Here is a 113,696-nt window from a genome sequence, read left to right on the forward strand (position 1 = left end):
GATTGGGAAGGCCTTTTTGCTATGGGCGGTTTGCTCATAAGAGCCACAGATTTGCACACCAGAGCCAACACAAGCCCAGTCTGACGACCGGGCTTTTGTATTTTTAGCGCCTTAAACCACCAATATCTGGCTTTTCTCTGCCAAGTAAGAGTGCCAGATAGCCGGTTATTTCCACCATTTTCTGGCAATATCTGAGCCTCATCAGTTTCATTTACAGCCATTAGAATGAGTCTAGAGGCTGCTAAATCAGGCTTGTGCCGCTTCCCAACTACAGGGCAGTTCCATATTGACCGCCCCTCTTCCATCTGCACATCGATCTTGAAGCACAGCAGCTGGGCTAGGTTGGGAATACCGAGATTGCCGGATTAATCAGGTACCGCTCAAACAAAGAGGCCTTCCCGTCGGGAAGGCCTCTTTGCTTTATCTATCAGCTGATTACCATCACTCGGTCGATTTATCAGGGCTTCTCTTTGTTGCCAATGCTCAGGCCGAGCTTGATGGAGAGGGCAGCCAGTAGCAGCAGCATCATGATCAGGGAGAAGAAGTTGCTGCCAAGCTCCGGGTATTGCACCTTGAGCAGTGCGGAGTGGCCGAAGACACCGATAAAGAAGCAAAGCAGGGTGCAGATGGGGGTGTTGCCCACCATGGGTTCATGGCGATAGTGCTGGAACAGCTGATAGGCCGCCAGCCAGAGGGCAATCAGCGGAAAGAAGGAGAAAGGCACGACCGAGTTGGTCAGCACGGCCAGAGAGGCATCGCCACAGATACCAATCAGCATAGCCATGGCGAGCGGTTTTTTCGGGATCATAAGCTGTTCAGTCATATCGTTCTCCATCCTGGGGTCATGGGTGAGGTTCACGGCGCTTCTGGTTCTGTACCTCGGCGCCCATGGCGATCATCCGCAGTTGGCGAATTGTTCGGTCGGAGAGTGCCCGGCACTCTTCGCTGGTCATGTCGAGTGCATCGGCACCGGCACTGAATACGATGGTGACCATGGCTTCAGCCTGGATGTAGGCATCTTCCCGTGGCGCTTCGGTGGTGGCTTCCAGATAATCGGTCAGCTCGGCGATGAAGTGCTGGATCTCGCGCGCCACCGCCTGACGAAAGGCGGCCGAGGTGCCGGAGCGTTCCCGCAGCAGCAGCCGAAAGATATTGGGGTTGTTCTCTACGAACTCCATAAAGGTCTGCACCGAGGTGCTGATGACACTGCCGCCACCGGCAATGCGCTGGCGTGCCTGGCGCATCAGTTGGCGCAGGGTAAGACCCCCTTCGTCAACCAGGGTCAGGCCCAGCTCCTCCATATCGCGAAAGTGGCGATAGAAAGAGGTGGGGGCGATACCCGCTTCACGAGCGACTTCCCGCAGGCTGAGATTGGAGAAACTCCGGTTGGCACACAGTTGGCTGAATGCAGCATCGATCAATGTACGCCGGGTTTTTTCTTTTTGTTGAGCGCGAATACCCACAGAATCAGTCACCTTCAGCTTATCGAGGCCAAATGATAACCCGAAGGCGCCTCAGGATCAGGTTTGTATCCTACTTTTTTACCATTGACCGTGAGGAAATCGCCATGGAAAATGGTGAACAGCTGTTCGCTGAAAGGATGCAATGAGATGGCCAGACCCCCGATTATTTTGACCAATACCCTGCTGTTCTCCCTCTCCGGGATAGTGGCGTTGATTGTCGTACCCTGGTATGGCATGAGCCACGGTTACGATCTCTGGCAGTGGGCCAGTTTCCTGTTGTTGTTCTGCCTGAGTGGTCTCTCCATCACCACAGGCTATCACCGGCTCTGGTCGCACAAGGCCTACAAGGCGCACCCCGCTTTGCAGTGGTTATTTGCCATCGGCGGTGCGTTGGCGCTGCAGAATTCGGCCCTGCACTGGTCGGCCGATCACCGCCGTCACCATCGTCATGTGGATGACAACGATAAAGACCCCTACAGTGCGGGGCGCGGTTTCTGGTATTCGCACATCGGTTGGATGTTGCGGGAGTATCAGGGAGATCGCTATGGCGATTACAGCAATGTGCGTGATCTGCAGAACAACCCTGTGGTCATGTTTCAGCATCGCCACTATCTGGCGCTGGTGCTAGCGACCAATCTGGGCCTGCCGCTGCTGCTTGGCCTGTGGCACGGGGATATGCTCGGCATGTTGCTGTTGGCGGGCGTACTGCGGATGGTGATGACTCACCACACCACCTTCTTCATCAACTCGCTGGCCCATATCTGGGGCAGTCAGCCCTATACCGACCGCAATACCGCTCGAGATAACGGCATCCTGGCCTTTTTCACCTTTGGCGAGGGGTATCACAACTTTCACCACCTGTTCGAGAATGACTACCGCAACGGCATTCACTGGTGGCAGTTCGATCCGACCAAGTGGTTGATCCGGCTCGCCTCCTGGTGCGGTCTAGCGGGGGACCTCAGATCCTCGCCGGAGGAGCGTATCGAACAAGCCCGGCTGCAGATGCAGCTGAAGCGGGCACAAGCCAAGTTGCGCAAGCAGGAGGATCGCGAACTGTGGCAGGCGCTGCTGCAGGAGGAGTACGACAAGCTGAGCCAGCAGTTGCAACACTACTACGCCAGTCGCAAGCGGTTGCTGGAGCTGCGCAAGCGCAAGGCGCTGGCCCGCTATGACCGTCTCAAGCTGCAACTGGAGTACCGTGCCCTGCGGGACGGCTTCATCGCTGGTAAACGCAACTGGAGTCGTTTGCTGGCTGGTATTGCATGATGCTGTCCGGTTATCACAGAGACTAAAAGAGAAGACCGCCTGCTGGCGGTCTTCTCTTTTATGATTCAACTCAAGCTAGTTGGCTTGGCTCTGCTGTTGCTGCAACTGATTCAGTGCCTGTTGCTCCTGCTGGCTAAGACCCAGTTGTTCACAGGCCTGCTCAAAGCTGATCCCCGTATGGCGCATCATGATATCCAATAACGGGAGGGCTTAGTTGGCTTGGCTCTGCTGTTGCTGCAACTGATCCAGTGCCTGTTGCTCCTGCTGGCTGAGACCCAGCTGTTCGCAGGCCTGCTCAAAGCTGATCCCCAGATGGCACATCATGATATCGATGGCGGGCAGATAGTTCTTCATAGCTTCTTCCATGGTGATCCTCCAGACCCGTCACTTATGCCCTGAACTACTCGGTGCGGCAATTAGACTTTAGGCTTAGCCTGCCCATTTGATAAGCACCCCTGCCACTGGGGGAGGGAATTTGTTACCCTGCACCATGATAAAAACGGTTGCCGTATGACTGCGAGCAACAGGTGAGGAGCAGGGCATGTTATTGAGTTTCTTGATCATCGCTTCAGGTTGGTGGCACATCCGTGCTGCCTACGGTTCAGACAGCCGCCAGTTCTATATCAGCAAGCCACTGACCATGTTGCTTATCATCGCGTTGGCGTTCGGCTACCAGAGTTATGACCACGACGGTTCACACGCCTGGATCCTGCTCGGCCTTTGTCTCTCGCTGGCGGGCGATGTGCTGCTGATGTTGCCAAGCGATCGCTTCATTCAGGGGTTGGCGGCATTTCTTGTCGCGCATCTCTGCTATATCGTCGGTTTTGCCCAAGGACCATTGCTGCTCAATCTGGTGGATGGTTTGCTGCTGTTGCTGATCGCCGGTATGGTCTTTGGCCTGCTGTGGGGCAAGCTCGGGGAGATGCGGATCCCGGTCTTCTGCTACATGCTGGTGATCATCGGTATGGCTTGGGTGGCCGCCGGTGCCTGGCATGCCTCTCTCACTGCCGGTTCTGCCGCCGCTCTGGTGGGGGCGCTGATGTTTCTCTTCTCCGACAGCATGCTGGCGCTCGATCGCTTCCGCCGCCCCTTTCCCCACGCCCGCGCCTGGGTGATGAGCAGCTACTTCGCGGCGCAATTCCTGATTGCAGGGTCGCTGGCGGGATAACGTCTTCTGGTTGAGTGCAGGTAACAGATAACGAAAAACGGGCATTGGCCCGTTTTTCGTTTTATGCCCGGCGTTTTTCACGCCTCTAGCGGTTCGGCATCCGCAGCCCGTGGGGCGGGGGATTTGAGCAACAGCATCAGTGCGCTGGCGATCAGCAGGAAGATCCCCATGATGTAGAACACCTGGTTGTAGGCCATGATGGCCGCCTCCCGGTTGATGGTATTGGCCAGCATGGCCCGTGCTTGCTGCTGGGCAATCTCGGGGCCTGAACCCTGCGCCATCATGCTCTGGGCCAGTTGCAGCAGATAGTTTTGCCCCTCGATACTGCTGGCGGCCAGAGTGCTGCCAATTTGCAACACATGGGTGCGGGTATCGTTATCGAGCATGGTCGCGATAATGGCGATACCGAACGCACCACCCAGGTTGCGCAGCACGTTGAGCAGGGTCGAGGAGGAGGGGATCTCGTCGTGGCTCAGGCTGGCGGTGGCGACCAGGGAGAGCGGCACCATGATGAAGGGCTGTCCCAGCGCTCGCACGATGAGCGAATGGATCAGCTGCGGCCCGGCGTAGTCGGCACTCATGTTGACGTTCATAAAGCAGCTGACGGCGAAGATCAGGAAGCCGAAGCTCACCAGATAGCGCGGATCTATCTTGTGGGTCAGTTTGGGCACCAGCGGTAGCACCAGCAGTTGCGGCAGACCCATCCACATCAGGACTTCGCCGATCTCCAGCGCATTGTAGTTGTGGATCTGGGTCATGTAGAGCGGCAGCACATAGATGGAGCCCATCAGCGCCATGCCGAGGATCAGATAGGCGAAGCAGGCCAGCGCGAAGCGCGGGTTGTGCAGCAGCCGCAGATTGACCAGCGGGTGACGGCGGATCAGCTGGCTGATGACGAAGAAAACCAGCGCTACCGCCGAGATGACTGCCAGTCGCACGATGAAGCTTGAACCGAACCAATCCTCCCGGTTGCCTTCCTCCAGCACCACCTCCAGCAAGCCAAGGCCGAGTGCCATGGTGACGATGCCGATGAGATCCACCCGCTTGATAACGGCCCAGTCCACCGGCTTTTTGTCCAGTCCGTGGGCCAGCATGGCCATCACCAGCAGTCCCGGCGGCACGTTGAGATAGAAGATGTAGTGCCACGACATCTGCTCGGTGAGCCAGCCGCCGAGGGTTGGGCCGATGGCGGGGGCGAAGGTGGCACAGAGGCCAAACAGCGCCATGCCGGTGGCCCGCTTCTGTAGCGGCAACAGGGTGACGATGAGGGAGAAGGCCATCGGGATCAGCGCCCCGCCGGTGAAGCCCTGTAGCGCCCGGAAGACGATCATGCTGGTGAGGTTCCAGCTGAACGAGCAGAGCACGGAGGCGACGATAAAGGCGCCGGTGGTCCAGAGCAGGTAGCGGCGCACGCTCAGCCCCCGGCTCAACCAGCCGCTCAGGGGGATGGCGATCATCTCCGCCACCAGATAGGAGGTGGAGATCCAGGAGCTTTCACTCAGGGTGGCTGACAGGGCTCCCTGAATATCCTTCAGGGAGGCATTGGTGATCTGGATATCGAGGATGGCCATGAAGGCGCCGATAAGGCCCCCCATGACCGCGATCCAGTTGCGACGTGGAATGGGTTCCATCAGTTGGCAGCAACCACGGGATCAGGAGTGCGGGTATCCACGATCACTTCGGTGGAGAGACCCGGCAGCAGCTTGCCTGCCAGCGGGCCTGGCTCGGGAATGCGGATCTTCACCGGTACCCGCTGCACGATTTTGGTGAAGTTGCCGGTGGCATTCTCCGGTGGCAGCAGGGCGAACTTGGCGCCGGTCGCCGGGGCCAGGCTGTCGATGATCCCCTCGACCGGTTGATCCGGGTAGGCATCGAGTACCACTTCGACCTTCTGGCCCGGCTGCATATGGGCGAGCTGGGTCTCCTTGAAGTTGGCCTCGACCCATACCTGCTGCAGTGGCACCAGGCTGGCGACCTGCATGCCGGACTGGACGTAGAGCCCTTCCCGCAGGCTGCGCTTGCCGATGATGCCATCGGCCGGTGCTCGCAGTTCGGTGTAGCCGAGCTCCAGCTTGGCCTGCTCCAGCTGTGCTTCGCTCAATGCCAGCTTGGCCAGATTCTGTTTGCGCTCGGCATCCAGTACCAGCAGTCGCTCACGGGCCGCCTGCAGGGCGGCTTGGGCCTCCCGGGCTTGCGCCTGATTGACCTGCAGGCCGGCACGCACCTCGTCCAGACTGTCTTGCGAGCTGTAGTGGCGCTGGTTGAGCTGACTGATCCGGTTGACCTGCTGGCTGGCACGCAGCTGTTCGGCATTGGCGGAGGCGACCTTTGCCTCGGCTTGCTGGATCAGGCTCAGTTGTTGGGTGCGAGTGGCGGCCAGATTTTCGGCCGTCGCCTGATTGAGGCGCAGGTCGGCTTCGGCCTCCGCGACCCTGGTTTTGTATTCGCGATCATCGAGACGGGCGATCAGCTGGCCCGCTTTGACCGGCTGGTTGTCGGTGACCAGCACTTCGCGGATATAGCCGGGCAGCTTGGAGCTGATTCCGGTCACTTCACTCTGCAGGTAGGCGTTGTCGGTGCTTTCAAAATAGCGGCCGTGAAGATACCAGTAACCGGCGAACAGCAGACCGAGCAGCGCCAATATCATGGCTGCCAGCAGGGGAATTTTTTTGTGTTGACTCATTTTTGTGATTCCTGAACTTAAGGGGCGCAGGCTAACACTGGTCAACTGTTTCGATTAGTATTGGTTCACGAGATATACAGTTTCACTGGTGCAACAATGGATCTCAATGCCGCGTTAATTCTGGTACGAATTGTCGACAAGGGCTCGTTTACGGGGGCTGCCCGCGAGCTGGGGATGACCAAGGCGATGGTCAGCCGCCGCATCGCCGAGCTTGAACAGCGGCTCGGAGTGCGGCTGCTCTATCGCTCCACCCGTCAGCTCACTTTGACCGAGGAGGGGGAGAAGTACTACCTGCACTGCAGCAAGGCGGTCGATGCCCTGACCGAAGCCGAGCTGATGCTGAGCGCCAGCCAGCAGGAGGTGACCGGCATCCTCAAACTGGCGGTGCCCATCGAAACGGGGCAACTGGTGGTCGGGCGGCTGGTCGCCAAGTTTTTGCAGGCCTATCCTGCCCTGCAGGTGGAGCTGGAGCTGACCAATCGGGTGGTGGACCCCATCAGCGAAGGGCTGGATGCGGTGGTGCGAATTGGTGACATGAGCGACTCCAATCTGGCGGCGCGCCGGCTCTGGAGCACCGGACGGCTGCTCTGTGCCAGCCCGGACTATCTGGCGCGCAGTCCGGCCATCGCGCGGCCGGAGGATCTGGTCAATCACGAGCGGGTGACGGTGAGCAGCGGGTTTCTCGCCTCTCACTGGTGTTTCGAGCTGGATGGCAGAGAGGTGCTGGTTGACCCCCCATCCCGTTTTCGGGTCAATAATATTACCTGTGCCCGGGAGGCGGCGAAGGCGGGGCTGGGGTTGGCCTCGTTACCCGCTATGCTCTGTCAGGATGAGCTGGCCAGCGGCGAGCTGGTGATCCTGCTGCCAGAGTGGCAGCAACCCAGGGTGCCGATTTATTTGCTGTTTCCGGAGCGGCAACTGATGCCACGCAAGTTGCGGGCATTCATCGATTTCATGATTGAGAACGGCGCCGAGTTTGGTATCGACAAGTTGTTGTAAGGGGGAGCTATGGATAACTGGATCAATCTCTATCGCGCCTCACACACCCTGGAGGCGCACGCGTTGAAAGGGGCGCTGGAGGCGGAAGGGGTGCTGGTGCGCCTCAATGGCGAGGGGCTGTCGGGCGCCCTTGGCGAACTGCCGGTCGACATGTTGCAGGTGACCCTGATGGTGCGGGCCGAGGATCGCAGCAAGGCAGGAAGAGTCATCGAGCGTTACCAGCAGCGTCAGGGTAACGGCTGGCTGTGCGGCCAGTGCGGGGAGGAGAACGGCGCCAACTTCGACGTCTGCTGGCGCTGTCACCACGATCCCCACGACAGCTGATCTCTCTTCCGCTAGCGCGGCGGGAACTCGATATCTTCCCCTGCGCTGGCATCGTGATAGGTCGCCAGATCCAGCTCGTTTTCGCTGCGGGCGATCAGCACCGACACCAGAATATCCCCCGATACGTTGACCGTGGTGCGCGCCATGTCGAGGATCCGGTCAATGCCTGCAATCAGTGCCACCCCTTCCAGCGGCAAGCCCACCGCCGTCAGGGTCAGGGTCAGCAGCATCAATCCGGTGCCCGGGGTGCCAGCGGTGCCGATACTGGCCAGGGTAGCGATGCTGATGATGGTCAGGTAATCGACCATGTGCAGATCTACCCCGAATGCCTGAGCCACGAACAGCGCAGTCACTCCCTGATAGAGGGCGGTACCATCCATGTTGATGGTGGCGCCGATGGGCAGCACCTTGGCGGTGATGGCGGGGGAGACTCCCAGCCGCTTCTCGGCGCAGGCCAGACTGATGGGCAGGGTGGAGTTGCTGGAGCTGCTGGTGAAGGCCACCGCCTGAGCATCGACGATGCTCTTGAAGTAGTGCAGTGGATTGAGCCGTGCCAGCAGCAGCAGCAGGGTGCTATAGACCCCGAGCACGTGCAGCAGGCAGCCGAGGTAGACGGCGCCGATCACCTTGAGCAGCGGCAGCAGCAGGTCGAGACCATACTTGCCGGTCATCCAGGCCATCAGGGCGCAGACACCGTAAGGGGCGAGCGCCATCACCATCTGGGTCAGCTTGAACATCCCCTCGGCCAGCGAGGTGAAGAAGAGGATGGCGGGGCGGCCACGGCGACCGCTGGCGTTGAGGGCCACCGCCAGCGCCACCGCAAAGACAATTACTTGCAGGATCTTGCCATCCACCATCGCCTGTACCGGGTTGCTCGGCACCAGATGGCTCAGCACGCTGGCCAGGGTGGGTGGTTCCGACATACCGACCCGCTCATAGGGGCCCATGTCGGCACCCATGCCGGGTTCCAGCAGCCAGCCCATCATCAGGCCGATGCAGATGGCGATGGCGGTCGAGCAGAAGTAGAGGCAGATCGCCTTGCTGCCGATGCGATCGAGGGCCTTGCCCTTGAGCAGCGAGGTGAGACCGGCGATGACCGAGCAGAAGATAAGGGGCACCATCAGCATCTGGATGGTGTTGACGAACAAGACGCCAAGGGGCTTGAGCAGCAGGGCTTGCTGTTCAAAACCGACGCCCAGACCCACCCCTGTCAGCATGCCGATCAGGGTCTTGAGCCAGAGGGGGCGGCGGGTCCAGATCTGCCAGGGCTTGAGAGCCTCTCCATGGAACAGCATGACGCCAATATCCTTATACATTGTCTGCGATGGCCAAAAAGGGGCGCCAGTGTAGCGATCCCTGACGCGGGTTGCCACATTATCGACAAAGCGGCGGCGGTGACCACTCCCCTGACCAGGTAATGCGCAATTTATTGGCCTATATCAAGATCCCTCCGGGCGTGGAGATATTTAATTGGCATTAAATATGTTCATTATTGAGGTGAGATATGTCGCAATCGGTTCATGGTCACGAAGTGATGGAGATGATGTTGGCGCAAGGAGGGCAATTTACCCGTGCCAGCCTGAAGCTGGCGATGGCCGAGCGGTTCGGTGCCGAGGCCCGTTTTCATACCTGCAGCGCCAGCGAGATGGATGCGGAAGCGCTGATCGACTTTCTGGCCGCCCGCGGCAAATTCATCGACTCGGCTGAGGGTTTCCAGACCCGCGCCGACAAGATCTGCAACCACGGTTAATCCCGCTGCGAGCGCATCATGGCGCTCGCTCAATTCTTCGCCCTTTGCTATATTTCGCCCCTTCTCTTTTCCCTATTCAGGGTGTAGCCCGGGCGTTGTATGGATACTTTCTCTGCCGCAGTCATGCTGTTTTTGATCATGGACCCGCTGGGCAACCTGCCGGTCTTCCTCTCTATCCTGCGTCATATCGATCCCAAGCGACGTCGCAAGGTGATGGTGCGCGAGCTGCTCTTCTCGCTGGCCATCATGATGCTGTTCCTGTTCGTCGGTCAGCAGATCCTCGGCTTCCTCAACCTGCGGCAGGAGGCGGTCAGCATTGCGGGGGGTATCATCCTGTTCCTGATCGCCATCAAGATGATCTTCCCGAGTGAAGGGGGCGTGACCGGGCTGGCGGCGGGCGAGGAGCCCTTCCTGGTGCCGATGGCGATCCCGATGATCGCCGGTCCCTCGATCCTCGCCTCCTTGATGCTGCTGGCCAATCAGGAGCCCAGCCGGATGGTGGACTGGTCGCTGGCGCTCTTTATGGCCTGGGCCGCCAGCGCGGTGATCCTGATGTTCTACGAGGTATTCAACAAGCTGCTGGGTGAGCGGGGACTCACTGCGGTGGAGCGGTTGATGGGTATGCTGTTGGTGATGATCTCGGTCCAGATGCTGCTGGACGGGGTACATCACTATCTGGCGGTGACCGGCCAGGGCTGAGCGGTTTACATCTTGAAGTGAATGAAACGGGGCTACGCAGAGCCCCGTTTTTTGTGCCGCCGAGAAGGGGGGCGGTCACCCGTGAGTGGTCGCAGCAGGTTCCAGTTTGCTCATGATGAGGGAGAGCAGCAATTCCCGCAGCCAGCGGTGGCCCGGATCCTCGCTGTGACGCTGATGCCAGATGAGCAGATGGGAGATGCTGTCCAACCCGATGGGCAGCGGCAGCTGTAACAGCGGATAGACCTGGGTGGCGTGGCGGGCGTAGAGCCGGGATAGCGTCACTATCATGTCGGAGTGCATCCCCATCCGCAGCGCCGCCTCGAAGGAGGGCACGGTTGCCTCGATACGTCGGTAGAGATCCTGCTCTGCCAGCTTGTGATCCAGCATCCAGCGGTCCCGCCCCTCGCAGTAAGTCTGCACATGGGGATAGCTGAGGTAGTGCTCCAGATTCCAGTTGGGCTCCCGCAGCGCGGGGTGGTGCTGCTGCACCAGACAGGTGAGATCATCGACCGCCAGTACTCGCTGACAGATGCTGTCGGGCAGGGTATCGAGCCGATAATCGGAGCTGATGCAGTTCTCTCGCACCGCGAAGGCGATGTCCACCTGTCCCTGGCTCATCTCGGTCAGACTGTTCTCGGTCCACTCCTCGTAACGCAAGCGGATCCTTGGTGCCTGCCGCTTCAGCTCGCTCAGGTAGAGCGGGGCAAACAGGGTAAAGGCGCTGTCCATGCTGGCGATAACGAACTCCCGCTCCGAGCTGGTGGGGTCAAACTCGGGCGGCTGGATCAGGTTGTCCAGCGACAGCAGGATGGGTTGCAACTGCTGTTGCAGCGCAAGGGCGCGGCCGGTGGGTTCCAGCCCGTAGGCGGAGCGGATGAAGAGGGGATCATTGAAGGTATCGCGCAGACGGCCGAGGGCTTTGCTGACCGCGGACTGGCTTAGATGAAGGCGGCGTGCCGCCTTGCTGCCGTTGCGCTCTTCCAGCAGTACCTGCAGGATAATCAGCAAATTGAGGTCGATGCGACCCAGTTGTTCCAGCAGCATGATATGAATCCTCTTCAATTCTAAGATGAATTTATACCATTTGTTTTCATATCTTGGCGATCTTATCCTCGAACGGTCTCAGGTTCGCATGAACCACTGGTACAGGATGTAGCGGTTGAGGGGACATGTAGCACAATCAATATGGCGACCTCAGGGTCGCCCTATTTTTTGGCTATGATTTATTTGCTCACTTGCACCTGCCTTGATTTTGCCCAACAATCCCTGCGCTCTATTTTGATACAAGTAACAGATATCTCTTTGTGAGGGAGTATCCCTATGGGACTCGGTGGAATTCATATCTGGCATATGTTGATCCTCTTGCTGGTCGTTGTGCTGGTCTTCGGCAGCAAGCGTCTTGCCAGTGCAGGTGAGGATCTGGGTACCGCCATCAAAGATTTTCGCAAGGCGATGCGTGACGACGCAAATCATCCGAAATAAGCAGTAGGAGTAGAAAATGTCTGTAGACGAGAAAGTTGAACTGAACGAAACCTGTGACAGCTGTGGCTGTTTTGCCGAGATCGGCACCATCATCGGCGAAGGCGACGATGTGATGGATCTGGTTATTGAAGCCGCTGCCGAGGCGGATGCCCGCGCCAAGCTGTCTGCCTATGAAGCACTGGCCAAACAGGTCACTGCCGAAGCTCAAGTGAGCAGCGAACTGACCCAGGGCGCCAACGGCGTGATCCTGAAAGCCCGCCTGCAATTCACCTGCACCGCCGAAAAACTGATTTTCGAAATGCGGGCCCGCTCTATCTGAGTTGTCTGATAACGCGGCAGGTTTGCCTGCCGTGTTGACCCTTCTGCTGTGGGTCGGCGTTCTATAGTTACTCTATCCCACAGACGTTTTTGCCCGGCGCGAGTCGGCCAACAGAAGGCGCAAACATCATGACGCAGCGATGGATCTCTGCCCCCAATCCCACCCTCTATCGTGATCCGTGCTGCCAACAGGCAGCAGACGTGACCTCAGCACAGGGGCAGCCATCGTGATGCTACGCTGGATCTGGGCTCTGCTGGCCCTCTGCTGTTTTCCCCTGCTGGCGGCTGAACTCAAGCCACAGCGTCTGCCCCAACCCGGGGATCTCGAAAGCATTCTGCAAAAGCGCGAACTCAGGGCGCTGGTGGTCTATGAGCGCGGCTTCTATTTTCTCGATCGCGGCGCCCAGTACGGCATTCTGGTCAATCAGCTGCAAGGGTTCGAGCGCTGGCTGAACAAGACCTATCTCGCCAAAGAGAAGGTCAAACTCAAGGTGGTCTACATCCCGGTGCGGCAGGACAAGCTGCTGGACTATCTGACCGAGGGGCGTGGCGATCTGGTGGCGGCGACCATGACGGTGACCCCGACCCGGCGTGAACAGGTGGCCTTCTCTCGGCCGCTCATTTCATCCATCGAGGAGTGGGTGGTGAGCCAGCAGAGCCTGCCCGCCTTCAGCCGCATTACCCAGCTCTCCGGCAGGCGGGTCTGGGTGCGCGCCAGCTCCAGCTACTACGAGAGTCTGCGCCAGCTCAACTGGCTGTTTCGCGAGCTGGGGCTGCCCCCCGTCTATATCGAAACGGTGCCCGAATATCTGCAGGATGGCGATCTGCTGGAGATGGTGGCCGCTGGCATTATTCCCCTGACGGTGACCGACAGCTACAAGGGGAGGATCTGGCTGGGTGGGATGATCTCCGGCCTCAAGGCTCACAAGTTGATCCCCCTGCGCAGCAATGGCATCAGCGCCTGGGCGCTGCGCAAGAACAGCCCCGAGCTGCTCAAGGCGGTCAATCGTTATCTGGCGAGTGTCAGCCGCAACAGCCTTTACAGCGACATGACTCTGCGCCGATTGCTGGTTCGCAGCGATCAGATGAGCAATATCCTGGCGCCGGATCCTATGGGGCGCCTCGCGACCATTCGCAAGGTGCTGGAGAAGTACGCCAATCAATACGATCTCGACTGGCTGATGCTGGCGGCGCTCGGCTACAAGGAGTCCGGCCTCAATCCCAAGGCGCGTTCGCCCAAGGGGGCCGTGGGCCTTATGCAACTGCTGCCCAGTACGGGGCGGGAAGTCGGCATCAACGGCGCCAGACTCACCACGCTGGAGGGAAATGTGGAGGCCGCCTGCCGCTACATGCGGTTGATCCTCGATACCTACTTCAATGATCCCAATCTGGATCGGCTCAACCGCCACCTGTTTGCCCTCGCCGCCTACAACGCCGGGCCAAACCGGGTGCAGGCGCTGCGAGGCAAGGCGGAGAAGCTGGGGCTCGATCCCAACGTCTGGTTCGGCAACGTGGATCAGCTGGTGGCCAACGAAGTCGGACAGGGGCCGATCAACTATGTCGGCACCATCTACAAGTACTACGTAGCCTATCGTTTCAGCCTGCCCCAGATCGAGGGCAAGGCTGCCGCTATCGAAGCGGCTCAGCCCTGAGCCGGTTGACCGGCAGGGTCGCCTGCACGGTCGGCAACTGCCAGCCACCGTCCCTGTGTTGCAAAAACCAGTGAGCAGGGCCGGTGGCCGGGATGAGATCTGGCTGGCTGAGCTGGCCCAGATAGCGCAACATCGGGGTATCATGCAGTTCCATCAGCAACTCCTTTTGAATATGTGAAGAGGCTCGCCAGCGTTATGACACCCGGCCATGACAGCAGGATGACACCATGATCCCCGGATCCTTTGCCCTGATCGACGATCCCCTGCTGGCGCTCAAGGTGCGCTGCCACTGGATCCGTCATGCCCGCGAACGGATCCAGGCGCAGTACTACAGCTGGGAGGAGGATAGCAGTGGCAAGCTGCTGCTGAGCGAGCTGCTCCACGCCGCCCGGCGTGGCGTCAAGGTGCAACTGCTGGTGGATGATCTCTATGCCGGTGACAACCGCTTTCTGGAGATGGTGGCTCACTACCCGGGGATCGAGGTACGGCTGTTCAACCCCTTCTGGCTGCGGGGCTGGCGCCCGCTGGCACTGCTGCTGGAGGGGCTGCTCAGCTTTCGCCGCATCAACCACCGGATGCACAACAAGCTGCTGCTGGTGGATGGCAAGCTGGCGCTGATCGGCGGGCGCAACATCGGCGATCGCTACTTCGGTCTGGATCCGCAAGCGCCCTTCGTGGATCTCGATCTCGCCTGTCAGGGGGGCCTGTGTCAGCAGATGGCGCAGGGGTTCGAGCAGTTCTGGCACAGCCGCTGGAGTCATCCCATCCGCCATCTGCTGCGCCGCGAGCTGCTGCCCGCCGAAATAGAGGTGGTCAACGACTTCCTGTTCACCATGACGGATCCGGCGGTGGCGACGGTCTATGATCTGCCCGCGGCGCTGTTTGACGAGCGCGCTTTGCCGCTGCAATGGCATGAGGGGCGGGCCGAGGTGTGGTTCGACCGTCCCGGCAAGGGGCTGATCTCCCGCCCCACGACTGCCCGTCAGCTCTGGCGCCAGCTGGCTGACAATCTCGGCTCGCTGGGGTTGGTGACCCCTTACCTCATCCTGACCCGCGGGTTTCGGCACCGTCTGGCGCGGCTGCGCCAGCAGGGGGTCGCCATCGACATTCTCACCAACTCGCTGGCCAGCACCGATGTGCCGCTGGTCTATGGCGCCTACCAACGCTATCTCGGCTGGTTGCTGCGGCGCGGGATCCGGGTCGCCGAGTTTGACCATGGCCACGGCAGCCTGCACGCCAAGCTGATCCTGCTGGGGGAGGATCGAGCGCTTTTTGGCAGCCTCAACCTCGATCCCCGCTCGCTGTTTCTCAATACCGAACTGATGCTGCATTTGCATTGCCCACCGATCTGCGAGGCGCTGCGAACGTGGCTGGCTCGCTGGCAGGAGCAGGCGGGTGGATTGCCGCGCAAACCCGAGGGGTGGTCAAGGCTACTGATAGCCCGCCTGAGCGACTGGTTGCCACTGCGCCGTTGGCTGTGAGGCGGCCATTTTTTGTGCGAGATCTCGCAAAGCCTTGTAAGCCATTGCTGATGCCCTTTGCGGGCGAATAACCATGCATGAATCTATCTTGCTGTTTTATAACAATTTAGCGGTGATGATAAGGCTGTTTTTTGTACTCTGATGTGAATGGAATTAGCATAAAAACGTTTTTTATTTTGTTTTTATGCGTAATATTTCAGTTGCAAGGACAAACACGGCGGCTTGTCTGCCGTGTGGACGAAGGTTGTAACGGGTAGCTGGTCAGTTGCATCGCTGCAATTGGCGCGCACTTAAGATGGGTCGCGAACTATCGGAAAGTGAAACAGAGACCCGGCGTGGCCGGACTCCAATATGGAACATGCTATTTGCGAGGGGGTGACATGGACATGTCACCCCACTTTTTTGGCCGCTCGCCACCGTTTACCTGTTTCCATGACTGTCGCTCATCGCAAGAGCCGCAGAGGGCAAGGCAATAAAAAGAGGGCCGCAATAGCGGCCCTCGATCTCATCTGCCCGGTGGATTAACCAGCCTTGACGCTGCGGCGACGCTGCAGCCAGACGATCACTCCGAACAGCAGGAAGCCCGGGATCCACATCCACTCCTTGGTCCAGCGCTCGGTCGGCGCCTTGACGGTGAGGATCTCCTGATCGAACTCCAGTCCCATGGTGGCGGCCGGGCTGCCAAAGGCGACGTTGTCGATCAGCGTCTTGCCATCCTGTTCATAGAGGCTCAGCCCCAGATTGGCCAGCCGCTCTTCGCCATTCGCCCCATCCGGTACGGCGACCAGCAGGGTGAACTTGCGTGGCTTGCCCACTGCATCTTCACCGAGGATCCGCAGCCGCAGGGTGCTCTCCGCTTCCACTTCACCCATGGTCTGGGCCAGCTGGGCAGGCGGGGTCTCGCGATAGGGATCGTGCACCATGTCCATCCAGAAACCCGGGCGGAACAGGGTAAAGGCGACCAGCAGCAGCAGTACGCTCTCGTACCAGCGGCTCTTCACCAGGAACCAGCCCTGGGTGGCGGCGGCGAAGATCAGCATGGCGATGGTCGCCACGATGAAGATCAGCACGCCGTGGGCGAAGTCCACGTCGATCAGCAGCAGATCGGTGTTGAAGATAAACAGGAACGGCAGCGCCGCGGTACGCAGGCTGTAGTAAAACGCCGTGATCCCGGTCTTGATGGGATCGCCCTTGGAGACAGCGGCTGCCGCGAAGGAGGCCAGCCCCACCGGCGGCGTCACATCCGCCATGATGCCGAAGTAGAAGACGAACAGGTGCACCGCGATCAGCGGCACGATCAGCCCGTTTTGCTGCCCCAGCGTCACGACCACCGGTGCCAGCAGGCTGGACACCACGATGTAGTTGGCAGTGGTGGGCAGCCCCATGCCAAGGATCAGGCTCAGCAGGGCGGTGAGCAGCAGCATCAGCAGCAGGTTACCCATGGAGAGGAACTCCACCAGATCCGCCAGCACCAGACCGACCCCGGTCTGGGAGACCGCACCCACGATAATCCCCGCGGTGGCAGTGGCAATGCCGATACCGATCATGTTGCGGGCACCGGCGACCAGCCCTTCCCGCAGATCCACCACGCCGTCAGCAACGGTGCCGTAGTCGTGCTTGCCGTCCTTGCGCAGCCAGTTGAGCAGCGGGCGCTGGGTCAGCAGGATGATCACCAGCATCACGGTACCCCAGAAGGCCGACAGCCCCGGCGAGAGGCGCTCCACCATCAGGCACCACACCAGTACCACCACCGGCAGCAGGAAGTGCAGGCCGGAGAGCAGCACGGCGCGGGTGTTGGGCAGCTCGGTGAGCGGCTTGTCGGGATCTTCGGCAGGCAGCGGTTCATTGCTGGCGGCGATCTTCAACAGGGCCACATAGGTGGCAGCCAGCAGTACCGAGATCCCCGACAGGGCGTAGTCACCCAGAGCAGGTTTGAGCCAGCCGAGGCCATAGTAGACCGCCAGTGACAGGCCGCTGATGAGGGCCGCGCCAAAGGCAAAACCGGTCAGGCGACGCAGCCAGGGCTTGGGTTGATGGTTGCCGATGGGCTGCATGCCCAGTTTCAACGCCTCCAGATGGACGATGTAGAGCAGCGCTATGTAGGAGATGGCGGCAGGCAGGAAGGCGTGCTTGATGATCTCCACATAGGGGATGCCCACGTATTCGACCATCAGGAAAGCCGCAGCCCCCATCACAGGTGGCATGATCTGGCCGTTGACCGAGGAGGCCACTTCCACTGCCCCCGCTTTCTCTGAACTGAAGCCTACCTTCTTCATCATCGGGATGGTGAAGGTGCCGGTGGTCACCACGTTGGCAATCGACGAGCCGGAAATCAGGCCGGTCAGGCCGGAGGCGACCACTGCCGCCTTGGCCGGGCCGCCGCGCAGGTGACCGAGCAGGCTGAAGGCGAGCTGGATAAAGTAGTGACCGGCACCGGCCCGCTCCAGCAGGGCGCCGAACAGCACGAACAGAAACACGAAGCTGGTGGAGACGCCAAGGGCGATGCCGAACACCCCTTCGGTGGTGATCCACTGGTGGTTGGCCAGCGCGGTAAAGCCTACCCCGCGATGTGCCAGCAGTCCCGGCATCCAGGGGCCCGCCAGGCTGTAGATCAGAAAGACGATGGCGATGACCGCCAGTGCCGGCCCCAGGGCGCGGCGCGCCGCTTCCAGCAGCAGCGGAATGCCGATGCAGGCGGTCACCAGATCGGCGGTGGTGAGGGTGCCGGGACGCAGCGCGAGTGCTTCATACATCACAAACAAGTAAGAGGCGGCACCAGCAGCGATCAGGCCGAGGGCGATATCGCCGAGGGGTACCCGATCTCGCGGCGAGGAGCGAAATGCCGGGAACACCAGAAAAGCGAGCAACAGGGCAAAGGTGAGGTGAATGGAGCGGGTTTCGGTGTCATTGAGTACGCCAAACCCCACCATGAAGGGGAGTGGCGAGGCGATCCAGAGCTGGAACAGGGACCAGGCCAGCGCCAGTGCTGTGATGAGCCAGCCCATGATGCCCAGCGGCAGGCGAGCGCCCACATCCTGGGCGATCAGTTCCTCGGTAGAGAGTTGTTTATCTTGCATAGGGTTAACTTGTGCCAACGAGTACAACAAGAGCGACACCCGCCCCCGCAATCAGGCGGCAGACGGGTGTCGAAGAGAGTGACAAAGGCCCCGGGGCCTTCAATCAGAGCCAGCCGCGCTCTTTGTAGTAGCGGGCAGCCCCTTCATGCAGCGGTGCAGAGAGACCCACCTTGATCATGTCGGCCTCTTTCAGGTCGGCAAAGGCAGGGTGCAGGCGCTTGAAGCGATCCAGATTGTCGAACACCGACTTGACCAGCTGATAGACCACTTCCGGATCGGTTTTGGCGCTGGTGGAGAGCACCGCTTTGCCACCGATGGAGGGGGTCGGCTTGTCGCTGCCCTTGTAGATGCCGCCCGGGATCTCGGCCTTGCTGTAGTAGCTCTTCTCGGCCAGCAGCTTGTCGATGTCGGCGCCGGTCACAGGTACCAGTACTGCATCTGTGGTGGTGGAGGCTTCCTGAATGGCGCCGTTCGGGTGACCGACGAAGTAGCTCATGGCATCGATGTTGTTGTCACCGAGGGCGGAGGCCTGTTCGGCCGGCTTCAGCTCGGAGACCAGACCGAAGTCACCCTTCTTCCAGCCTTTGACCGCCATGATCTCTTCCATGGTGTCACGCTGGCCGGAGCCCGGGTTGCCGATATTGACGCGCTTGCCTTTCAGGTCGTCGAAGCTGGCGATCTTGGCATCGCGGCGAGCCAGGATGGTGAACACCTCGCTCTGCAGGGAGAAGACGGCGCGCATATCGTCCATGGCCCCTTCGGCCTGGAACGGTGGCAGCCCCTTCATCGCCTTGAACTGGTGGTCGGATTGCATGATGCCGAAGTTGAATTCACCGCTGCGGATGCCGTTGACGTTGGCAACACCACCGCCACTGGCCGGGGCGTTGCACTTGATCTGGTGATCGGCGGCGCCGCGATTGAGGAAGCGGCAGATGGACTGGCCAGCGACATAGTAGACGCCGGTCTGACCGCCGGTGCCTATGGTCACGAAGCGCTCCTGCGCTTGTACCGGACCACCGAATGAGACACCGACCAGAGCCGCCGACAGGGCGCATGCCAAAGTTAATCCTTTCATTTTTTCTCCCTTTTCTTTGATTTTGTTTATCCGATTCCCGGATAAATTGATGGCAATCCCGTTCTGCGCCGGGCTTGCCCGCTCTTCTCGTTGCGCGAAAGCGGGGGAGTTGATCACCCCCTTTCCGGCAGTCACCCTCATCCTGTGGTGAGGCTACCGACCTCCTGTCGGTCGAAGATAAATTGGCCCCTGAGGGGCCAAATAAAAAGTTGCAAGCACTCCGATTAAGCACATTCACCCAACATAAATCAAACGAAATGGCAAAATAGCGGAGTTAAATCTTGAGAAACATGACCTCGATCATTCATTTTCTTGCCGAAGATTAATTTGATATGGAGGGAAATGGAAGAGGGAAAAACTACGAGAGGATTCTTATGCGGCCCTTGAATGACAAGGGCCGGGGTCATACTGGATCAGTTGGCCGGGGTGGCCAGATCCAGGATAAAGGCGTACTCCAGCGCGATATCTTCGTAGGCTTTGAAGCGGCCCGACTTGCCACCGTGGCCGGCGTCCATGTCGGTGTTCAGTAACAACTTGTTATCATCCGTCTTCAGCTCGCGCAGCTTGGCGACCCACTTGGCGGGCTCCCAATACTGCACTTGCGAGTCGTGCAGCCCGGTGGTGACCAGCAGGTTGGGATAGGCTTGCGCCTTCACCTGATCGTAGGGGCTGTAGCTCTTCATGTAGTCGTAGTAGCGCTTCTGGTTCGGGTTGCCCCACTCGTCATACTCCCCGGTGGTGAGGGGGATCGACTCGTCCAGCATGGTGGTGACCACATCGACGAACGGCACCTGCGCCACCACGCCGCGATAGAGTTCGGGCGCCTGATTGATGACTGCCCCCATCAGCAGGCCGCCGGCGCTGCCGCCCATGGCGTAGACCTGATCCCTGGCACCGTAGCCTTGCTCCACCAGCGCCTTGGTGACATCGATAAAGTCATTGAAGGTGTTCTGCTTTTTCAGCAGTTTGCCATCTTCGTACCAGTGACGGCCCAGCTCTTCACCACCCCGGATATGGGCGATAGCGTAGACGAAGCCTCTGTCCAGCAGGCTCAGGCGCGAGCTGCTGAAGTCGGGATCCATGCTGGCGCCGTAGGATCCATAGCCATAGACCAGCAGCGGACTCCTGGGCGCATCGGCCTGCTCTTTCTTGAACTTGTCCTTGCGATAGACCAGCGACACCGGCACCGATACGCCGTCGCGGGCGGTCACCCAGAGCCGCTCGCTGGCGTACTGGTCGGCCTTGAAGCCGGCCACCGGCTGCTGCTTGAGCAAGGTGCGCTTGCCGCTCGCCATATCCAGCTCATAGGTGGAGGCGGGGGTGGTCATGGAGGAGTAGCCATAGCGCAGGGCGCTGGTATCCGGCTCTGGGTTGTAGGCGAGCCAGGTGACATAGGCGGGATCGTCGAAGGCGATCTCCTTCTCGTCACCGCTCTGCCAGTTGATCTGGCGCAGTCGGGTCAGCCCCTTGTTGCGCTCTTCCAGCACCAGCCAATCCTTGAACAGGGCGTAGCTCTCCAGCAGCACGTCCGGATTGGGGGCGATCACCGCCTTCCAGCGATCGACCGGGCTCTCCTTGGTCTCGTAGAGGCCGAAGTTCTTGCCGTCCTTGTTGGAACGCACATAGAAGCGACCGCGGTAGTGATCCAGGCTGTATTCGTGATCCACCTGACGGGGCAGGAACAGGCGTGGGGCGTGCTCCGGCTGGTTGGCATCGATCAGCCGCGCTTCGCCTGTGGTGGTGCTGGAGAGGGCGATGACGATGAAATCTTCCGAGGTGGTGGCGTAGAGGCTGACGTAGAAGGAGTCATCCTTCTCCTCGTAAACCAGCTTGTCCGTGGCCGGATCCGTCCCGAGCGTGTGGCGATAGACCTGATAGGGCAGCAGGGTCTGCGGGTGCTTGCGCACATAGAAGACGGTCTTGTTGTCGTTGGCCCACACCAGATTGCCGGAGGTATTTTCCAGTTTGTCGCTGGCCCACTGGCCGCTCTCCAGATCGAGGAACTGGATCTGGTACTGACGACGGGAGAGGAAATCTTCCGCCACCGCCAGCCAGCGGTTGTTGCGGCTCACCTCAAGGGCGCCGAGGGCATAGAACTCGTGCCCTTCAGCCCGCAGGTTGCTGTCGAGCAGCAGACTCGCCTGCTCTTCACCGAGCTTGGTGCGCGAATAGATCCCGTACTCCTTGCCCGGTTCATAGCGGGTCTGGTAGCGGTAGCCATTTTTCACATAGGGTACCGACTCATCCTGCTGGGGGATGCGGGCCACCATCTCTTTATAGAGTTGTTCGCGCAGGGGCTGGGTCGGCTTGAGCATGGCCTCGGTATAGGCGTTCTCGGCCTCGAGGTATTGCAGTACTTCCGGCGCCTGACGCTGGTCGTCGCGCAGCCAGTAGTAGTTGTCGATGCGGGTATCCCCGTGTTTTTTCAGGGTGCGGGGATGTTTGGCGGCCACGGGCGGCTGGATTGGATTTTCGCTTGTCAGCATGACGGGCTCTTCATTGGCATAAGTGGGGGGGAGAACTGTCAGAAAGGCTAGCAGCAGAACTCCTCGGGAAAAGGTAAACATGTCGCATCCTTGGCGCTGGAAAGGGTTGGTAGACCTGAGCATCGGCTCCATGAATTGGCATTAAATCTGCCCCTTGTTGCCGGTGGTTGCAAGCAATCCCTTGTTATTGCAGGAAATGTAATCAAAAAAGCCGCTATCTCGCGATAGCGGCCCTCTTTCTGGCCATGAGCGGCAAGAGTCCGCTCAGGTGTGCCTCACATGATATGGGAGTGCCCTCTCATGACCAGTTTTCGTCAGCCGGGGTAGCTCGACCAGCGGTTGGTCGCGCCCTCGTTGCTGATACTCAGTACCTCATAGGGATGGCCCGGAATATCCATGCCCGGCGCACTCTGGGGCATGCCCGGAATGGTCAGGCCACGGATCGCCGGTTTTTCCCTGAGCAGCTTCTGCACATCGGCGGCGGGTACATGCCCCTCGATCACATAGCCATTTACGATACCGGTATGGCAAGAGGCCAGTTCCGGCGCGATACCGTATTGTTGCTTCACTGCGCCGAGCTGTTCGGTTTCGATGACCTCCAGTTCGAAGCCATTCTGCTCCATGTGCTCGTTCCAGCTTTGGCAGCAGCCACAATATTTGGATTTGTAGACGGTCATCTTCTCGGCCGCGAGGGCAGAAAAGCTGACGGTACCGGCCAACATGGCCAGTAACAGGGATTTGTACATCACTCACCTCAGATTGAAAGAAAAGATGCCCGATACGGGATGAGTTTCAGATCCGGGTGCGTGGGGGACGTTCGAACCGCTCGCACGGGGCGTCCGGCATAAAGAGAGAGGGGGAGGCGAAGTCGGGGGTATCCGGTTCCAGTACGGCGACCGTCAGGCTGTCGCTGCCTACCAGCGTCATCGAGAGGGCGGTGGTAAAGCTGCCGCAGGGCATCGCTTTTTCCAGGGTGCGCTCGCTCTGGCTGCAGTGGGTAGTCAGGGTACAGAGGTCGGTTGCGGCCCGGCTGCCAAACGACATCAACACCAGAACCAGACTCCACAAGGGGAGCCAGCGACGGGCGTGATCGAGTTGGCGACGGGTGAGAACCATGGAATGACTCGGAAAAAACAAGGGGCACATGGTAACCCTGTGCCCCGGGGGAGGGTCAAGCCCTCCCCATGGTGTCAGTCAGCCAGGATTAAGGTTGCTGACGGGTCGCCGCCAGCACGATCTCGCGCACGCAGACGTTGGCAGGCTGGTTCCAGGCGTAGAGCACGGCATCGGCGATCACTTCCGGCGCAATGACGCCACCCATCTGATCTTTCCAGTCGTGGTAACCGGCCTTGATGCTCTCGTCAGTGGTATGGCTGAGCAGCTCGGTCTCGACCGCACCCGGGGCGATGGTCACCATCCGCACGCCGACATCGGCCACCTCTTCCCGGATGTTCTCGGTCAGGGCGTGCACGGCGAACTTGGTGGCGCAGTAGGCAGCATGGTTCGGGAAGGTCTTGCGACCGGCAATGGAGCTGATGTTGATGATGGTGCCGCTGCGGCGCTCCTTCATGCCTGCCAGCACTGCGTGGACGCCGTTCAGCACCCCCATCACGTTGATGTTGAGCATCTGCTGCCACTCGGTGGGATCCTGCACATCGGCCTGACCCAGCAGCATGACACCGGCGTTGTTGACCATGCAGCCGACCGGGCCAAATTTGGCTTCTGCCTGCTGGACGGCGGCCTTCATGGCAGCGGTGTCGGTTACATCGACCCCGATGCAGAGGGTATCGGGCAGGTTCAGTGCCTGCATCGGCTCGACCCGGCGGGCCAGCAGTAGCAGCGGATGACCGGCGGCAGAGAAGGCACGGGCGATGGCGGCACCGATCCCGGCGGAGGCACCGGTGATCACGACGAGAGATTTGGACATGGGTCTTTCCTTCTGATTCAAGAGTCGGTTTGAGCAAACAGGTGGCTGGCCAGCACGGAACCCAATCACTATAGTCACTGCATCTATAAGTGATAAATATTGTTTTCCGCTGGTTATCATCTGAAAAAACTATGGTTGGTTTATGCTGGACTTGAGATTGCTGCGTTTCTTCATTGCCATCTATGAAGAGAAGAACATCACGGCGGCGGCCGAGCGCTGCCACGTCAGCCAGCCCTCCCTCTCGGCGGGGCTGCGCCAGCTGGAAGAGGCGCTCGGTGACAGCCTGTTTGTCCGGGGCAAAAAGGGGGTGGTGGCGAAAGATCCGGCCCACTATCTCTATCCTCACGCGGTCAAGCTGGTGGAGGAGGCGCGCCGTTTGCCAGAGCTGTTTCGCCAGAAAGCGACGCGTGCGAGGCTCAATATCGCCATCATGCCGGACTTGAGTCGCCGCCGGGTGGCCGGGCTGCTGCAGCAAGTACAGCGTGTGTTGCCGCAGCTGGATCTCACCCTCTCCGATTACGGCACGCCAGCCGACTGCCGCTTGACGCTGGATGCCTTGCGCCGGGAGGACGAGATCTTTCTGCCGCTCTGGGAGGAGGATTACGTGCTCTGCGTGCCGGTCGACCATCCCCTTGCCAGTCGCGAAAGGATCGAGCTGGCCGAGCTGCAACATTATGATTTTATTGAGTGCCCGCCCTGCGAAGCCCATCAGCAGACTATCGGCCTGCTGGCCTGTGACCGGCTTACCCTCAATCTGGTGGCCAAGGCCGAGAGCAAGGGGTTGGTGATGGCGCTGGTGCTGGCGGGAGTCGGCATCAGTTTTCTGCCGGACGGGCTGGTGGAAGATGAGGCGGGTCTCTGTACCCTGCCGGTGAGCGGGCCGCGGATGTTTCGCCGGATTGGGCTCTGCTATCCCGCCCACCAGACCCTCAATCCGGCGCTGCGGGAGCTGATCCCCGAGTTGGCAGGCTATGGCGCTTCCTGATAAGGTCGCTCTCCTGTGCACCTTTACGATGCAGCTCCCCAGACTCCCCTTTTCTGTTTACCTCGCCTTGCACCGCAAGGCTTTGTTCGGGTGATGTGGTCATGAAACGCATTCTGGTTATTTTTTCCCATCCCGCGCTGCAGAGCTCGCGGGCCAACAAGCAGCTGTTGCAGGCGATTGAGGGGCTGGAGGGGGTCACGGTTCACGACCTCTACCAGCACTATCCCGACATGTTCATCGATGTGAAGCGGGAGCAGGCGCTGCTCTGTGAGCATGACATCATCGTCTTTCAGCACCCGTTTTACTGGTACTCCTGCCCGGCCATCATGAAAGAGTGGATGGATCTGGTGCTGGAGTATGGCTACGCCTACGGCCCCGAAGCCCACGCCCTCAAGGGCAAGCAGTGGCTGAGCGCCATCACCACCGGCGGGGCGCCGGAGTCCTACTGTAGCGAGGGTTACAACAGCCGACCGCTGCTCGATTTTCTGCTGCCATTTCAGCAGGCTGCCACCTTGTGCGGCATGAACTGGCTGCCCCCTTTCGTGTTGCACTCCTTTCACAAGATCAAGGATCCCGCTGCCCTGCGCCGCTGTGGACAGGATTACCGCCAGCTGCTCTGTGCCCTGCGTGACGATCAGCTGACCCCGGAGCAGCTGGCCGGGCGCCCTTATCTGCGCGACTTGCTGGAGGTGCTCTGATGACACATGGGCAGCTTGTTGGCCGAGCTTATGAGCCGGACCAGACGTTCACACGGAGGGCTGACTGATGGGCCACGGTATCCTGTTTGATGCCTTTATCTATCTCTCTGCCGCCGTTATCGCGGTGCCGCTGGCCAAGCGCTGGGGGCTGGGCTCGGTGCTCGGCTACCTGCTGGCGGGGATCATCATAGGCCCCTTTCTGCTGGGGCTGGTGGGGGAGCAGAAGGATGTGATGCACTTCGCCGAGTTTGGCGTGGTGCTGATGCTGTTTCTGGTCGGGCTGGAGCTCAGACCGGCGCTGCTGTGGCAGCTGAAGGGGCCGATCCTCGGCACCGGCGGCCTGCAGGTGCTGCTCACTACGGCGGCACTGACCGGCGTGGCGCACCTGATCGGTCTGCCGCTGCAACAGGGGCTGGCCATCGGCCTCATTCTGGCGCTCTCCTCCACCGCCATCGTTCTGCAGAGCCTGCAGGAGCGTAAATTGATGCAGAGCGAGAGCGGTCGCTCCGCCTTTGCGGTGCTGCTGTTTCAGGATATTGCGGTCATTCCGATCCTGGCGCTGCTACCGCTGCTGGCCATGGCACCGGTCGCCAGCAATGGCGGCTCCGAGCTGGCAGGCTGGCAGCATGGTCTGCTGGTAGTCGCGGCGATCTCCGGCATTGTGCTGGGTGGCCACTACCTGATGCGGCCGGTGTTTCGTGCCATCGCCCAGTCCCATATGCGGGAGATCTTCGTCGCCGCAGCCCTGCTGCTGGTGATCGCCATCGCGGTGCTGATGGAGTCGGTGGGGCTTTCGCCCGCACTCGGCTCTTTCCTCGCCGGTGTGGTGCTGGCCGACAGCGAATATCGCCACGAGCTGGAGGCAGACATTGAGCCGTTCAAGGGCTTGCTGCTCGGCCTGTTCTTTATGTCGGTGGGGGCGGGGATCGACTTCGGGCTGTTTGCCGAACACCCCTTCCTGATACCCACTCTGGTGGTTGGCCTGATGGTGCTTAAATGGCTGGTGTTGATGGCACTCGGCTTCATCATCCGCATCTCGCCGAGCCAGCGTTGGACCTTCGCGCTGGCGCTTGCACAGGGCGGTGAGTTTGCCTTCGTGCTCTTCTCGTTTGCCGCCCAGAACCGGGTGCTGCCCGGTGAGACCATCTCGCTGCTGACGCTGGTGGTGGCGCTCTCCATGGCGCTCACCCCACTGCTGCTGATCCTCAACGATCGGGTGATCCAGCCCTGGTTCGATTACCGTAACCAGAGCGACGCGCCGCAGCATGAGCAACCTGAGTTGGTGGAGCATCCGGTGATCATCGCAGGCTTCGGCCGCTTCGGTCAGATCGTGGGGCGTCTGCTGCACGGCCACGGCATCGGTACCACCATCCTCGAGCAGGATGCCAGTCAGATAGAGACCCTGCGCAAGTATGGCTATCAGGTCTTCTATGGCGATGCCAGCCGGATCGATCTGCTCCATGCCGCAGGGGCGCACAAGGCGAAGCTGCTGGTGCTCTCCATCAACGATCCGGCTACCTCGCTGGCGGTTATCGAGATGGTGCAGAAGCACTTCCCGCACCTGAAGATCCTGGCGCGAGCGCTGGATCGACCCCATGCCCACGAGATCCTGCGCCACGGGGTCGAGTGCGTGCATCGGGAAACCCTGGGCTCGGCGGTCGATCTGGGGGTGGAAGCCCTGGCCCAGCTCGGTTTTCGGGCCAACCAGGCCTGGCGGGCGGGGCAGACCTTCAAACAGCACGATAACTGGCTGTTGCGCGAGCAGGTCAACTATCTGGACGACGAACACACTTATATCAACAAGAGCCTGCAATACCGGGAGATCCTCTCCGATCTGTTGCAAGACGACGAGGAGGGGCAGGAGCGTATCCATGCCCACAACTGGAACAGCGGGCTACCCGACGACGACAAGGAAGCAAAATGATTGCCTATTACCCCATGTTCAAACACCTGCATATGACGCTGGCGCTGGTCAGTCTGCTGCTCTTTATCTATCGCTGGAGTCTGGCGCTGGCCGGCAGCGATCGGTTGCAGCAGAAGTGGCTGAAGATCCTGCCTCATATCAATGACACCTTCCTGCTGCTGTTTGGTGTGTTGCTGGCGGTGGCCTTGCAGTTGAGCCCGGGTCAACAACCCTGGTTGATGGCCAAGCTGATTGCACTGGTACTCTATATCGGTCTGGGTGTCATGGCGCTCAAGCGCCCGGCCCGCGGTCAGAAGCTGGTGGCCGGTGTGGCAGCGCTGGCGGTGTTTTGCTACATGGTCGGTGCGGCCATCACCAAGTCAGCCTGGTCGTGGTTGATGTGAGCAAAAGGGGAGAGTCATGCTCTCCCCTGAAATCATATTCTGAGATGAATTAATTAATCAGAGTTTTATGCTGGCAATAAATCGCAACATAGAACTTTCATTTGAGGGATTTTTGGCTAATTTTAGCCTCTAGCGGCTCCTTTTTTGAGTGCATTGTCTTTATAAATCAATAGCTTAGTGTGTTTTGTATGAAAATGGCGACAGTTGTCGCAGCAAAACTTGCGACATAGACTGTCGCAAGTCACGACTAGCATACAGTCAACGCTAAACCAGTGAAGGCAAGCACCATGAGCAAGAAGCTGTTACGACAACTGACCTTGGCGCGTTGCATCCCGCACCGCCCTTACAAGCTGACCGCCAGCCAACTCCAGGTAAAACTGGAAGAGGAAGGCATCCACGTCAGTCTGCGTACCGTGCAACGGGACCTGGAGGAGATGTCCGGCATGGGACTGTTCGACCTCACCTCGGACGAGCGCAGCAAACCCCATGGCTGGTGCTTCGAGCGCCACGGCCTCAACGACTTTGCCAATATCATGCCGCTCTCGCTGGCGGTGGCCCTGAAAACCTGGAGTGATCAGGCTAGCCAACTGTTGCCGGCGAGTGTACTGACCGAATTGAACCCGCTGGTCGACAAGGCGAGCCAGGTTATCCGTGACAGCCAGAGTGAACTGGCCGAGCGCTGGCTGGAGAGTGTCCACCAGTCACCGCGTCCGTTTGCCGGCAACCCGGAGATCCGCCGCAGCACCCTGATCCGCGATGCGCTCTGGCGTGGTCGCAAGTTCAGTGCCGAGATCCAGCGCGTGATCAAAGAGCGCACCGTATGGCTCTGCTACGACCGTATCAACCCGCTCGGCATTCTCAATCAGCCGGACGGCCCGATCCTGCTCTGCACCCTCTCCGAGCTGGATCCCAAGGTGTACGGCATCCCGTTTGACCATATCAAGAACGTGGAGCTGACCAACTTCAGCGCCACCCAGCCGAAGGATTTCAATATCCAGAAGCTGATCCGCGATCAGGGCTATCAGGATGTGAGCGGCCCGATCCGCTTCGTCGGCCGGATCGATGCCAACAGCCAGTCGCTGGTGGATAACCAGATCCCCGGCAACAATCCGCGCATGACCCGCTATGACAAGCGCAGCGTGGTGGTGGAGACTGAAGTGCAGGACACCCCGGAGTTTCGCAGCTGGTTGAACAACATCGGCGGTGAACTGGAGGTGCTGGCACCGGAATCGCTGCGCAAGGCCTATCTCAATCCGGCCAACCGCTTGAGCTGATTAAAAAATTGGAATGTTGAAGAGTCGAGCCTGGTCTCGGCTCTTTTTTTTTTGCGGTTTTTTTAAGCATATTTATTCAACTAATTTTTAAGTCTTAACGTCAGGATTGAACCGTTTTCCTGCCCCGTTTTTGGGGGCGAAACCCGTGTAAGAGATCTGCCATAGCGACTGTAAGAGGCTGGCGCTTTGAGCCGTACGCGAAGCCATGCCAGAATGATCGAGCTTTCCTGTGAAACTAAATAAATGACTGATATTAAAGGGTTAGTTTTTAAGTTCGTATTTTTGAATGGGAGCTGCATCGGATCTTTATCATCGGATGGCCCTTGTTCGGGGTGCACATTTCCTTAGTATGGGTCTCACAAGGACGGAGCTGGTCCGGCAGGATGCAGGGCAGCGCATAAAGATGGAATAGTCCGCAGGATGTGGACAAGGGACACCTCAGGATGAGTTCGATAATCAGGATGATTATCGTCACGGATGAATAAAGGAACACCGCGGGATGCGGCAGGACACTCTCGGGATGGGAGCAGAACGAACGGAACATCGTTCTTCAGGATGAACAGGACCTCGCCGGATGCGAGAGGAATACTTCAGGATGAAGCGAGATAACCCGGATGGTTATCTGTCAGGAAGACGCAAGGAACCCCACAGGACGTGGTAATGGACACCTCCAGGATGGAGACAGGGAAGCAGTTCAGGATGAATTGCCAGGCCAGGAACGCCGCAGGACACGCCAACGGATTGGAAAGGGGATATTCCAAAGGATTAGGATAACGTCAGGGATTGCAGGGAGCATTGCAGTTCTACGGACAGAACGACACGACTCTAGGGGACGGCTACCGCCGTCCCCTTTTCTTTTATGGTTTGTCCGAGAGATTGCCGCGCTGGGCGGCGTTGACGATCTCTTGCAGGCGCTGACGAATGTCGACCATGCCAAACACGCCAAAGATCAGCACAGTGACAAATTCGGCCTTGGTGACAGCGAAGTAGCGTTTGCATGCCGCCTTGATCATGCTGGCCTGCAGCCAGTGCAGCAGGGCGACGATCACGCCGCAGACCGGCAGAAAGCCGTTGAGTTTGCCGGGCAGCGGGGCAATCAGGCTCACCAGCACGCCAAACCAGAAGAACAGTATCAGCCCCATCGCCAACAGATTAAAGACTCGCTTCATTGTTTACCTCCCTTAGATAGAGTTGGTAGCAGACCTGACCTGCTTGTTTGTCCTTGAGCAACTGCCAGCTGGCAGGTAGCGCCAGATCGGCCATCTCTTTTTCCCGCTCCAGATAGATCAGGGCATCCGGTGCCAGCCAGCCGCGCTGCTCCAGCAGTTCGCACACTTGCGGCAGCAGCTCACGGCGAAACGGCGGATCGAGGAACACCAGATCAAACGGCGTGGCCGGGCCTTGCAGCCAGCTCACTGCATCTGACTGGATCACCTGACCCTGACTGCTGCCGAGGGCAGTCAGGTTCTTCTTGATCTGGTCGGCGGCTCCTTTGTCCATCTCAATCAGGGTCACCTGTTCGGCATAGCGCGACAGCGCCTCCAGTCCGAGTCCGCCGCTACCGGCAAACAGATCCAGGCAGCGGGTGCCACGAATGTGGGGGGCCAGCCAGTTGAAGATGGTCTCCTTGACGCGATCCGTGGTGGGTCTGAGCCCCTCCACATCCTTGACCGGCAATTTGCGGCCTCGCCACTGGCCGCTGATGATTCTTACAAAGCCCGATTTTCCTTGCGGGGCAGGGCTTTTGCTCGGGTTGCTACGGCTGGATTTCACTCTGGGCATCGCGTTTCATCGTCAGAAAATAAAGTGGTAGTATAAGGCGGTTCATTTTTATGCCGACCCGCCAAGGGACGGCTATCTTAGCAGTCAGCCTTTGATGTGAGTATTTTTAGATGGCAAAAGGTTTGTTTTCCTGGCTGGGTTTCGGCCGCAAGAAAGAAGAGGCTGAGGCTGTCCAACCACAGACACCCCAAGCCACCCCCGTTACCGTTGAGCCCGAGGTCACTGCTACCCCCGCTCCCGTTTCCGATATAACTGTTTCTGATAGTACGCCGGCTGTTGCCCCCGAAGTGCCTGCCAGCGCACAGAATCCCGTTTTGCAAGATGATTGCTGCCTGCCGACCGAGCTGGACGATCACGGCCCGCTGGTGGTGGAGGAGTGCGCTTCCGATTTGGAGCCGGTGATCGTCAACGAAGCGCTGATCGCCGAAGAGGAGCGTGCCGCTGAAGCCGCTCGCACTGCCGCAGAAGCACAAGCTGCTGAAACGGCTCGTATTGCCGCTGAGGCTCGGGCTGCAGAAGAGGCACATATCGCTGCCGAGGCTCGCGCCGTAGAAGAGGCCCGCATCGCCGCCGAAGCCCGCGCTGCGGAAGAGGCTCGTATCGCTGCCGAGGCTCGCGCCGCAGAAGAGGCTCGTATCGCTGCCGAAGCTCGTGCTGCAGAAGAGGCTCGCATTGCTGCCGAAGCCCGTGCTGCGGAAGAGGCTCGCATTGCTGCCGAAGCCCGTGCTGCGGAAGAGGCCCGCATCGCTGCAGAAGCCCGTGCCGCGGAAGAGGCTCGCATTGCCGCCGAAGCCCGCGCTGCGGAAGAGGCTCGCATTGCCGCCGAAGCTCAGGCTGCGGAAGAAGCCCGTATCGCCAAAGAGGCCCAGCGAGCGGAAGATATGCGCCTGGTCGCCGCGATGGAGGCTGAGGCCGCTGCACTGGCTGCTCTGCCGCTTGCCGCCAAGGTGGACGACGACACCCAGGACAAACCGCAGCGGGAGGGCTTCTTTGCTCGCCTCAAGCGCAGTCTGGTGCGCACCAAGGAGAATATCGGCTCCGGTTTCTTCGGCCTGTTTCGTGGCAAGAAGATCGACGACGAGCTGTTTGAAGAGCTGGAAACCCAGTTGCTGACCGCCGATCTCGGCGTCGACACCACCACCCGCATCATCGAGGGGTTGGTGCAGCACGCGGATCGCAAGCAGCTCAAGGATGCCGAGGCGCTCTACGGCCTGCTCAAGCAGGACATGGGCGAGATGCTGGCCAAGGTCGAGCAGCCGCTGGTGATCGACACCAGCAAGAAGCCTTATGTGATCCTGATGGTCGGCGTAAACGGCGTCGGCAAGACCACCACCATCGGCAAGCTGGCCAAGCAGTTCCAGGCTGAAGGCAAGAGCGTGATGCTGGCGGCGGGTGACACCTTCCGTGCCGCAGCGGTCGAACAGCTGCAGGTTTGGGGTCAGCGCAACAACATTCCGGTGATTGCCCAGCATACCGGTGCCGACTCCGCTTCCGTCATTTATGACGCCATCGAGGCCGCCCGCTCCCGCGGGGCTGATGTGCTGATCGCCGACACCGCCGGTCGCCTGCAGAACAAGAGCAACCTGATGGAAGAGCTCAAGAAGGTGGTGCGGGTGATGAAAAAGCTGGATGAAGAGGCGCCCCACGAGATCATGCTGACGCTGGACGCCGGCACCGGCCAGAATGCCCTGAGCCAGGCCAAGCTGTTCAGCGAGGCGGTTGGCCTGACCGGCATCACCCTCACCAAGCTGGATGGCACGGCCAAGGGCGGCGTCATCTTCGCGGTGGCCGACAAGTTCCAGATCCCGATCCGCTATATCGGGGTGGGCGAGGGGATCGACGATCTGCGTCCCTTCGTTGCCAACGACTTCATCGAGGCGCTCTTTAGCCGCGATGAATAAGTCCGGCCGTGATGAGTCAGCTCAGCCGTGATGAGTAAGTGTTCCATGCCCCGACTCTGGTCGGGGTTTGTCAATTTCAGGGAACCGTTATGATTCGTTTTGACAAGGTCAGCAAGGTATACAGCGGCGGCCATCAGGCGCTGCAAAAGGTCAGCTTTCACCTGCGCAAGGGAGAGATGGCCTTTCTGACCGGGCACTCGGGGGCGGGCAAGAGTACCCTCCTCAAACTGATAAGCGTGATGGAGCGTCCGACCGATGGGCGCGTCTTCTTCCATGGCGATGATGTCAGTCATATCCAGCGCAGCCAGATCCCCTATGTGCGCCGTCAGATCGGGATGATCTTTCAGGATCACCGCCTGCTGATGGACCGTACCGTGTTCGACAACGTGGCGCTGCCGCTGGTGATCGATGGTTACAGCCATGCGGACATCAACAAGCGGGTGGCGGCGGCACTGGACAAGGTGGGGTTGCTCGGCAAGGAGCGCTACCAGCCGCGGATGCTCTCCGGTGGTGAGCAACAGCGGGTCGGCATCGCCCGTGCCATCGTCAACAAACCGCCGCTGCTGCTGGCGGATGAACCGACCGGCAACCTGGACCCCCAGCTCTCCATGGACATCATGCGGCTATTTCAGGAGTTCAACAATTTTGGGGTCTCGGTACTGATTGCCACCCACGATCTGGGGCTGATCGCCCGCATGCGCTATCGCACCCTGACCCTCAAGGCGGGCCGCATGTATTCGGCCGGGGAGGAGCTCTGATGGCTATCGTTCGTCATAAACAACCGCCGCTTCGCCGTCTGATGATGTACGGGGTTGACCATGTGCGGCAGGCGTTTGCCAGTCTCGGGGAGTTGTGGCGCAATCCGCTCGCCTCCCTGATGACGCTGGCGGTGCTTGGCGTCAGTCTGGCGCTGCCCTCCTGTTTCCACGTGCTGCTGAAAAACGCCGAGGTGGTGGAGGGGAGCTGGCAGAGCAGTTCCCAGATCTCTCTTTACCTGCGCAAGGATCTGCCGGAGCAGAGCATTCTCGATCTGCAGCACAGGATCCTGCTCTATCCCGAGGTGGATTCGGTCACCTACCTGAGCCGAGACGATGCGTTGCGGGAGTTTCGCGAGATCTCCGGCTTCGGCGATGCGCTCGATTATCTGGACAGCAACCCGTTGCCGCCTGTGCTGAGCGTCATTCCGGATCCACGCTGGCAGAACCCGGAAGGGGCCGCCGAGCTGCTCAGCAAACTCAATAACGAGGTGGGGGTCGAACAGGGCAAGCTGGATCTGCAGTGGCTGACCCGGCTGCAGGGGATCATGAACCTGCTGCGCCACACCATTACCGGTATCGCGGTGCTGCTGCTCTCCGCCGTGTTGCTGATCGTCGGAAATACCCTGCGTCTCAATATCCTCAACCAGCGTTCCGAGATTGAAGTGCTCAAGCTGGTGGGGGCGACCGACTCCTTCATTCATCGCCCTTTCCTTTATACCGGTATCTGGTTCGGGGTGATCGGCGGCATGCTGGCCTGGTGGCTGACTGAAGTGATGGTGATCTGGAGCGAAGGGGTGGTGAAGGAGCTGGCGGGCTTGTATAACAGTAACTTCCGGCTGGTTGGCATGGGGGCGGTAGACGGCATCAATCTGATCTTGCTGGGCGCCCTGCTGGGGCTGATTGCCTCCTGGTTCTCGGTCCATCGCCACATTCGCGACATCGAACCATCCTGATTACTTTGTCATCAAAGTAAATCGCTGGATTTTGAGAGGCGGATCAAGTAAAAGAGGGGCCGTTTCTGGCTTGGCCCCCATAGTCAGAGTATTCTGAATAACAATGATCTTCCGGATCTTCGCTAGATCCAGTGAACCTTCTGATTTATAAGCAGTCTATTAAAGCTGAAGCATTTATACGGGTGTGGCCCCTCTGCCTTGCTCGTCAGACTTGGCAAGCATGTGAAGGTTGCGAGCTCCGCAACAATGGACTTAGCATGCTACTTTTCGGGGGTCCTTCATTGTGACCCCCTTTTTTTGACTGTTCATTCATGATTCATCCTGCAGGCTTAAGATAAGCCGGTCTAAAACTGGGCATGTTCTTTGATACACGCCGCAGAATGGCATCCGGTCAGTAGACAGACCCTCTCAGGGTGTTAGACTGATTCGATTGAAAAGTAAGAGGTAACAGATGGGAACTTCATTGCAGCGCACTATGGCTCTGATTCCGCAAGGTAGTCTGGAAGGCTATATCCAGGCAGTAAACTCTATTCCTGTGCTGAGCGCAGAGGAAGAGCGTGAACTGGCTGAGCGTTTGCAGCAGGATGGCGATCTCGAGGCTGCCCGTCAGCTGGTTATGTCGCACCTGCGCTTTGTCGTTCATGTCGCCAAGAGTTATGCCGGTTACGGCCTGCCTCAGGCCGATCTGGTTCAGGAAGGCAACATCGGCCTGATGAAGGCGGTCAAGCGCTTCGACCCGACGGTCGGCGTGCGTCTGGTCTCCTTTGCCGTGCACTGGATCAAGGCCGAAATCCACGAATATGTCCTGCGCAACTGGCGCATGGTCAAGGTGGCGACCACCAAGGCCCAGCGCAAGCTCTTCTTCAACCTGCGCAAATCCAAAAAACGTCTGGGCTGGCTGAACCACGAAGAGGTTCAGGCCGTGGCGGCCGATCTCGGCGTTTCTGCCGCTGACGTGACCGAGATGGAAGCGCGGATGGCCAACTACGATCAGGCGTTCGATCTGGTGGGTGACGATGAAGAAGAGGGCGGTTTCGCTCCGGTTCACTATCTGGAGGATAAATCCTCCGATCTGGCCGCGACCATCGAGAATGACAACTGGGACGATCACGCGACCCGTCGCCTGAGCTCGGCCCTCGCCACCCTGGATGAGCGCAGCCAACACATCATCCGCGCCCGCTGGCTCGATGATGACAGCAAGACCACTCTGCAGGAGCTGGCCGATACCTACGGCGTCTCTGCCGAGCGTGTGCGTCAGCTTGAGAAAAACGCACTCAAGAAGCTGAAAGATGCCATGGAAGCCTGATGCTTCCTCTCATAAAAACAGGGCCTGATGGCCCTGTTTTTGTTTCACAGGGATCTGGTCGGCCTTGCTTTGGTTACCCTTGAGTGTGTTATGTTGCCGCCACTGCCACATTAGGGAGAGCAGAAGTGAAACTGTTGAACGACCTGTTTACCAACAACCGTGAGTGGGCCGAACGGATCAAGGCCGAAGATCCCGCCTTCTTTGCCACTCTTTCTGCCCAGCAGGCCCCCGAATACCTCTGGATCGGTTGTTCCGACAGCCGGGTCCCCGCCAACCAGCTGATGGGGTTGCTGCCGGGGGATGTCTTCGTCCACCGCAACGTCGCCAATCTGGTGGTACATACCGATTTCAACTGCCTCTCCGTGCTGCAATACGCGGTGGAAGTGCTCAAGGTGAAGCACATCATCGTCTGCGGTCACTACGGTTGCGGTGGCGTCAAGGCCGCGATGCAGAACCAGGAGTTGGGGCTCATCGACAACTGGCTGCGCAACATCAAGGATGTCTACTTCAAATACGGTGAAGAGCTCGAGGCTATCGAGGATGAGCATGAGCGCTTCGACTACCTGTGCGAGCTGAACGTGGCCGAACAGGTCGCCAACGTCTGCCACACCACCATCATCCAGAACGCCTGGCGCAAGGGGCAGGAGCTGGCCGTTCACGGCTGGATCTACGGGATCAAGGATGGCTTGCTGCACGATCTTGATCTCTGCATCAGCGGCCCGGATCAGATCCCCGATGTCTATCGCGCCTGGCCGGACATGCGTCCGCCCCACCGTCGGCGCTAGGGAGCTTCATGGTGGCGCCAGCCCTCTATCTGCAGATCAAGCAGCACATTCTGGACGGGATCCGCGAACGCCACTATCAGGCGGGGGACAGGATCCCGACCGAAGCGGCCCTGTGCGAGCAGTTCACCGTGAGCCGGATGACGGTCAACCGGGCGCTGCGGGAACTGGTGGCGGAAGGGTGGCTGGTGCGTACCGCCGGTTCCGGTAGCTTCGTGGCGGACAGGCGTACCGAATCGCCGCTGCTGGCTATTCGCAATATTGCCGACGAGATCGCCGAGCGTGGCGGCGAGTACAGCGCCCGGGTGATCCGGCTGCAGCGACTGGCCGCCGACGAGAAGGTGGCGGTACAGCTGGGACTGCGGGTTGGCGCCCCCATCTTTCACAGCCTGATCGTCCATCAGGCCGATGGGGAGCCGTTGCAGCTGGAGGAGCGCTTCGTCGATGCCGAGCGGCTGCCGGGCTATGGTGAGCAGGATTTTACCCAACAGACTCCCAACCGCTATCTGATGGATGTCTGCCCCCTCTCCGAGATGGAGCACGTGGTGGAAGCCGTGTTGCCCAGCGCCGGTGAGGCGGGATTGTTGCAGATCCGCGTGGATTCTCCCTGCCTGTTGTTGCACCGGCGTACCTGGTCGGAGGGGCATCTCGTCTCCTACGCCCGTTTGCTCTCCCCCGGTTCCCGCTACAAGCTCAGCTCCAAGACTCAGCTGGAGTGAATGTATATACAACTCGATTTTGCAAAGCCCACCTCCTGGTGGGCTTTTTTGTGCTTAAACTCTAAGCGTGATGCTGTTATCAGGATGTGAACACCGCTCTTTCTTTCGTCATAGAGATCGACTATAAGAATATGTATATACATTTGAGGTCGCTATGAACAAGGAACTGTTGAACTGCGAGCGTGTCTGGCTCAACGTGACACCCGCCACCCTGAATGATGAGCTGGCCGACTACGGCCTGCTGCCGCTCCACGCCATCGGCGTGAAGGATGGCAAGATCCACGCGCTGGTGCCGATGGCCGAGCTTAAGGGGCCCCATCCTGCTCACTGGCAGGATATGCAGGGCAAGCTGGTCACCCCCGGCCTTATCGATTGCCATACACACCTCATCTTCGCCGGCAGCCGTGCCGAAGAGTTCGAGCTGCGTCAGCAGGGTGTGCCCTATGCCGAGATCGCCCGTCGGGGCGGCGGCATCATCAGCACGGTGCGTGCCACTCGTGCCGCCAGCGAAGAGCAATTGTTCGAGCTGGCGCTGCCGAGGGTGAAATCCCTGATCCGCGAAGGGGTCACCACGGTGGAGATCAAGTCCGGCTATGGCCTGACGCTGGATGACGAACTCAAGATGCTGCGGGTGGCACGTCGACTGGGAGAGGCGTTGCCGATCCGGGTCAAAACCACTCTGCTGGCGGCCCATGCGGTGCCGCCGGAATATCGCGACGATCCCGACAGCTGGGTCGAGACCATCTGTCAGGAGATTATCCCGGCCGCCGCCGAGGCGGGTCTGGCCGATGCGGTAGATGTTTTCTGCGAGCACATCGGCTTCTCGCTGGCCCAGACCGAGCAGGTCTATCTGGCGGCGGATCAATACGGCCTGCCGGTGAAGGGGCATATGGATCAGCTCTCCAATCTCGGTGGCAGCACGCTGGCTGCCAACTTTGGCGCCCTCTCGGTGGATCATCTGGAGTATCTGGATCCGGAAGGGATCCTGGCGCTAGCCCACCGTGGCGTGGTCGCCACCCTGCTGCCCACCGCCTTCTACTTCCTCAAAGAGACCAAGCTGCCCCCTGTTGCAGCCCTGCGCAAGGCGGGGGTGGCGATGGCGGTCTCCTCCGACATCAACCCGGGTACGGCCCCCATTGTCTCGCTGCGGATGGCGATGAACATGGCCTGCACCCTGTTTGGCCTGACCCCGCTGGAGGCCATGGTCGGGGTGACCCGTCACGCCGCCAAAGCGCTCGGCGAGCAGGATCGCCTTGGCCAGCTCAGGGTGGGCATGGCGGCCGATTTCCTGATCTGGCACTGCGCCCATCCGGCCGAGCTGAGCTACATGGTCGGCGTCGATCAGCTGGCAAGCCGTATCTTCAACGGCAAGGAGACCCTCCATGGATAAGTTCAATCCGATCGACATGTCGCTCTGGCAAGGGCGGCAGGATCCGGAAGATGGCGAACTGGCCCTGCGCTGGCACGACAAGGTGCTGCCCTGGACCGCCGGAGCACAAGACTCTGCCGGTGTAGTACTGCTTGGTTTTGCCTGCGATGAAGGGGTTCGCCGCAACAAGGGGCGTGTCGGTGCCGCCGGTGCGCCGCAAGCGGTGCGCAAGTTGCTGGCCAACACTGCCTGGCATCTGAATCGACCCGTCTACGATGGTGGGGATGTGAGTTGCCCCGACGGCGATCTCGACGCCGCCCACGGTCGTCTGGCCGAGCGGGTTGCCGCAGCACTCGATCTGGGCCACTTTCCGCTGGTGCTGGGGGGCGGTCACGAGGTGGCCTTCGGCAGCTGGAGCGGCCTCAACTTGCATCTGGCGGGTCAGGGGCGAGTCGGCATTATCAATTTTGACGCCCACTTCGACCTGCGCATGAAGCTGGAATTGGCAAGCTCCGGCACCCCCTTCTTCCAGATCGCCGAGCAGTGCGCCGCTCAGGGCACGCCGTTTCACTACGCCTGCCTAGGGGTGGCTGAGACAGCCAATACCCAGGCGCTGTTTGCACGGGCCGACGAGTTGGGGGTCTGGTATGTGAAAGATGAAGCCATGAGCGAGCGTGCTCTGCCCACCTTGCTAAGCGGACTGGATGCCTTTATCGCCGATTGTGATCACCTCTATCTCACCATCGATCTCGACGTGTTGCCGGCGGCCGTGATGCCGGGAGTTAGCGCTCCCGCCGCCCGCGGCGTGGAGCTGGCGGTGATCGAACCGCTCATGGCCCATATCCGGGCCAGCGGCAAGCTCAGGCTTGCCGATCTGGCCGAGTACAACCCGACGCTGGATCAGGACAACCGCAGTGCCCGCGTGGCCGCGCGACTGATTCATCTGTTGACCCGTTAACCCTTTGGCCGCCCATCGCCGAAGGCACCCTATTGATACAACAAGGAGTGTGTATGTCTGTGCAACAGCAGGATCCCCGTCATGATCCAAACCGCGTGACCCGTGCCCCGCGTGGCACCGAACTGACTGCCAAGAGCTGGCTCACCGAGGCGCCGCTGCGGATGCTGATGAACAACCTGGATCCCGAGGTGGCCGAGCATCCCCAGTCGCTGGTGGTCTATGGCGGCATCGGTCGCGCCGCCCGCAACTGGGCCTGCTTTGACAAGATCGTCGAGGTGCTGACCCGGCTCGAGGAGGATCAGACCCTGCTGGTGCAATCCGGCAAGCCGGTCGGGGTGTTCCAGACCCACAAGGATGCGCCGCGGGTGCTGATCGCCAACTCCAACCTGGTGCCGCATTGGGCCAACTGGGAGCACTTCAACGAGCTCGATAAGAAGGGCTTGATGATGTACGGCCAGATGACCGCGGGTTCATGGATCTACATCGGCACTCAGGGGATCGTGCAGGGCACTTACGAGACCTTCTTCGCGGTGGCCAATCAGCACTTCAACGGCTCGCCAGCGGGCCGCTGGATCCTCACCGGCGGTCTCGGTGGCATGGGTGGCGCCCAGCCGCTGGCTGCCACCATGGCTGGCTTCTCGATGATCGCCGTGGAGTGCGACGAGACCCGCATCGATTTTCGTCTGCGCACCCGCTATGTGGACAAGAAGGCTCACAGCCTGGATGAGGCGCTGGCCATGGTCGAAGAGGCCAAGCAGAGCGGCAGCGCCATCTCCGTCGGTCTGCTCGGCAACGCCGCCGACGTCTTCGCCGAACTGGTGGCCCGGGGTATCACCCCGGATGTGGTGACCGACCAGACCTCCGCCCACGACCCGGTGCACGGCTACCTGCCGCAGGGGTGGAGCGTGGCAAAGTGGCGCGAGCTGCAACAGAGTGCGCCGCAGGAGGTGAATCTGGCCGCTCGTCGATCCATGGCTCGTCAGGTCGAAGCCATGCTGACCCTGCAAGAGCGCGGCGCGGCGACTCTGGATTACGGCAACAACATCCGTCAGATGGCGCTTGAGGAGGGGGTTGCGAACGCCTTCGACTTCCCCGGCTTCGTCCCGGCCTATATCCGCCCGCTGTTCTGCGAGGGGATAGGCCCGTTCCGCTGGGTGGCCCTCTCCGGCGATCCGGAAGATATCTACAAGACCGATCAGAAGGTGAAAGAGCTGATCCCCGATGATCCTCACCTGCACAACTGGCTCGACATGGCCCGCGAACGCATCGCGTTTCAGGGGCTGCCGGCGCGGATCTGCTGGGTCGGGGTCAAGGATCGGGTGCGGCTCGGTCTGGCCTTCAACGAGATGGTGAAAAACGGTGAACTGAAAGCCCCCATCGTGATTGGCCGCGACCATCTGGATTCCGGCTCGGTGGCGAGCCCGAACCGCGAGACCGAGTCGATGATGGATGGTTCCGATGCCGTCTCCGACTGGCCGCTGCTCAACGCCCTGCTCAACACCGCCGGTGGCGCGACCTGGGTGTCGCTGCACCACGGCGGCGGGGTCGGTATGGGCTTCTCCCAGCACTCCGGCGTGGTGATCGTCTGTGACGGCTCCGATGATGCGGCCCGCCGTGTGGGTCGGGTACTGCGCAACGATCCGGCCACCGGGGTGATGCGCCACGCGGATGCCGGCTACGAGATTGCCATCAACTGTGCCCGCGAGGCGAAACTGGATCTGCCGATGATTGACGGCGCCAACGGTGTCAAAGGAAAGGTGTAACACCATGTTTGAATTGACTATTACCCCGGGCGAGCTGGATCTTGCCACCCTGCGCCGCGTCAGCCGCGAGCCGGTACATGTTTCACTGGATCCGGCCGCCCTGCCGGGGATCCACGCCTCCGCTGCCGTGGTTACCAAGGTGATCGAACAGAACCGGGTGGTGTATGGTATCAACACCGGCTTTGGCCTGTTGGCGAACACCCGCATTCCGGTGGAGCAGCTGGACGAGCTGCAGCGCTCCATCGTGCTTTCCCACGCAGCAGGGATTGGCGAGTACATGGATGACGCTACCGTGCGGCTGATGATGGTGCTCAAGCTCAACTCGTTGGCGCGGGGCTTCTCCGGCATCCGGCTGACGGTGCTTGAGGCCTTGATGACCCTCATCAACGCCGAAGTCTATCCGGTGGTGCCGAAGAAGGGCTCCGTCGGCGCCTCTGGCGATCTGGCACCGCTAGCCCATATGAGCTGCCTGCTGATCGGTGAAGGCAAGGCTCGCCACAAGGGCGAGCTGATCGACGCTGCCACGGCGCTGAAAATTGCCGGGCTCGAGCCTATCGCGCTGGCACCCAAAGAAGGATTGGCGCTGCTCAACGGCACTCAGGCGAGCACCGCCTTCGCGCTGGAAGGGCTGTTCCATGCCGAGGATCTGTTCGCCGGTGCCATCACCATAGGTGCCATGAGTGTGGAGGCCGCCCTTGGCAGCCGCCGGCCGTTCGATGCTCGCATTCACGCGGTACGCGGTCAGCGTGGCCAGATCGACGCGGCCGCCTGCTACCGTCACCTGTTGGTGGATGGCAGCGAGATCGGCATGTCCCACCACAACTGCGAGAAGGTGCAGGATCCCTACTCATTGCGCTGCCAGCCGCAGGTGATGGGTGCTTGCCTGACCCAGATCCGCCAGGCGGCCGAGGTGCTGGTGTGCGAGGCCAACGCGGTCTCCGACAATCCGCTGGTGTTTGCCGAGGATGAGGAGATCCTCTCCGGCGGCAACTTCCACGCAGAACCCGTGGCCTTCGCCGCCGACAATCTGGCGCTGGCGATCGCCGAAATCGGCTCCCTGTCAGAGCGGCGTATGGCACTGCTGATCGACTCGCGGATGTCCGGTCTGCCGGCGTTTCTGGTCAACAATGGCGGGGTGAATTCGGGCTTTATGATTGCTCAGGTTACCTCGGCGGCGCTCGCCTCCGAGAATAAGACCCTGGCCCATCCAGCCTCGGTAGACAGCCTGCCCACCTCCGCCAATCAGGAGGATCACGTCTCCATGGCGACCTTCGCCGGCCGCCGGCTGGCGGATATGGCGGAAAACACCCGTGGCATTCTGGCAGTCGAACTGCTGGCGGCGGCACAGGGGCTCGATTTTCGCGCGCCGTTGCGCAGTACCGCGCTGATCGAGCTGGCCAAGGGACGACTGCGGGCAGAGGTGGGCTTCTACGACAAAGACAGGTACTTCGCGCCGGATATCGAAGCGGCCGCCGTCCTGCTGGGCCGTGCCAGCTACAACGACCTGATCCCGGCCGGGGTGCTGCCCAGTCTGTGAACCTGAGCACCCTTCTCCCCTGGCGGGAGAAGGGTTGGGGATGAGGGGGAAGCCGCTTCACAGGCGCCGGTGAGAGCCGGGAGCAGATAACAAAAGACCGCCAATCGGGCGGTCTTTGCGTCTCTGACGTTGGTTGAACGCAGTTATTCGTGCTCGAACATCAGGAACAGATAGACCACGAACAACACCAGATGGGTCGCACCATGGAGCACATTGGTGCGGCCGCTGCTGAAGGTCACCTTGCACACCATCAAGGTCGTGACCAGCAGCACCATATCGGCGGGGGAGAGGCCGAGGCGCACCTCCTGACCCAGCATGGAGCCGATAAAGAGTACGGCAGGCACGGTGAGGGCGATGGTGGCCAGCACAGAGCCGAAGTAGAGGTTCATTGCCCGCTGCAACTGGTTGTTGAAGGCGGCCTTGATGGCGCCGACTGCTTCGGGGGCCAGCACGATGCAGGCGACGATAAAGCCGCCCAGTGCGGCGGGTGCTTCCATGACATGCACCCCATAGTTGATGGGGATGGCCAGGGTCTTGGCCAGCAGGATCACCACCAGCAGGTAGGCGAGCAGCAGGATAGTGTGATAGACGTTGCTCTGCAGCGGACCGTGGTGCTCCTCGTAGTCCTCGTGATCGCTGTCGACGAAGAAGTGGCTGTGGCTGCGGGTCTGGATCAGCAGAAAGACCCCGTAGAGCAGGATCGAGATGATGATCAGCATCCACGACATGGCGCGCGACATACTGCCGATTGCACCGCCCTCGGTGAAGTTGGGCAGAACCAGACAGAGCAGGGCCAGCGGGATGATGGCCACCAGATAGGATTTCACTCCGTCCAGATTGAAGCTCTGGGTGTGGTAGCGCCAGCCGCCAAACAGCAGGGTGAAGCCCACCAGACCGGTACTCACCAGCATCACTACCGCAAACATGGTATCGCGGGCCATGGTGGGGTTGGGCTCGCCGGTCAGCATCACCGAGGAGATCATCACCACCTCCAGCGAGATGACCGAGAGGGTGAGGATCAGGGTGCCGAAGGGCTCGCCCAGCTTGATGGCGAGGGCATCGGAGTGGCGCACCACCGAGAAGATGGCCCAGGTGACGATGGCCAGTAGTGCCGCCGATACCGGAAGATAGATCCCGAGCGGAGTTGTCTCTGTCAGCAGGTCGCTGCCGAGCGTCTTGAAAAAGAGCAGGGTCAGCAGGCCGACGGGCAGGGCAATCTCTTGCCGGATAACTGTCTTCATAGGCAATGGTTCTCTGTTGGGGGTCTGAACGACCGGGCGACATAAACAGGTTGCGCAGTTATCGATTGCACGATAACCGGCTCCTTATGATAAAGGTTGTTATCCCCGTCAGGGCAGATCATTTTGTTGCTGAATGTAAATAATGGGTGGCAGGAGGCGGTTCGATTTCACCATGGAGCCGGGCCCGGGTCTGCTGGGGGATTTACCCGCCTGATGGCCGGGCTGGGTTACGGCGCTACCGCCAGCATCAACCTGATGATGTCGAGCCGCTGACCAAACTGTTTCGCGGCCAGATCCTGCCATATCTGCGTTAGCTGGCCTTCTGGTGTTGCAACTGCCACTCCCGTTGCCAGTGGGTCAGTATCTTCAGCGGCATGGGTTTGCCGAAGAAGTAGCCCTGGATCAGATAGACGCCATGCTGGCTCAGATAGTCGACCTGCAGCTGGCTCTCGACCCCTTCGGCGATCATCTCCATGCCCGATTCCCGACCGAAGACGATGATGGCATCCAGTACGCTGCGCTTGAGGTCGTTGGTGCCTATGGTATCGACGAACATCTTGTCGATCTTGATCTGGCGGATCCCCAGGCTCTGCAGGTAGGCAAAGCCGCCGTAGCCGGTACCGAAATCATCCAGCTTGAAGTAATACCCCATCTGTTGCAGCAGGGTGATCTCCTCGGTGGCAGCCTTGATGTCGAGGATCGGCTTGCGCTCCGTCAGCTCGAAGGTGAGCCGGGTGGGGGAGGGGTTTTGGCTGTGAGCGAGCAGGGTGCGCAGCAGGGGCTGCTCGATATGGGCCGCCACCAGATTGACGCTGACCCACTGCTCTGGCGCCAGCTGCGGCAGGTCGGTGATCACCTGCTCCAGCAACTGTTCGGTCATTGGCAGGATCAGTCCTTGCTCCTCTGCATATTCGATAAAGGTGCCCGGGGGGATCAGCTCGTTTCCCCGCTGCCAGCGCAGCAGCGCCTCGAATCCCACCACTTGGTGGGTACGGGCATCCACTATCGGCTGGTAGAAGGGAATAAATTCCCTGCGTATCAACCCTGTTTGCAGTAGTCCCTTGAGGGAGCGCCGATAGCTGCGCAGCAGCCAGTATGTGACGCTTAGCAGGGCACCGAGCGCGATACCGAACCAGAGACCGTAGTGATTGAGTTGGTCATGGGCATATTGCTCCAGCGCTTTTCCCGCCCAGACAGTCTTTTTGGTGAGTTCATTGGGATCGAAGAAACTGAGGCTGAGATTGCTCTCTTCCTGTTTGATCTCTTTGTCGCCACGGGGAAAGTGGACTGTGCTTGTACCGTTATCCTGTCCGCTTAACTCCAGATAGAAGCAGTTGGAGCAGGGGTATTGCAGCAGGTCGTGGCTCCAGCTGTTATCCAGCACCCAGTAGGCGAGGTTGCCGCCGGATTGGTAGTAGGCCACCACCTCCTGTTCGGTATTGAATTTGGCTACGGTGGCGGTGATCCCCTGTTTACCGAGCGTCTGCCCATTGTTCTGGGCCTCCTTGAGCAGCGGGATCCCCACCCCCAGGCTGGAGCAGCTGTTGCCGGAGGCGAGCTCCAACCCCTGCAGGCGGATATGAGTGCTGTAGAAGCGCGGATCACGCAGCAGCTCCATGTCTTTGGCGCCGCAGTTGAACTCAAATTGTGCCAGTTGGTTGTTGATGGCGGCATCCAGCTCCCGGTGGCGTACGGCCATGGCTCCCTTGAGCTCGACAACCTTCTCTTCCAGCAGATGAAAGGCCATCGGCTTGGCAAACCACAGGCCGAGAAACTGGCTGCCCACGACAGGCAGGACGAACAGCAACAGAGCGATCCAGACGGGTGATTTACGCAAAGGAAGTACCTGCCAGTTTCATGAGACACAAATGGACTTAGCCATCATAGAGCATTAGTGCAATCAATTTGAGTCCGAGTTGTCACACTTGTTGATTGATTTTTTAACTGCATGATTTTAAATGTGTTTATTATTAACTTTGGCTAGATTCAATCGCTGACCTGTCATAAATGACAATTGCTCAGCTTATCCGAACTGCATTAGAGTAGCCCTGCGGTTTGACTCACCGTGTGTTCAATACTCCTGTATCTGTTTTTTGTCAGTAGCACAGAGTGTTAGTTTTGATATGAGTGTTCCTTTTGGTCCCCTTTGAGGGACCATTTTTCTGTCTGTCATCCCGCCCTTTCCCGCGTCTGTAGCCCGTCATCCTTGGTGTTCTCCCTCTGCTTTGGGTTATGCTTGCCCGCTTAAATTGCAGAAGCGGGATCTTCATCCATAGCTGTGGCCCGATCGCCGCTGCTACCATGAGGCGACATGGATGATGCCGGGCATACGGAAAGGCGCATGAAACTCACTACACAGCTTGTCTCATTTATCACCCTTTGCGTGATCGCAGCCATGGCGACTGTGCTGATTGGCGGGGTGTTCAGCTTTCGCGAGCTGGGCATGGAGTTGCAGCAAAAGAAGGTCGATGCACTGGTCGAGGTGATCGACAAGCAGCTCGATGTAGCTCACGACATGGAGGATATGAGCCACTGGCTGCCCACTCTGTTGCGGGCTGCCCATGTGGTTGAGCTGGAGGTGCGCCAGAATAACCAGCGGGTCTACTGGTTCCGCGATGTGCGCAATCCGGTCGATGAACAGCTGCTGGTGCCATACAGCCACCCGCTGCCCCATCAGACCGGCATGCAGGCCAACTTCAAACTGGAGCGCCCCTTCAAGGAGGCGGAATACTCCATCAAGGCGATGTCCGGCATCTCGCTGGGCATCTTTATCGTGGTGTTCGGTCTCTGGTACTCCATCCGCTGGCTGCGCCAGCAGTTGCGCGGGGCTGAGCTGCTGGGCATTCGCGCCCAGCTGATCCTCGATGACAAACTCTCCAAACTGAGTCATGACCCCGCCGAAGAGTGGCCGGTGGCCGCCAGTCAGGCCCTCGATCATCTGCTCGCCGAGCTGGCGGATGCCCGCAAGGAGCGCAGCCGCTTCGACAACTTCATTCGCAGCAACGCTTTCGTCGACAAGATGACCGGCATCGGCAACCGGCTGTTTTTCGACAACCGGCTGGAGAGCGCCATCATGGAGGCGAGCGTGATGAGCGGCGGCGTGCTGCTGATCGATCTCGCCTGTCTGGAGGAACTGGAGGCCGATCAGTTCGAGTTGCTGGGGCATGATTTGATGATGGAGGCGAGCGCTACCATAGGTGCCTTCGTGCGCAAGCATAACGGCGCCCTGCAGGCCCGCTATGCCGGTCAGGTTTTTGCGGTGTTGCTGCCCAATATGTCCGAGAGCGAGATGGTGGATAGCGCCAGCCAGCTGCTCAAGAGCCTGCAACGGCTGCACTGGCCGCAGGAGGTCAACCCCGACACGGCGGTCTATCTTGGCGCCGTCTGCTATCAGGCCGAAGACAGCCTGCTCAAGGTGCAGGAGGAGGCGGAGCTGGCCCTCAAGAGTGCCCGGCTGCAGGGGCACAACGGCTGGTTCCTCTACGAGAAGCAGCTGGATGAGGAGCAGAGCAGTAAGGGTACGGTACGCTGGCGAACCCTGATCAGCCGCCGTCTCGAAGAGCACGGCATCGAATTTTACACTCAGCCGATCCAGCAGGATCGGGGGCAGGTGGTGTTGCAGCAGGAGCTGCTCACCTATCTGCACGACGAGCAGGGACGGGCTTTGCAGGCGGGGATCTTCATGCCGATGGCGGAGAAGGTGGGCTTGTTGCTGCAACTGGATCGGCTGGTGGCGGAGCAGACCCTAGCCCTGCTGCGCCAGCGCTCCGAGCAGAGCTGTCCCATCAGCCTTACTCTCAGTGCCCAGAGCCTGCTCAACCGCGAGTTCCAGCGCTGGCTCTTCTTCGCCCTGTTCCAGCTGCCGCGCAGCACCAACGAGCGGTTGATCCTGCAACTTTCCGAATCCCAGGTGACCCGCCACTTCGAGGCGCTCAAGCGGCCGCTGCGCTCCCTGCGGATGCTGGGCTGCCAGCTGGCCATCGATCATGCCGGTCAGGATGTGGTGAGCACCCAGTACATCAAGGAGTTCGAGATCAACTTCCTCAAGCTGCACCCCAGTCTGGTGCGGGAGATCCATGCCCGTCAGGTCAACCAGATGGCGGTGCGCAGTCTGGTGGGGGGCTGCGCCAATACCCGCACCCGGGTGCTGGCGGTGGGGGTGGAGAGTGGCGACGAGTGGAAGATGCTGCGCCACCTCGGGGTGCATGCCGGGCAGGGGCCCTGGTTTGCCGAGCCCCAGCGGCTGGTGCTGGAACCGGCTGGTGATTGAGATAAACAACAGAGGGTCGCCTTGGGGCGACCCTCTGTTGTTTGCGATGCTGTTTGCGGTTGTTGTCAGGCGGGGCTCACAGTCGGCCCTGCTCCCGCAGCCCGGCGAGCCCTTGCATACCGCCGGTGTGGATAAAGACGATTTTGCTGCCGGTGGCGATGCGGCCCGCCGCCAGTTCGCGAAACAGCCCCCACATTGCCTTGCCGCTGTAGATGGGTTCAAGGGGCAGGTCGGTTTTGGCACTGAAATCCTGCACCCACTGCCAGAGGGCCGGACTGAATTTGGCGTAGCCACCATCGTGGTGATCGAGCGCGATGCGCCAGCCGGGGATATTGGCAGCCGCGGGATGGAGGCGACACACCTCGTCAGCGATAAAGCCGCCTCCTTTCAGTACCGCAATGGCGAGGATCTGCTCCCGATCCCGTTTGCCAGCGATCAGGCCCGCCAGAGTGCCGCCGCTGGCGCAGGGCAGTACCCAGAGATCCGGCGAGAAGGGCACTTCGCCGACCAGTTCCGCCACGCCGGGGATGGCCAGCGGGCTACTGCCCCCTTCCGGCACGATCAGGGTATCGGGTGCATCGAATTGGGCCAGCCAGTCGGGATCCTGCCGTCGCCGGTAACTCTGGCGGTCGACAAAAACGAGATCCATGCCCCAGCGCCGGGCATCCCGTAGGGTAGAGTTACTGACGGCGTCATACTCGCCCCGTATGATACCGGTAGTACGAAGACCAGATTGGCACCCCGCAGCCGCCAGCGCGTGGATATGATTGGAGTAGGCGCCGCCAAACGAGAGCAGGTGCCGTTTGCCGTGCTCTTTGGCATGCAGCAGGTGGTACTTGAGCTTGCGCCACTTGTTGCCGGAGATGGCCGGATGGATCAGATCATCCCGCTTGCACCACAGCTCGACGCCATAGCGGGTCAGCAACGGATGGTGGAGGCGTTGTAGGGGGGAAGGGAGGATGGCTTGACCCTCTGACTCGGCGGAAAGGCTGGCTTGCAATGGTGAGTCCGTCTTTTATATGGAGGCTAATCTGCTGTTTATGTTAATATTTCATACATTTAATCAATATTGATGGGCGGGCTTACATGAAACAACTGTTCAGACGGTCGACGCCAAGCCGCCAGGTCGGGCTCTTGCTGGCCAATGACAGGATCATGCTGGCTGCGGTGGGCAATCCCCCCGTCTTCGCGACGCGCACCATCAACGGCCCACAGGAGTGGGCTGTGGCCATGAACGAGTTGTTCAGCCGTCATGGGCTGGCCAAGTCTACGGTGCGGGTGGCCCTCGCCGCCAGCCTTTATCAACAGATCCAGATCGACAAGCCTGCCGTGCCTGACGCCGAGATGGCGGGGGCGCTTCCCTGGGCCATCAAGGATTATGTCAGCGAACCCGTGCTGCAACTGGCGATGGATTATGTGGACTTGCCCACCCCGCCGGCCGGTCGCCCTCGCATCAATGTGATTTGCCTGCCCAAGAGCCGGGTGCAACAGCTGGCCGATGCCATCAACGGCATCGCGACCCTGCAATCCATCATCAGCGACGAATTGGCGCTGACCTCTCTCTATGACGCTGACGAGACGGTGCGCATGCTGCTATGGCAGCCCAAGGGGCAGGATCTGCAACTGCTGGTCTTCCATCAGGGCGGGCTCTGCTTCTCTCGCCAGCTGCGCGGTTTTACCAGCCTGACTGGCGAACATGAACCGGACAGTATGTTGCTCGATTCGCTGGCGCTGGAGATCCAGCGCTCCCTCGACTATCTGGCGGGCCAGCTGAAATTGCCCGAGTTGGGGCAGATGCAGTTCGCCGTCGCCTCGCCTTTTATCGGTACCCTGGTGCGCCACATGGAGCAGACCTTCGGCTTTGCCGTCTCCGCCATGGCCAACAAGGCGGTGCTGGCCGGCGTTGAGTACCTCTCGGCCTACGCAGCCGCCATCGGGGAGGATGCGTGATGAAACGTCAGATAAACCTCTATGGCGCCGAGTTTCGCCCCAAGCGGCAGTGGGCCAGCCTCAATCAGATGGCGCTGGTATGGGGCTTTGCGCTGCTGCTGATCCTGTTGACGGGTGTCGGTTACAGCTGGCAGCAGCAGCAGGTCAGCCGGGCGCTGGCGCAGCGCTCTGCCGAGCTGGAACTCAAGCGCAGCGAGGCGCAGCGGCTCGATGCCGAGTTGGCGCGCCATCAGGCGGATCCCCGGCTGCAACAGCAACTGGTCAACACGCAGGATGAGCTGACAGCCAAGCAGGGGCTGATGCGCCAATTGGGCAGCCTGACCCTGCAAAAATCCCAGGGCTATGCCAGCGTGATGGCGGATCTCTCCCGCATTCGCAACAGCAACCTCTCGTTGCAGCGCATCGAGATCAACGAAGGGCGGATCAACCTCTCCGGCTTTGCCGGACGCAGTCAGGATGTACCGGCCTGGGTCAACCGCTTCAAGCAGACCCCGAGTCTGGTGGGCAAGGAGTTTGGTGAACTGACCCTCGGCCGAGATAAGGAGGGCCGTCTGACCTTCCAGTTGAGCGGTATTGCGCGGGAGAAACCCTGATGAACCTGAAAGCACAATGGCAGACATGGGGCCAGCGTATCGCCGTGTTGAGCCAGCGGGAGCGGGTGTTGATCCTGCTGACCGGTCTGGTGCTGCTGGGGGCGGCCGGACTCTACGGCTGGCTCGATGGCGCCGATACCCGTCTGCAGCAGGATCGTATGGCCCTGAGCGCCGCCGAGCGCGACCTCGAGATCATGGAGCTGGAAAACCTCGGTAAACAGGCCCGGCTCAAGCGGGATCCCAATCAGGGGGTTCGCGATCAGCTGGCACAGGTCGAAGCTGATCTGGCCCGGATCGATGGTGAGCTGAAGGCCCAGACCGTCGATCTGATCCCGGCGCACGAGATGCCGCTGGTGCTGGAGGCGCTGCTCTCCCGCTCCGCCAACCTTCACATGCTGGCGCTCAGTTCGCTGGAGCCGACCCCGCTGATGGCGGGAGAGCAGAAGGTCAATCTCTACAAGCATGGTATCCGGCTTCAGCTTGAAGGCGGCTATTTCGATGTGTATCAATATCTTAAAGCGCTGGAAGCCTTGCCGCGTCACTTCTACTGGAAGCAGTTCGACTATCAGGTCAAAGCCTATCCCGGCGCGGTGGTGGAGATGGAGATCTACACCCTGAGTACCAGCAAGGAGTTTATCCGTGGCTAGAGTGTTTGCGTTGTGCTGTTGCCTGTTCAGCTTGCTGGCACAGGCGGAGCAGGTCGAGGTATTGCAGGATCCCACCGCGCCGCTGGCGGATGTGGCGGTTGGCGCCCGTGCGACCGGCGAGAGCAGTGCCGGTTTGCCGAAGCTGCAGAGTGTGGTGCTGGGCAATGGCCCGGCACTGGCGGTACTCAATGGCAAGAGTTATCGGGTCGGACAACAGGTGGACGGCTATACGCTGGTGGCCATCAATGCCGATGCCGTGGTGCTGGAAAAGGCGGGAAAACGCCATGCGGTAACACTGTTTGCCAGCAAGATCCGGGTTTGAGTCGTGCTTGCCTCTCGAGAGGTGAATCGGCTTTATCGAGTTTAATTGCAAGTCAGGGTGCTCTAATTACATGAAAAAACACCGTCTCTGTCTGATCTCCGTGGCCATGATGGCTGCAGGCTGTACCACGTATCAGCACCCCGAGCCGACCCAGGCCAAGGATGCTCTCAAACAGGCCATGAACGAACAGCAGAAACAGGCTGCCCCTCTGACCGCCTTGCCCAAATCGGTGCAAAGTGAATTACTGCAGCTGAACCGGCCGCAGATGCCGGTCGGCATGCCGGAGAAGCGGCTGCGTATCGCGGCTCACGATGTGGAGGCGGTGGAGTTTTTCGGTTCCCTGTTCAAGGGCTCCCGCTACAGCGTGGCGGTTCACCCCGGGGTGGCCGGGCTGGTCTCCGTCGAGCTCAAGGATGTGACTCTGCCAGAGGTGCTGGCGGTGGTGGGCGACATGTACGGCTTCGACGTGCAGCGCAAGGGCAATGTCTTCCATATCTATCCGGCGGGCCTGCGCACCGAAACCATCCCGGTCAACTATCTGATGATGTCCCGTCGTGGCCTCTCCCGCACCTCGGTCAGCACAGGCGGGGTGACGGCCAATGACAGCAATAACAGCAGCGACAGCAGTTTTGACAGTGCATCGAACAACAACAGCGGCAGCAACAGCTCAACCAGCAACAACTCGAGCGGTGACAACAACAACGGCACCCGTATCGAAACCGACACCAACAGCGACTACTGGACCGATCTGCGCGACTCCCTGCAGACCCTGATTGGCACGGGTGACGGTCGCGCCGTGATCACCAGCCCGCAGGCAGGTCTGGTCACCATTCGCGCCTACCCGAAAGAGCTCAAGGCGGTGCGTGAATTCCTGACCCAGTCCGAGAGTCACCTCAAGCGGCAGGTGGTGCTGGAGGCGCGGATCATCGAAGTTGCCCTCAACGAAGGGTATGAACAGGGGGTCGACTGGAGCGGTCTCTCCGCCAGTTGGGATGGCAACAAGGGGATTACCGGTGGCCAGTCGCTTGCCAATACTCAGCTGCCCAGCACCCCCAACCAGATCTTCAGTGCGCTGGGCGGCGGCGCCGGTTTCAAGATCTCTGATGGCAACTTCAATGTGGCGGTCAACCTGCTCAAGACCCAGGGCGATGTGAATACCCTATCCAGTCCCCGTGTCACCGCGACCAACAACCAGAAGGCGGTGATCAAGGTGGGGACGGATGAGTATTACGTCACCAATGCGTCCACCACCATTACCACTACCTCGACGGGCACAGACAAGACGCCTAACGTGGAGCTGACCCCCTTCTTCTCCGGAATTGCGCTGGACGTAACGCCGCAGATCGATGAAGAGGGCAAGGTGCTGCTGCACATCCATCCCTCGGTTATCGATACCGAAGAGCAAAACAAGGTGATTGACATGGGTACCTCGGGCGGTAAGTTGCAACTGCCGCTCGCCAAGAGCTCGATACGCGAATCCGATACCGTGGTGCAGGCCAATAACGGTGACATCATCGTTATCGGCGGCCTGATGAAGACCGACAAGCAGGAGATCGTCAGCAAGGTGCCGTTGCTGGGGGATATTCCCTGGGTGGGTGAAGCCTTTACCAACCGCCGCGAGAGCACCAAGAAGGTGGAGCTGGTGATCATGCTCAAACCGACCGTGGTGGAGAAAGATACCTGGCAAAACGAGCTGCAACGCTCCTCCGAGCTGCTCGACAAGTGGTATCCGGCCAAGGGCTGACCCATGACACCAGATGCTGTCACCCTTATCCCGAACGGCCTGTGCTGCCTTGACTGCACTGGCTGCTTGCTTGCAGTGGCAGGTGAGGTCTCATGTACCTGATCCACTTCGGCCTGCAGGAGGCACCGTTCAGCCTCACTCCCAATACCGGCTTCTACTACGGCCTGCCGCCTCACGAAGAGGCGCTGCAGGTGCTGAACTGGGCGCTGGCGCAGGGGGAGGGCTTTATCAAGGTGACCGGCGAGGTGGGTACCGGCAAGACCCTGCTCTGCCGCAAGTTGCTCAGCGAACTGGGCTCGGAATCGCGTCCGGTGCGGCTTGCCTGGTTGCCCAATCCCCACCTCACTCCGGCCGAGCTGCGCATCGCGCTGGCGCTGGAGCTGGGGTTGGCGGTACGGGATCAGAGCGAACTGGATCTGACCGATCGCATCCATCGTCACCTGATCAGTCTGCACCAGCAGGGCAGTCGGGTGGTGGTGCTGATCGACGAGGCGCAAGCGCTGCCGGACGAGACGCTGGAGGCGATCCGCCTGTTTGGCAATCTTGAGACCGAATCGAGCAAGCTGCTGCAGATCGTGCTGTTCGGCCAGCCGGAGCTGGATGCCAGACTGGCCAAGCCGCATCTGCGCCAACTGCGCCAGCGGATTGGCTTCTCCTACTGCCTGCGGCCGCTGCGTTTTGATGAGACTCGCGCTTATTTGGAGCACAGATTGCAGGTCTCCGGTTACCGCGGGGCACCGCTGTTTGCAGGTCGAGCCATGCGTCTGTTGTGGCGCGCATCGCGAGGGATCCCGAGACTGATCAATATCTTGGCGCAGAAGTGCCTGATGCTGGCCTATGGTCAGGGTGTGCGCCAGATCGATAGCCGTCTGGTACGGCTCGCCATTCGCGATACCGACGATGCCCGCCGCTTTGCGCCACGGCGCTGGTGGCCCCTGTTACTGTTGCTGGGGTGCGCCCTGGCTTATGGAGTCTGGCCATGAGTGTCATCAACCAGATGCTGAAAGATCTGGACCGGCGCCAGCAAGGATCCGAAGGTGCCGCCGTCTATATTGCCCCTGCGCGCCAGCAGGGATGGTGGATGTTGCTGTTGACCCTGATCTGCGGTCTGGCACTGGGGATCCTTGGTTGGCGAACCTGGATCTACTGGCAGCAGACCCATACCGTGATGGCTGCCAGCGAAGTGATCGCCCCCGATGTGGTGGCAAGGGCCGCCGCGCCAGTCAGCCAGCTCGAGCCGGTCGAGGTGGCGGCTGCGCTGCCGCTGCCAAGTCAGGACGAGGTGAATGATGAGGCAGGCGAGAGTGACTCGGCCGACGTGGCCGACGGTGCGCCCTTTGATGCCTCCAGCGATGTTGACGAGTCCGAGCCGACCGATGAAGAGCTGCAGCCTGAGCTTTACGCCGAACTGGCGGCAGAGCAGCAGGCAGCTGTCAACGCACCGCGCAAACCGAGCGTATTGAAGATCGAGACGGTCGAGCTGTCGGCCAAGGAGCTGGCGGCACTGGCTGAGCGCAAGGCGACAACCGCCATGGCCAAGGGAAGCCTGCGGGATGCGCAGGACAACTACTATCAGGTGCTGGCCCACGATCCCTACAATCAGGGGGCGCGCGAGCAGCTGGCGGGGCTGCTCTACGGCGAGGGCCGCCTGACCGAGGCGCGTCAGCTGCTGGAGGAGGGGATCCGGCTCGATCCGCAACAGGCCGATTTTCGCCTGCTACTGGCCCGTCTTGCCATTAGCGAGGGGTTGCAGCAGCAGGCGCTGGGCTGGTTGGCTGGTTATCAGCCCGATCTCGCCAGCAATCTGGACTATTACGCCACCTGGGCTGGACTGGCACAGGAGCTGGGACAGAATGTCGAGGCGGCCAATCTCTATGTGAAGCTGCTGCGTCAGCAGCCTGATCAGGGGCGCTGGTGGCTTGGGCTCGGTGTGGCCGAGGATGGTCAGGGCCACAGCCAGCGTGCCCTCGATGCCTATCGCAATGCCCAGCTGCACGGCAACCTGGGCGAAGCATCCACCAACTGGCTGGAACAACGGATTGCCCAGCTTGCTCCCTGACGATCACCGGATCAGATGGAGCAAGGGGGAAGATAACAACAGGAATCGGAGTAGCAATGGCACAACCCAGACTGAAAATGCGCCTCGGCGACCTGCTGGTACAGGAACAGATCATCTCCGATGATCAGCTGCAGCTCGCGCTGCAGCAGCAGCGTCAGACCGGCCGCAAGCTGGGCACCACCCTCATTGATCTCGGTTTCATCAGCGAGGTGCAGCTGCTGCAATTCCTCGCCCGTCAGCTGGATGTGCCCTTCTTCGATCTCAACAACCTCACCATAGATGCTGCCGCCGTGCCGCTGTTGCCCGAGGTACAGGCGCGCCGTTACCGGGCGCTGGCGGTCAATCTCACCGACGATCGGGTGACGGTGGCCATGTCGGACCCGGCCGATCTGAGTGCACTGGATGCCATCGCTGCTCTGCTCAGCCCGCGCATCATGGTGCTGGCGGTTGCCCGAGAAGGGCAGCTGCTGGAGTATTTCGACCGGCTCTACCGCCGTACCCGCGAAATCGAGAGTTTCGCCGAACAGCTGCAGGAGGAGTATCAGGACTCCGGCTTCGAGCTGGGCTCCAGCAATCTGGGAGCTAATGATGAGGGGGAGGCGACGGTGGCCAAGCTGCTGCGCTCCCTGTTTGAAGACGCGGTGCAGGTTGGCGCTTCGGATATTCATATCGAGCCGGACGAGAAGGTGCTGCGCATTCGCCAGCGGATCGACGGCATCCTCCACGAGAATATCCTCAACGAGGTGCGTATCGCCCAAGCGCTGGTGCTGCGTCTCAAGCTGGTGGCGGGGCTCGATATCTCCGAGAAGCGCTTGCCGCAGGATGGCCGTTTCAACATGAAGGTGCGCGGCCGTGATGTGGATGTGCGGATGTCCACCATGCCGGTACAGTATGGCGAGTCGGTGGTGATGCGTCTGCTGGATCAATCCTCGGGCATCCTCTCGCTGACCGAAACTGGGATGCCGCCCGATATCCTGACCCGTTTCCGCCGTCAGCTCAAACGGCCACACGGCATGATCCTGGTAACGGGGCCAACTGGTAGCGGCAAGACTACGACCCTCTATGGCGCGCTCTCCGAGCTCAATCAGGCGAGCCAGAAGATTATCACGGTTGAAGACCCGGTGGAGTACCGTTTGCCTCGCATCAGCCAGGTGCAGGTCAACCCCAAGATTGGTCTCACCTTCTCCCACGTGCTGCGTTCTACCTTGCGTCAGGACCCGGACATCCTGCTGGTAGGCGAGATGCGCGACAACGAGACGGTGGAGATCGGCCTGCGCGGCGCCATCACCGGTCACCTGGTGTTGACTACCTTGCATACCAACGATGCGGTGACCAGTGCCCTGCGCCTGATCGATATGGGGGCTCCGGGCTATCTGGTGGCCAGTGCCCTGCGTGCGGTTGTCGCCCAGCGACTGGTGAGACGGATCTGCGAACACTGCGTCGAGGAGAAGGTGCCGGATGAAGGACAGACGACCTGGCTGACCGTGCTCTCCGGCGAAGCGCCTGGCCAGCACATCTATCACAAGGGCCGGGGTTGCCAGAGCTGCAACTTTACCGGTTATTCCGGCCGGATCGGGGTCTACGAGCTGCTGGAGCTGGATCAGCCGATGATGGATGCCCTGCGCCGCAACGATGCGGAAGGGTTCGCCAAAGCGGCCCGGCAACATGAACACTACCGGCCGCTGGCCCTCACTGCCCTCGATTATGCCCGTCAGGGGATCACCTCGGTGGATGAGGTGCTGCGACTGGCCGAGGATTTGGGGTAAGCGATGGCTAACTTTGCCTACAAGGGGCGTGACAGCCAGGGCAACGCCATCAGTGGCGTGGTAGAAGCGGCCAACGAGATGGCGGCCGCCGAGCAGCTGATGCGCCGCGGGGTGATGCCCACCGAACTCAAACCGGGCAAGGCCAAGTCCGCCGCTATCGACTGGTCACTGTTGCTGGAAGGGGGTGTCAAGCTGGACGAGCTGGTGATCTTCAGCCGCCAGATGTATGCCCTGACCCGGGCCGGGATCCCGATCCTGCGTGCCATCGCCGGGTTGGAGGAGAGTACCCACAGCAAGCCGCTCAAGCGGGCGCTTCACTCGCTGGGGGAAGATCTTGGCAACGGTCGCCCGCTGTCGAGCTCGATGCAGGCGCACCCCAAGGTATTCAGCAGCCTGTTTGTCGCCATCATCCATGTGGGTGAGAACACAGGTCAGCTGGAAGAGTCCTTTTTGCAGCTCGCCAACTATTTCGAGCTGGAGCTGGAGACCCGCAAGCGGATCAAGACCGCCATGCGCTACCCCAGCTTCGTGATGATCGCCATCGGTATCGCCATGGTGATCCTCAATATCATGGTGATCCCGGTATTTGCCGGCATGTTCGCCAAATTCGGGGTGGAATTGCCGCTGGCTACCCGCATTCTGCTCGCCACCTCGCACTTTTTTGTCAACTATTGGTGGCTGCTGCTCGCCATTCTGGCTGGGATGGTGTTCGGTTGGCGCCGCTGGGTCGCCACCACCAAGGGCAAGCTGACCTGGCACCGCTGGCAGCTCAAGTTGCCGATCGTCGGCACCATCATAGAGCGCTCCCTGCTGGCCCGTTTTGCCCGCAGTTTTTCCATGATGCTCAAGGCCGGGGTGCCGCTGAACACGGCGCTGACCCTGGTGGCCGATGCGGTGGATAACGCCTGGATGGCGGGGCGAGTGCGGGATATGCGCGCCGGTATCGAGCGGGGCGAGAGCCTGCTTCGCACTGCCAGCAGCAGCGGCCTGTTCACCCCGCTGGTGATGCAGATGATCGCCGTGGGTGAGGAGACCGGTCAGGTCGATGACCTGCTGCACGAAGCGGCCGAGTATTACGAGCGCGAGGTGGATTATGACCTCAAGAGTCTCACCGCCCGCATCGAGCCGATCCTGATCGGGATCGTGGCAGTAATGGTGTTGATCCTGGCGCTGGGTATCTTCACGCCTATGTGGGACATGATGCGCGCAGTTCGCGGCAAGTAACTCGGCATCTTCACGCTTGAGTGGTGGGACATGATGCGAGCCGTAAGAGGCAAGTGATCGGTGGAGTCGAGGGCTGGATGAGCAGACAGACGCAGCAGGATGATCGCTGGCTGACCGGATATCGGCGGATCGCCGTGATCATCCTGCTGATGGTGATTGTGGCGACCCTGGTGCGTAGCTATCAGGGCCACCGGGAAGAGGCGCAGCAGCTCACTCTCACCTTGCTGGGGGAGCAATTTGCCGAGCGGGCACAGCGTTTGCACGGCATTTGGCTCGATGAGCGGCGCCCGCAGACACTGCATGTCGCCGGCAAGGGGTGGCAGTTTGATGCCCGAGGGTGGCCCCTGGGGCTGGTGCCGCTGCAATCTCCTTCGGAAAATTGCCGTCAGTTGTGGCTGGCACTGATGGGTGAGACGAAGGGGGGCGTGCCTCCCCTGCAGGTTCTGGCCCTCCCCGATGGCAGTGGTTGCGAGATGGGGTGGGATGGTTATTGGCTGGTTTATCAGTTTTCTGACGGGCGGGTGATGAAAAAGCCTTGAATGAAACTAATCATATGACCCAACTACATGATTTTTTTGGGCCTGCATGAAATAATGTGGGGCATTACGGAGGGAGCATGACAATGAAACCAATGGCACCAACAATGCCGGAAAACGGGATGAGAAGACGGTCTGCCGGCTTTTCCCTCATTGAGCTGGTGATCGTTATCGTGATCCTGGGGATCTTGGCGGTGACTGCACTGCCGCGCTTTCTCGATGTGACTGACGAAGCGAAAAAGGCCAGCGTGGAAGGGGTCTCTGGCGGTTTTGCTACCGGCGTTTCACTGGTGCGGGCGCAATGGGAGGCGGAAGGTCGCGCCAAACAGGACAGCCTCAATACTGTGCTCTATGACGGTAGTCGCTTCTATCTGACCACCCCGACCGATACCCAGATCACTAACGGCGAGCTGTCGCCCGGCTATCCCATGGATACCGTTGCCAGCGGTAATCCCGATGTGGATCCGGCTAATCTGACCGCCGAACGTTGTCTCAATATTTGGGAGGGGTTACTGCAAAACCCGCCCAAGGCTACGGCCAACTTCAATGAAGTACGCGGTAGCGGCAATGACCTGAAATACTATGCCACAGTGAGCAGTAATGGACTGGATTCGGTCTGCCGTTACTATTTGGTCAATAGTTTGAGTAAGGGCAGTGATGGCAAGTATCAGGATCCGCAAGGCAAGACTGATGCATTTATGAGTTTCAGTTACCGTCCGGCGTCCGGTCAGGTAACCACCAATATTAACTGACAGAGGAAAGTGAAATGAAAAAACAGGCGGGTTTTACCCTGATCGAACTGGTTATCGTGATCATTATTCTGGGTATTCTGGCGGTTACCGCTGCACCCAAGTTCCTGAATCTGCAGAATGATGCAAATGAGGCTGCAGCACAGGGTGTTGCTGCTGCAATCAAAAGTGGAGCTCAATTGGTATATAGTCGTTCAGCTATTGATGGGACTGAGACAAGCGGCGCTTCTTCAGTGGCTGTTGGTACCGAACGAGTAACCACTAAATTTGGTTACCCTACTGCTGATGATGCGGGTATCGGTAAAACCATTACTGTTGATGGTGGTTGGGCACAAAATAATGATGGTATCTATAAGTCTAATCAGAACAATAGTTGCCAAGTTATATACACAGCGCCTTCTGTTGCAGGGGCTACATTCTCTGTATCTCTGAGCGGTGCTAACTGTTCGTAATTGCCATGAAAGCGAGGCTTCGGCCTCGCTTTCTCTTTTCCCTGATGAGAAATCCCATGCCTGCAACCAAGGGCTTTACCCTGATTGAACTGGTACTGGTGATCCTGTTACTCGGGATTCTGGCCGCCTTTGCCGTGCCCAAATGGCTGGGCAAAGGCGGCTTTGAAACTCAAACCGTACGTGACGAGTTGCTGACCCGCCTGCGGCTGGTGCAGACCGTCAATATGCATGAGCCAGCCAACCGCTGTACCCAGCTGGTGGTTGCCTCTCCCCGTTTTGCCCACCGTACTTATGCTGCGTGTCCCGCCAGCGATGATCTGGATACCAATAGTGGCTGGACTCCCCAGTTGGAGACCCGTGGTCGGCTGGTTACGCCCTCTGCCGGTATGTCTATCTCCCTCAATAACAGCAACAACTTCGTGCTGCGCTTCGATCCGATGGGCAGACCGCTAGGCAGCTGCGTCACCGGTTGTACCTTGCTGGTGAGTGATGGTCGCGAAACCAGCCGTATCCAGATTGAGTCAGAGGGATATATCCATGAGATCCCTTAAGCGTGGTTTCACCCTGATTGAGCTGATCGTTGGCATAGTGCTGCTGGCGGTGGCCTTGACTGGCATTTTGGGGTTGCTTATCAATCAGGCGCCGCAGGCGGTAGACCCGGTGCAGCAGGTACGCGCCGCCCAGCTGGCCCAGCGCCTCTCCGGCGAGATCTTGCAAAAGTCGTTTGATGAACATTCGGATCATAACGGTGGTCGTTATCGTTGTGGCGAGACCTTCAATGGCCAATTTTATGGGGATTGCAGTTGCCCTGTCGGTGTGACCTGTACCCAGAATCCTCCTGCTCCGGCGATTGCGGGTTGGCAGCCCAGCCAGTATGGCCCGGATGGTGGTGAACGGGAGCCCTATACCTTTAATGATGTGGATGATTATCAGACCAGCGTCATTTGTGCCAAGGGATGGGCTGAGGTTAACTGCTTGAACAGTGACTGGATTGAGGCGGCATTCTTTACTCAAGCCGATTCCAAGGTCGCAAGCGATGAGTATCGCAACTACCAGGTCAGGATCGCCGTGACGCCGGATGACCTGTTTGGCAGCCCGGGTCTTAAGGCAGAGTCTATCGGCAAGCGAGTTCTGTTGCAGGTGAAGCTGCCGGATGGGAGTGTGCTCGACTTCTCCTTCTATCGGGGGAACTACTGATGGAACGCTCCTGTTTGTCTGTCCGAATGTCTGCTCCTGCTGCTACTTCCGACGTCCGATTACGCCTGGCTGCTAATCGAACCTACCGTAAACCTCAGGGTAATCGTGGCTTTACCCTGGTCGAGCTGGTGATGGTTATCCTGCTGCTCGGGATAATGGCGACCTTTACCAGCCAGTTTATCGGTATCGGCACCCAGATTTATGGCGATGCCAGCAGCCGTGAGCAGCTGATGAGCGATGCCCGATTCGCCATGGAGCGGCTTAACCGCGAACTGCGCGATGCGGTGCCGGGATCGGAGCGGATCGAGACGACTGGCGGGACATGGGACGACACCGGTGCCTGTTTGCGGTTCTGGCCCATCAGCACCTCGAGCCGCTATCTGGCACTTAACCGCGCCATGTCGGGGAGCACGGCCACCCTTGAGCTGGTGATGGCGACCCCGGCTTCTGCTGCCAATCCGCTGGATGTGGATGCCACCGCCGTTAAAAAAGACGATCAGCTGATAGTATTCCCCGTGCCGGACAAAAATGTCGGTTCGCTTACGGCAGGCTGCGATTATGGCCGCTGCGTAGCCAAGGTTACGGATGTGCTGACGCCCGTATCCGGAGCGCAAACCATCCGCTATACCAGTGCCGAGAGTCTGACGGGACTCTCTCCAGGCAGCCGGGTCTACTTTGCCAACCAGCAGGTTCGCTACTGTGTGGAAGGAAACACGCTGACCCGTGCCACAGCCCCCATTGGAGCATCCTTACCTGCACAGGGCGTGTTGATGGCGGATTCCCTTCGTATTGGCACCTTCTATCGGGAAACCTCGGCGTTTAACGCCGAAGGGGAATTTGGCATGCGCTTTGTGTTCGAGCGCAAGGGGGAGTCGGTCACCTTCAACCACAAGATAGAGGTGTTCAATGTGCCCTGATCCACAGGCTTTCGGACGGATGCGAGGCAGTGCCTTGATGATCGCCCTGTTTGTGATTGTGGTGATGGCGCTGCTGGCGGCTGCCATGGGGCGTTTTCTGGTCGATAGCGGCGAGAAAAATACCGTGGAGGTGCGCAGCGTGCGTGCCCTGCTGGCCGCCCAGAGCGGGCTGGAGATTGCCCTGTATCAGCTTTTTCCCAACCGACCGACCGCGCCACCTTCGGATCGATGCAGCTTGGTGCAGGAGGGGGGGCGTCAGTTTAGCAATCCTGGCTTGGTAGACTGCAAGGTGGAGGTCAGTTGCCAGGAGATACCGGTGACCTATAACAACCAGAGCAGCACGGGCTACCGGCTCGAGAGTGTCGGAACCTGCGGCAGCTCGGACCTTAACAGTGCCAACCCGGATTTTGCCGTGAGCCGAACCCTGATGGTCGAAGCTTATGATGGAGGAACTCCCTGATGCGCAATTTATGGATCGTCGCAGCCGTGTGGCTATTTAGTGGCGCAGCAGGGGCCTTTCAAACTATCAATAATGGGACAACGTTTCCTGCTGTTGTACAAGGCCATGGTGGCACGAGTAATGGCTGGTGTGGGTGGTGGGGAAATAACTACTCCACTCTCACCATGAATGGCAGCGCCAAGATAACCGGCACAGAGGGGCGAACCCTAAATTTCTGTTATTCCAACCAAAATGCGGGAATGCCTGTTGATAGCTGTGATAACAGCAATGGCAGTAGAAGACTATGTACGATTACACCCGATACGATTCAGGGTCTATCCACTAGTGGGGGTAACGCATTTTTAGCTGGGAATGGTAGTAGTGGCGGAGTCCCTTTCTGTAGTGCAGGGCAGGCTATCAGTTTAGGCAGTGCAAGTCAGTATCAGTTCTCCAGCCTCTCTTTGTATAGCAGTTGCACCGTGACCTTCTCCTCAGCTCGCACCGAATATCGGATCCAGAAGATAGAGGCTGGCAGTGGTGCCAAGCTGATTTTGCCTAGTGGAGACTACTGGATCGATCAGTTGACCCTTAATCAGGGGGCCGAGATTGAAATTCAGGGAGAAGTGAGGATTTTTGTGAAACAGGCAACCCAGCTCAACGGTGCTGTATTGAATCGTTCCGGTACGGGTTCTCTGCTGCTATTTGGATATCAGGATATCACCCTGAACAACGATACCTTATTGAATGGGTATGTTTATTCCGATCAGACGCTGGTGTTGAACAATACCTCCGTCATTAACGGCCGTACTACCAGCCGTTCCCTGACAATGGCGAGTAATAGCGCTATTAATGACCAAGCTTTCGCTCCCTCTCTTACTTGCTTTAATGATGATTTCTCGAGAACCGGGTTGGGTGATAACTGGGTTGTATCTCAGAGAAATAACAGTGAGTTACCGTCTATTCAGAGTGGTCGTTTACGGATGACCCGCAATATCGGTAACCAGGCCACCTCCGCGACTTATCAGCGTTTATTTCCCGCAGCTAGCAACTTGGTTGAAGTTACTTTCCGCTATTACGCTTGGTCACCTCAAACCGGAACAGGAGGGGATGGCTTGGCGGTGATTCTTTCCGATGCGACCGTTACACCTCAACCCGGCAGTTTTGGTGGCGCATTGGGATATGCGCAGCGTGACAACGGTACTCCCGGTTTTGCCGGTGGCTGGCTTGGTGTAGGGCTTGATGAATATGGAAACTTTTCCAACCCCAATGAGGGCAAAGTGGGTGGCCCCGGTGCTCGTGCGCAGGCCATTGCCATAAGAGGGGGGGTTGGTTCCAGCTATCGCTATTTGGCGGGTACGACGGCCAATCTTAGCCCCCGAGTCGATGTACGTGGTACTTCTTCGGCCCAGCCCGGCCATCTATATCGGTTAAGGATTGATTCACGTGTGGCTGGCCGCTCCATGGTCTCGCTAGATAGAAATACTGGCTCCGGATTTAGTACCCTGGTTGCGCCATTCGATGCGATGGCGAGCGCTGGGCAGGAGCAGGTTCCTGCAGATTTTTTGCTGTCGCTTACAGGGTCAACCGGAGGCGCCAATAATAACCATGAGCTGGATGATATCCAGATCTGCGCACTGCGCTCCAACCCGATCGGGGTGCAGATTGATCATTTCCAACTTGATCACTCCGGTCAGCCACTGACTTGCAATCCCGAGACAGTGACGGTCAAGGCGTGCGCCGATGCAGCATGTACCACGCTTATCACAGACCCGGTTACTGCAACCCTGAGTCTTACCCCTACTTCTGCCAGCAATGGTTGGATTGGCGGCAATACGGTGACCTTTAGCGGCGGTTCGACCACGGTGCAGTTGCGCAACAATACGCCGACCGCGGTGACCATAGGCGTTTCCGGTTCGACTCCAACGACCAAGCCATTCAGTTCCACCTTGTGCAAGGCTGGGGCCGGTACGCCCAGTGCGGCAGCCTGTACCCTGAACTTTGCCGATAGCGGCTTCTTCTTTGATGTGCCTGATACTTATTCCAACCAGCCTCAGGATGTGACTATCAGTGCGGTCAAAAAAGACGATATTACCAAGCAATGTGTGCCCGGATTTACCGGCGTGAGGTCTGTCGGCTTTTGGGGAACGTACAACAATCCAAATACCAATAGCTTTGGTAGCAAGATCGCCATCGATGGCAATGCCATCGCTACCTATGCCGCCAGTGTTCCTTCTCCAACGCCAACCACCCTTAACCTGACTTTCGATAATCAGGGTAAGGCGACCTTGAAAAAAGTGACCTACCCGGATGCGGGTCAGATGCAGCTTTCAGCCAGTCATAATGGCAGTGGTGAGACGGCGGGTCTGGTGATGACGGGGTCCGACACGTTTGTGGCGCGCCCGGTCGGTTTGTGCATTACGCCCCCGCAAGGGGTCTGTGCGGCAGGTGATAGCAGCTGCCCGGTATTCAAAAAAGCGGGGGAAACGTTCCAGGTAGATATCAAGGCGATGGCCTGGGAATCCGCCAATGATGGGGATATCTGCGTAGGGAATCAGACTACGCCCAACTTTGCCCTGCCCAATATTGCTCTGGGCAGTACGCTGGTGGCACCCAATCCGGGCACCAATGCAACGCTGGGTACTACCGCCTATAGCCATGTGGCTGCGGCCAACAGTGCCAATAACGTTAGCCAGACCGTGAGCGAGGTGGGAGTGTTCCGGATGACGGCGACGCCACCGGCGGCAAAGCCGCCAGAAGGAAGCACTGTATCTACGGGCTATTTCGGCTATACCATCCCTCCCGCCAGCAGCCTGCCGGTGGGACGCTTCGTACCCTGGGATTACAGTTTGAGTAATGGTTTTATCACGCCTGCCTGCAATGCCTTTACATATATGAGCCAGCCCTTTGCCAGCGGTTTTGTCCTCACTGCACGCAATCTGCAGAAAGGGACGACAGAAAACTATAAGGGGGCGTTCGCTAAAGGGGTTGCTGAGATGGTGGCTGCCAATGCTCTGGATGGGGTTGCGCGTGACAAGCGTATTACACTATCTCCCTCGCTCAGCTGGGCAAGTGGTATTGCGAGCGTTAATCAGCAGTCACCTTTGGGGCTGAATACCCGCTTTGATCGTGCAGCGAGTCCAGAAGCACCTTTCGCCACGTTGAGCTTTGGTCTCAAAGTCGATGATAAGGATGGCGGCAATACACTGTTGGCTAATCCAAATATGAATACTGCTGTCGCTGGGACATGTTCCGGATCGGGGTGTAATGCGGTGCTGCTGGGTACTCAAAAGCTGTTGTACGGCCGCCTGCAGGTTGGTACGGCGGCGGGCCTGGCCTCGGCGCCGCTGGCCATTCCACTGCAGATGCAATATTACGAAGCGGGCAACTGGCTGCAAAACAAGGAAGATAACAAGGAAGATAAATGTACCCAGCTCTCTTTGGCCAATCAGGGGTTCATTTTCCTCAATCCGAGTCACACCTTTGATGCGACGACTCGCGAGCTGAATCTGGGGGCGGGTCGCAAGATAAAGTTGGGGTTGGGCAGTTCGGCACCGGGTGGGGATGCTGCACTGGCGAAAGATGGGGAGATCCTGTTCCACTTTGACAAGCCGGATATCTCGGTGCGCATTCCCTACAAGGTCGATTTGGCAAAACAGCCGTCGCAGCCGCTATGGTTGTCTGACCCCACGAGTGCCAATGACGGCAACCTGCAAGGTGAGGCCATTTTCGGCTCCAGCCGGGGTAATGACAGAATTATTTATCGGCGCGAAGTATTGCAGTAATTGATGTGTAAGGGGGGATGGCTCAACAGCATCCCCCTAAATCCTTGTTTATTAGTGTTTGCAAGCGTGTGCGAGTGAGTGATGACTCGCATTTTTGTCGCGCCTGATTGATTGGTGACAGTTTGAGCGCTTGCCCATTGGGGTGGGCATTGGTAAAGTTAGCCGGTTTTCTGCACCTCCAAATTCTTAGGATTTCCCGTAGCCATGTTCAAAAAGCTCAGAGGCGTCTTTTCCAACGATCTGTCGATCGATTTGGGAACTGCCAACACCCTGATCTATGTAAAAGATCAAGGGATCGTCCTTAACGAACCCTCAGTTGTCGCCATTCGCCAAGAGCGCGGGAACGCCAAATCGGTCGCTGCTGTCGGTCATGCCGCCAAGCAGATGCTGGGCCGTACCCCGGGCAACATTTCCGCAATCCGCCCGATGAAAGACGGCGTGATCGCCGATTTCTACGTGACCGAGAAGATGCTGCAGCACTTCATCAAGCAGGTTCACGACAACAACTATTTCCGCCCCAGCCCGCGTGTGCTGGTGTGTGTACCGTGCGGTTCAACCCAGGTTGAGCGTCGCGCCATCAAGGAGTCCGCACTGGGCGCCGGTGCCCGTGAGGTCTACCTGATCGACGAGCCTATGGCTGCTGCCATCGGTGCCGGGCTGCCGGTGTCCGAAGCGACCGGTTCCATGGTGGTTGATATCGGTGGTGGTACCACTGAAGTGGCCATCATCTCTCTGAACGGTGTGGTCTACTCCCAGTCCGTCCGTATCGGTGGCGACAAGTTTGACGAAGCCATCATCAGCTACGTCCGTCGCAACTACGGCAGCCTGATCGGTGAAGCGACTGCCGAGCGCATCAAACACGAGATCGGCTCCGCCTATCCGGGCGAAGAGGTGCGCGAGATTGAAGTCCGTGGCCGCAACCTGGCTGAAGGTGTACCGCGCAGCTTCACTCTCAACTCCAACGAAATCCTGGAAGCGCTGCAAGAGCCGCTGTCCGGTATCGTGGCTGCCGTCATGGTGGCGCTGGAGCAGTCTCCGCCCGAGCTGGCTTCCGACATCTCCGAGCGCGGCATGGTGCTGACCGGTGGTGGCGCACTGCTGAAAGATATCGACCGTCTGCTGATGGAAGAGACCGGCATTCCTGTCGTCGTGGCCGAAGATCCCCTCACCTGTGTGGCCCGTGGCGGCGGCAAGGCGCTGGAGTTGATCGATATGCACGGTGGCGATCTGTTCCACTACGAATAAGACCCAAAGCCGGCCAGCGTGCCGGCTCTTTTTTGACGACCCATGAAACCCATTTTTGGTAGAGGCCCTTCGCTTCAGTTACGGTTGTTTCTCGCCGTCATCATCTCCATCGCTGCCATCGTCGCGGATTCCCGCTTCGGTGTGTTTACCCATGTCCGCGTCTACCTCAGTTCGTTAGTCAGTCCCCTGCAATACATGGCCAATGCGCCCGGTACCCTGCTCGATACCATGTCGACCCAGGTGCAGACCCGCGCCGATCTCATCGAGCAGACCAAGCAGCAGGAGCAGCAGCTGTTCACCCTGCGCGCCCGCCTGCTCAAAATGGATCAGCTGGAGCACGAGAACCAGCGGCTGCGTGAGTTGCTCGGTTCGCCGGTACACAAAGAGTCCCGCAAGATGGTGGCCGAGCTGCTGTCAGTGGACTCCGACCCCTTCAGCCATCAGGTGCTGATCAACAAGGGGGCGCTGGATGGCGTCTACAACGGTCAGGCGGTGATCAACGATCAGGGTGTGATTGGTCAGGTGCTCCACGTGGGCTCCACTACCAGTCGCGTGCTGCTGATCACCGACTCCAGCCACGGCATTCCGGTGCGGGTGCTGCGCAACGACTTGCGCGCCATTGCCTCCGGCAGTGGCGAGCTCGACAAGCTTGAGCTGCGCAACCTGCCGCGCAATACCGATATTCAGGTGGGTGATCTGCTGGTCACCTCCGGTCTGGGTGGCCGTTTCCCGGAAGGTTATCCGGTGGCGACCGTGACCCGCTCCGAGTATGTGGAGGGCAAGCCCTTCGCCCAGGTCGAGGCCAAGCCGCTGGTGGAGCTGGACAGACTGCGCTATCTGCTGCTGCTGTGGACCGACAAGAAGCCTGAAGTACATGATGAGGATGGCGAACGGGCTGCTCCCGCTGCGTCCGCCGCAGGAGCCACTCGCTGATGCTAGAACCCGCCAGCGGCAGGATCTGGATCTGGATCTCGATCCTGCTGGCCTTGAGCCTGTCGATCCTGCCGCTTCCTTTTGAATTTGACCCCTTCCGCCCGGACTGGCTGGCCATGGTGCTCATCTACTGGTCGCTGGCCTTGCCGCATCGGACCAACGTCGGCACCGCCTGGGTGGCCGGTCTGCTGCTGGATGTGCTGCTTGGCAGCACCCTCGGCGTGCGGGCGATGGCGATGGCCATCACCACCTATCTGGCGGCCTTCCAGTTCCAGAAGATCCGCAACTTCTCCCTCTGGCAGCAGGCACTGATCATCGGTGGCCTCTCGCTGGTGGGTAAAATGACGGTATTCTGGGCCGAGCATCTGTTCAGCCAGGCCAGTCTCAACTTCTCCTACTTTTGGTCGACGTTGACGACGATGCTAATATGGCCCTGGGTGTTTCTGGTGCTGCGCAAGGTGCGGCGCCGCTTCAATATCAGGTAAATATGAACAAAAACAACGAACCACAACTCTATCTCGCCTCGGCTTCTCCCCGTCGCCGTGAACTGCTGACCCAGATTGGCTACCGCTTCGAGGTGCTGAAACTGGATGTGCCCGAGCAGCGGGAAGAGGGTGAAAAGGCGCAGGATTACGTCTGCCGCCTCGCCCGTGACAAGGCGATGGCGGGCGTGGCGTGTGCGCCGACGGCGTTGCCGGTGCTGGGTGCCGACACCATAGTGGTGCTGGGCGACCGGGTGCTGGAGAAACCGTCCGATCTGCTGGATGCCAAAGATATGCTGGAGTCCCTCTCCGGCAAGGTGCATCAGGTGATGACGGCGGTGGCGCTGGCCAGCAAGGATCGTTGTGACGTGCGTCTGGTCACCACCAACGTGGCGTTTCGCAAGCTGGACGAGGCCGAGATCGAGGCCTACTGGCAGACCGGTGAGCCCTGTGACAAGGCCGGGGCTTATGGCATTCAGGGTATTGCCGGCAAGTTTGTCAGCCGCATCGAGGGGAGCTATAGCGCCGTGGTCGGCCTGCCCCTGCTGGAGACAGACCTGCTGATCAAGCATCATCTGGAACAGCTCAAATAATTTCCCGTCAGCTGTGCTCTGCTGCGTTTTTCCCTTGCGCGCGTTGTACCGGATTGGCTCTATAGAATTCAAAACTGGAACAGGCAAGGTTACTTATGTCGGTAGAACTGCTGGTTAACGTTACCCCCTCCGAAACCCGGGTCGCTCTGGTCGAAAACGGTCTGCTGCAGGAAGTGCATGTAGAACGTCAGGCCAAGCGCGGCATTGTCGGCAATATCTACAAAGGCAAGATCAGCCGGGTGCTGCCCGGCATGCAGGCGGCCTTCGTCGATATCGGCATGGACAAGGCAGCCTTTTTGCACGCCTCTGATATCGTCCCCCACACCGAGTGTGTGGCGGTGAAGGAGAAGGAGCAGTTCCAGGTCGGTAACATCGCCGAGCTGGTGCGTCAGGGGCAGGACATCATGGTGCAGGTGGTGAAAGATCCGCTGGGTACCAAGGGTGCCCGTCTCACTACCGATATCACCCTGCCATCCCGCTATCTGGTCTTTATGCCGGGCAGCGCCCATGTCGGCGTCTCCCAGCGCATCGAGTCCGAAGCAGAGCGGGAGCGCCTCAAGCGTACCGTAGCTGGCTATGTGGACGAGCTGGGTGGCTACATCATCCGCACCGCCGCCGAAGGGGTGGGGGAGCAGGAGCTGGAGCAGGATGCTGCCTTCCTGAAGCGTCTGTGGCGCAAGATCCTCGAGCGCAAGCAGAAGTATCCCCCCTGCAAGATCCTCTACGAGGATCCCAGTCTGGCCTTTCGGGTGGTGCGCGACTTCGTCGGTGCCGAGCTCGACAAGATCCGCGTCGACTCGCGCCAGAGCTTCGATCAGCTCAAGCGCTTCACCGAGGAGTATGTGCCGGAGCTGGCCAGCAAGCTGGAGTACTACCCCGGCGAGTCGCCCATCTTCGATCTCTACGACGTGGAGAACGAGATCCAGCGGGCGCTGGAGCGCAAGGTGGAGCTGAAATCCGGCGGCTACCTCATCATCGACCAGACCGAAGCCATGACCACGGTGGATATCAACACCGGTGCCTTCGTTGGCCATCGCAATCTGGAAGAGACCATCTTCAACACCAACGTCGAGGCGACGGCGGCCATCGCCCGTCACCTGCGCCTGCGCAATCTCGGCGGCATCATCATCATCGACTTCATCGACATGCAGTCGGAAGATCACCGCCGTCGGGTGCTGCACAGTCTGGAGCAGGCGCTGTCAAAGGATCGTGCCAAGACCAACGTCAACGGCTTCTCCCAGCTCGGTCTGGTGGAGATGACCCGCAAGCGCACCCGCGAGAGTCTGGAGCATGTGCTCTGCTCCGAGTGCCCCGAGTGCAAAGGGCGCGGCCGGGTCAAGACGGTGGAGTCGGTCTGCTTCGAGATCCTGCGAGAGATCATTCGGGTCAATCGTGCCTACGATGCGGATCAGTTCACCGTCTACGCGGCCCCTGCCGTGGCCGACTACCTCCATGGCGAGGAGTCCCACAGTCTGGCTGAGCTGGAAGTGTTCATCGGCAAGCAGGTGCGGGTCGTGAGCGAACCCCTCTGCGGTCAGGAGCAGTTCGACGTGGTGATGATGTAATTGGTCTATCGCTGGCTGAGTCGGGGCTGGTTGGCCCTGGGGGTCCTGTTCGTACTGATGGCCATGCTGGTCACCTTGGTACGGGTCGGGGGCCCTTTGCTGAATCAATACCGAGAGAGTCTGATCCACACTCTGCTGGGTGATTCACAACTCAAGGTCAGCGTGGAGCAAGTGGGGCTGGACTGGACACAATCCGGGCCCGCTCTCGAACTGCAGCAACTCGCCATCGCCCCGGATTCGGGGCGTTTTGCCGTACAGCTCGGCAAAGCCTGGGTGCATCTCGACTTCTGGCGCACCATTAACGAGCTAAAGCCGGTGTTTGGCGAGCTGATCCTGAGCGATGGCGATATCACCATCGACTTGCGCCAACCGGCTGACGACAGCCCCTCCGGCGATCCCCAGCAGGGCGCCCTGCTGCGCTTTCTACTGACCCAGCTATCTACCTTCGATGTGCACAATACCCGCCTCAGCGTCACCACCTCCCTCGGTGATCTGCGCGCCCTCGACATCGCCCAACTGCGCTGGCAGAACCGTGGCAAGCGCCATCAGGGGGTCGGCAAGGCTTATCTCATCAACGGGGTGGGCGAGAGCACCATAGATCTGATTCTGGATGTGGACGCCCCGACTGCCCGGCTCGATCGCCTCAAGGGGCAACTCTATCTGGGGGCCCGCCAGCTCGATATCACCCCGACCCTGGCCAAAATCCATGCGGGCGAACCCAAGGTTGCCGGTCAGCTCGACTTCCAGCTCTGGAGCGAGTTTGACAGTGGCAAGCTGGGCAATACCCTGCTGGCGTTTGGCAACAACTACCTGATCTGGAAGGATCCCAAGAAAGGGGAGATGCACCGTTTCGGTCTCGATGGCGGCAAGATCCAGCTGCGCCGTGAGGGCACCGACTGGCAACTGGCCAGCCACAACGTCACCTTCAAGCTGGATGGCAAACCCTGGTTGCAGAGCCGCTTGCAGCTGGAGCGGATCGGGGAGCGGGTGCAGGGCTATCTGCCCAGCATAGAGTTCGACAAGATCACCCAGATTAGTCAGCTGGTTTCGGCGCTCTACCCCACACTCTGCGAGACCCTGCGCCAGACCAATCCGCAGGGGTCGGTGCAGGATCTGACGCTGCTGGCCAATGCCGACTGGCAGGATCTCTCCCTCAGTGGCCGCTTCAGCAAGGTGCGTCTCAAGGCCTGGCAGGATATACCCGGGATGCAGGATCTCAACGGCGAGTTCTGGCTTACCCCGACCGGCGGTAGTGCCAGATTGGCGCTGGCGAACGACAAGGTGGATCCCGCCCGTCACTTCAAGGAGCCAATCCCGGTCGACCACTTCTCGGCCCGCCTCGACTGGTGGCGCGAGGAACAGGGCTGGGTGTTTTACGGGCAGGATATCGCGCTGGATAACCCGGATCTGACCCTGGCCAGCCGTTTCCGCCTCGATCTGTTCGAGCACCCTTTCTTGGCCCTGACCGGCCGCATCGATGTGAAGAATGCGGGCCATGCGGATCGCTACTTCCCGCTGCAGGCGATGGACAAGGGGCTGGTGGATTACCTGAGCGGCGCCATCAAGGGAGGCAAGGCCAAGGGGGCCGACCTGCTCTGGTATGGCGAGTTCAGGGATTTCCCCTACGACAACGGCAAGGGCATCTTCCAGGTGGCGGTGCCGCTGGAGCAGGCCACCTACGAGTTTTTCCCCGGTTGGCAACCGCTCACCGACCTGCAGATCGATCTCTTGTTCCAGAATGCCGGTCTCGATATGCGCAGCCGATCCACCAAACTCGGCAAGGCGAGCTCCGACTCGGTGCATGCCTGGATCCCGGATCTTTCTCCTGGCGCCCACCTCTATGTGGATGCCAAGGTGCAGGGGGAGGGCAAGGCCATCAGCGACTATCTGCAGGACTCCCCGCTGGGCAGTTCGGTAGGTCAGGCGCTGCGGGAGATCGAGATCCGCGGCCCGATGGCCGGTTCGGTCAAGCTCGATATTCCTCTTGATGGCGAGAGCGAGGTCAAGGCGAGCGGCGATGCCACCTTCAGCAACAACAAGGTGCGGGTCGCCAGTCTGGACCTGCCGCTGGAGAAGGTGCAGGGGCGCCTCGAATATGACAACGAACAGACCCGTTTCAGCAACCTCAAGGCGAGCCTGTGGAACCAGCCGCTGACCCTCGACTATCAGGGGCGCCAGCATCCGGATCACTATCAGGTCGACCTCGATTTCAAGGGGCAGTGGGATAGCCGCCGCCAACCCGCCGCCATCTCTTCATTCGGCATTCTCAACGGCCGCAGCAACTGGGGCGGCAAGCTAGGGTTGACCCTGCCCGACAGCAAGCCGTTCAGCTTCCAGCTGGCGCTCGACTCCAACTTGCAGGGGATGGGGCTGGATCTGCCGCTGCCGCTGGCCAAGAGCAGCGCCAGCCGGCTGCCGCTCAAGGTGATCGCCCGTGGCCGGGATGGCAGCGCCGACATTCGTGCCGTACTGGGGGCCGATGTGGATATGCAGACCCGACTGGTCTACGGCGAAGGGGTACCTTATCTCAGCCGGGTGCGGGTCGATGTGGGTCAGCCGGGCGCCCGGGTAATGCGCGATGCCCCCATGCTGCTCGCTATCAACCAGCAGGAGGCCGATGTCGGTGGCTGGCTGGCCAGACTCAAGCAGTGGTTGCCAGCGCAGAACCAGACTGGCAATGCGGTGGTTGGCCCGGCCTTCCTGCCGCAGGAGTGGTGGGTGGATGGACAGCTGGCTCGCGCCTATATCGGCAGTGCCACCCTCAAGGCGGCGCGTTTCACCGTGGGGCCGACCAATCAGGCGACCGAGGTGATGATCGACAGTCCCGATGTTATGGGGGTGATCCGCCTGCCTGCAGTAGCCAATCGTCCGGTGGATGCCAAGTTTGCCCGTATCTACTGGTCCGGCAAGAGTTCGGATCTCAGCCCGGATCCCGATGCCAAGCAGGACAACGCCATCATGGCATCCATCCCCTGGTTGAAGGTGAGCTGTGTCGATTGCCGCTTTGGCGCGTTGCCGCTCGGTGAAGTGAAAGGGGAGCTGGTGCCCGGCGCCAACAAGGTGACCCTCAAGGGGCTGGATGTGCGGCTGGCTGGGAGTCAGCTCACCGGCAGCGTCGACTGGCTGGCCAATGGCAACCGGATGCAGACCCGCGCTCGTGGCAAGCTGACCAGCAACAACAGCGAGCTGCTGCTCAAGCGGCTCGGCTACACCTCGCCCATCGGCGATGCCCCCGGCTCCCTCGCTTTTGATCTGAACTGGCAGGATGTGCCCTATCGTCCGAACCTGCCGACTCTGGGGGGAAGTGCCAACTATCAGCTGGAGGGCGGCACCCTGCGGGAGGTCAACGATAAGGGGGCGCGACTGCTCTCCCTGCTCAGCCTCGACTCCCTGCTGCGCAAGCTGCGACTCGATTTTCGCGATGTGTTCGACAAGGGCTTCTACTTCGAATCCATGTCCGCCTCTGCCACCATCAAGCAGGGGCAGGTCAGCAACGATGATTTCTATATGAAGGGGGCGGCAGGCAACCTGCGCGGCGAGGGGATCGCCGATCTGGTGCGCTGGCGGCTCGACTACGAGCTGAGCTTCTCTCCCAATCTGGGGGGCACCCTGCCGGTGGTGGCGGCCTTCTCCATCACGCCGGTCACGGGTCTCTATGTGCTGGCCCTCTCCAAACTGCTGGAGCCGGTGGTGGATGTGGTGACCCGTATCGATTTTCGCATCTCGGGCCCGCTCGACGCACCCAAGCTGATCGAGGCGGGGCGCGATCGCGCGCGCATCAAGCTCAACCAGCAGCAGAAAGAGGCGGTTGATGCCGTTGCCCCCAGCCTGCCGACCCAAGAGGTGACCCCTTTCCTGCTGAGCCCCAAACACGCAGGGCCCGCTCAGCGCTGAACGAGCGGCCCGGCACCATCACAAGGAGTGAGCCATGATCCGACATATCCTGCTGATCGCCTTCAAGCCGGGCACCCAGCCTGCCCGGATAGATGCGGTGCGTACCGCCTTTCTCGCCATTCCCCATCAGGTCAGCGGCGTGACCGCCGTGGAGTGGGGGGAGAATGACAGCCCGGAGGGGAGGGATGATGGCTTTACCCACAGCGTGCTGATGACCTTCGCCGACGAAGCAGCCCGCCAGCGCTATCTGCCCCATCCTGATCACGATGCCCTCAAGGCCATCTTCCGCCCTGTGCTGGAGCGCATCATAGTGCTGGATTACACCCTGCAGGCGGGGGATGCTGTCACCGTCTGATGGCCCAAGCGACAAGGAGAACGTCATGTGGTTAGCCGCAATACAGCTGGTATCTGGCCGTCACTGGCAGGATAACCGGGAGCAGATCGCCGCCGAACTGGCGGCCTTGCCCAAAGAGCGGCCGCTGCTGGTGCTGCTGCCGGAAAACTTTGCCCTGTTTGGCGAACGGCAGGGCTATCTGGATGGCGCCGAGGCCATAGGTGAGGGCCCGATCCAGCAGCAGCTGGCCAAATGGGCCCGTGATTACGGCATCTGGCTGGTGGCCGGTGCTATGCCGACAAGAATGCCGACCACCATCGCAGATTCCGACCATATCCACACCAGCTCGCTGGTGTTTGACCCAAGCGGTGAGCTCAGGGGCCACTACCACAAGATCCACCTGTTCGATGTGGATGTGGCGGATAATCACGGCCGCTACCGTGAGTCGGAGACCTTCAGCCCGGGGGAGGCGCCTGTGTTGGTGGACTCTCCCTTTGGTCCCCTCGGCCTCTCGATCTGTTATGATTTGCGCTTTCCCGAGCTCTACCGCCAGTTGGCCCGTGCCGGTGCCCGCGTGCTGCTGGTGCCTGCCGCCTTTACCGCCGTGACCGGCGAGGCGCACTGGGAGCCGCTGCTGCGGGCTCGCGCCATCGAAAACCAGTGCTACGTAGTCGCTGCTAACCAAGGCGGCACTCACGAGACAGGGCGCCAGACCTGGGGCCACAGCATGGTGATCGATCCCTGGGGTCGGGTGCTGGCGAGTAAAGAGTCCGGGCGCGGCACAGTGCTGGCGAAGATGGAGCCCGGGCTTATCGACGAATTGCATCGCACCATGCCAGTGCTGCAACACGCCCGTTTGCTCTGATGGTGTGGTGAAAAATTGAAACGCAGCCGTTTGCCCGTGCTGGAGCATACCCGTTTGTTGTGATGGTGTGGCTTGTCGCCAACCCGTCGGCAAGACGATTTAAAACAGCTCGTTACGAGAGTGGAGAAGAAGATTGAGTCTATTGAGCCAGGTTAGTGCCTCCCTGTTGGCCCCGAATGACCTCGACGAAGGGCGCCTGCAGCAGCTGCTCGGCAGCCTGATGAGCCATCAGGTGGAGTTCGGCGATCTCTATTTCCAGCGCAGCTGGCACGAGTCCTGGATGCTGGAAGATGGCATCGTCAAGGATGGCAGCTACAACATCGATCAGGGGGTCGGGGTACGTGCCGTCAGCGGCGAGAAGACCGGCTTCGCCTACTCGGACGAGCTGAGCCTGCTGGCGCTGCAACAGTCGGTGACTGCCGCTCGCGGCATCGCCGCAGCCGGTGCTCACGGCAAGGTGAAGGCGTGGGCGCGCACCGAAGCGAACCTGCTCTATCCGGCTATGGATCCGCTGCAGACCCTCGACAAGCACCAGAAGATTGCCCTGCTGGAGCAGATGGACAAGTTCGCCAGAAGTCTGGATCCCGCTATCAATCAGGTGATGGCTTCCATCAGCGGTGTTTACGAAGAGGTGCTGGTGGCCGCGACCGACGGTACCCTGGCTGCCGATATTCGCCCGCTGGTGCGGCTGTCTGTGACCGTCATTGCCGAGAAGGGCGATCGTCGCGAGCGCGGCAGTGCCGGTGGTGGTGGCCGCTTTGGTTACGACTGGTTCCTCGAACTGGACGGGCTGGAGAGCCGTGCCTTTGGCTATGTGCGCGAAGCGGTGCGTCAGGCGCTGGTCAACCTCGACGCCATCGATGCGCCGGCCGGCACCATGCCGGTGGTGCTCGGCGCCGGCTGGCCCGGCGTGCTGCTACACGAGGCAGTGGGGCACGGTCTGGAGGGGGATTTCAACCGCAAGGGATCTTCCGCGTTTGCCGGTCGCATCGGCGAGCAGGTGGCTTCCAAACACTGTACCATCGTCGATGATGGCACCCTGCCTGGTCGCCGTGGTTCCGTCTCCATTGATGACGAGGGGACGCCGGGTGGTTATAACGTGTTGATCGAGAACGGTATCCTCAAGGGTTATCTGCAAGACAAGCAGAACGCTCGCCTGATGGGTGTACCGCTCACCGGCAACGGGCGCCGCGAATCCTACGCCGCCATGCCGATGCCGCGCATGACCAACACCTACATGCTGGCGGGCCAGTATGATCCGGCGGAGATCATCGCCTCGGTGAAGAAGGGCATCTATGCCCCCAACTTCGGTGGCGGCCAGGTGGACATCACCTCCGGCAAGTTCGTCTTCTCCGCCTCCGAGGCCTACCTCATCGAGGATGGCAAGATCACCGCCCCCATCAAGGGGGCGACCCTGATCGGCAACGGCCCCGAGGCGATGAGCCAGGTCTCCATGGTGGGGAGCGACTTGGCGCTGGATCGCGGGGTCGGCATCTGCGGCAAGGAGGGGCAGAGCGTGCCGGTCGGTGTCGGCCAGCCCACCCTTAAACTGGATCAACTCACCGTGGGTGGCACTTCGTAGGTTTGGGTTAGCCGCGCAGCAGCGTAACCCGACGCATTCAAACCCCGGCTCTTGCCGGGGTTTTGCTATTCAGGGAACCACAGGCAACAAAAAGCCCCGGTCGTTGGACCGGGGCTGGCGAGTTATTCGGTATCAGTTGACGGATATGGCGCGGGCGTCGATGAAATAGCGAGCGTTACCCTGTTTGTCGATCTGGATTTTGGCAACCAGTTGCTCTTGATCTTTATATTCCCAGTGTTGCTCGATCTTGGCGAGGGATGGGCTCGCAATCCCAACCACGTTCAGGTACTCGTGAAACAGGCTATGGCTCCCTATTTCGGTCAGCATCTTGTCCATCTGCATACTCTCCTGAAGTTGAGTGGGTATTCATCAACAAACCTATCAGCGTCCATCTGAATACAGTCTGTATGAAAAACAAACTAACTCATTTGTGTGTCAATAACATGATCAGGGACAAGATCAGTGCAGATCGTCAGGGACTTTTTGATACCGTTTTCAATCAGAGCCGGTGGGCTTCTGCGGCAACTGATCAAACGTGCCGGAAGCCTGCGGTAGCGCCGGTGCGGTTTGCACGGCCTGGCCGTTGTGGAAGACCGGATCCTGCGCCACTTCCTTGATGCCGTTGATGCAAAACTGCATACCCATGCAGACCAGCAGGAAGCCCATGATGCGGGTCATGGCATCGATGCCGGTGGCGCCCAGGATCTTGCAGACCGGATCCGCCAGCTTCAACACTCCCCAGCTGATCAGGCTCATCAGGGCAAACGCCGTTACTACACCGGCGTAGATGGTGAGGCGGTTGTACTCGTCAGGCAGCTCGGCAATCTGGGCTGCCCCGCTTATTACCAGCGCCATGGTGCCCGGTCCGCACATGCTGGGCATGGTGAGCGGTACGAAGGCAATGCTCTGGTTTATATCGACCCCGCTCTGCTGGCTGGGGGCGGGGAACAGCATGCGAAAGCCGATAAAGCCGATGATGAGGCCACCGGCCAGGCGCAAGCCCGGAATGGAGATCCCGAACAGATCCAGGATCGAGGATCCGATAAAGAAGGTGATGCAGAGGGTGCAGAACAGATAGATGGCGGCCAGATTGACCTGACGGCGCACGTGTTCGCGCGACATCCCCTTGCTTAGTCCCAGCAGCAGGGTGGCCGTGGTGGGCGGGTTGACCATGGGCAGCAGCGCCAGCAAGGTGAGTAATACGACCTGAAAGAACATCTTGAGCCTCGGATAAAGAGTTGGACGTCATGGGGCAACGCGGGTGGCAGGCCCCAGAGGGAGGCTATCTTATGCTGGCGAAACTGAACATAAGCAGTACAAAAAAGCCCCGGCAGATACCAGGGCTTGTTGTTCGGGTCAGGCCGCTTGCGGCGCTTGCTGCTGCCGGATGGCCCGTTGCTGGAACCAGAGCCAGAGACCGATGGCGAAACCCAGCACCGACAGGCTCACCACATAGTGGGAGGGGGCCAGCATGTCGCTCTTCATCCAGAGGGTCACCGCCATCGGGGTGAGGCCGCCGAAGATGGCGTAGGCCACGTTGTAGGAGAACGACAGGCCGGAGAAGCGCACCACCGGCGGGAAGGCGTTGACCATCACGTAAGGCACGGCGCCGACAATCCCGACCGCAAAGCCTGCCAGCATGTAGAGCGGCACCAGCTGGCTCGTACCGGCCGCCAGACCGTGATAGAAGGCGTAGCTGGAGCCCGCCAGCAGCAGGGAGCCGAACATGAAGGTGAGACCGCTGCCCAGCAGGTCGATCAGTCGGCCATAGACGATGCAGCCGAGGGTCAGGGCAACGATCGCCAGCGAGTTGGCGGTCAGGGCGTCAGCCGGGCTGATGCCATAGACCTTCTGCAGATAGGTGGGGGTCATCAGGATCACCACCACGATACCGGCGGAGAGCAGCCAGGTGAGCAGCATGGAGACCACCACGCTGCTCTTGTGGTTGCGCAGCACCGACTTGAGGGGGAGTTCATCGGCCAGGGTCTTGTTGGCTTTCATCTCGGCGAAGACCGGGGTCTCGTGCAACCAGCGACGCAGATACATGGCGACGATGCCGAAGATACCGCCCAGCAGGAAGGGCACTCGCCAGCCCCACTCGCTCACTTCGGCCGGTGTCAGGCTCTTGTTGACCGCAGTGGCGATCAGGGAGCCGAGCAGAATGCCGGCCGTCAATCCCGCCGTGAGCGTGCCACAGGCGACCCCGACCCGACGGGCAGGGACGTGCTCGGCGACAAACACCCAGGCGCCCGGCACTTCACCGCCGATGGCGGCGCCTTGCAGGATCCGCAGTCCCAGCAGAGCGATGGGAGCACCGATGCCGAGCACTGCATAGGTGGGCAGCAGACCGATCAACAGGGTTGGCAGCGCCATCATGATGATGCTGAGGGTGAACATCCGCTTGCGACCGATGAGATCGCCAAAGTGGGCCATGATGATGCCGCCAAGCGGGCGGGCCAGATAACCGGCTGCGAAGATGCCGAAGGTCTGGAACTGGCGCAGCCACTCGGGAATATCGGCCGGGAAGAACAGCTCGCCGATGACCACGGCGAAGAAGACGAAGATGATGAAGTCGTAAAACTCCAGCGCGCCGCCGAGGGCAGCCAGACTCAGGGTTTTGTAATCCTGTCGATTGAGGGGGCGGGCGTGATCGTGCTGTTGTGTGGTCGTGGTCATATCCGTATGTTTCCCATCGTTTTTTTTAGTTATTGTCACCCCGTGCAAGGGGCATATACAGGTGATCGAGAGTATGCTGCCTGCCTCTTGTGTGTAAATCGCGCAATTCGCAACACTGTCTTGCATCTTTTTGGGGCAATCCGAGTGCCCCGCTGGCGGAGGAATGATGGAAAAGAAACGGGTACTGCTCTCCTGGAGCAGCGGCAAGGATTGCGCATGGGCACTGCATCAGTTGCGGCAAGATCCCGCCATCGAGGTGGTGGGGCTGTTTACCACCCTCAATCAGGCATTCGAGCGGGTGGCGATGCACGGGGTGCGCAAGCAGCTGTTGACCGAGCAGGCCGCCTGCGTCGGGCTGCCCCTCATCACCATCGATCTGCCCTGGCCCTGCAGCAACGAGGATTACGCCCGCATCATGACCGGCTTTATCGCTGATGTGGTGGCACAGGGGATCCGCCATATGGCCTTTGGCGACTTGTTCCTCGAGGATGTGCGCGCCTACCGGGAGAAACAGTTGGCCGGTACTGGCATCGAGCCGCTCTTCCCGCTCTGGGGCAGCAACACCAGGGAGCTGGCGCAGCAGATGATGACGGTGGGGTTGAAGGCGAAGATCAGCACCCTGGATCCGAAAAAGCTGGATGGTGCGCTGGGGGGCCATGAGTTTGACGAGGCACTGCTGGCGGCGCTGCCGGAGGGGGTCGATCCGTGCGGCGAGAACGGCGAGTTTCACACCCTGGCCTATGATGGCCCCATGTTCTCCCGTCCGCTCGGCATTCGGGTCGGCGAGACAGTGGTGCGCGACGGCTTTGTCTTTACCGATCTGCTGCCAATCAAGGATTAATTATCGGGCGTCAAATGCTCCCTTTTGCAGGAGCATTCACAGATTTGATAGGCGGGATGGGGGCACTATTGGCCCCCTCTTTTGATTCAAGATGACAACCTGCCTTATGAAACATTTCTCTCGTCCGGCGCTGCTTGCCTCCTTGCTGGCTGCCGCTCTAGCTCTGCCTGTTGTGGCGGGTCAAGCCGCTACCGTTCAGCCTATCCCTGCCGGTGTCACTACCGTCACTCTGGCCCAGCAGGCGCCAATCCACTGGGTATCGGTGGAGCAGATTGCCAAGAGTCTGGATGGCCAGCCCCCAATGGCGGTCGGGTTTGATATCGACGATACCCTGCTCTTCTCCAGCCCGGGTTTTTATCGCGGCAAACAGGAGTTCTCGCCCAACGACGAGAGCTATCTGAAGAACCCCGCCTTCTGGGAGAAGATGAATAACGGCTGGGATGCGTTCAGCATGCCGAAAGAGGTGGGCAAGGCGCTCATCGCCATGCATCTCAAGCGCGGTGACCACATCTATTTTGTCACCGGCCGCTCGGCCACCAAGACCGAAACTGTGAGCCAGACCTTGCAGCAGACCATGAATATTCCGGCCGACAAGCTCAATCCGGTGATCTTCGCCGGTGATCAGCCGGGTCAGAACACCAAGGTGCAGTGGCTCAAGGATAAGCAGATGAAGCTCTTCTACGGCGACGCCGATGGGGATATCAAGGCGGCGCAGGAGGTCGGCATTCGCGGCATTCGTCTGCTGCGGGCCGCCAACTCCAGCTATCGGCCACTGCCGTTGGCAGGGGCGCTGGGGGAAGAGGTGATCATCAACTCCCAGTTCTGATCCGGAGCGGATCTATGCAAAAGGGCGGGGCCATTGGCACCCGCCCTTTTGCATCCGTTATCCAGATCGGGTCAGTCGTCTGCCCACGGCATCTCGGGCAGGCTGTCGAGGAACTCGCCATAGCGGGTCAGATTGAAGGGGCCCTGATCAGCTTCCATTGCCATCAGCTCGGCCCCGAGGGCGCAGGCGATATATTGCAGTGCCTCTTCCCGCGGGGTGCCCTTCATCACCAGCCGCATCAGGGTCGCCTTCACATGGGGCGGGTGACCGTCGTTGAGCTGGTTCTCCACCATCTCCAGCAGCGCGTCTTCGTCAAAAAATTCCTGAGTGTCGTTCATGGGATATCCGCAACAGTGAATGTGGCGGCCAGTATAGCCTGAATGTGACTAACACCTTGAATGGCCAGCGAATAAACAATCCGATGGGGAGGTCATTTGTTACCCATAATTAGGAGGAGTTTGCCAAGGCAAACAGGTTGGAACACAGATAACATGGATGGACACGCCTATGCCCACGATAGATTCCCTGCTGGCCGAGCCCAAGCTACTGCCCCAGATCCCGGAAGTGATGCGCGATTTGATCCAGACCTTCAATGAAAAGGATCCGGATCTGCTGAAGATCAGCAAGTTGATCAACAAGGACCCTGTCATCTCCGCCAAGTTGCTGCGGCTGGCCAACTCGGCCAAATTCGGCAGCAGTCGTCAGATCGGCACCGTCAATGAAGCCGCGGTGCGGCTGGGGTTGGCGATGGTGCGCAACATGGTGCTGGCCTGCGGGCTCACCGAATCGGTCACTGCGGTGCCCGGCATTGACCTCAAACATTTCTGGGGCTGCGTCTTCAACGTGGCGGAGCTGGCGCGTCGTCTGGCGGTGAAGAAGGGGATGAAGGGGGATGAGGTTTTTACCTGCGCCCTGCTCTACGATCTCGGCCGACTGGTGATGCATGTGGGCCTGCCGGAAAACACAGTTCACCACATTCACGATCTGGAGTTGCACAAGGGGCGGGCCAAGGCGGAAGAGCTGGTGGTTGGCTTCAACTATGCCCAGGTCGGTGCCGCCATGGCGCGATACTGGAAGTTCCCCGAGACCATCAGCAACGCGGTGGAGTATCACTACAACCCCATGCTGGCCAAGGAGTTCTCTCCCGAGGCCGGGTTGATCCATCTGGCGATCGTGCTGGCAGCGCAATCCGATGTGGGGGAAGAGGCGCCGCCCGAGTGGCCCCACAAGGTGGCAGATGCGCTGGGGCTGAGCTGGGCCGATTGCGCCGCCCAGTTCACTGCACTGCGCGAGCAGGGAAATGGCTATGCCGGATTGCTGGCTGCCTGAGCCCGTTTATCCCATCTCATCAGGGGCCAACGCGGCCCCTTTTTCATGGCCGATGGAGCCACAGGCTTGCCAGCTCGGGAGTGACGGGGCACTCTTTGCCCTTCACTTGCCGTTTGAGAGCCCTTGCCATGATTGCCTCCTCCCGCCTGATCCTGCGCGAAATGATCGCCACCGATGCCCCCTTCATCCTTGAGCTGCTCAATGACGGCGACTTTTATCGCTACATCGGCGATCGGGGCATTCGCACCCTGGAGCAGGCGCAGGAGTATATCCAGCAGGGGCCGGCGGTCAGCTATGCCCGCTATGGTCACGGACTCTATCTGGTGGAGCGCAAAGAGGACGGTGTCAGCCTCGGTATCTGCGGTTTGATCAAGCGCGATACCCTGGAGCAGGTCGATATCGGTTATGCCTTCCTGCCGCAATATCGCGGTCAGGGCTACGCCATTGAAGCGGCGCAGGCCGCCCTTGCCGATGGCAAAAGCCGGCTGGGGATCGGGCAGGTGGTCGCCATCGTCACCCCGGGTAACGAGCGATCCATCGGCCTGCTGGCCAAGCTGGGGCTGGTGCGCAGTCGACTGGTCAAATTGAGCGAAGATGCCGATGAGTGCCTGCTGCTGGAGCAGTGATCAAGGTCAGAGAGCGGGGAAGCGAATGGCGAGGTGGCTGTCAGGCTGAGTGACAAGCAAGAGGCCGGGTCTGGCTAAAGGCGTGAGAGAAGCAAAGAGGCCGCCGTGAGTTGCGGCCTGTCTGCATCGGGCGCTGCCGGAGGGCAGGCAGGATCAGTTGAGGTCTTCGATGGAGAACTCGCCAGCGATACCATCACAGGAGATGGCGAAACCGCCGCTGAAGCGGGTGCTGAACTGGATCAGGAACGCATCATTGTCGTGCTCTTGCACAGGCAGGTTGATGGGTTTGCTGCGACGCAGGGGCTTGTGTGTTTGTACTGCTTTCATCATGGTATTTCTCTATATAAATTAGGTGTTTGCTCCTTGTATTGGCAAATGTCAGGTCAATGGGCGCGGTCGATTGGGTGAACGACAAGCGCGCAGGAATACCCAGCCCGGTTAAGGGGCGTCTGCACTTTCAAGGAATATGCTGATGCATAAATCAAATTGGGTGGGCAGATCGGGTCTGCACCGTGAGAGCCGGGCAACGCAGGCAGACAGCCTGACGGTTCTCAAGGCGAGTAAATCAGAAGAAGGTTATGCGGGTACTGGCAGGATTCATCGTGAGGTGAAGCATTGCAGGATAAACATAAACAGGGCTGATTAACTAGCCGGCGCGCATTCTCTCCTCGAAATGAATAAAAAGCAAACAATAATTTCTCGATGTTGAAGTCAGTACGCTTTTCCGCTGTGTAATCAAGGGGCTATCAGCAGCAAATATTCGCAACTATTCGCCATAAAAAGAGGGCTCCCGACGGGAGCCCTCTCTCATTCTGCAAGCAGCACAGCGGGCCGACTCAGTAGTCGCCACAGGCCTTCTTGGCGGCCGTGATCATCGGGGTGATGGTCATGCCTTGCACCACGATGGAGAACATCACCACCGAGTAGGTCATCACCAGGATGACCTGACGCAGGTCGACGCCATGTTCCGGGATCATCATGACGCCGGAGGGGAGTGCCAGTGCCATCGCCATGGCCAGGCCACCGCGCAGGCCACCCCAGGTGAGGATCCGCACCGAGAAGGTGTTGTAATTGCGGAATCGGCGGAAAGCCACATAGGGCAGCGACACGCTGATAAAGCGGGCACCCAGGCAGAGCGGCACCGCAATGACCAGCAGGATCCAGTCACGCCAGGCGAGATCCAGCAGTACCAGCGCCAGACCGATCAGCAGGAACAGCAGGGCGTTGAGGAACTGATCCATCAACTCCCAGAAGTGATCCAGGTGATGGCTGCTCTGCTCGGAGAAGCCGGAGTGACGGGTCCAGTTGCCGATCATGATGCCGGTGACCACCATGGCCAGTGCGCCGGAGACGCCGATCATGTTGGCAAAAGCAAAGCCGGCGGTCGGGATGCAGAGGGTCAGTAGCAGCTCCAATGAACCGTCATCGGTGGCGCTGATCATCACGTGGGCGATGAGGCCCAGCACGGCACCGAACAGGATGCCGCCGAGGGCTTCGTGCAGGAACAGACCGGCCACGCTACCGAAGGTGGGCTCGACACCGCCAAAGGCGACGGCAAACACGGTAGCGAAGATGACGAGGCCAACACCGTCGTTGAACAGGGATTCCCCTTCGATCTGGATGGCGATCTGGGGTGGCGCTTTCATCTTCTTGACGATGGCCAGTACGGCAATCGGGTCAGTGGGGGAGATCAGCGCGCCGAACAGCATGCAGTAGACCAGCGGCAACTCCCAGCCCAGCAGCTTGGCGATAAACCAGAAGCCGTAGCCGATGAGGAAGGTGGAGAGCAGGGTGGCAATGATGGCCAGAATGGTGATCTCCCACTTCTGGCTACGCAGCGCCTTTAGGTTGATGCCAAGGCCACCGGCGAACAGCAGGAAGCCCAGAATCCCCTTCAGCAGGAAGTTCTGGAAGTCGATGCTCTCCATGGTCTTGACGGCAAGAGGTTCCAGGTTGAACCAGCCCAGTTTGCCAAACAGCACCAGCAGTGCGGAGATCAGCATGGAGCCCGCAGTAATGGCGATGGTGGTCTGGATCTTCACAACATACTGGTTGGCAAAGGCGATAAAAATCGCCAACGCTGCCAGAAAACAGAGTGTGTAGTAGACGCTCATAGTTATTTTTTTCTCGTTGGTAGACAGCAAGCACGTATCCCTATGCAGGACGGGCATAGGTTACTCTCGGGCCCTATGTTACTCATTACCCATAAATGAGTATATGGTGGCGCATTTGGACTGATAGACGGCTAGATTTCCATTTTATTTGTTTGCTGTTAGGATGCTGTTTACGCAGTTGCATGGATGTAAGAGGAACACGCGGTGTCGAACGTAATGTCGAGCAGAGAGCCGAGCAAGCAGTCGGACGTAACAAAGAAGCTGGAAGCCTGCCTCAGGGAGCGGATCCTGATCATCGACGGGGCCATGGGCACCATGATCCAGGGCTACAAGCTGGGGGAGGCGGATTATCGGGGTGAGCGGTTTGCCGACTGGCATACCGACATCAAGGGCAACAACGATCTGCTGGTGCTGACCCGTCCGGCGGTGATCCGTGAGATCCACGAGCAGTATTGCGCTGCCGGGGCCGACATTCTCGAGACCAACACCTTCAACGCCACTCGCATCGCCATGGCCGATTACGAGATGGAAGAATTCTCGGCCGAGATCAACCGGGAAGCCGCCCGTCTGGCCCGCGCCGTGGCAGACGAGTGGACGGCAAAAGATCCCGCCAAGCCGCGTTTCGTGGCAGGGGTATTGGGCCCCACCAACCGCACCGCCTCCATCTCGCCGGATGTGAACGATCCCGGCAAGCGCAACGTCACCTATGACCAGCTGGTGGCCGCCTACACCGAATCGACCCACGCCCTGATCGAGGGCGGCGCCGACATCATCCTGATCGAAACCATCTTCGATACCCTCAACGCCAAGGCCGCGGCTTTCGCGGTGGAAGGGGTGTTCGAGGCGCTGGGTTACAGCCTGCCGGTGATGATCTCCGGCACCATTACCGACGCCTCCGGTCGTACCCTCTCCGGCCAGACCACCGAAGCCTTCTACCACTCGCTGCGCCACGTCAAACCGGTATCGTTCGGCCTCAACTGTGCGTTGGGGCCGGACGAGCTTCGCCAGTATGTGGAGGAGTTGTCTCGCATCAGCGAGACCCATGTCAGTGCCCACCCCAACGCCGGTCTGCCCAATGCGTTCGGCGAGTACGACCTCGATGCGGGTGAGATGGCAGAGCATATCCGCGAGTGGGCCCAAAGCGGCTTCCTCAACATGGTCGGTGGCTGCTGTGGCACCACCCCGACCCATATTCGCGCCATGGCCGACGCCGTGGCGGGCATCAAGCCGCGCGTGCTGCCCGAGCTGCCTGTGGCCTGTCGTCTGTCGGGCCTCGAGCCGCTGATCATTACCCCTGAATCCATGTTCGTGAACGTGGGGGAGCGCACCAACGTCACCGGTTCGGCCAAGTTCAAGCGGCTGATCAAGGAGGGGCTTTACGACGAGGCGCTCGATGTTGCCAAGCAGCAGGTAGAGAACGGCGCCCAGATCATCGACATCAACATGGATGAGGGGATGCTGGACGCCGAAGCGGCCATGGTGCGCTTCCTGAACCTTATCGCTGGTGAGCCGGACATCGCCCGGGTGCCGGTGATGATCGACTCCTCCAAGTGGGAGGTGCTGGAGGCGGGCCTCAAGTGCGTGCAGGGCAAGCCGGTGGTCAACTCCATCTCCATGAAAGAGGGGGAGGAGAAGTTCATCCAGCAGGCCAGATTGCTGCGCCGCTACGGCGCCGCCGTCATCGTGATGGCGTTCGATGAAGCGGGTCAGGCCGACACCCGCGCCCGCAAGTTCGAGATCTGCCAGCGCGCCTACCGGATCCTGGTGGATCAGGTCGGTTTCCCGCCGGAAGACATCATCTTCGATCCCAACATCTTCGCGGTAGCGACCGGCATCGACGAGCACAACAACTACGCGGTGGACTTCATCGAGGCGGTGAAGGACATCAAAACGCACCTGCCTCACGCCATGATCTCCGGCGGCGTCTCCAACGTCTCGTTTTCGTTTCGCGGCAACGAGCCGGTGCGCGAAGCCATTCACGCCGTCTTCCTCTACCACGCCATCAAGAACGGCATGGACATGGGGATCGTCAACGCCGGTCAGCTCGCCATCTATGAAGACATTCCGGCCGAGCTGAAAGAGAAGGTCGAGGCGGTGGTGCTCAACCTCAATGACAACGCCACCGAGGAGTTGCTGGCCATCGCCGAGAAGTATCGCGGTGCCGGAGCCCAGGCTGAGGATCCGCGGGATCAGGAGTGGCGCAGCTGGCCTGTGGGCAAGCGGCTGGAGCACGCACTGGTCAAGGGGATCACCGACTTTATCGAAGAGGATACCGAAGAGGCGCGCGCTGGCGCGGAGAAGCCGCTGCACGTCATCGAAGGGCCGCTGATGGATGGCATGAACGTGGTCGGCGACCTGTTCGGCGCGGGCAAGATGTTCCTGCCGCAGGTGGTGAAATCGGCCCGGGTGATGAAGCGGGCGGTGGCCTATCTGCAGCCCTATATCGAGGCGGAAAAATCGGGCGGCTCCAGCAACGGCAAAATCGTGCTGGCGACCGTGAAAGGGGACGTGCACGACATCGGCAAGAACATCGTCGGGGTGGTGCTGCAGTGCAACAACTTCGAGATTGTTGACCTCGGAGTCATGGTCTCCTGCGAGACCATTCTCAAGACGGCGCGGGAGGTCGGCGCCGATATCATCGGGTTGTCGGGTCTCATCACCCCGTCACTGGACGAGATGGTGCACGTGGCCAAAGAGATGGAGCGTCAGGGCTTCAAGCTGCCGTTGCTGATCGGCGGCGCTACCACCTCCAAGGCGCACACTGCGGTGAAGATCGAGCAGAACTACTCGGAGCCTGTAGTCTATGTCTCCAACGCCTCCCGCGCGGTAGGGGTGGCCCAGAGCCTGCTCAGCCCGGACCTGAAGGAGGCGTTTGTCGCCCGCATCGACAAGGAGTACGAGATCGCCCGGGATCAGCATGCCCACAAGCAGCCGCGCTCCCGTCCGGTCAGTCTGGCTCATGCCCGCGCCAACCGGCACCAGCTGGACTGGGTTGGCTACCAGCCGCCGAAGCCCCGCGAGCTCGGGGTGCAGAAGTTCGAAGATGTGGCCATTTCGGTGCTGCGCCCCTACATCGACTGGACGCCGTTCTTCCTCAGCTGGGAGCTGGCGGGCAAGTATCCGCGCATCCTCGAGGACGAGATCATTGGCGAGGAGGCAACCAAACTGTTTGCCGACGCCAACGTCATGCTCGACCAGCTGGAAAAGGATCAGAGCGTGCGCTGCGCCGGTATTATCGGCCTGTTCCCGGCCAATGCGGTGGGAGACAGCATCGAGGTCTACAGCGACGAGTCCCGCACCGAGGTCATCAAGGTGCTGCACCACCTGCGCCAGCAGAGCGAGAAGCAGGGCTTCCCCAACAACTGTCTGGCGGACTATGTGGCGCCGAAAGAGAGCGGCAAGCCTGACTGGATCGGCGCCTTTGCGGTGACCGGTGGTATCGGTGAGGAGGCCATCGCCAAGGCTTACAAGGCGGATCACGATGACTACAACGCCATCCTCATTCAGGCGGTGTGCGACCGTCTGGCCGAAGCGTTTGCCGAGTACCTGCACGAGCAGGTGCGCAAGGTGCATTGGGGTTATGCCCCTGATGAAGCCCTCAGCAACGAGGAGCTTATTCGCGAGAACTATCAGGGCATCCGCCCGGCGCCCGGTTATCCGGCCTGTCCGGAGCACACCGAGAAGGGGAGCATCTGGGAGCTGCTGGATGTCGAGCAGGCCATCGGCATGCAGCTCACCGAGTCCTACGCCATGTGGCCGGGGGCGGCGGTGTCGGGCTGGTACTTCTCCCATCCCGAGAGCAAATACTTTGCGGTGGCGCAGATCCAGCACGATCAGGTGGAAGATTACGCCGTTCGCAAGGGGATGACGCTGGCAGAGGCCGAACGCTGGTTGGGGCCAAACCTGAACTGACTCCCGTGTGACACCGGTTGATCTTTAACGAGAAACGGCGGCATCCTTGCACGGGTTGAACAACCTGCGCAGAGCCGCCGTTTAACCTGTTGGTCATAGTGACAGGTTAGAGTGCTGTTTGGTGTGGTTTGTCTTGTTGTCAGGATAAACAATTGGCGTTGTCTTGGCGCTGTGGCACCTTATACTCTCCCGCCCCATCCTGCCCAGGCACAGCCTTCTAGCGGAATTGTCATGAATATCGCCATTTTATCCCGTGAGCCGAAAAACTACTCCACCCGCCGTCTGGTCGAGGTGGCACAGGCGCGCGGTCATCAGGTAGAGGTGCTCGACACCCTGCGCTGCTATATGAATATCGCGTCCCACAACCCCTCCATTCACTACGAGGGTGGGGAGCTGGGAAGTTATGACGCCGTGATCCCGCGGATCGGGGCCAGCATTACCGCTTACGGTACCGCCGTGCTGCGCCAGTTCGAGATGATGAACACCATGGCCCTCAACAGCTCGGTGGCCATCAGCCGCTCCCGCGACAAGCTGCGGGCGATGCAACTGCTCTCCCGCCACGGCATCGGCCTGCCCATCACCGGCTATGCCCACAGCACCCACGACGTGCCCGACCTCATCACCATGGTGGGCGGGGCGCCGTTGGTGGTGAAGCTGCTGGAGGGAACCCAAGGGATTGGCGTGGTGCTCTGCGAGACTCAGAAAGCCGCCGAGAGCGTGATCGAGGCCTTTATCCAGACCAACAACAACATTCTGGTGCAGGAGTATATCCGCGAGGCCAATGGCGCCGATATCCGCTGTCTGGTGGTCAACGGCAAGGTGGTTGCCGCCATGCGCCGCCAAGCCCAGCCGGGGGAGTTTCGCTCCAACCTGCACCGTGGCGGCACCGCCGAGGCGATCAAGATCACCCCGGAAGAGCGCGCCACCGCGGTGCAGGCCGCCAAGATCATGGGACTGGATGTGGCGGGGGTGGATATCCTGCGCAGCGCCCGTGGCCCGCTGGTGCTGGAGGTCAACTCTTCCCCCGGCCTGCAAGGGGTGGAAGCCGCCTCGGGCAAGGATGTGGCCGGCAAGATCATCGAGTTCCTCGAACTCAAGGCGAGCCGCAAGAACAAACCGGCGGAGTGAGCCGCGGGCTTGCATCCGTCAGATAGAAACAGGGCGCCCTCGGGCGCCTTGTTGCTATCTGGCTGGTGGGTTGGCGGTGCCACTGCGCCCTCACCCTAACCCTCTCCCAAAGGGAGAGGGAACTGTTCGGCAGTGATCATTGCCAGCCTTGCGCTGAATACGCCATCCTCGAGCCGGGTGTCGATCTGCCAGCCCAGCTTCTCGCAGATGCGCTGAATGATGGTGAGGCCACAGCCGTAGCCGAGGATCTGATCCGGCGCCGCCGCCGTCGGGTTGCTGATGGTGAGCACCGGGCCACACAGCTCGATGTCGATATGTCCCTCGGCATAGCTCAGGGCATTTTTCAGCAGGTTGCCGAGGGCGATGGCGAGCAGGGAGAGGGGGGCGTTTACTTCGCTGCTCTCGTCCAGATTAAGCCGGATATCAAGTGCTTCCCGCTGCAACAGCGGAGCGAGGCGGGCCAGCTCCTGACGGATCAGCGGGGTCACCTGTTGCAGTGGCCGCTCCACCGCCTCCTTGCGGCCCAGCAGCAGGAAGGTCTCGGTGAGCAGCGCCATCTCGTCGGCGGCGGCGCGGATGCGGGTGGTGGCGCGGGCGGCCGGTGCGGGCAGATCCGTTACCTTGCCGAGCAGGGCCGCCGAGCCCTGAATCACCATGTTGGGGGTGCGCAGCTCGTGGCTGGCGAAGCGACTGAACTCCTGCTCGCGGGCGAACACGGCGCTCACCTCCTGCTTGCCGGCCAGCAGCGCCAGCTCGATATCCCTGAGCTCCTGCCAGGGGGCGTCGGGCTCGAAATCCGCCTGATCCGGGGTGAGGTGGGCGACCCTCTGTTGCAGCCGTTGCAGCGGCCCCGTGATATGGCGCACCAGCCAGATGCCGAAGCCGAGGCAGCCCAGCAGCAGGGTCACCCCGATCAGCCGGGTCGCCAGATGCAGCTTGTCCTCGTAGGGGTCGAGGTAGTCGTCTGCGTCGTCGTTGAAGACCAGATAGAGCAGTCCCTCGCCGGAGGGGTGACGGGCCACCAGAAAGTGTTTGTCCTCCTTGCCCAGCTGGTGCTCGAAAAAGCCGGGGGTCTGGTAGGGCTTCAGCCATTTCGGCAAGCGGCCCGCCTCGGTCCAGTAGCTGGAGAACTGTCTGGGGCTCGGGGCAGCGGCAGCCGGGCCGAGTCGTAGCCAGTCATCGCTGTAGCGAGTCACTTCCGCCTCCAGCCAGTGGCGCAGGCTCAGCTCCTCCATCTTGTCCTCGGCCACCAGCATCAAGCCGGAGAGCAGGATCAGCAGCACCACCCCGGCGCCGCCGAGCGCCATGATCAGGCGGCGGCGCAGGCTCGGCAGGCTCATGCGCTCACCAGTCGATAGCCCTGACCGTGCAGGGTCTCCAGCATGGGAGTGGGGAAGGGTTTGTCCAGCGCGTTGCGCAGGGCGTAGATATGGCTGCGCAGGGCATCGGAGTCGGGCTCCTCATCCCCCCAGACGGTGTCGAGCACCTCCTGACGGCTGACGATGGCGGGGGCGCGGCGGGCCAGCAGCGCGAGGATTTGGAACGGGATCTTGCCGAGCTTGAGGGGCTCACCGGCGCGGGTGGCGCGGCCGCTGGCGACATCGACCGTCAGATCGCCAACGCTGATGGCCCCCACATCGCCGCGCGGGCCACGCAGACTGAGGGCTTGCAGCCGTACCTCCAGCTCCTCCATGGCGAACGGCTTGACCAGATAGTCATCCCCTCCCGCCTTGAAGCCTGCCAGCTTGTCTTCCAGGCTGTCGCGGGCGGTGAGAAACAGCACGGGAGTGGCAATCCCCTGCTCGCGCAGGCGCGCTACCGTGCTGAGGCCATCGAGGCGCGGCATCATCACATCCATGATGATGACGTCGAAACGCTGATCCTCCAGCAGTTGCAGCGCCGCCTGACCGTGATAGGCACAATCGAGGCGGTGACCGGCCAGCTCCAGATAATCCATGATGGTTTCCGCCACCTGAGGATTGTCTTCCACTACCAAAATCTTCATGCTTTGCTCTCCTGGTTGGCGAGCGTTTCACGCTCTTTTCACACCGGATTCGGCATCCTGTCTGCCAGTGTAACCCCGAGGATCCCTGATGAAGAAGTCTCTCTGCGCCCTCCTGCTGTTGATCTTGTTGCCACTTGGCACCGCACAGGCGACCGAATTCAAACTGACCGGCCGCACCACCTGGCAGCTTGGCCAGTTGATGGTCAACGGCATGCCGTTCGTGATCGACGACCAGACCCGCTTCAAGGATTGGCTCAACGAGGATGATCTCGGCGGTACCTGGGTCGAGATGAAGGGGGTGGTGGAGAACGGCGTGCGCTATGTGCGCAAGGTCGAAGCCCTCGACGAAGATGACAAGGACGAAATGGATCTGGAGGGGCCGGTCGAAGGGGGGCGGATCTGGGGCTACACCACCTCGGATAACAGTCTGGCGCCGTTTGAAGGGCGCTGGCTCGAGCTGGAGTGCAAGTTTGACGGCATGCGCCTGAGCCGCTGCCGCGAGGATGACTGATCCGATCTCTGCGTTCCGATTAGAAATGCTCCCGAATGAAGCCCATGCTTGTCCAGCATGGGCTTTTTGTTCAGGGACGAACGAAGATGGAACAATCGAGAAAGTGGTGTGCATGGATGCTGGGAGTGCCGCTCTGGGCGGCGCAGGCGGGAGTCGACGAATTGTGGCTGGTGGAGCTGGAGCACAGCGACGGCATCCGCCTGCAATTTCAGGGGGCCGAGGTGGAGCAGGGCAGTGCCGCCGTCTGGCGGCAGGGGGAGATTTGGCCGCAGCCACTCAAACCCGGCGACCAGCTCGCTCTGCTGGTGGCTAATGGCGTTGCCACCCGGATTGAGCTGCTGGCCGCCAGAGCCCCGCTGGCCAATCAGCCCTGGCAGCGGGCGCAAGATCGCCTGCAATCCTTCGATGACCGGCAGCTCACGCTGGCAACCTTGGGCACAGTGCCACTCAATCCGCAGGTGCGCTGGGTCAACGGTTCGGCCGCCGATCTGCATGCCGGGAGCGAGCTGGTATTGATCCGTTCGGCGGATGGAATATTGCAGGGAATTGAAGTGATCAATTCGGAAGAGTAATTCAGCATCTTCTTATTTAATATAGGTTCACCATATTGTGGCAGCCATTAAATAATGGCTGCCACAATATTTATGATTTATTCCTCAATAAAGTCATCACTCTAATTATTTTCTTATACCACCATTATTTTGTTTGTCATGGATGTTTTTTGGTGGTTTATTTTATTTGTGTCAGGTTTTGTCGGAGTCCATACCTGTCAAATGAAAAAGGATATTTCTACACAATAACAATTATCGTATGTCTGAAAGAGGGATAAATGATGAATAGAATAATTACCGCCAATCTGGCGTTTTTGGCGTCTTCATTGATGCTCGCTCAGGTGCAGGCGGCTGAACCTGTCTACCCTGATCAGGTCAAGTGGGCGGGTCTTGGGACGGGCGTCTGTGCCAGTGGCTACCGTCCACTGACCCGCGATGAAGCCATGAGTATCAAGGGTAATCTGGTCAGCCGCATGGGGCAGTGGCAGATCACCGGGCTGGCGGAACGCTGGGTGATTATGGGGCCGGGATATAATGGCGAAATCAAACAGGGCACTGCCGGAGAAACCTGGTGTTATCCCAACTCACCGGTTTCTGGAGAAATACCAACACTCTCTGACTGGAATATTCCGGCGGGTGATGAGGTCGATGTGCAATGGCGGCTTGTCCATGATAATAATTATTTTATCAAGCCTGTTAGCTATCTCGCCCATTATTTGGGATACGCCTGGGTGGGTGGGAATCATAGCCCCTATGTCGGGGAAGATATGGATGTTACCCGGGTTGGCGATGGCTGGCTGATAAAGGGAAATAATGACGGCGGCTGCTCCGGATATCGTTGCGGGGAGAAGAGCTCCATCAAGGTAAGCAACTTCTCATATACTCTGGAACCCGACTCCTTCAGCCATGGTCAGGTCACCGAGAGCGGCAAGCAGCTGGTCAAGACCATCACGGCCAATGCGACCAACTACACCGACCTGCCCCAGCAGGTGGTGGTGACCCTGAAGTACGACAAGGCCACCAACTGGTCGAAGACCGATACCTACAGCCTGAGCGAGAAGGTGACCACCAAGAACAAGTTTCAATGGCCGCTGGTGGGGGAAACCGAACTGGCCATCGAGATCGCAGCGAGCCAGAGCTGGGCTTCCCAACATGGGGGCTCGACCACCGAGACCGTCTCGGTTGAAGCGCGCCCCACGGTGCCGCCTCACTCCAGCCTGCCGGTGCGGGTTGCCCTCTACAAGTCCAACATCTCCTACCCCTACGAGTTCAAGGCCGAGGTCAATTATGACCTGACCATGAAGGGCTTCCTGCGTTGGGGCGGCAATGCCTGGTATACCCATCCTGAGAATCGTCCGACCTGGGAGCACACCTTTGCCGTCGGCCCGTTCCGCGATAAGGCGAGCAGCATCCGCTACCAGTGGGACAAGCGTTATATCCCGGGTGAAGTGAAGTGGTGGGACTGGAACTGGGCCATCAGCGAGTATGGTTTGTCGACCATGCAGAATAACCTGGGTCGTGTGCTGCGCCCGATCCGTTCGGCGGTGACCGGTGACTTCTATGCCGAGAGCCAGTTTGCCGGTGATATCGAAATCGGTCAGCCCCAGACCCGTTCCGCGAAGGCTGCGCAGTTGCGTAACGCCTCTGCTGAAGGTGTGGCACTGACCGGCGTGGATCTGGATCAGGAGGCCCTTGCCAACGAAGGGTTTGGCAATGTATCCCTGACCATAGTTCCTGTTCAATAACCTCCCTCGCAGGCTCCTTTCATAGGGGCCTGTTTCTGTTCTGCGCAAGACGATGCACTTGTCCTGCGCCCCTCGATTTTCCCTCTTTTTCTCCTCTTCTCCCTGAATGATCACAGTGGGAACTTGTGGCTTGCCAAGGTGATGCCAACGCAGGTTTGACCTGTACTTGGGGTGGCCCCGTGAGCGAGGCATCGTTCACTCATTTGTTAAACGAGGCGTGTTGGCCAGATTGTTAACGGCTTGTGCTTTAGATTTTCCCCCTTATACTGGCGCCATCTTGTCGGAGTGCTGACCGTCGAACGACGCGAAGCTGAGACCGTTAATTCGGGATCCGTGGAACCTGATCAGGTTAAAACCTGCGAAGGGAACAAGGGTAACTTGCGGGTTACCGCGCCGGGGGAGGAACAAGCCTCTGCCGCTCATCGAAGGGATCACCCTTGATGGGTCAGGGCGCACAGGAGGGAGTCTGTCCCGTCCGGTTGTCCAGCACGTGGGGCGCCTTGCCCACAGCATGCAGAGAGCGGGAAGCGGCAGAACAGCGGCGCGGAGATCCATCCCGCGCGCACTCCCTCCCGAGATAAACACCCCGCCGCAAGTTCATCTTCTCCTCGAACTCCAGACAAGCAAATACCCATAACTTCAACCAGTTAATGTGAGTTTTGCTATGTCTACTTCTGTATCTGATACCGCCAAATCCAGCCGCCGCGAGCAGCGCTCCAGCGCCCAAGCTTTTATCGACAGCCTCAAGGGGATGGCTCATCCCAACTCCCGCCGCATCTTTATCGAAGGCTCCCGCGCCGATATCCAGGTACCCCTGCGGGAGATCCAGCTGGCCGACACCTTCGTCGGCGGCACCAAAGAGGATCCCAAATTCGAGCCCAACGAGCCGGTGCCGGTCTACGACACCTCTGGCCGTTACGGGGAGGAGGGGGTTGCCATCGACGTGCGCCGTGGCCTGCCGCGCCTGCGGGAGAACTGGGTGCTGGAGCGCGATGACACCGATGAACTGCCGGGGCTCAGCTCCACCTTCACTCAGGAGCGGCTGGCCGATGAGGGGCTGGATCACCTGCGCTTCGAGCATCTGCCAAAGCCGCGCCGTGCCAAGCCGGGTCGCCGGGTCACCCAGCTCCACTACGCCCGCGCTGGTATCGTCACTCCCGAGATGGAATTTATCGCCATTCGCGAGAACATGGGGCGCGAGCGGGTGCGCTCCGAGCTCCTGCGCACCCAGCATCCGGGTCAGGGCTTTGGCGCCAGACTGCCCCAGAACATCACCCCCGAGTTCGTGCGCGATGAGGTGGCCGCCGGTCGCGCCATCATCCCCAGCAACATCAACCACCCGGAAGCGGAGCCCATGATCATCGGCCGCAACTTCCTGGTGAAGATCAACGCCAACATCGGCAACTCGGCGGTCACTTCCAGCATCGAAGAGGAAGTGGAGAAGCTGGTCTGGTCCACCCGCTGGGGCGCCGACACCGTGATGGATCTCTCCACCGGCCGCTACATCCACGAGACCCGCGAGTGGATCCTGCGCAACAGCCCGGTGCCCATCGGTACCGTGCCCATCTATCAGGCGCTGGAGAAGACCAACGGCATCGCCGAGGATCTCACCTGGGAGCTGTTCCGCGACACCCTGCTGGAGCAGGCCGAGCAGGGGGTGGACTACTTCACCATCCACGCAGGCGTCTTGCTGCGCTTCGTGCCCATGACCGCCAAGCGCCTCACCGGCATCGTTTCGCGCGGTGGCAGCATCATGGCCAAGTGGTGCCTGTCGCACCACAAGGAGAACTTCCTCTACGAGCACTTCCGCGAGATCTGCGAGATCTGCGCCGCCTACGACGTGAGCTTGTCGCTGGGTGACGGTCTGCGTCCGGGCTCCGTCTATGACGCCAACGACGAGGCCCAGTTCGCCGAGCTGCGCACCCTGGGCGAGCTCACCAAAATTGCCTGGGAATACGACGTGCAGGTGATGATCGAGGGGCCTGGTCACGTGCCCATGCACATGATCGAGCGCAACATGACCGAGCAGCTCGAGCACTGCCACGAGGCGCCCTTCTATACCCTGGGCCCGCTCACCACCGACATTGCCCCGGGGTACGATCACTTCACCTCCGGCATCGGCGCCGCGCTCATCGGCTGGTACGGCTGCGCCATGCTCTGCTACGTGACCCCCAAGGAGCATCTGGGGCTGCCCAACAAGGAGGATGTGAAGCAGGGGCTGATTACCTACAAGATCGCCGCTCACGCTGCCGATCTGGCCAAGGGGCACCCGGGCGCTCAGATCCGCGACAACGCCATGTCCAAGGCGCGCTTCGAGTTCCGCTGGGAGGATCAGTTCAATCTGGCGCTGGATCCCGACACCGCTCGCGCCTACCACGACGAGACCCTGCCGCAGGAGTCCGGCAAGGTGGCCCACTTCTGCTCCATGTGCGGGCCCAAGTTCTGCTCCATGAAGATCACCCAGGATGTGCGTGCCTACACCGCTGAACTGAATGCCGCCAAGCTGGAGGCTGTGGAGATCAAGCTGGTCGGTATGGATGGCCAGCAGGAGCAGGTGGTGGCTCAGGTGGAGAGCGGCATGGCCCGCATGGCAGAGACCTTCAAGGAGACCGGTGGCGAGATCTACCATCAGGCGGCGGCGCTGAAACAGGCCGCAGGGGAGGAGGCGTGAGCAGCACAAGCGGGGCTGTCAGCCCCGCCGATCTGCCGCCAGTGACGGACTCCCGCCCAGTTGTCTGGACCATCGCCGGTTCCGACTCCGGTGGCGGTGCCGGCATTCAGGCCGACTTGCACACATTGCACGACCTTGGCGTGCACGGCTGCTCGGTCATTTCCGCCATCACCGCCCAGAACTCGGTGGCGGTGAAGATGGTTGACCCCGTGCTGATGCAGACCTTCACCGCCCAGATCGATGCCCTCGGCGTCGATCTGCCGCCCGCCGCCATCAAGATCGGTCTGCTGCCGACCCGGCTTCACGTCGAGGTGCTGGCCCGTCGACTGGCGGCCATTGAGGCTCCCTTCGTAGTCTACGACCCGGTGGCCATCGCCAGCACCGGCACCCCGATGGCGGAGCCCAATATGCTGGAGGCGGTGCGCGAGCAGCTGTTGCCACGTCTGTCGCTCATCACCCCCAACGGCCCCGAACTGGAAGCCCTGACCGGCTTGCCGGTCAGCAGCCCAGAGCTGGTGCGCCTCGCCGCCCGCCGTCTGCGCGAACTCGGTGCCCGCGCCGTGCTGGTCAAGGGCGGTCATCTGGAGTGGAGCGGCGATCTCTGCCTCGACTACTACCAGGACGAGACCCGCGAGTTCTGGTTGGCGGCGCCGCGCCTCGACACCCGCCACGGCCACGGCACCGGCTGTTGCTACGCCAGCGCCATCGCCGCCGTGGTGGCGCAGGACTATCCGGTGGAGGACGCCATCACCCTGGCGCGGGCCTACCTGCAACAGGGATTGGCGGCGGCGCAGGGAGTGGGGGCAGGCCCCGGCCCCATCGCCCATCTCGGCTGGCCGACCTGTCTTGCCCACTTCCCCCGCGCCGTGTTGGCGGGCTCAACCCTCGATCGCCGCTTCGGACTCTATGAGACAAGCAGCGCCCGCCTGCCGCAGGGCCCCTTCGCGCCGACCGAACACAACCTCGGCCTCTATCCGGTGGTGGATTCGGTCAAGTGGCTGCGCCGCCTGCTGGGGCAGGGGGTCAAAACCATCCAGCTACGGATCAAGAATCTGCCCGCCGCAGAGGTGGCGCCGGCCATTCGTGATGCTGTGGCGCTTGGTCGCCGCCATGGGGCGCGGCTCTTTATCAACGACTACTGGCAGCAGGCCATCGAGGCAGGCGCCTGGGGCGTCCATCTGGGGCAAGAGGATATGGAGACCGCCGATCTCGCCGCCATTCAGGCGGCCGGGCTGCGCCTTGGCATCTCCACCCACGGCTACTTCGAGCTGATGCGAGCCCGCGAGCTGGCCCCCTCCTATATCGCGCTGGGCCATATCTTCCCGACCAACACCAAGGCGATGCCTTCGCGCCCGCAGGGGCTGGTGCGGCTGCACCGCTACCGCGCCCTGATGTGCGACTGGCCGACGGTCGCCATCGGTGGCATCAGTGAGGAGCGGGTGGCGGCGGTCAAGGCAAGCGGGGTCGGCAGCATCGCGCTGGTCTCGGCCATCACGGCCAGCGATGACTGGCAGGGGGCGACCGAACGGCTGCTTGCTGCCGTGGGGGCGGGGGATGAGCCGCGCTCGGCCACTGTTATACGGGAGGCAGAACATGCGCTCTGATGCCGCTTCTCTTAGTGACAAAGAGTATTTGCGATACGGCCGCCAGCTGATGCTGGCGGAAGTGGGTGAAGAAGGGCAGGCACGGCTGAAAGATAAGTCCGTGCTGATCATCGGCCTTGGCGGGCTTGGCTCGCCGCTCGCCCTCTATCTCGCCGGGGCCGGTGTGGGCACCTTGTGGCTGGCCGATGGCGATACGGTGGATTCCAGCAATCTGCCGCGCCAGATCCTGTTCGATAGCGAGGCAGTCAACCACTCCAAGGCGGAGCTGGCCCGCGAGCGCTTGGCCGCCCACAACCCGTTGGTGGAGCTGATTGCCATTAACCAGCGGCTCGATGCCGCCAGCCTGCCGGAGTTTGTGGCCGAGGTGGATCTGGTGATCGACTGCTGCGACAACCTCGCCACCCGCCAGGCCATCAACGCCGCCTGCGTGGCTCAGGGCAAGCCCTGGGTCTGTGCCGCCGCAGTGGGTTGGCAGGGGCAGCTGATGGCGCGAACCAGCAGCGATCACGCCTGCTACGCCTGCCTCTATCCGCTGGATACCAAGGTGAGCCAGCGCTGCGAGACCAGCGGCGTCACCGGCCCGCTGGTCGGGGTGATGGGCTCTTTGCAGGCGCTGGAGGCACTGAAACTGCTGTTAGGGATGCCAAGCCCGGTGGCCGGCACATTGCGCCGTTTCGATGCGTTGGCCCATCAGTGGCAGACCTTCACTCTGGCCCCCGATCCCGATTGCCCGGTTTGCGGACAGCGCCGATGCCCGACACACGATAAGGAGATCACCCCATGACCCTCACCATCCGACTCAACGATAAAGCGCAACCTCTGACGGCAGGGCAGAGCGTGGCCGACCTGCTGGCGGCGCAAGACGTTAATCCACAGGGAGTGGCGGTAGCCCTCAACGGCGCCGTGCTGCCCCGTGGCCGCTGGGCCGAGACCCGTCTCAATGATGGGGATGAACTTCACCTCTTCACCGCTATTGCGGGGGGCTGACATGCTCAAAATTGCCGATCACACCTTCTCATCGCGCCTCTTTACCGGCACCGGCAAGTTTGCCCGCCCGGATCTGATGGCCGCCGCCATCGAGGCGAGCGGCTCTCAACTGGTCACCATGGCCATCAAGCGGCTCGAACCGGGCAAAGCCCACGACGATATCCTGAGCCCCTTGCTGCAACTCGGGGTCAAGCTCTTGCCCAACACCTCCGGCGCCAAGACTGCCGCCGAGGCGGTGTTTGCCGCCCACCTCGCCCGCGAGGCGCTGGGGACGAACTGGCTGAAGCTGGAGATCCACCCCGATCCTCGTTACCTCTTGCCCGATCCCATCGAGACGCTGAAAGCCGCCGAGCAGCTGGTGAAAGAGGGCTTTGTGGTGCTGCCCTACTGCGGCGCTGACCCCGTGCTCTGCAAGCGGCTCGAAGAGGTGGGCTGCGCAGCCGTGATGCCGCTCGGCGCGCCCATCGGCTCCAATCAGGGGTTGGTGACCCGGGAGTTTCTCTCCATCATCGTCGAGCAGGCCAATGTGCCTGTGGTAGTTGATGCGGGCATCGGTGCGCCGAGCCACGCGGCCGCCGCCTTTGAGCTGGGGGCCGATGCCGTGCTGGTCAACACCGCCATCGCGGTGAGCGGCGACCCGGTCGCCATGGGCCGCGCCTTTGCGCTGGCCTGCACCGCCGGTCGCAGCGCCTATGAGGCAGGTCTCGGCGCCCGCGCCCTGCAGGCGCAAGCCTCCAGCCCGCTCACCGATTTTCTGGGGGCGTTATGAGTCATGATGCTGGCGCGATGAGTGACTTCGAGCCTTTTGCACAACCCCAAGTGCGCCTGAGTGATAGCCCCCCTCTCGGCTCTTCACAAAATAAGGGAGAGGGGCTGGGGGTGAGGGCTAAGGATCCTACCTTTCTCGACCGATGGCAGGAGCTTGACTGGGACGATATCGGCATGCAGATCCGCGCCAAGACGGCCGCCGATGTCGAACGGGCGCTGGGTTCACCCCGCCGCACTCTGGCCGATTTTATGGCGCTGATCTCCCCAGCCGCCGAAGCGTATCTGCCGCAGATGGCAGTCGAGGCCGAGCGGCTGACCCGCCAGCGCTTTGGCAACACCATCGGCTTCTATGTGCCGCTCTATCTGTCGAACCTCTGCGCCAACGACTGCTCCTATTGCGGCTTCTCCATGAGCAACCGCCTCAAGCGCAAGACCTTGAATGCAGAGGAGATTGAGCGCGAGTGTCTGGCCATCAAGGCGCGCGGTTTTGACAGCGTGCTGCTGGTGACCGGTGAGCACGAGCACAAGGTGGGGCTCACCTATTTTCGCGAGGTGATGCCCATCATCCGCCGCCACTTCAGCACGGTGGGGATGGAGGTGCAGCCCCTCTCGCAGGCCGAATATGCCGAACTGAAGAGCCTCGGCCTCGACGCCGTCATGGTCTATCAGGAGACCTACTACGCCCCCACCTACGCCCGCCACCATCTGCGCGGCAACAAGCGGGACATTGCATGGCGCCTCGCCACGCCGGATCGGCTCGGCCGCGCCGGTATAGACAAAATCGGCTTGGGGGCGCTGATCGGCCTATCCTCGGACTGGCGCGCCGACAGCTACTTTGTCGCCGAGCATCTGAGCTGGCTTGAGCGCCACCACTGGCAGAGCCGCTATTCCCTCTCCTTCCCGCGCCTGCGCCCCTGCACCGGTGGGCTGGAGCCTGCCGTCATCATGTCGGATCGCCAGCTGGCCCAGCTTATCTGCGCCTGGCGTCTTTTCTCGCCCACGCTGGACTTGTCCCTCTCGACCCGCGAGTCTGCCACCTTTCGCAACGGCGCGGTGCGCCTTGGCATCACCCAGATGTCGGCCGAGTCGCGCACCCAGCCAGGGGGCTATGCCGAGGGGGATAAAGAGGAGCTGGAGCAGTTTGCCATCCACGACGACCGCCCGGTGGGGGAAGTGGCCGCCGCCGTGCGGCAGGCGGGTTTGCAGCCGGTGTTTAAGGATTGGGAGCCGTTTTTGGGTCGCTAACGACGTTTACACCTGCGGTAACAGATCGCGGCAAGCAGATCGGAGGGGCAGATCCCCGCCACTGCTTGCCGCTTCGCTTTGTGTGCTGATATGGGATTGTTTCTTTGGTGTAACGATGTTTCTTGATATCGTTTCGCCAGTGCAAAAATCGTAGCTACTGGTCAGCTATCGCATAGGTCACTGCGGCCATTAGCAATGGCCGATTTGGAGTAAGAGTTGTGCCGAGGATGGCTATGTAGCATGTGTAGGGGGCAATAAGCGGAGCGCATTGCACCGCGATAGTGACGAGAAGTGCAATTCACTTCGTTCATTGCACCCTGCAGTACTAAGCACCTCGGTGAAATACTTGCCATCAATCATCCACACTTAATTTTTATGTGCTTGCATAGCAATATCATACTGTTTTTTTATCCATTCAGGATTATACAGTTGAATTGTAACATCCTCGATAGGCTTCATTTTTAGCTCTGGAGCAAATAAATCAGCGCCAAGCATGCAACCTAAGTCAACGACTACTTTTATTAACATCTCCCACGCATGCTTGCATAGCAAAGTAACTTCAGTATCGAGGTGTTCATCAAGGCACCACTCACGAACAACTGCTGTAAATTCTCCACTATCATCATGTTCAGTATAAAGAATGCCCAAAAAGTCTGATTCTTTAGCAGCAAAATTAATATATGTGAGTATCGCCTCTTCACTATCGTGACTAGGATCAATTGATATGCCCAGCCCTAGCTTCAATTTCTTATTGCGGGTAAAGCCGATTGTACCTTTACTCGCGGTTTCTAATGCCTTTTGATGAACAACAATATCTCTCTGTTTTGATAGATATGATATTATTGGGTCTTTAGATATTTCTTTTCTTTTTTCTTTATACCATTCTTTAAGGTCATTATTTACTTGCACTTCCATGGAAATGATCTGGCTAACTTCTTTTATGGCTCGGAGAAATGAAGATAAAGCCCAGCGGAATTTGGCAGCACAATGATAATGCTCCTGCATTAACTCAACATACCATTGAGCTTCATTTAAGCGATCCATGGATGAACCAAGTGTTTTAACTGCCAATGTGTTTGGGCACTTCATATTGTCTATACCTTACTCGGTCTCATATAACGCCAGATTAAGTAGTAGACAACGCAAGCATTGAACAAAAATATACTAGCTTTAGTAGTAAAATATAATTTGTGTTGCGAATGCCATGCGTTGTCTATCTCTTATGAATTGTTTGCTATTTTTATTCGGCTTCGAATTCAGCAATCAATTCTTCTACTCGTTGGCGGTATTGCCCATTGTTGGCAAGAAAATGATCAAGGGGCATCGTTGTACTTTCTTCTTCCCAATTAAAATGACTTACTGGCTTAGATGTTCCTTCTCTTACTTGGTATGTGCCATTTTCTAATTTATCAAGAAAAATGAATGACTCGTTATCGTGGCCACTTACCTTGTAAAAAATTCGCTTACTTTTCATATATAATGCCTGCTTAATTTTTTGTTAAACAAAAAGTTCATGTTAAATCATGAAATTACAACCAACCTCTGATGTTGAAATTATTCGCCCAACACCATCTTTAGGCTCTTTTTTGTAACAGAGCAACAATACACTGAAGGGGCGGAAATGAAAAGTTACTCTACTTCTAGTTGCTCCTCGATTGCTCCTTCGAAGCCGGTGTTGCAGTTGTTGGTTAGGTTGTGGCTGTCGTTGGTCATTGCGGAGATTCTGGTATTCCTACTTTTTTATTGAGGCGAAATTGAGAGGTCATTATTTGGAAGTGAGCTATAGCTATCACCCACTCACGTCAGATAAGCCTACATATTTCGCTCTGCGATATAAATCAGTCTGCGGTAACAAGGGCATAAATATGCGCATCAAGGGGCTGGTCATGTAGGAATATGCGATTTCTTGCCAAACACTCAAAGGTGGCCCCTGCGGCGATGGCAACGGCTTCGCTGGCACTATTGCCGACCCCCATCACGAGCTCCAGCCGAAATAGACCCAAGCGTTCAAAGCCAAATTCACGCAGCAGAGCGACCGCCTGTCGGGCGATGCCGCAGCCTTGGCGGGATTGGCGTACCCAATAGCCGATATTGCCGTAGCGATGATGAGGCGACAGCTGGTTGATACCGGCGCCACCCAGCAGTTGGCCGGTGGTGGCGCAGAAGATGCCCATGTCAAAGGCGCGTCCCGCCGCACAATCCTGCTCGCAGCTGGCAAACCACGCCAGCGCGCTCTCCCGGGTAAATGAAGGGGAGCACCAGTTCATCCATTTGCCGACCGTCTCGATGGATTCGTGGGCCGCGCGGACAAACTCGTCGGCATCGACCGGTTCGAACGGGCGGATCACGAGCTGAGTGTTGGCAAGGTGCGGGAGTGTCATCACTTATCCTGCTTTTTCAGAAAGTAACTGATATGCCCCGGCGGCATATCGGGCAGCTGGCCAAAGACTTCGTAACCCTGCTTCTGGTAGAAGGGGAGGGCCTGAAAACTGGTGGTTTCCAGATGGTAGTTGCTGATGCCCTGGCTTTGGGCGTACTGCTCCATGGCGCCGAGCAGGCGGCCGCCCCAGCCATCACGACGAATGCTTTCGTCGATCCAGAGCCAGTCGACGTGCAGCCAGCCCCACTTGATGTCGGCGATGATGCCGCCGTGTACCTTGCCCTCTTTATCCTTGATAAAGCTGGCGATCCGCTCGCGCCGAAGTTCGTACAGTTGAGGGCCTGCCTGGCTTACGTTGTAGCCCGTCAGGCCAATGCGCAGCGCTTCAACATCATCGTCCTGCGGCGCTTGGGGTGGGGTGAGTTGCATATGGGCTCCTGCGGTATGGGTTGTGGCGGCGTCAAAGGGTTAAAGCAATACCCGTTTGGACTCTGTTTGGTCAAGTGTTCTGGTCGCTCGCCACCAAGCGTGCATGGTATGGCGGCCAGTCAATGGCCCTTGCAACTTCCATCCCCCTTGCATCACCCCAGAGTGAGGCGCAGACTGTTTGGCCTTGTTTTTATGCGATTCGATTCAAGGCAACCATCATGACTCCTGCCATCAACCTGCTGAAGAAGCTCAAAATTCCCCACAAGCTCTACCCCTACGAGTGCGAAGCCCACGACGATTTCGGCAAGCATGCCGCGACCCAGCTCGGGCTGCCGGAGGCGCAGGTGTTCAAGACTCTGGTCGCCCATCACGACAAGCAGGCGGTGGTGGCCATCGTTCCCTCATCCGGCATGTGCAGCCTGAAACAGCTGGCCAAGGCGACCGGTCTCAAGAAGGTGGAGATGATGAAACCGGCGGAAGCGGAGAAGCTGACCGGCTATAAGGTCGGCGGCATCAGCCCGCTGGCCCAGAAGAAATTGCTGCCCACCGTGCTCGACGAGTCGGCGCTGCAGTTTGACGAGATCCTGGTGAGCGGCGGCAAGCGCGGCCTCTCGGTCGGTGTGGCGCCGCAGGATATGCTGACGCTGATGAAGTGGATCGCCGCACCTATCGGCGAAGAGTAGTGCCGGGCACGGTGTGAACCTGCCCTCCGGGCCTGTGGTGGTCCGGAGGCGATGTGACCCGTGAGGATATCTGCCCGCATCCTCCTGTTTGTCGTGTTGCTTATCCTCGTCATAGGCCGCGCCAAGGTGGGGGGCCCACGCTCAGGGCTACACTGAAAGTAACCCTTCAACCAAGGCGCGGTTTATGTCACCCCTGCATCTGCTGGCTGCCGCTCTGTTCTGCATGTTGTCGCTGACCGGACAGGCGGCCACCCGGTTTACCTATATCAGCCCGGAGAGCGAGCGAGATCCGCGCACCACTTATGATCGGGAGCTGCTGCGGCTCGCCCTCGACAAGACTCGCGACCAGTTTGGCGACTATCTGCTGGAGCCTGCGCCGCCCATGACCAAGGCGCGTGAGCGGCTCAGCATGCAGCTCGACAGCTATCCCAACCTCTTTGTAATGGACAGCTACAGCAGCACCCGCGAGGGGCTGGGGCTCACCTATGTCCGTTTTCCCATCCATCTGGGCATCGTCAGCTACCGCATCTGTTTTGTCAGCCCACAGCGCCAAGGGGCGGTGAGCAAAGTGACCGACCTCAAGGGGTTGCGCCAGTTCACCTTCGGTCAGGGCAAGGGGTGGCTGGATGTGGATATCCTGCGTTACGCCGGGATGGAGGTGGTGGAAGTGGAGGGGTACGAGAAGCTGTTCAAGATGGTGGCGCGGGGCCGCTTCGATCTCTTCTGCCGCGGGGTGAGCGAGCTGCGCAGCGAGCAGCTGACCCACAAGGAGATGACGGATCTGCTGGTGGATGACGCACTGTTGATCTACTACCCGCTGCCCCGGGTTTTCTACACCAATCCCAACAATCGCGAGGCGCTCAAGCGGGTCGAGCGGGGGTTGCAGCTGGCGTGGCAGGATGGTTCGCTACAGGCGCTGTGGCGCAAGAGCTTTGGCCCGGCCATCGCCTTTGCCAAGCTCTCCCAGCGCCGACTGTTGCGACTGGATAATCCCTTCCTCGACGGGATCAGCTTCGATTACCGCCCCTACTTCTACAATCCGCAGACCAATCGCTTCGGCGATTACTGAGGTGCCTGCCGCTGGCGGCAGAGGGCCAGCCAGGCCTCTGCGGTGCGCGACAGATAGCGCTCGCTCGGCCAGATCACCCCGAGTCGCCAGCTCAATTCGGGCTCCAGCGGCCGCAGCACCAGACTATCCGGGGTCAGCCGGTTGCAGACCGGCTCCGGCAAGAAGGCGACCCCCATGCCGCTGCGTACCATGGCGGTGAGAAAATCCCACTGGCTGCTGCGCGCCGCCACCTGCGGCACAAAGCCCGCCTCCTGACACGCCTGCTCCAACCGCTCGCTCAGGGTAAACGCCTGGGTATAGAGCAGGAAGGGCTCCTCCTGCAGGGACTCCAGCCGCAGCGGCGCCTCGCCATGCCAGCGGGGTTGATCAGGCAACACTACCCGGATCGGGTATTGATCCAGCTCCAGCGCGCTGAGGGCGCCCCCCTCTTTGGTCGGCAGCATGGTGATAGCGAGATCCAGCTCCCCCTCCAGCACCGCCTGTTCGATGCGGCGACCGCCGTACTCCACCAGGGTCAGCTCCACCTTGGGATAGCGGGTGCGGTAGGCGCGGATTAGATCCGCATAGACGTGCCCCACCATGGGGGGAATGCCGAGGGTGAGGCGACCATGTTGCAGACTCTGCAGATCCGCCAGTTCGGCCTCCAGCTGCTGCATCTCCGCCAAGATGGTCTGGGCCCGGTTGAACAGCACCTGGCCGCTGTCGGTCAGGGTGAAGCGGCGTCCCTCCCGGTTGAGCAGGGGTTGGCCCAGCTCCTCTTCGATATTGCGGATCATCTTGCTGATGGTGGGCTGGGTGACGAACAGCTTTTCGGAGGCGCGGGTGAAGCTTTTTTCCCGCACCAGTTCGACAAAATAGCGCAGGGCGCGAATATCCATGGACTCTCTCGACTCGTGTTGGCGGGTACGGGATGAAGTATGCCTATGCGGCATGAATTTGATAATTTTAATTCATTTCTGGCAGGTTTTGCTCAACTCTATACTGTGAGCCGGTTCACAGAAAGACGATGATCATGAAAGCCCTCTGCTTGCGCTGGTTACAGACTCCCTTCCAGATTGTGTTGCTGGCGGCCATCTGGCTGCTGGCCGATACCGCGGTTCGAACCCTCCATCTGCCGCTGCCCGCCAACCTCACCGGCATGCTGTTGCTGCTGGCCTGCATCCTGCTCGGAGTGGTCAAGGCCGAATGGTTCAGTGCCGGTGCGCGCTGGCTGCTGGCGGAGATGCTGCTCTTCTTCGTGCCCGCCGTGGTTGCGGTGGTCAACTATCAGGATCTGCTGTTGCAGGAGGGGTGGCGCATCATGGTGGTGCTGCTGGTGAGCACCACGCTGGTGCTCGGTACCACGGCGCTGGTGGTGGACCGGGTCTACCGCCTCGAACTGAAACTGGCCCGCAGGAGTCGCCGTCATGTCTGATACCCTGCTCGGGCTGATCTGTTTCGCCCTCACCCTGCTCTTCTATTACGCCAGCAAATGGCTCTACGGCAAAAAGCGGATCCTGCCGCTGATGCCGCTGCTGCTGGCGCCGACCCTGCTGGTGGCCGTGGTGCTGCTGTTCCACATCCCCTATCAGGATTACATGGCGGAATCCCACTGGCTGCTCTGGCTGCTGGGCCCCGCGACAGTTGCCTTCGCGGTGCCGGTCTACGAGAACCGCCAGCTCATCCGCCGCCACTGGTTGTCGCTGTCGGTGGGGGTGGTCGCCTCGGTCATCATGGCGGTGGGGAGTACCGTGCTGCTGGCCCGCTGGCTGGATCTCTCCGACATGCTGCAACGCAGTCTGGCGATGCGATCCATCACTACGCCGTTTGCGGTGGAGGCGACCCGCGCCATCGGCGGTCAGAGCGATCTCACTGCGCTGTTTGTGGTGCTCACCGGTGTCATCGGTATGGCGGTGGGGGAGAGCGTGCTCACCGTGCTGGCCATTCGCAGCCGTCTCGGCAAGGGGGCGGGGTTTGGAGCCTCGGCCCACGGCGCCGGCACCGCTAGGGCCTATCAGATGGGCAACGAAGAGGGCGTGGTCTCCAGCATGGTGATGATGATCGCCGGCATGGTAACCGTGCTGCTGGCACCCCTGCTGGGCCAGCTGTTCTGGTAGGCTGAGCTTCCCTTTACAAGGCTGCTCGTCCCGGCGCTACACTCTAGTGAGCGTGTATTTCCGGGATGAGCAGTATGACCTTTCATCGCCTCGCTTCCTGCTTGCTGCTGTGCAGCATCTTCCTCCTTGCCAGCCCACTACGGGCGAGCGACGTCATCACTCATATCAGCCCCGAGAGCGATCGGGACTTGCGTACCCTCTATTTTCGCGATCTGTTGCAGCTGGCGCTGGAGAAGACCCGCGATAGCTTCGGTGACTACGAGCTGCGAACCGCGCCGCCGATGAACCGTATCCGGATGCGACAGATTGTGCAGACTCAGCAATACCCCAATCTGTTTGTGGCCGACAGTCTGCGCCCGGCCGCAGAGAGCGAAGCGCTGGATTACGTCCGCTTTCCGGTGGAGCTGGGCATCCTCGGTTATCGCATCTGCTTTGTCAGTCCGCAGCAGGCCGATGCGGTGGCAAGGGTCAATACCCTGGCCGAGCTGCAGCAATTTCTGCACGGGCAGGGGCGTGGCTGGCAGGATGCGGAGATCCTGCGTCATGGGGGATTCAAGGTGCAGGAGATCGATGGTTACGAGCGGCTGTTCAAGCTGGTGGCTCGCGGTCGTATCGATCTTTTCTGCCGCGGGGCCAACGAGCTCTTTATCGAGCAGGAGCAGCACAGTGACCTGCCCGGCCTCACCGTGGACCGGCGAGTGGCGCTGCACTATCCCTTTCTCCACCTCTTCTACACCCACAAGGATAATCAGGTCGCCATCCGCCGCCTCTCGGTCGGCCTCAAGCTGGCGTGGCGGGATGGCTCGCTGCAACAGCTCTGGCTGCGCCACTTCAAACCTTCCCTCGAGCAGGCGCAGCTCCACAGGCGCCTGTTGTTCGAGTTGGCCAATCCGCGCCTTGATAAGGTGGACTTTGACTATCGGGCCTACCACTACAACCCCGTCGACGGGACGTTCGGGCCCGGGCTGCCTTGATCCTGATGGGGCTGTTCCCGGATAAAGGGCCGTCTCTGCTGATGTGCTAAACCATGCACAAAAAGCATGTTTTTTATTATTTAAATTCATTTTTTGAAGGTTGGTGCGCTGCATATACTGGGTGTCGCTTCACGGTTCAGGTTTGCTCCTGCCCGCTTCTGGCTTGTGCGAGTGAGCCTGAATCGTCCTGCTGCGGCGTCTTGATGTTCTGCATGAAGGCGTCCATCACTGGGCCGGGATCGATCCCGGCAGGTATTACAGCTGACGGAGCCTTGTTATGTTTAGTCCCCACTCTTGCGCCCTGATTGTCGAAGGGGGCGCGATGCGCGGCATCTTTGCCAGCGGCGTGCTCGATGCGTTTGTCGAAAGTCACCACTACCCGTTCGATTTCGTCATGGGCGTCTCGGCCGGTGCCACCAATCTGGTCTCTTATCTGAGCGAGCAGCCGCGCCGCAGCCACCACATCATCACCGAGCTGGCTTGCAGTTCCCGGTTTCTCGATCCCCTGCGCTTTGTCAAAGGGGGCGATTTGGTGGACATCGGCTGGCTGTGGCAAGCCAGTCGCCATCGCTTCCCGCTCGATCTCGAGACTTTCTGCGCCCGCGACATTCCCTTCTATGCGGTGGCGACCGATGTGGCGCGCGGCAAGGCCATCTATCTGCCGGTGCGGCCCGACAACATGGATGAGGTGCTGACCGCCACCTGCGCCCTGCCGGTGGTGCAGCACGATACCCCCTGCGTCGATGGTCGCCCGATGGCCGATGGCGGGATCAGCGACTCCATTCCGGTGATCGAGGCCTATCGTCGCGGGGCGCGGCGGATGACGGTGGTGCTGTCGGAGCCCTGGGGATATCGCAAGAAGCCGGCCCGTTTCTGCTGGATGGTCAAAGCCTTGCTGAAAACCCAGCCTGCACTGGCGCAAGCCATGCTGGAGCGGGATCTCGCCTACAACCGGGCACTCGATTTCATTGCCAATCCCCCTGCCGATTGCGAGATCGAGGTGATCGCGCCACCGGCCGATTTCATGGTCTCCCGTTTTACCCAGGACCCGGTCAAGCTGGAGTCCGGCTATCTGCAGGGTTACTGGCAGGGGCGCCAGAGCCTGCTGCGGGCCCGTGGAGAGGCGCGAGCGGTGGCCTGACTGGTTTGCCGGGTGCTGAATATAAAAAGGGGAACCTCGCGGTTCCCCTTTTGCATGCTTGTGCGGTAGTTGCTGATTACAGCATCTGCTTGAGGCGATAGAGCAGATCCAGTGCCTGGCGGGGAGTGAGCTCGTCCGGGCGCACCGCTGCCAGCTCTTCCAGCACCGGATGGGGCTGCGGGGCGAGAGTCACCGGAGCCGGGCGGCTTTCACCGGCTGCGACCGGAGTGGCGCTTTCCAGTTCGTGCAGTTTGTGACGGGCCTGCTGGATCACCGATTTCGGCACCCCGGCCAACGCTGCCACTTGCAGACCGTAGGAGCGGCTGGCTGCGCCTTCCTGTACCGCGTGCATAAAGGCGATGGTGTCGCCGTGCTCCACCGCATCGAGGTGGACGTTGGCCAGCCCGCTCATCAGCTCCGGCAAGCGGGTCAGCTCGAAGTAGTGGGTGGCGAACAGGGTGTAGGCGCCAATCTTGCTCGCCAGTTGCTCGGCGCAGGCCCACGCCAGCGAGAGGCCGTCGTAGGTGCTGGTGCCGCGGCCAATCTCGTCCATCAACACCAGACTGCGGGCGGTGGCGTTGTTGAGGATATTGGCGGTCTCGGTCATCTCCACCATAAAGGTGGAGCGGCCGGAGGCGAGATCGTCCGATGCCCCGATGCGGGTGAAGATGCGGTCGATGGGGCCGATGCGGGCGCTGTCGGCGGGCACGAAGGCACCTATATGGGCCAGCAGCACGATCAGCGCGGTCTGGCGCATGTAAGTGGATTTACCGCCCATGTTGGGGCCTGTGATGATCAGCATCCGCCGTTCCCGCTCCAGCCGGATCGGGTTGGCGATAAAGGGGTCGGTCATTACCTGCTCCACCACCGGATGGCGGCCCGCCTCGATCAGGATCTGATCCTCATCGATGAGGGTCGGGCAGCAGTAGTCGAGGGTCTCGGCCCGCTCGGCCAGATTAGCCAGCACGTCCAGCTCCGCCAGTGCGGCTGCGGAATCCTGCAGATCGCCGAGGTGCGGTAGCAGGGCATCGAGCAGCTCTTCGTAGAGCCGTTTCTCCAGCG

The 113,696-nt window shown here is 60.0% G+C and carries 107 protein-coding genes and 1 riboswitch (1 of these 108 running past the window's edge); of the genes, 73 read left to right on the forward strand and 34 right to left on the reverse strand.

Going from position 1 to position 113,696, the window contains the following annotated elements; all coding sequences use genetic code 11:
• From A9G06_RS22370 to fabR, 3 genes are all read right to left on the reverse strand, one after another.
• On the reverse strand, positions 1-221 hold a 221-nt coding region (locus tag A9G06_RS22370; protein ID WP_216093217.1), incomplete at its 3' end, for a hypothetical protein.
• A 236-nt stretch (positions 222-457) separates the two neighbouring features.
• On the reverse strand, positions 458-823 hold the full coding sequence (locus A9G06_RS10260) for a YijD family membrane protein (protein ID WP_005339919.1): 366 nt from the start codon (positions 821-823) through the stop codon (positions 458-460).
• Between the two features lie 19 nt (positions 824-842).
• Complete coding sequence (gene fabR, locus A9G06_RS10265; protein WP_005339921.1) at positions 843-1,463, reverse strand: HTH-type transcriptional repressor FabR; 621 nt, start codon at positions 1,461-1,463, stop codon at positions 843-845.
• 147 nt (positions 1,464-1,610) lie between these two features.
• On the opposite strand from fabR, the gene A9G06_RS10270 reads away from it, so the two are divergent.
• Entirely contained in the window at positions 1,611-2,729 is a 1,119-nt protein-coding gene (locus tag A9G06_RS10270; RefSeq protein WP_069555166.1) for a fatty acid desaturase, read from the forward strand.
• Positions 2,730-2,939: 210 nt separating this feature from the next.
• Here the strand turns inward: A9G06_RS10270 and A9G06_RS21935 are convergent, their stop codons facing one another.
• Positions 2,940-3,095 carry a hypothetical protein gene (locus tag A9G06_RS21935; protein ID WP_005348505.1) on the reverse strand — a complete coding sequence of 52 codons (156 nt, stop codon included), beginning with the start codon at positions 3,093-3,095 and terminating at the stop codon, positions 2,940-2,942.
• Positions 3,096-3,270: 175 nt separating this feature from the next.
• Between A9G06_RS21935 and A9G06_RS10275 the strand changes: the two genes are divergently transcribed.
• On the forward strand, positions 3,271-3,897 hold the full coding sequence (locus A9G06_RS10275; protein WP_005348507.1) for a lysoplasmalogenase: 627 nt from the start codon (positions 3,271-3,273) through the stop codon (positions 3,895-3,897).
• A 77-nt stretch (positions 3,898-3,974) separates the two neighbouring features.
• Here the strand turns inward: A9G06_RS10275 and A9G06_RS10280 are convergent, their stop codons facing one another.
• Positions 3,975-5,528: a DHA2 family efflux MFS transporter permease subunit gene (locus tag A9G06_RS10280; RefSeq protein WP_069555167.1), complete on the reverse strand. Its 1,554-nt coding sequence runs from the start codon at positions 5,526-5,528 to the stop codon at positions 3,975-3,977.
• Complete coding sequence (locus A9G06_RS10285) at positions 5,528-6,580, reverse strand: HlyD family secretion protein (protein ID WP_005348510.1); 1,053 nt, start codon at positions 6,578-6,580, stop codon at positions 5,528-5,530. Before A9G06_RS10285 ends, A9G06_RS10280 begins: the two co-directional genes overlap by 1 nt.
• A gap of 96 nt (positions 6,581-6,676) precedes the next feature.
• Here A9G06_RS10285 and A9G06_RS10290 point away from each other — a divergent pair, with 96 nt between their 5' ends.
• Positions 6,677-7,579: a LysR family transcriptional regulator gene (locus A9G06_RS10290; protein WP_069555168.1), complete on the forward strand. Its 903-nt coding sequence runs from the start codon at positions 6,677-6,679 to the stop codon at positions 7,577-7,579.
• A gap of 9 nt (positions 7,580-7,588) precedes the next feature.
• A complete protein-coding gene (locus A9G06_RS10295; RefSeq protein WP_005339933.1) occupies positions 7,589-7,903 on the forward strand; it encodes a DUF2007 domain-containing protein in 315 nt (104 codons plus the stop codon).
• An 11-nt stretch (positions 7,904-7,914) separates the two neighbouring features.
• On the opposite strand, the gene A9G06_RS10300 is transcribed toward A9G06_RS10295, so the two are convergent.
• Positions 7,915-9,198, reverse strand: coding sequence for a dicarboxylate/amino acid:cation symporter (locus A9G06_RS10300; RefSeq protein WP_069555169.1), 1,284 nt, complete (start codon positions 9,196-9,198; stop codon positions 7,915-7,917).
• A gap of 209 nt (positions 9,199-9,407) precedes the next feature.
• Between A9G06_RS10300 and A9G06_RS10305 the strand changes: the two genes are divergently transcribed.
• Both A9G06_RS10305 and A9G06_RS10310 read left to right on the forward strand, forming a co-directional pair.
• The gene (locus A9G06_RS10305) at positions 9,408-9,653 is read left to right on the forward strand and encodes a YecH family metal-binding protein (RefSeq protein ID WP_069555170.1); all 246 of its coding nucleotides are present in this window, start codon (positions 9,408-9,410) and stop codon (positions 9,651-9,653) included.
• Between the two features lie 99 nt (positions 9,654-9,752).
• Positions 9,753-10,352, forward strand: a complete 600-nt coding sequence (locus tag A9G06_RS10310; protein WP_040069536.1) for a YhgN family NAAT transporter — start codon at positions 9,753-9,755, stop codon at positions 10,350-10,352.
• 75 nt (positions 10,353-10,427) lie between these two features.
• Here A9G06_RS10310 and A9G06_RS10315 read toward each other — a convergent pair whose 3' ends face one another.
• Positions 10,428-11,396, reverse strand: coding sequence for a LysR family transcriptional regulator (locus tag A9G06_RS10315; RefSeq protein WP_069555171.1), 969 nt, complete (start codon positions 11,394-11,396; stop codon positions 10,428-10,430).
• A 276-nt stretch (positions 11,397-11,672) separates the two neighbouring features.
• Between A9G06_RS10315 and tatA the strand changes: the two genes are divergently transcribed.
• The 3 genes from tatA (at position 11,673) to A9G06_RS10330 (ending at position 13,804) form a co-directional block, all read left to right on the forward strand.
• Positions 11,673-11,834: a twin-arginine translocase TatA/TatE family subunit gene (tatA, locus tag A9G06_RS10320; protein WP_005339944.1), complete on the forward strand. Its 162-nt coding sequence runs from the start codon at positions 11,673-11,675 to the stop codon at positions 11,832-11,834.
• A gap of 16 nt (positions 11,835-11,850) precedes the next feature.
• The gene (locus A9G06_RS10325) at positions 11,851-12,153 is read left to right on the forward strand and encodes a YfcZ/YiiS family protein (RefSeq protein ID WP_069555172.1); all 303 of its coding nucleotides are present in this window, start codon (positions 11,851-11,853) and stop codon (positions 12,151-12,153) included.
• Positions 12,154-12,382: 229 nt separating this feature from the next.
• Complete coding sequence (locus A9G06_RS10330; RefSeq protein WP_069555173.1) at positions 12,383-13,804, forward strand: lytic transglycosylase F; 1,422 nt, start codon at positions 12,383-12,385, stop codon at positions 13,802-13,804.
• Here A9G06_RS10330 and A9G06_RS22270 read toward each other — a convergent pair.
• Entirely contained in the window at positions 13,782-13,958 is a 177-nt protein-coding gene (locus A9G06_RS22270) for a hypothetical protein (protein WP_005339947.1), read from the reverse strand. The two genes, A9G06_RS10330 and A9G06_RS22270, sit on opposite strands and share 23 nt — an antisense overlap.
• Positions 13,959-14,031: 73 nt before the next feature.
• Between A9G06_RS22270 and A9G06_RS10335 the strand changes: the two genes are divergently transcribed.
• The gene (locus A9G06_RS10335) at positions 14,032-15,285 is read left to right on the forward strand and encodes a phosphatidylserine/phosphatidylglycerophosphate/cardiolipin synthase family protein (protein WP_069555174.1); all 1,254 of its coding nucleotides are present in this window, start codon (positions 14,032-14,034) and stop codon (positions 15,283-15,285) included.
• Between the two features lie 521 nt (positions 15,286-15,806).
• Here the strand turns inward: A9G06_RS10335 and A9G06_RS10340 are convergent.
• The 6 genes from A9G06_RS10340 to A9G06_RS10365 form a co-directional block, all read right to left on the reverse strand.
• Positions 15,807-18,362 carry a TRAP transporter permease gene (locus tag A9G06_RS10340; protein WP_069555175.1) on the reverse strand — a complete coding sequence of 852 codons (2,556 nt, stop codon included), beginning with the start codon at positions 18,360-18,362 and terminating at the stop codon, positions 15,807-15,809.
• 103 nt (positions 18,363-18,465) lie between these two features.
• Positions 18,466-19,437 carry a TAXI family TRAP transporter solute-binding subunit gene (locus tag A9G06_RS10345; RefSeq protein ID WP_005339950.1) on the reverse strand — a complete coding sequence of 324 codons (972 nt, stop codon included), beginning with the start codon at positions 19,435-19,437 and terminating at the stop codon, positions 18,466-18,468.
• Between the two features lie 413 nt (positions 19,438-19,850).
• Positions 19,851-22,004 carry a S9 family peptidase gene (locus A9G06_RS10350; RefSeq protein WP_069555176.1) on the reverse strand — a complete coding sequence of 718 codons (2,154 nt, stop codon included), beginning with the start codon at positions 22,002-22,004 and terminating at the stop codon, positions 19,851-19,853.
• A 233-nt stretch (positions 22,005-22,237) separates the two neighbouring features.
• The gene (locus tag A9G06_RS10355) at positions 22,238-22,669 is read right to left on the reverse strand and encodes a DUF411 domain-containing protein (protein ID WP_069555177.1); all 432 of its coding nucleotides are present in this window, start codon (positions 22,667-22,669) and stop codon (positions 22,238-22,240) included.
• Between the two features lie 46 nt (positions 22,670-22,715).
• The gene (locus A9G06_RS10360; protein ID WP_069555178.1) at positions 22,716-23,039 is read right to left on the reverse strand and encodes a hypothetical protein; all 324 of its coding nucleotides are present in this window, start codon (positions 23,037-23,039) and stop codon (positions 22,716-22,718) included.
• An 88-nt stretch (positions 23,040-23,127) separates the two neighbouring features.
• The gene (locus A9G06_RS10365) at positions 23,128-23,850 is read right to left on the reverse strand and encodes an SDR family oxidoreductase (protein WP_069555179.1); all 723 of its coding nucleotides are present in this window, start codon (positions 23,848-23,850) and stop codon (positions 23,128-23,130) included.
• Between the two features lie 142 nt (positions 23,851-23,992).
• Here A9G06_RS10365 and A9G06_RS10370 point away from each other — a divergent pair, with 142 nt between their 5' ends.
• From A9G06_RS10370 to A9G06_RS10390, 5 genes are all read left to right on the forward strand, one after another.
• Positions 23,993-24,835, forward strand: a complete 843-nt coding sequence (locus A9G06_RS10370) for a LysR family transcriptional regulator (protein WP_069555180.1) — start codon at positions 23,993-23,995, stop codon at positions 24,833-24,835.
• A 101-nt stretch (positions 24,836-24,936) separates the two neighbouring features.
• Positions 24,937-25,533 (forward strand): NAD(P)H-dependent oxidoreductase, encoded by a 597-nt coding sequence (locus A9G06_RS10375; RefSeq protein WP_005339958.1) that lies wholly within the window; start codon positions 24,937-24,939, stop codon positions 25,531-25,533.
• 67 nt (positions 25,534-25,600) lie between these two features.
• Complete coding sequence (locus A9G06_RS10380; RefSeq protein WP_069555181.1) at positions 25,601-27,457, forward strand: monovalent cation:proton antiporter-2 (CPA2) family protein; 1,857 nt, start codon at positions 25,601-25,603, stop codon at positions 27,455-27,457.
• On the forward strand, positions 27,454-27,840 hold the full coding sequence (locus tag A9G06_RS10385) for a SirB2 family protein (RefSeq protein WP_069555182.1): 387 nt from the start codon (positions 27,454-27,456) through the stop codon (positions 27,838-27,840). Before A9G06_RS10380 ends, A9G06_RS10385 begins: the two co-directional genes overlap by 4 nt.
• Positions 27,841-28,127: 287 nt before the next feature.
• Positions 28,128-29,114: a WYL domain-containing protein gene (locus tag A9G06_RS10390; RefSeq protein WP_005339987.1), complete on the forward strand. Its 987-nt coding sequence runs from the start codon at positions 28,128-28,130 to the stop codon at positions 29,112-29,114.
• Positions 29,115-29,971: 857 nt separating this feature from the next.
• Here the strand turns inward: A9G06_RS10390 and A9G06_RS10395 are convergent.
• A complete protein-coding gene (locus A9G06_RS10395; protein WP_005342853.1) occupies positions 29,972-30,283 on the reverse strand; it encodes a DUF1145 domain-containing protein in 312 nt (103 codons plus the stop codon).
• Complete coding sequence (gene rsmD / locus A9G06_RS10400) at positions 30,267-30,896, reverse strand: 16S rRNA (guanine(966)-N(2))-methyltransferase RsmD (RefSeq protein WP_005339991.1); 630 nt, start codon at positions 30,894-30,896, stop codon at positions 30,267-30,269. Before rsmD ends, A9G06_RS10395 begins: the two co-directional genes overlap by 17 nt.
• Before the next feature lie 110 nt (positions 30,897-31,006).
• Here rsmD and ftsY point away from each other — a divergent pair, with 110 nt between their 5' ends.
• The 10 genes from ftsY to hutH all read left to right on the forward strand — a co-directional run bounded on the left by ftsY (position 31,007) and on the right by hutH (position 42,942).
• On the forward strand, positions 31,007-32,797 hold the full coding sequence (gene ftsY, locus A9G06_RS10405) for a signal recognition particle-docking protein FtsY (RefSeq protein WP_069555183.1): 1,791 nt from the start codon (positions 31,007-31,009) through the stop codon (positions 32,795-32,797).
• 89 nt (positions 32,798-32,886) lie between these two features.
• The gene (ftsE, locus tag A9G06_RS10410; protein WP_005339995.1) at positions 32,887-33,555 is read left to right on the forward strand and encodes a cell division ATP-binding protein FtsE; all 669 of its coding nucleotides are present in this window, start codon (positions 32,887-32,889) and stop codon (positions 33,553-33,555) included.
• Complete coding sequence (gene ftsX, locus A9G06_RS10415; protein WP_005339996.1) at positions 33,555-34,508, forward strand: permease-like cell division protein FtsX; 954 nt, start codon at positions 33,555-33,557, stop codon at positions 34,506-34,508. Before ftsE ends, ftsX begins: the two co-directional genes overlap by 1 nt.
• Before the next feature lie 451 nt (positions 34,509-34,959).
• Complete coding sequence (rpoH, locus tag A9G06_RS10420; protein ID WP_005339997.1) at positions 34,960-35,814, forward strand: RNA polymerase sigma factor RpoH; 855 nt, start codon at positions 34,960-34,962, stop codon at positions 35,812-35,814.
• A gap of 125 nt (positions 35,815-35,939) precedes the next feature.
• Positions 35,940-36,599, forward strand: coding sequence for a carbonate dehydratase (gene can, locus A9G06_RS10425; protein WP_005339998.1), 660 nt, complete (start codon positions 35,940-35,942; stop codon positions 36,597-36,599).
• Positions 36,600-36,610: 11 nt separating this feature from the next.
• A complete protein-coding gene (gene hutC, locus A9G06_RS10430) occupies positions 36,611-37,315 on the forward strand; it encodes a histidine utilization repressor (protein WP_058060001.1) in 705 nt (234 codons plus the stop codon).
• Positions 37,316-37,469: 154 nt separating this feature from the next.
• Positions 37,470-38,705, forward strand: coding sequence for an imidazolonepropionase (gene hutI, locus A9G06_RS10435; RefSeq protein WP_069555184.1), 1,236 nt, complete (start codon positions 37,470-37,472; stop codon positions 38,703-38,705).
• Positions 38,698-39,642: a formimidoylglutamase gene (gene hutG / locus A9G06_RS10440; protein WP_069555185.1), complete on the forward strand. Its 945-nt coding sequence runs from the start codon at positions 38,698-38,700 to the stop codon at positions 39,640-39,642. Before hutI ends, hutG begins: the two co-directional genes overlap by 8 nt.
• A gap of 53 nt (positions 39,643-39,695) precedes the next feature.
• Positions 39,696-41,405: a urocanate hydratase gene (gene hutU, locus A9G06_RS10445; RefSeq protein ID WP_069555186.1), complete on the forward strand. Its 1,710-nt coding sequence runs from the start codon at positions 39,696-39,698 to the stop codon at positions 41,403-41,405.
• A 4-nt stretch (positions 41,406-41,409) separates the two neighbouring features.
• Positions 41,410-42,942 (forward strand): histidine ammonia-lyase, encoded by a 1,533-nt coding sequence (gene hutH / locus A9G06_RS10450; protein WP_069555187.1) that lies wholly within the window; start codon positions 41,410-41,412, stop codon positions 42,940-42,942.
• Between the two features lie 143 nt (positions 42,943-43,085).
• Here the strand turns inward: hutH and A9G06_RS10455 are convergent, their stop codons facing one another.
• Together A9G06_RS10455 and A9G06_RS10460 are read right to left on the reverse strand one after the other, a co-directional pair.
• Positions 43,086-44,183 (reverse strand): calcium:proton antiporter, encoded by a 1,098-nt coding sequence (locus A9G06_RS10455; protein ID WP_040069504.1) that lies wholly within the window; start codon positions 44,181-44,183, stop codon positions 43,086-43,088.
• A gap of 310 nt (positions 44,184-44,493) precedes the next feature.
• Positions 44,494-46,020: an EAL domain-containing protein gene (locus A9G06_RS10460; RefSeq protein ID WP_069555188.1), complete on the reverse strand. Its 1,527-nt coding sequence runs from the start codon at positions 46,018-46,020 to the stop codon at positions 44,494-44,496.
• A 504-nt stretch (positions 46,021-46,524) separates the two neighbouring features.
• Here A9G06_RS10460 and A9G06_RS10465 point away from each other — a divergent pair.
• Positions 46,525-48,453, forward strand: coding sequence for an EAL domain-containing protein (locus tag A9G06_RS10465; protein ID WP_069555189.1), 1,929 nt, complete (start codon positions 46,525-46,527; stop codon positions 48,451-48,453).
• 76 nt (positions 48,454-48,529) lie between these two features.
• Here the strand turns inward: A9G06_RS10465 and A9G06_RS10470 are convergent, their stop codons facing one another.
• Complete coding sequence (locus A9G06_RS10470) at positions 48,530-49,453, reverse strand: 1-aminocyclopropane-1-carboxylate deaminase/D-cysteine desulfhydrase (RefSeq protein WP_069555190.1); 924 nt, start codon at positions 49,451-49,453, stop codon at positions 48,530-48,532.
• An 86-nt stretch (positions 49,454-49,539) separates the two neighbouring features.
• Here A9G06_RS10470 and A9G06_RS10475 point away from each other — a divergent pair, with 86 nt between their 5' ends.
• The 26 genes from A9G06_RS10475 (at position 49,540) to tldD (ending at position 78,323) form a co-directional block, all read left to right on the forward strand.
• Positions 49,540-50,403 (forward strand): hypothetical protein, encoded by an 864-nt coding sequence (locus A9G06_RS10475; protein WP_005340015.1) that lies wholly within the window; start codon positions 49,540-49,542, stop codon positions 50,401-50,403.
• Positions 50,403-50,996: a PilN domain-containing protein gene (locus A9G06_RS10480; protein ID WP_069555191.1), complete on the forward strand. Its 594-nt coding sequence runs from the start codon at positions 50,403-50,405 to the stop codon at positions 50,994-50,996. The genes A9G06_RS10475 and A9G06_RS10480 overlap by 1 nt, the downstream gene beginning before the upstream one ends.
• Positions 50,996-51,643, forward strand: a complete 648-nt coding sequence (locus A9G06_RS10485) for an MSHA biogenesis protein MshJ (protein ID WP_069555192.1) — start codon at positions 50,996-50,998, stop codon at positions 51,641-51,643. Before A9G06_RS10480 ends, A9G06_RS10485 begins: the two co-directional genes overlap by 1 nt.
• A complete protein-coding gene (locus A9G06_RS10490; protein WP_019446481.1) occupies positions 51,636-51,965 on the forward strand; it encodes an MSHA biogenesis protein MshK in 330 nt (109 codons plus the stop codon). The genes A9G06_RS10485 and A9G06_RS10490 overlap by 8 nt, the downstream gene beginning before the upstream one ends.
• A 70-nt stretch (positions 51,966-52,035) precedes the next feature.
• The gene (mshL, locus tag A9G06_RS10495; RefSeq protein ID WP_069555193.1) at positions 52,036-53,709 is read left to right on the forward strand and encodes a pilus (MSHA type) biogenesis protein MshL; all 1,674 of its coding nucleotides are present in this window, start codon (positions 52,036-52,038) and stop codon (positions 53,707-53,709) included.
• A gap of 92 nt (positions 53,710-53,801) precedes the next feature.
• On the forward strand, positions 53,802-54,692 hold the full coding sequence (gene mshM, locus A9G06_RS10500) for an MSHA fimbrial biogenesis protein MshM (protein ID WP_069555194.1): 891 nt from the start codon (positions 53,802-53,804) through the stop codon (positions 54,690-54,692).
• A complete protein-coding gene (locus tag A9G06_RS10505) occupies positions 54,689-55,768 on the forward strand; it encodes a tetratricopeptide repeat protein (RefSeq protein WP_069555195.1) in 1,080 nt (359 codons plus the stop codon). Before mshM ends, A9G06_RS10505 begins: the two co-directional genes overlap by 4 nt.
• A gap of 56 nt (positions 55,769-55,824) precedes the next feature.
• Complete coding sequence (gene mshE, locus A9G06_RS10510) at positions 55,825-57,534, forward strand: MSHA fimbrial ATPase MshE (protein ID WP_069555196.1); 1,710 nt, start codon at positions 55,825-55,827, stop codon at positions 57,532-57,534.
• A gap of 3 nt (positions 57,535-57,537) precedes the next feature.
• A complete protein-coding gene (locus A9G06_RS10515) occupies positions 57,538-58,758 on the forward strand; it encodes a type II secretion system F family protein (RefSeq protein WP_069555197.1) in 1,221 nt (406 codons plus the stop codon).
• 77 nt (positions 58,759-58,835) lie between these two features.
• A complete protein-coding gene (locus A9G06_RS10520) occupies positions 58,836-59,297 on the forward strand; it encodes a hypothetical protein (RefSeq protein WP_069555198.1) in 462 nt (153 codons plus the stop codon).
• A 77-nt stretch (positions 59,298-59,374) separates the two neighbouring features.
• A complete protein-coding gene (locus A9G06_RS10525; protein ID WP_069555199.1) occupies positions 59,375-60,046 on the forward strand; it encodes a prepilin-type N-terminal cleavage/methylation domain-containing protein in 672 nt (223 codons plus the stop codon).
• Between the two features lie 14 nt (positions 60,047-60,060).
• Positions 60,061-60,495, forward strand: coding sequence for a prepilin-type N-terminal cleavage/methylation domain-containing protein (locus A9G06_RS21480; RefSeq protein ID WP_083243769.1), 435 nt, complete (start codon positions 60,061-60,063; stop codon positions 60,493-60,495).
• 56 nt (positions 60,496-60,551) lie between these two features.
• The gene (locus tag A9G06_RS10530) at positions 60,552-61,046 is read left to right on the forward strand and encodes a prepilin-type N-terminal cleavage/methylation domain-containing protein (protein ID WP_069555200.1); all 495 of its coding nucleotides are present in this window, start codon (positions 60,552-60,554) and stop codon (positions 61,044-61,046) included.
• Positions 61,033-61,692, forward strand: a complete 660-nt coding sequence (locus tag A9G06_RS10535; protein ID WP_069555201.1) for a type II secretion system protein — start codon at positions 61,033-61,035, stop codon at positions 61,690-61,692. Before A9G06_RS10530 ends, A9G06_RS10535 begins: the two co-directional genes overlap by 14 nt.
• Positions 61,692-62,609, forward strand: coding sequence for a type II secretion system protein (locus A9G06_RS10540; RefSeq protein ID WP_171903387.1), 918 nt, complete (start codon positions 61,692-61,694; stop codon positions 62,607-62,609). Before A9G06_RS10535 ends, A9G06_RS10540 begins: the two co-directional genes overlap by 1 nt.
• Positions 62,610-62,646: 37 nt before the next feature.
• Positions 62,647-63,069 carry an MSHA biogenesis protein MshP gene (locus tag A9G06_RS10545; RefSeq protein ID WP_139126215.1) on the forward strand — a complete coding sequence of 141 codons (423 nt, stop codon included), beginning with the start codon at positions 62,647-62,649 and terminating at the stop codon, positions 63,067-63,069.
• The gene (locus A9G06_RS10550; protein ID WP_069555204.1) at positions 63,069-66,830 is read left to right on the forward strand and encodes a DUF6701 domain-containing protein; all 3,762 of its coding nucleotides are present in this window, start codon (positions 63,069-63,071) and stop codon (positions 66,828-66,830) included. The genes A9G06_RS10545 and A9G06_RS10550 overlap by 1 nt, the downstream gene beginning before the upstream one ends.
• Positions 66,831-67,034: 204 nt before the next feature.
• Entirely contained in the window at positions 67,035-68,075 is a 1,041-nt protein-coding gene (locus A9G06_RS10555; protein ID WP_005340051.1) for a rod shape-determining protein, read from the forward strand.
• A 42-nt stretch (positions 68,076-68,117) separates the two neighbouring features.
• Positions 68,118-69,008 (forward strand): rod shape-determining protein MreC, encoded by an 891-nt coding sequence (mreC, locus tag A9G06_RS10560; RefSeq protein ID WP_005340053.1) that lies wholly within the window; start codon positions 68,118-68,120, stop codon positions 69,006-69,008.
• Positions 69,008-69,493 (forward strand): rod shape-determining protein MreD, encoded by a 486-nt coding sequence (gene mreD, locus A9G06_RS10565; protein WP_069555205.1) that lies wholly within the window; start codon positions 69,008-69,010, stop codon positions 69,491-69,493. The genes mreC and mreD overlap by 1 nt, the downstream gene beginning before the upstream one ends.
• A gap of 2 nt (positions 69,494-69,495) precedes the next feature.
• Positions 69,496-70,083, forward strand: a complete 588-nt coding sequence (locus A9G06_RS10570) for a nucleoside triphosphate pyrophosphatase (protein WP_005340055.1) — start codon at positions 69,496-69,498, stop codon at positions 70,081-70,083.
• A gap of 95 nt (positions 70,084-70,178) precedes the next feature.
• Complete coding sequence (gene rng, locus A9G06_RS10575; RefSeq protein ID WP_005340056.1) at positions 70,179-71,648, forward strand: ribonuclease G; 1,470 nt, start codon at positions 70,179-70,181, stop codon at positions 71,646-71,648.
• Complete coding sequence (locus A9G06_RS10580; RefSeq protein WP_069555206.1) at positions 71,649-75,542, forward strand: YhdP family protein; 3,894 nt, start codon at positions 71,649-71,651, stop codon at positions 75,540-75,542.
• A gap of 34 nt (positions 75,543-75,576) precedes the next feature.
• The gene (locus tag A9G06_RS10585) at positions 75,577-75,897 is read left to right on the forward strand and encodes a Dabb family protein (RefSeq protein ID WP_069555207.1); all 321 of its coding nucleotides are present in this window, start codon (positions 75,577-75,579) and stop codon (positions 75,895-75,897) included.
• Between the two features lie 25 nt (positions 75,898-75,922).
• Complete coding sequence (locus A9G06_RS10590; RefSeq protein WP_069555208.1) at positions 75,923-76,741, forward strand: carbon-nitrogen hydrolase family protein; 819 nt, start codon at positions 75,923-75,925, stop codon at positions 76,739-76,741.
• Positions 76,742-76,874: 133 nt separating this feature from the next.
• Positions 76,875-78,323 (forward strand): metalloprotease TldD, encoded by a 1,449-nt coding sequence (gene tldD, locus A9G06_RS10595; RefSeq protein ID WP_069555209.1) that lies wholly within the window; start codon positions 76,875-76,877, stop codon positions 78,321-78,323.
• A 132-nt stretch (positions 78,324-78,455) separates the two neighbouring features.
• Here the strand turns inward: tldD and A9G06_RS10600 are convergent, their stop codons facing one another.
• The 3 genes from A9G06_RS10600 to A9G06_RS10610 all read right to left on the reverse strand — a co-directional run bounded on the left by A9G06_RS10600 (position 78,456) and on the right by A9G06_RS10610 (position 80,999).
• Positions 78,456-78,659 (reverse strand): hypothetical protein, encoded by a 204-nt coding sequence (locus tag A9G06_RS10600; protein WP_043822671.1) that lies wholly within the window; start codon positions 78,657-78,659, stop codon positions 78,456-78,458.
• A 159-nt stretch (positions 78,660-78,818) separates the two neighbouring features.
• Positions 78,819-79,541, reverse strand: a complete 723-nt coding sequence (locus A9G06_RS10605; RefSeq protein ID WP_069555210.1) for a MarC family NAAT transporter — start codon at positions 79,539-79,541, stop codon at positions 78,819-78,821.
• A 138-nt stretch (positions 79,542-79,679) separates the two neighbouring features.
• Entirely contained in the window at positions 79,680-80,999 is a 1,320-nt protein-coding gene (locus tag A9G06_RS10610; RefSeq protein ID WP_042052570.1) for an MFS transporter, read from the reverse strand.
• Between the two features lie 166 nt (positions 81,000-81,165).
• On the opposite strand from A9G06_RS10610, the gene A9G06_RS10615 reads away from it, so the two are divergent.
• Positions 81,166-81,840: an ATP-binding protein gene (locus A9G06_RS10615; protein ID WP_069555211.1), complete on the forward strand. Its 675-nt coding sequence runs from the start codon at positions 81,166-81,168 to the stop codon at positions 81,838-81,840.
• A gap of 106 nt (positions 81,841-81,946) precedes the next feature.
• A complete protein-coding gene (aphA, locus tag A9G06_RS10620) occupies positions 81,947-82,666 on the forward strand; it encodes an acid phosphatase AphA (protein ID WP_069555212.1) in 720 nt (239 codons plus the stop codon).
• A 71-nt stretch (positions 82,667-82,737) separates the two neighbouring features.
• On the opposite strand, the gene A9G06_RS10625 is transcribed toward aphA, so the two are convergent.
• Positions 82,738-83,004, reverse strand: coding sequence for a hypothetical protein (locus A9G06_RS10625; protein WP_005348674.1), 267 nt, complete (start codon positions 83,002-83,004; stop codon positions 82,738-82,740).
• Between the two features lie 169 nt (positions 83,005-83,173).
• Here A9G06_RS10625 and A9G06_RS10630 point away from each other — a divergent pair, with 169 nt between their 5' ends.
• Both A9G06_RS10630 and A9G06_RS10635 read left to right on the forward strand, forming a co-directional pair.
• Positions 83,174-83,995, forward strand: a complete 822-nt coding sequence (locus A9G06_RS10630) for an HDOD domain-containing protein (protein ID WP_019446506.1) — start codon at positions 83,174-83,176, stop codon at positions 83,993-83,995.
• A gap of 128 nt (positions 83,996-84,123) precedes the next feature.
• A complete protein-coding gene (locus A9G06_RS10635) occupies positions 84,124-84,621 on the forward strand; it encodes a GNAT family N-acetyltransferase (protein WP_042081371.1) in 498 nt (165 codons plus the stop codon).
• A gap of 153 nt (positions 84,622-84,774) precedes the next feature.
• Here A9G06_RS10635 and A9G06_RS21940 read toward each other — a convergent pair whose 3' ends face one another.
• On the reverse strand, positions 84,775-84,951 hold the full coding sequence (locus A9G06_RS21940) for a hypothetical protein (RefSeq protein WP_005340085.1): 177 nt from the start codon (positions 84,949-84,951) through the stop codon (positions 84,775-84,777).
• A gap of 506 nt (positions 84,952-85,457) precedes the next feature.
• The gene (locus A9G06_RS10640) at positions 85,458-86,735 is read right to left on the reverse strand and encodes a sodium:proton antiporter (protein WP_021231596.1); all 1,278 of its coding nucleotides are present in this window, start codon (positions 86,733-86,735) and stop codon (positions 85,458-85,460) included.
• Positions 86,736-86,951: 216 nt separating this feature from the next.
• On the opposite strand from A9G06_RS10640, the gene metH reads away from it, so the two are divergent.
• Together metH and rimK are read left to right on the forward strand one after the other, a co-directional pair.
• The gene (gene metH / locus A9G06_RS10645; protein WP_069555213.1) at positions 86,952-90,647 is read left to right on the forward strand and encodes a methionine synthase; all 3,696 of its coding nucleotides are present in this window, start codon (positions 86,952-86,954) and stop codon (positions 90,645-90,647) included.
• A 231-nt stretch (positions 90,648-90,878) separates the two neighbouring features.
• Positions 90,879-91,775 carry a 30S ribosomal protein S6--L-glutamate ligase gene (rimK, locus tag A9G06_RS10650; RefSeq protein ID WP_069555214.1) on the forward strand — a complete coding sequence of 299 codons (897 nt, stop codon included), beginning with the start codon at positions 90,879-90,881 and terminating at the stop codon, positions 91,773-91,775.
• 95 nt (positions 91,776-91,870) lie between these two features.
• On the opposite strand, the gene A9G06_RS10655 is transcribed toward rimK, so the two are convergent.
• Both A9G06_RS10655 and A9G06_RS10660 read right to left on the reverse strand, forming a co-directional pair.
• Entirely contained in the window at positions 91,871-93,115 is a 1,245-nt protein-coding gene (locus A9G06_RS10655) for a HAMP domain-containing sensor histidine kinase (RefSeq protein WP_043822633.1), read from the reverse strand.
• A complete protein-coding gene (locus A9G06_RS10660; protein ID WP_069555215.1) occupies positions 93,112-93,780 on the reverse strand; it encodes a response regulator transcription factor in 669 nt (222 codons plus the stop codon). The genes A9G06_RS10655 and A9G06_RS10660 overlap by 4 nt, the downstream gene beginning before the upstream one ends.
• 88 nt (positions 93,781-93,868) lie before the next feature.
• Here A9G06_RS10660 and A9G06_RS10665 point away from each other — a divergent pair, with 88 nt between their 5' ends.
• From A9G06_RS10665 to thiH, 9 genes are all read left to right on the forward strand, one after another.
• Positions 93,869-94,291 carry a hypothetical protein gene (locus tag A9G06_RS10665; RefSeq protein WP_005340092.1) on the forward strand — a complete coding sequence of 141 codons (423 nt, stop codon included), beginning with the start codon at positions 93,869-93,871 and terminating at the stop codon, positions 94,289-94,291.
• Positions 94,292-94,377: 86 nt separating this feature from the next.
• Complete coding sequence (locus A9G06_RS10670) at positions 94,378-94,863, forward strand: hypothetical protein (RefSeq protein ID WP_069555216.1); 486 nt, start codon at positions 94,378-94,380, stop codon at positions 94,861-94,863.
• A gap of 260 nt (positions 94,864-95,123) precedes the next feature.
• Positions 95,124-96,587, forward strand: coding sequence for an aerolysin AerA (aerA, locus tag A9G06_RS10675; protein WP_171903389.1), 1,464 nt, complete (start codon positions 95,124-95,126; stop codon positions 96,585-96,587).
• A gap of 271 nt (positions 96,588-96,858) precedes the next feature.
• Positions 96,859-96,971: riboswitch (TPP riboswitch) on the forward strand.
• Positions 96,972-97,251: 280 nt separating this feature from the next.
• Positions 97,252-99,258 carry a phosphomethylpyrimidine synthase ThiC gene (gene thiC / locus A9G06_RS10680; RefSeq protein WP_069555218.1) on the forward strand — a complete coding sequence of 669 codons (2,007 nt, stop codon included), beginning with the start codon at positions 97,252-97,254 and terminating at the stop codon, positions 99,256-99,258.
• Positions 99,255-100,862 (forward strand): thiamine phosphate synthase, encoded by a 1,608-nt coding sequence (gene thiE, locus A9G06_RS10685; RefSeq protein ID WP_069555219.1) that lies wholly within the window; start codon positions 99,255-99,257, stop codon positions 100,860-100,862. The genes thiC and thiE overlap by 4 nt, the downstream gene beginning before the upstream one ends.
• Positions 100,852-101,646: a HesA/MoeB/ThiF family protein gene (locus A9G06_RS10690; RefSeq protein ID WP_069555220.1), complete on the forward strand. Its 795-nt coding sequence runs from the start codon at positions 100,852-100,854 to the stop codon at positions 101,644-101,646. Before thiE ends, A9G06_RS10690 begins: the two co-directional genes overlap by 11 nt.
• Entirely contained in the window at positions 101,643-101,849 is a 207-nt protein-coding gene (gene thiS, locus A9G06_RS10695; protein ID WP_069555221.1) for a sulfur carrier protein ThiS, read from the forward strand. Before A9G06_RS10690 ends, thiS begins: the two co-directional genes overlap by 4 nt.
• 1 nt (position 101,850) lies before the next feature.
• Positions 101,851-102,618: a thiazole synthase gene (locus A9G06_RS10700; protein ID WP_024945667.1), complete on the forward strand. Its 768-nt coding sequence runs from the start codon at positions 101,851-101,853 to the stop codon at positions 102,616-102,618.
• Positions 102,619-102,635: 17 nt separating this feature from the next.
• Positions 102,636-103,862 (forward strand): 2-iminoacetate synthase ThiH, encoded by a 1,227-nt coding sequence (gene thiH / locus A9G06_RS10705; protein ID WP_083243771.1) that lies wholly within the window; start codon positions 102,636-102,638, stop codon positions 103,860-103,862.
• A gap of 366 nt (positions 103,863-104,228) precedes the next feature.
• Here the strand turns inward: thiH and A9G06_RS10710 are convergent, their stop codons facing one another.
• From A9G06_RS10710 to A9G06_RS10720, 4 genes are all read right to left on the reverse strand, one after another.
• Positions 104,229-104,951 carry a hypothetical protein gene (locus tag A9G06_RS10710; RefSeq protein WP_139126216.1) on the reverse strand — a complete coding sequence of 241 codons (723 nt, stop codon included), beginning with the start codon at positions 104,949-104,951 and terminating at the stop codon, positions 104,229-104,231.
• 151 nt (positions 104,952-105,102) lie between these two features.
• The gene (locus A9G06_RS21485) at positions 105,103-105,336 is read right to left on the reverse strand and encodes a hypothetical protein (protein ID WP_083243772.1); all 234 of its coding nucleotides are present in this window, start codon (positions 105,334-105,336) and stop codon (positions 105,103-105,105) included.
• Between the two features lie 364 nt (positions 105,337-105,700).
• Entirely contained in the window at positions 105,701-106,243 is a 543-nt protein-coding gene (locus A9G06_RS10715; protein WP_069555224.1) for a GNAT family N-acetyltransferase, read from the reverse strand.
• Positions 106,243-106,671 carry a GNAT family N-acetyltransferase gene (locus A9G06_RS10720; protein WP_069555225.1) on the reverse strand — a complete coding sequence of 143 codons (429 nt, stop codon included), beginning with the start codon at positions 106,669-106,671 and terminating at the stop codon, positions 106,243-106,245. Before A9G06_RS10720 ends, A9G06_RS10715 begins: the two co-directional genes overlap by 1 nt.
• A gap of 218 nt (positions 106,672-106,889) precedes the next feature.
• On the opposite strand from A9G06_RS10720, the gene ybaK reads away from it, so the two are divergent.
• The gene (ybaK, locus tag A9G06_RS10725) at positions 106,890-107,354 is read left to right on the forward strand and encodes a Cys-tRNA(Pro) deacylase (RefSeq protein ID WP_005336092.1); all 465 of its coding nucleotides are present in this window, start codon (positions 106,890-106,892) and stop codon (positions 107,352-107,354) included.
• Between the two features lie 184 nt (positions 107,355-107,538).
• Positions 107,539-108,423: a transporter substrate-binding domain-containing protein gene (locus tag A9G06_RS10730; RefSeq protein ID WP_069555226.1), complete on the forward strand. Its 885-nt coding sequence runs from the start codon at positions 107,539-107,541 to the stop codon at positions 108,421-108,423.
• Here the strand turns inward: A9G06_RS10730 and A9G06_RS10735 are convergent.
• Positions 108,417-109,301 (reverse strand): LysR family transcriptional regulator, encoded by an 885-nt coding sequence (locus tag A9G06_RS10735; RefSeq protein ID WP_069555227.1) that lies wholly within the window; start codon positions 109,299-109,301, stop codon positions 108,417-108,419. The genes A9G06_RS10730 and A9G06_RS10735 overlap by 7 nt on opposite strands.
• A 134-nt stretch (positions 109,302-109,435) precedes the next feature.
• Between A9G06_RS10735 and A9G06_RS10740 the strand changes: the two genes are divergently transcribed.
• From A9G06_RS10740 to A9G06_RS10755, 4 genes are all read left to right on the forward strand, one after another.
• Positions 109,436-109,837 carry a CidA/LrgA family protein gene (locus tag A9G06_RS10740; RefSeq protein WP_040069042.1) on the forward strand — a complete coding sequence of 134 codons (402 nt, stop codon included), beginning with the start codon at positions 109,436-109,438 and terminating at the stop codon, positions 109,835-109,837.
• Positions 109,830-110,519 (forward strand): LrgB family protein, encoded by a 690-nt coding sequence (locus A9G06_RS10745; RefSeq protein ID WP_042081343.1) that lies wholly within the window; start codon positions 109,830-109,832, stop codon positions 110,517-110,519. Before A9G06_RS10740 ends, A9G06_RS10745 begins: the two co-directional genes overlap by 8 nt.
• A gap of 74 nt (positions 110,520-110,593) precedes the next feature.
• Positions 110,594-111,493 carry a hypothetical protein gene (locus A9G06_RS10750; protein WP_069555228.1) on the forward strand — a complete coding sequence of 300 codons (900 nt, stop codon included), beginning with the start codon at positions 110,594-110,596 and terminating at the stop codon, positions 111,491-111,493.
• A gap of 277 nt (positions 111,494-111,770) precedes the next feature.
• Positions 111,771-112,634 (forward strand): patatin family protein, encoded by an 864-nt coding sequence (locus A9G06_RS10755; RefSeq protein WP_069555229.1) that lies wholly within the window; start codon positions 111,771-111,773, stop codon positions 112,632-112,634.
• A gap of 76 nt (positions 112,635-112,710) precedes the next feature.
• On the opposite strand, the gene mutS is transcribed toward A9G06_RS10755, so the two are convergent.
• On the reverse strand, positions 112,711-113,696 hold the 3' portion of the coding sequence (gene mutS, locus A9G06_RS10760; protein ID WP_171903391.1) for a DNA mismatch repair protein MutS. 1,534 nt of this gene lie beyond the right edge of the window; only the last 986 of its 2,520 coding nucleotides appear in the window; the start codon falls outside the window, past its right edge; it ends in the stop codon at positions 112,711-112,713.

The organism is Aeromonas sp. DNP9, from assembly GCF_001728955.1.
Lineage (GTDB): Bacteria > Pseudomonadota > Gammaproteobacteria > Enterobacterales > Aeromonadaceae > Aeromonas > Aeromonas veronii.

What these genes read in the sequence shown, in the direction of transcription:
- A9G06_RS10260 (WP_005339919.1), bottom strand. Translation starts at nt 823, where the DNA reads ATGACTGAACAGCTTATGATCCCGAAAAAACCGCTCGCCATGGCTATG.
- A9G06_RS10270 (WP_069555166.1), top strand. Translation starts at nt 1,611, where the DNA reads ATGGCCAGACCCCCGATTATTTTGACCAATACCCTGCTGTTCTCCCTC.
- A9G06_RS21935 (WP_005348505.1), bottom strand. Translation starts at nt 3,095, where the DNA reads ATGGAAGAAGCTATGAAGAACTATCTGCCCGCCATCGATATCATGATG.
- A9G06_RS10275 (WP_005348507.1), top strand. Translation starts at nt 3,271, where the DNA reads ATGTTATTGAGTTTCTTGATCATCGCTTCAGGTTGGTGGCACATCCGT.
- A9G06_RS10280 (WP_069555167.1), bottom strand. Translation starts at nt 5,528, where the DNA reads ATGGAACCCATTCCACGTCGCAACTGGATCGCGGTCATGGGGGGCCTT.
- A9G06_RS10285 (WP_005348510.1), bottom strand. Translation starts at nt 6,580, where the DNA reads ATGAGTCAACACAAAAAAATTCCCCTGCTGGCAGCCATGATATTGGCG.
- A9G06_RS10290 (WP_069555168.1), top strand. Translation starts at nt 6,677, where the DNA reads ATGGATCTCAATGCCGCGTTAATTCTGGTACGAATTGTCGACAAGGGC.
- A9G06_RS10295 (WP_005339933.1), top strand. Translation starts at nt 7,589, where the DNA reads ATGGATAACTGGATCAATCTCTATCGCGCCTCACACACCCTGGAGGCG.
- A9G06_RS10300 (WP_069555169.1), bottom strand. Translation starts at nt 9,198, where the DNA reads ATGCTGTTCCATGGAGAGGCTCTCAAGCCCTGGCAGATCTGGACCCGC.
- A9G06_RS10305 (WP_069555170.1), top strand. Translation starts at nt 9,408, where the DNA reads ATGTCGCAATCGGTTCATGGTCACGAAGTGATGGAGATGATGTTGGCG.
- A9G06_RS10310 (WP_040069536.1), top strand. Translation starts at nt 9,753, where the DNA reads ATGGATACTTTCTCTGCCGCAGTCATGCTGTTTTTGATCATGGACCCG.
- A9G06_RS10315 (WP_069555171.1), bottom strand. Translation starts at nt 11,396, where the DNA reads ATGCTGCTGGAACAACTGGGTCGCATCGACCTCAATTTGCTGATTATC.
- tatA (WP_005339944.1), top strand. Translation starts at nt 11,673, where the DNA reads ATGGGACTCGGTGGAATTCATATCTGGCATATGTTGATCCTCTTGCTG.
- A9G06_RS10325 (WP_069555172.1), top strand. Translation starts at nt 11,851, where the DNA reads ATGTCTGTAGACGAGAAAGTTGAACTGAACGAAACCTGTGACAGCTGT.
- A9G06_RS10330 (WP_069555173.1), top strand. Translation starts at nt 12,383, where the DNA reads ATGCTACGCTGGATCTGGGCTCTGCTGGCCCTCTGCTGTTTTCCCCTG.
- A9G06_RS22270 (WP_005339947.1), bottom strand. Translation starts at nt 13,958, where the DNA reads ATGGAACTGCATGATACCCCGATGTTGCGCTATCTGGGCCAGCTCAGC.
- A9G06_RS10335 (WP_069555174.1), top strand. Translation starts at nt 14,032, where the DNA reads ATGATCCCCGGATCCTTTGCCCTGATCGACGATCCCCTGCTGGCGCTC.
- A9G06_RS10340 (WP_069555175.1), bottom strand. Translation starts at nt 18,362, where the DNA reads ATGCAAGATAAACAACTCTCTACCGAGGAACTGATCGCCCAGGATGTG.
- A9G06_RS10345 (WP_005339950.1), bottom strand. Translation starts at nt 19,437, where the DNA reads ATGAAAGGATTAACTTTGGCATGCGCCCTGTCGGCGGCTCTGGTCGGT.
- A9G06_RS10350 (WP_069555176.1), bottom strand. Translation starts at nt 22,004, where the DNA reads ATGTTTACCTTTTCCCGAGGAGTTCTGCTGCTAGCCTTTCTGACAGTT.
- A9G06_RS10355 (WP_069555177.1), bottom strand. Translation starts at nt 22,669, where the DNA reads ATGTACAAATCCCTGTTACTGGCCATGTTGGCCGGTACCGTCAGCTTT.
- A9G06_RS10360 (WP_069555178.1), bottom strand. Translation starts at nt 23,039, where the DNA reads ATGGTTCTCACCCGTCGCCAACTCGATCACGCCCGTCGCTGGCTCCCC.
- A9G06_RS10365 (WP_069555179.1), bottom strand. Translation starts at nt 23,850, where the DNA reads ATGTCCAAATCTCTCGTCGTGATCACCGGTGCCTCCGCCGGGATCGGT.
- A9G06_RS10370 (WP_069555180.1), top strand. Translation starts at nt 23,993, where the DNA reads ATGCTGGACTTGAGATTGCTGCGTTTCTTCATTGCCATCTATGAAGAG.
- A9G06_RS10375 (WP_005339958.1), top strand. Translation starts at nt 24,937, where the DNA reads ATGAAACGCATTCTGGTTATTTTTTCCCATCCCGCGCTGCAGAGCTCG.
- A9G06_RS10380 (WP_069555181.1), top strand. Translation starts at nt 25,601, where the DNA reads ATGGGCCACGGTATCCTGTTTGATGCCTTTATCTATCTCTCTGCCGCC.
- A9G06_RS10385 (WP_069555182.1), top strand. Translation starts at nt 27,454, where the DNA reads ATGATTGCCTATTACCCCATGTTCAAACACCTGCATATGACGCTGGCG.
- A9G06_RS10390 (WP_005339987.1), top strand. Translation starts at nt 28,128, where the DNA reads ATGAGCAAGAAGCTGTTACGACAACTGACCTTGGCGCGTTGCATCCCG.
- A9G06_RS10395 (WP_005342853.1), bottom strand. Translation starts at nt 30,283, where the DNA reads ATGAAGCGAGTCTTTAATCTGTTGGCGATGGGGCTGATACTGTTCTTC.
- rsmD (WP_005339991.1), bottom strand. Translation starts at nt 30,896, where the DNA reads ATGCCCAGAGTGAAATCCAGCCGTAGCAACCCGAGCAAAAGCCCTGCC.
- ftsY (WP_069555183.1), top strand. Translation starts at nt 31,007, where the DNA reads ATGGCAAAAGGTTTGTTTTCCTGGCTGGGTTTCGGCCGCAAGAAAGAA.
- ftsE (WP_005339995.1), top strand. Translation starts at nt 32,887, where the DNA reads ATGATTCGTTTTGACAAGGTCAGCAAGGTATACAGCGGCGGCCATCAG.
- ftsX (WP_005339996.1), top strand. Translation starts at nt 33,555, where the DNA reads ATGGCTATCGTTCGTCATAAACAACCGCCGCTTCGCCGTCTGATGATG.
- rpoH (WP_005339997.1), top strand. Translation starts at nt 34,960, where the DNA reads ATGGGAACTTCATTGCAGCGCACTATGGCTCTGATTCCGCAAGGTAGT.
- hutI (WP_069555184.1), top strand. Translation starts at nt 37,470, where the DNA reads ATGAACAAGGAACTGTTGAACTGCGAGCGTGTCTGGCTCAACGTGACA.
- hutG (WP_069555185.1), top strand. Translation starts at nt 38,698, where the DNA reads ATGGATAAGTTCAATCCGATCGACATGTCGCTCTGGCAAGGGCGGCAG.
- hutU (WP_069555186.1), top strand. Translation starts at nt 39,696, where the DNA reads ATGTCTGTGCAACAGCAGGATCCCCGTCATGATCCAAACCGCGTGACC.
- hutH (WP_069555187.1), top strand. Translation starts at nt 41,410, where the DNA reads ATGTTTGAATTGACTATTACCCCGGGCGAGCTGGATCTTGCCACCCTG.
- A9G06_RS10455 (WP_040069504.1), bottom strand. Translation starts at nt 44,183, where the DNA reads ATGAAGACAGTTATCCGGCAAGAGATTGCCCTGCCCGTCGGCCTGCTG.
- A9G06_RS10465 (WP_069555189.1), top strand. Translation starts at nt 46,525, where the DNA reads ATGAAACTCACTACACAGCTTGTCTCATTTATCACCCTTTGCGTGATC.
- A9G06_RS10475 (WP_005340015.1), top strand. Translation starts at nt 49,540, where the DNA reads ATGAAACAACTGTTCAGACGGTCGACGCCAAGCCGCCAGGTCGGGCTC.
- A9G06_RS10480 (WP_069555191.1), top strand. Translation starts at nt 50,403, where the DNA reads ATGAAACGTCAGATAAACCTCTATGGCGCCGAGTTTCGCCCCAAGCGG.
- A9G06_RS10485 (WP_069555192.1), top strand. Translation starts at nt 50,996, where the DNA reads ATGAACCTGAAAGCACAATGGCAGACATGGGGCCAGCGTATCGCCGTG.
- mshL (WP_069555193.1), top strand. Translation starts at nt 52,036, where the DNA reads ATGAAAAAACACCGTCTCTGTCTGATCTCCGTGGCCATGATGGCTGCA.
- mshM (WP_069555194.1), top strand. Translation starts at nt 53,802, where the DNA reads ATGTACCTGATCCACTTCGGCCTGCAGGAGGCACCGTTCAGCCTCACT.
- A9G06_RS10505 (WP_069555195.1), top strand. Translation starts at nt 54,689, where the DNA reads ATGAGTGTCATCAACCAGATGCTGAAAGATCTGGACCGGCGCCAGCAA.
- mshE (WP_069555196.1), top strand. Translation starts at nt 55,825, where the DNA reads ATGGCACAACCCAGACTGAAAATGCGCCTCGGCGACCTGCTGGTACAG.
- A9G06_RS10515 (WP_069555197.1), top strand. Translation starts at nt 57,538, where the DNA reads ATGGCTAACTTTGCCTACAAGGGGCGTGACAGCCAGGGCAACGCCATC.
- A9G06_RS10520 (WP_069555198.1), top strand. Translation starts at nt 58,836, where the DNA reads ATGAGCAGACAGACGCAGCAGGATGATCGCTGGCTGACCGGATATCGG.
- A9G06_RS10525 (WP_069555199.1), top strand. Translation starts at nt 59,375, where the DNA reads ATGACAATGAAACCAATGGCACCAACAATGCCGGAAAACGGGATGAGA.
- A9G06_RS21480 (WP_083243769.1), top strand. Translation starts at nt 60,061, where the DNA reads ATGAAAAAACAGGCGGGTTTTACCCTGATCGAACTGGTTATCGTGATC.
- A9G06_RS10530 (WP_069555200.1), top strand. Translation starts at nt 60,552, where the DNA reads ATGCCTGCAACCAAGGGCTTTACCCTGATTGAACTGGTACTGGTGATC.
- A9G06_RS10535 (WP_069555201.1), top strand. Translation starts at nt 61,033, where the DNA reads ATGAGATCCCTTAAGCGTGGTTTCACCCTGATTGAGCTGATCGTTGGC.
- A9G06_RS10540 (WP_171903387.1), top strand. Translation starts at nt 61,692, where the DNA reads ATGGAACGCTCCTGTTTGTCTGTCCGAATGTCTGCTCCTGCTGCTACT.
- A9G06_RS10545 (WP_139126215.1), top strand. Translation starts at nt 62,647, where the DNA reads ATGATCGCCCTGTTTGTGATTGTGGTGATGGCGCTGCTGGCGGCTGCC.
- A9G06_RS10550 (WP_069555204.1), top strand. Translation starts at nt 63,069, where the DNA reads ATGCGCAATTTATGGATCGTCGCAGCCGTGTGGCTATTTAGTGGCGCA.
- A9G06_RS10555 (WP_005340051.1), top strand. Translation starts at nt 67,035, where the DNA reads ATGTTCAAAAAGCTCAGAGGCGTCTTTTCCAACGATCTGTCGATCGAT.
- mreC (WP_005340053.1), top strand. Translation starts at nt 68,118, where the DNA reads ATGAAACCCATTTTTGGTAGAGGCCCTTCGCTTCAGTTACGGTTGTTT.
- mreD (WP_069555205.1), top strand. Translation starts at nt 69,008, where the DNA reads ATGCTAGAACCCGCCAGCGGCAGGATCTGGATCTGGATCTCGATCCTG.
- A9G06_RS10570 (WP_005340055.1), top strand. Translation starts at nt 69,496, where the DNA reads ATGAACAAAAACAACGAACCACAACTCTATCTCGCCTCGGCTTCTCCC.
- rng (WP_005340056.1), top strand. Translation starts at nt 70,179, where the DNA reads ATGTCGGTAGAACTGCTGGTTAACGTTACCCCCTCCGAAACCCGGGTC.
- A9G06_RS10585 (WP_069555207.1), top strand. Translation starts at nt 75,577, where the DNA reads ATGATCCGACATATCCTGCTGATCGCCTTCAAGCCGGGCACCCAGCCT.
- A9G06_RS10590 (WP_069555208.1), top strand. Translation starts at nt 75,923, where the DNA reads ATGTGGTTAGCCGCAATACAGCTGGTATCTGGCCGTCACTGGCAGGAT.
- A9G06_RS10600 (WP_043822671.1), bottom strand. Translation starts at nt 78,659, where the DNA reads ATGGACAAGATGCTGACCGAAATAGGGAGCCATAGCCTGTTTCACGAG.
- A9G06_RS10605 (WP_069555210.1), bottom strand. Translation starts at nt 79,541, where the DNA reads ATGTTCTTTCAGGTCGTATTACTCACCTTGCTGGCGCTGCTGCCCATG.
- A9G06_RS10610 (WP_042052570.1), bottom strand. Translation starts at nt 80,999, where the DNA reads ATGACCACGACCACACAACAGCACGATCACGCCCGCCCCCTCAATCGA.
- A9G06_RS10615 (WP_069555211.1), top strand. Translation starts at nt 81,166, where the DNA reads ATGGAAAAGAAACGGGTACTGCTCTCCTGGAGCAGCGGCAAGGATTGC.
- aphA (WP_069555212.1), top strand. Translation starts at nt 81,947, where the DNA reads ATGAAACATTTCTCTCGTCCGGCGCTGCTTGCCTCCTTGCTGGCTGCC.
- A9G06_RS10625 (WP_005348674.1), bottom strand. Translation starts at nt 83,004, where the DNA reads ATGAACGACACTCAGGAATTTTTTGACGAAGACGCGCTGCTGGAGATG.
- A9G06_RS10630 (WP_019446506.1), top strand. Translation starts at nt 83,174, where the DNA reads ATGCCCACGATAGATTCCCTGCTGGCCGAGCCCAAGCTACTGCCCCAG.
- A9G06_RS10635 (WP_042081371.1), top strand. Translation starts at nt 84,124, where the DNA reads ATGATTGCCTCCTCCCGCCTGATCCTGCGCGAAATGATCGCCACCGAT.
- A9G06_RS21940 (WP_005340085.1), bottom strand. Translation starts at nt 84,951, where the DNA reads ATGATGAAAGCAGTACAAACACACAAGCCCCTGCGTCGCAGCAAACCC.
- A9G06_RS10640 (WP_021231596.1), bottom strand. Translation starts at nt 86,735, where the DNA reads ATGAGCGTCTACTACACACTCTGTTTTCTGGCAGCGTTGGCGATTTTT.
- metH (WP_069555213.1), top strand. Translation starts at nt 86,952, where the DNA reads ATGTCGAGCAGAGAGCCGAGCAAGCAGTCGGACGTAACAAAGAAGCTG.
- rimK (WP_069555214.1), top strand. Translation starts at nt 90,879, where the DNA reads ATGAATATCGCCATTTTATCCCGTGAGCCGAAAAACTACTCCACCCGC.
- A9G06_RS10655 (WP_043822633.1), bottom strand. Translation starts at nt 93,115, where the DNA reads ATGAGCCTGCCGAGCCTGCGCCGCCGCCTGATCATGGCGCTCGGCGGC.
- A9G06_RS10660 (WP_069555215.1), bottom strand. Translation starts at nt 93,780, where the DNA reads ATGAAGATTTTGGTAGTGGAAGACAATCCTCAGGTGGCGGAAACCATC.
- A9G06_RS10665 (WP_005340092.1), top strand. Translation starts at nt 93,869, where the DNA reads ATGAAGAAGTCTCTCTGCGCCCTCCTGCTGTTGATCTTGTTGCCACTT.
- A9G06_RS10670 (WP_069555216.1), top strand. Translation starts at nt 94,378, where the DNA reads ATGGAACAATCGAGAAAGTGGTGTGCATGGATGCTGGGAGTGCCGCTC.
- aerA (WP_171903389.1), top strand. Translation starts at nt 95,124, where the DNA reads ATGAATAGAATAATTACCGCCAATCTGGCGTTTTTGGCGTCTTCATTG.
- thiC (WP_069555218.1), top strand. Translation starts at nt 97,252, where the DNA reads ATGTCTACTTCTGTATCTGATACCGCCAAATCCAGCCGCCGCGAGCAG.
- A9G06_RS10690 (WP_069555220.1), top strand. Translation starts at nt 100,852, where the DNA reads ATGCGCTCTGATGCCGCTTCTCTTAGTGACAAAGAGTATTTGCGATAC.
- thiS (WP_069555221.1), top strand. Translation starts at nt 101,643, where the DNA reads ATGACCCTCACCATCCGACTCAACGATAAAGCGCAACCTCTGACGGCA.
- A9G06_RS10700 (WP_024945667.1), top strand. Translation starts at nt 101,851, where the DNA reads ATGCTCAAAATTGCCGATCACACCTTCTCATCGCGCCTCTTTACCGGC.
- thiH (WP_083243771.1), top strand. Translation starts at nt 102,636, where the DNA reads ATGAGTGACTTCGAGCCTTTTGCACAACCCCAAGTGCGCCTGAGTGAT.
- A9G06_RS10710 (WP_139126216.1), bottom strand. Translation starts at nt 104,951, where the DNA reads ATGAAGTGCCCAAACACATTGGCAGTTAAAACACTTGGTTCATCCATG.
- A9G06_RS21485 (WP_083243772.1), bottom strand. Translation starts at nt 105,336, where the DNA reads ATGAAAAGTAAGCGAATTTTTTACAAGGTAAGTGGCCACGATAACGAG.
- A9G06_RS10715 (WP_069555224.1), bottom strand. Translation starts at nt 106,243, where the DNA reads ATGACACTCCCGCACCTTGCCAACACTCAGCTCGTGATCCGCCCGTTC.
- A9G06_RS10720 (WP_069555225.1), bottom strand. Translation starts at nt 106,671, where the DNA reads ATGCAACTCACCCCACCCCAAGCGCCGCAGGACGATGATGTTGAAGCG.
- ybaK (WP_005336092.1), top strand. Translation starts at nt 106,890, where the DNA reads ATGACTCCTGCCATCAACCTGCTGAAGAAGCTCAAAATTCCCCACAAG.
- A9G06_RS10730 (WP_069555226.1), top strand. Translation starts at nt 107,539, where the DNA reads ATGTCACCCCTGCATCTGCTGGCTGCCGCTCTGTTCTGCATGTTGTCG.
- A9G06_RS10735 (WP_069555227.1), bottom strand. Translation starts at nt 109,301, where the DNA reads ATGGATATTCGCGCCCTGCGCTATTTTGTCGAACTGGTGCGGGAAAAA.
- A9G06_RS10740 (WP_040069042.1), top strand. Translation starts at nt 109,436, where the DNA reads ATGAAAGCCCTCTGCTTGCGCTGGTTACAGACTCCCTTCCAGATTGTG.
- A9G06_RS10745 (WP_042081343.1), top strand. Translation starts at nt 109,830, where the DNA reads ATGTCTGATACCCTGCTCGGGCTGATCTGTTTCGCCCTCACCCTGCTC.
- A9G06_RS10750 (WP_069555228.1), top strand. Translation starts at nt 110,594, where the DNA reads ATGACCTTTCATCGCCTCGCTTCCTGCTTGCTGCTGTGCAGCATCTTC.
- A9G06_RS10755 (WP_069555229.1), top strand. Translation starts at nt 111,771, where the DNA reads ATGTTTAGTCCCCACTCTTGCGCCCTGATTGTCGAAGGGGGCGCGATG.